This is a genomic window from Pseudomonas berkeleyensis (assembly GCF_014109765.1).
Lineage (GTDB): Bacteria > Pseudomonadota > Gammaproteobacteria > Pseudomonadales > Pseudomonadaceae > Aquipseudomonas > Aquipseudomonas berkeleyensis.
In genome coordinates this window covers 451522-566864 of record NZ_CP059139.1, presented here as the reverse complement: position 1 = coordinate 566864, position 115343 = coordinate 451522, and the positions used below count along the sequence as shown (strand labels likewise).

104 protein-coding genes, 1 pseudogene and 1 riboswitch (1 of these 106 running past the window's edge) are annotated in these 115343 nt (G+C 63.6%); of the genes and pseudogenes, 55 read left to right on the top strand and 50 right to left on the bottom strand.

Annotated elements, in window-relative coordinates; genetic code table 11:
* Nucleotides 1-383 precede the first annotated feature (383 nt).
* A complete protein-coding gene (locus HS968_RS02645) occupies nt 384-1760 on the bottom strand; it encodes an L-serine ammonia-lyase (protein ID WP_182370027.1) in 1377 nt (458 codons plus the stop codon).
* Nucleotides 1761-2003: 243 nt separating this feature from the next.
* On the opposite strand from HS968_RS02645, the gene HS968_RS02640 reads away from it, so the two are divergent.
* Nucleotides 2004-2948 carry an ABC transporter substrate-binding protein gene (locus HS968_RS02640; RefSeq protein WP_182370025.1) on the top strand — a complete coding sequence of 315 codons (945 nt, stop codon included), beginning with the start codon at nt 2004-2006 and terminating at the stop codon, nt 2946-2948.
* Here HS968_RS02640 and HS968_RS02635 read toward each other — a convergent pair.
* Nucleotides 2894-3307: a hypothetical protein gene (locus HS968_RS02635; protein WP_182370024.1), complete on the bottom strand. Its 414-nt coding sequence runs from the start codon at nt 3305-3307 to the stop codon at nt 2894-2896. The two genes, HS968_RS02640 and HS968_RS02635, sit on opposite strands and share 55 nt — an antisense overlap.
* A gap of 617 nt (nt 3308-3924) precedes the next feature.
* Here HS968_RS02635 and HS968_RS02630 point away from each other — a divergent pair.
* From HS968_RS02630 to betA, 10 genes are all read left to right on the top strand, one after another.
* Nucleotides 3925-5130 (top strand): quaternary amine ABC transporter ATP-binding protein, encoded by a 1206-nt coding sequence (locus HS968_RS02630; protein WP_106737475.1) that lies wholly within the window; start codon nt 3925-3927, stop codon nt 5128-5130.
* The gene (locus tag HS968_RS02625) at nt 5123-6007 is read left to right on the top strand and encodes an ABC transporter permease (protein ID WP_119692173.1); all 885 of its coding nucleotides are present in this window, start codon (nt 5123-5125) and stop codon (nt 6005-6007) included. Before HS968_RS02630 ends, HS968_RS02625 begins: the two co-directional genes overlap by 8 nt.
* A 30-nt stretch (nt 6008-6037) precedes the next feature.
* On the top strand, nt 6038-6982 hold the full coding sequence (locus HS968_RS02620; protein ID WP_179623611.1) for a choline ABC transporter substrate-binding protein: 945 nt from the start codon (nt 6038-6040) through the stop codon (nt 6980-6982).
* A 349-nt stretch (nt 6983-7331) separates the two neighbouring features.
* On the top strand, nt 7332-8183 hold the full coding sequence (locus HS968_RS02615; RefSeq protein ID WP_119692174.1) for a glycine betaine ABC transporter substrate-binding protein: 852 nt from the start codon (nt 7332-7334) through the stop codon (nt 8181-8183).
* Between the two features lie 145 nt (nt 8184-8328).
* On the top strand, nt 8329-8799 hold the full coding sequence (locus tag HS968_RS02610) for a hypothetical protein (RefSeq protein ID WP_137010763.1): 471 nt from the start codon (nt 8329-8331) through the stop codon (nt 8797-8799).
* 274 nt (nt 8800-9073) lie between these two features.
* Nucleotides 9074-9451, top strand: a complete 378-nt coding sequence (locus HS968_RS02605) for a hypothetical protein (protein WP_182370023.1) — start codon at nt 9074-9076, stop codon at nt 9449-9451.
* Between the two features lie 21 nt (nt 9452-9472).
* A complete protein-coding gene (locus tag HS968_RS02600) occupies nt 9473-9823 on the top strand; it encodes a hypothetical protein (protein ID WP_182370022.1) in 351 nt (116 codons plus the stop codon).
* 105 nt (nt 9824-9928) lie between these two features.
* Complete coding sequence (gene betI, locus HS968_RS02595; protein WP_119692177.1) at nt 9929-10519, top strand: transcriptional regulator BetI; 591 nt, start codon at nt 9929-9931, stop codon at nt 10517-10519.
* A 371-nt stretch (nt 10520-10890) separates the two neighbouring features.
* Nucleotides 10891-12363, top strand: a complete 1473-nt coding sequence (gene betB / locus HS968_RS02590) for a betaine-aldehyde dehydrogenase (RefSeq protein WP_182370021.1) — start codon at nt 10891-10893, stop codon at nt 12361-12363.
* Between the two features lie 165 nt (nt 12364-12528).
* Nucleotides 12529-14235 (top strand): choline dehydrogenase, encoded by a 1707-nt coding sequence (betA, locus tag HS968_RS02585; protein WP_182370020.1) that lies wholly within the window; start codon nt 12529-12531, stop codon nt 14233-14235.
* Here betA and torT read toward each other — a convergent pair.
* A complete protein-coding gene (torT, locus tag HS968_RS02580; RefSeq protein WP_238338905.1) occupies nt 14224-15297 on the bottom strand; it encodes a TMAO reductase system periplasmic protein TorT in 1074 nt (357 codons plus the stop codon). The two genes, betA and torT, sit on opposite strands and share 12 nt — an antisense overlap.
* A 77-nt stretch (nt 15298-15374) precedes the next feature.
* Here torT and mdtD point away from each other — a divergent pair, with 77 nt between their 5' ends.
* The 3 genes from mdtD to HS968_RS02565 all read left to right on the top strand — a co-directional run bounded on the left by mdtD (nt 15375) and on the right by HS968_RS02565 (nt 19605).
* Entirely contained in the window at nt 15375-16796 is a 1422-nt protein-coding gene (gene mdtD / locus HS968_RS02575) for a multidrug transporter subunit MdtD (protein WP_182370019.1), read from the top strand.
* Nucleotides 16797-16845: 49 nt separating this feature from the next.
* Complete coding sequence (gene dbpA / locus HS968_RS02570; protein WP_182370018.1) at nt 16846-18222, top strand: ATP-dependent RNA helicase DbpA; 1377 nt, start codon at nt 16846-16848, stop codon at nt 18220-18222.
* Between the two features lie 147 nt (nt 18223-18369).
* A complete protein-coding gene (locus tag HS968_RS02565) occupies nt 18370-19605 on the top strand; it encodes a GGDEF domain-containing response regulator (protein ID WP_179623602.1) in 1236 nt (411 codons plus the stop codon).
* Here the strand turns inward: HS968_RS02565 and HS968_RS02560 are convergent, their stop codons facing one another.
* Complete coding sequence (locus HS968_RS02560) at nt 19606-20337, bottom strand: substrate-binding periplasmic protein (RefSeq protein WP_182370016.1); 732 nt, start codon at nt 20335-20337, stop codon at nt 19606-19608.
* Between the two features lie 208 nt (nt 20338-20545).
* On the opposite strand from HS968_RS02560, the gene HS968_RS02555 reads away from it, so the two are divergent.
* A complete protein-coding gene (locus HS968_RS02555; protein WP_182370015.1) occupies nt 20546-21730 on the top strand; it encodes a BaiN/RdsA family NAD(P)/FAD-dependent oxidoreductase in 1185 nt (394 codons plus the stop codon).
* Nucleotides 21731-21732: 2 nt separating this feature from the next.
* On the opposite strand, the gene ald is transcribed toward HS968_RS02555, so the two are convergent.
* The 4 genes from ald to HS968_RS02535 all read right to left on the bottom strand — a co-directional run bounded on the left by ald (nt 21733) and on the right by HS968_RS02535 (nt 24936).
* A complete protein-coding gene (gene ald, locus HS968_RS02550) occupies nt 21733-22860 on the bottom strand; it encodes an alanine dehydrogenase (protein WP_182370013.1) in 1128 nt (375 codons plus the stop codon).
* 90 nt (nt 22861-22950) lie between these two features.
* Complete coding sequence (locus HS968_RS02545; protein ID WP_182370011.1) at nt 22951-23634, bottom strand: glutathione S-transferase N-terminal domain-containing protein; 684 nt, start codon at nt 23632-23634, stop codon at nt 22951-22953.
* A complete protein-coding gene (locus tag HS968_RS02540) occupies nt 23631-24332 on the bottom strand; it encodes a glutathione S-transferase family protein (protein WP_182370009.1) in 702 nt (233 codons plus the stop codon). Before HS968_RS02540 ends, HS968_RS02545 begins: the two co-directional genes overlap by 4 nt.
* Nucleotides 24333-24396: 64 nt before the next feature.
* Nucleotides 24397-24936, bottom strand: a complete 540-nt coding sequence (locus tag HS968_RS02535; protein ID WP_182370007.1) for a TetR/AcrR family transcriptional regulator — start codon at nt 24934-24936, stop codon at nt 24397-24399.
* 269 nt (nt 24937-25205) lie between these two features.
* Between HS968_RS02535 and yccS the strand changes: the two genes are divergently transcribed.
* The 4 genes from yccS (at nt 25206) to HS968_RS02515 (ending at nt 30051) form a co-directional block, all read left to right on the top strand.
* Nucleotides 25206-27377 (top strand): YccS family putative transporter, encoded by a 2172-nt coding sequence (gene yccS / locus HS968_RS02530; RefSeq protein ID WP_179623595.1) that lies wholly within the window; start codon nt 25206-25208, stop codon nt 27375-27377.
* A gap of 57 nt (nt 27378-27434) precedes the next feature.
* Nucleotides 27435-29231: a diguanylate cyclase gene (locus HS968_RS02525; RefSeq protein ID WP_182370005.1), complete on the top strand. Its 1797-nt coding sequence runs from the start codon at nt 27435-27437 to the stop codon at nt 29229-29231.
* A 54-nt stretch (nt 29232-29285) separates the two neighbouring features.
* Nucleotides 29286-29756, top strand: coding sequence for a GreA/GreB family elongation factor (locus tag HS968_RS02520; RefSeq protein WP_182370003.1), 471 nt, complete (start codon nt 29286-29288; stop codon nt 29754-29756).
* A 61-nt stretch (nt 29757-29817) separates the two neighbouring features.
* The gene (locus HS968_RS02515) at nt 29818-30051 is read left to right on the top strand and encodes a DUF2789 domain-containing protein (RefSeq protein WP_182370002.1); all 234 of its coding nucleotides are present in this window, start codon (nt 29818-29820) and stop codon (nt 30049-30051) included.
* A 96-nt stretch (nt 30052-30147) separates the two neighbouring features.
* Here the strand turns inward: HS968_RS02515 and HS968_RS02510 are convergent, their stop codons facing one another.
* From HS968_RS02510 to tkt, 10 genes are all read right to left on the bottom strand, one after another.
* Nucleotides 30148-30642: a YgjP-like metallopeptidase domain-containing protein gene (locus HS968_RS02510; RefSeq protein WP_182371563.1), complete on the bottom strand. Its 495-nt coding sequence runs from the start codon at nt 30640-30642 to the stop codon at nt 30148-30150.
* 39 nt (nt 30643-30681) lie between these two features.
* The gene (locus HS968_RS02505) at nt 30682-31782 is read right to left on the bottom strand and encodes a PQQ-dependent sugar dehydrogenase (protein ID WP_182370001.1); all 1101 of its coding nucleotides are present in this window, start codon (nt 31780-31782) and stop codon (nt 30682-30684) included.
* Nucleotides 31783-31794: 12 nt separating this feature from the next.
* Nucleotides 31795-32271 carry a hypothetical protein gene (locus tag HS968_RS02500; protein ID WP_182370000.1) on the bottom strand — a complete coding sequence of 159 codons (477 nt, stop codon included), beginning with the start codon at nt 32269-32271 and terminating at the stop codon, nt 31795-31797.
* Between the two features lie 81 nt (nt 32272-32352).
* On the bottom strand, nt 32353-32787 hold the full coding sequence (locus HS968_RS02495; RefSeq protein WP_182369999.1) for a hypothetical protein: 435 nt from the start codon (nt 32785-32787) through the stop codon (nt 32353-32355).
* 55 nt (nt 32788-32842) lie between these two features.
* Nucleotides 32843-33907, bottom strand: coding sequence for a class II fructose-bisphosphate aldolase (fba, locus tag HS968_RS02490; protein ID WP_003458863.1), 1065 nt, complete (start codon nt 33905-33907; stop codon nt 32843-32845).
* Between the two features lie 123 nt (nt 33908-34030).
* Nucleotides 34031-34357: an MliC family protein gene (locus tag HS968_RS02485; protein WP_119692195.1), complete on the bottom strand. Its 327-nt coding sequence runs from the start codon at nt 34355-34357 to the stop codon at nt 34031-34033.
* 12 nt (nt 34358-34369) lie between these two features.
* Nucleotides 34370-34555, bottom strand: coding sequence for a hypothetical protein (locus HS968_RS02480; RefSeq protein ID WP_182369998.1), 186 nt, complete (start codon nt 34553-34555; stop codon nt 34370-34372).
* A 104-nt stretch (nt 34556-34659) separates the two neighbouring features.
* Nucleotides 34660-35820: a phosphoglycerate kinase gene (locus HS968_RS02475; protein ID WP_182369997.1), complete on the bottom strand. Its 1161-nt coding sequence runs from the start codon at nt 35818-35820 to the stop codon at nt 34660-34662.
* Nucleotides 35821-35831: 11 nt separating this feature from the next.
* Nucleotides 35832-36878, bottom strand: coding sequence for an erythrose-4-phosphate dehydrogenase (gene epd / locus HS968_RS02470; protein WP_182369996.1), 1047 nt, complete (start codon nt 36876-36878; stop codon nt 35832-35834).
* 62 nt (nt 36879-36940) lie between these two features.
* On the bottom strand, nt 36941-38941 hold the full coding sequence (gene tkt / locus HS968_RS02465; protein WP_182369995.1) for a transketolase: 2001 nt from the start codon (nt 38939-38941) through the stop codon (nt 36941-36943).
* A 281-nt stretch (nt 38942-39222) separates the two neighbouring features.
* Here tkt and HS968_RS02460 point away from each other — a divergent pair, with 281 nt between their 5' ends.
* From HS968_RS02460 to HS968_RS02445, 4 genes and pseudogenes are all read left to right on the top strand, one after another.
* Nucleotides 39223-40224, top strand: a complete 1002-nt coding sequence (locus tag HS968_RS02460) for an ArsR/SmtB family transcription factor (RefSeq protein ID WP_182369994.1) — start codon at nt 39223-39225, stop codon at nt 40222-40224.
* Entirely contained in the window at nt 40225-41415 is a 1191-nt protein-coding gene (gene metK / locus HS968_RS02455; protein WP_182369993.1) for a methionine adenosyltransferase, read from the top strand. It abuts the gene before it with no gap.
* A 138-nt stretch (nt 41416-41553) separates the two neighbouring features.
* Nucleotides 41554-43203, top strand: a pseudogene (ligB, locus tag HS968_RS02450) (NAD-dependent DNA ligase LigB); the annotation flags it as partial.
* A 113-nt stretch (nt 43204-43316) separates the two neighbouring features.
* The gene (locus HS968_RS02445) at nt 43317-43712 is read left to right on the top strand and encodes a DUF1090 domain-containing protein (protein ID WP_182369991.1); all 396 of its coding nucleotides are present in this window, start codon (nt 43317-43319) and stop codon (nt 43710-43712) included.
* On the opposite strand, the gene HS968_RS02440 is transcribed toward HS968_RS02445, so the two are convergent.
* The 4 genes from HS968_RS02440 to HS968_RS02425 form a co-directional block, all read right to left on the bottom strand.
* On the bottom strand, nt 43706-44155 hold the full coding sequence (locus HS968_RS02440) for a c-type cytochrome (RefSeq protein WP_182369990.1): 450 nt from the start codon (nt 44153-44155) through the stop codon (nt 43706-43708). The two genes, HS968_RS02445 and HS968_RS02440, sit on opposite strands and share 7 nt — an antisense overlap.
* A gap of 111 nt (nt 44156-44266) precedes the next feature.
* A complete protein-coding gene (locus HS968_RS02435; protein WP_182369989.1) occupies nt 44267-45856 on the bottom strand; it encodes a methyl-accepting chemotaxis protein in 1590 nt (529 codons plus the stop codon).
* A gap of 198 nt (nt 45857-46054) precedes the next feature.
* Nucleotides 46055-46441, bottom strand: coding sequence for an MAPEG family protein (locus HS968_RS02430; protein WP_179623582.1), 387 nt, complete (start codon nt 46439-46441; stop codon nt 46055-46057).
* Nucleotides 46442-46566: 125 nt separating this feature from the next.
* On the bottom strand, nt 46567-46956 hold the full coding sequence (locus HS968_RS02425; RefSeq protein WP_179623581.1) for an acyl-CoA thioesterase: 390 nt from the start codon (nt 46954-46956) through the stop codon (nt 46567-46569).
* 183 nt (nt 46957-47139) lie between these two features.
* Nucleotides 47140-47221: riboswitch (S-adenosyl-L-homocysteine riboswitch) on the top strand.
* A gap of 23 nt (nt 47222-47244) precedes the next feature.
* Here HS968_RS02425 and ahcY point away from each other — a divergent pair.
* The 7 genes from ahcY (at nt 47245) to HS968_RS02390 (ending at nt 56885) form a co-directional block, all read left to right on the top strand.
* A complete protein-coding gene (gene ahcY, locus HS968_RS02420) occupies nt 47245-48633 on the top strand; it encodes an adenosylhomocysteinase (protein WP_238338904.1) in 1389 nt (462 codons plus the stop codon).
* Nucleotides 48634-48733: 100 nt separating this feature from the next.
* Nucleotides 48734-49579, top strand: a complete 846-nt coding sequence (metF, locus tag HS968_RS02415; RefSeq protein ID WP_182369987.1) for a methylenetetrahydrofolate reductase [NAD(P)H] — start codon at nt 48734-48736, stop codon at nt 49577-49579.
* A gap of 43 nt (nt 49580-49622) precedes the next feature.
* Complete coding sequence (locus tag HS968_RS02410) at nt 49623-51785, top strand: hypothetical protein (RefSeq protein WP_182369986.1); 2163 nt, start codon at nt 49623-49625, stop codon at nt 51783-51785.
* Nucleotides 51755-52519: a DUF3142 domain-containing protein gene (locus HS968_RS02405; protein WP_182369985.1), complete on the top strand. Its 765-nt coding sequence runs from the start codon at nt 51755-51757 to the stop codon at nt 52517-52519. Before HS968_RS02410 ends, HS968_RS02405 begins: the two co-directional genes overlap by 31 nt.
* Nucleotides 52520-52613: 94 nt before the next feature.
* On the top strand, nt 52614-53987 hold the full coding sequence (gene ppnN / locus HS968_RS02400) for a nucleotide 5'-monophosphate nucleosidase PpnN (protein ID WP_182369984.1): 1374 nt from the start codon (nt 52614-52616) through the stop codon (nt 53985-53987).
* Nucleotides 53988-54039: 52 nt separating this feature from the next.
* Nucleotides 54040-54798 carry a substrate-binding periplasmic protein gene (locus tag HS968_RS02395; RefSeq protein WP_182369983.1) on the top strand — a complete coding sequence of 253 codons (759 nt, stop codon included), beginning with the start codon at nt 54040-54042 and terminating at the stop codon, nt 54796-54798.
* Between the two features lie 188 nt (nt 54799-54986).
* Nucleotides 54987-56885: a DEAD/DEAH box helicase gene (locus HS968_RS02390; RefSeq protein ID WP_170965151.1), complete on the top strand. Its 1899-nt coding sequence runs from the start codon at nt 54987-54989 to the stop codon at nt 56883-56885.
* A 113-nt stretch (nt 56886-56998) separates the two neighbouring features.
* Here the strand turns inward: HS968_RS02390 and HS968_RS02385 are convergent, their stop codons facing one another.
* A complete protein-coding gene (locus HS968_RS02385; protein ID WP_037003789.1) occupies nt 56999-57574 on the bottom strand; it encodes a YceI family protein in 576 nt (191 codons plus the stop codon).
* Nucleotides 57575-57633: 59 nt separating this feature from the next.
* The gene (locus tag HS968_RS02380) at nt 57634-58179 is read right to left on the bottom strand and encodes a cytochrome b (protein ID WP_182369982.1); all 546 of its coding nucleotides are present in this window, start codon (nt 58177-58179) and stop codon (nt 57634-57636) included.
* Between the two features lie 258 nt (nt 58180-58437).
* Between HS968_RS02380 and HS968_RS02375 the strand changes: the two genes are divergently transcribed.
* Together HS968_RS02375 and HS968_RS02370 are read left to right on the top strand one after the other, a co-directional pair.
* The gene (locus tag HS968_RS02375; RefSeq protein WP_182369981.1) at nt 58438-59841 is read left to right on the top strand and encodes an adenosylmethionine--8-amino-7-oxononanoate transaminase; all 1404 of its coding nucleotides are present in this window, start codon (nt 58438-58440) and stop codon (nt 59839-59841) included.
* Nucleotides 59842-59899: 58 nt separating this feature from the next.
* Nucleotides 59900-60619, top strand: coding sequence for a 16S rRNA (uracil(1498)-N(3))-methyltransferase (locus tag HS968_RS02370; protein ID WP_182369980.1), 720 nt, complete (start codon nt 59900-59902; stop codon nt 60617-60619).
* Between the two features lie 149 nt (nt 60620-60768).
* On the opposite strand, the gene HS968_RS02365 is transcribed toward HS968_RS02370, so the two are convergent.
* The 8 genes from HS968_RS02365 to pilG form a co-directional block, all read right to left on the bottom strand.
* A complete protein-coding gene (locus tag HS968_RS02365) occupies nt 60769-61239 on the bottom strand; it encodes a chemotaxis protein CheW (protein WP_182369979.1) in 471 nt (156 codons plus the stop codon).
* Nucleotides 61240-61269: 30 nt separating this feature from the next.
* Nucleotides 61270-62289, bottom strand: coding sequence for a chemotaxis protein CheB (locus tag HS968_RS02360; RefSeq protein WP_179623572.1), 1020 nt, complete (start codon nt 62287-62289; stop codon nt 61270-61272).
* Nucleotides 62286-69590, bottom strand: a complete 7305-nt coding sequence (locus HS968_RS02355; RefSeq protein ID WP_182369978.1) for an Hpt domain-containing protein — start codon at nt 69588-69590, stop codon at nt 62286-62288. Before HS968_RS02355 ends, HS968_RS02360 begins: the two co-directional genes overlap by 4 nt.
* Before the next feature lie 25 nt (nt 69591-69615).
* On the bottom strand, nt 69616-70476 hold the full coding sequence (locus HS968_RS02350) for a protein-glutamate O-methyltransferase (protein WP_106742803.1): 861 nt from the start codon (nt 70474-70476) through the stop codon (nt 69616-69618).
* Nucleotides 70477-70536: 60 nt separating this feature from the next.
* Entirely contained in the window at nt 70537-72573 is a 2037-nt protein-coding gene (locus HS968_RS02345) for a methyl-accepting chemotaxis protein (protein WP_119692216.1), read from the bottom strand.
* A gap of 124 nt (nt 72574-72697) precedes the next feature.
* Nucleotides 72698-73234, bottom strand: coding sequence for a chemotaxis protein CheW (locus HS968_RS02340; protein ID WP_182369977.1), 537 nt, complete (start codon nt 73232-73234; stop codon nt 72698-72700).
* A gap of 45 nt (nt 73235-73279) precedes the next feature.
* Nucleotides 73280-73645 (bottom strand): twitching motility response regulator PilH, encoded by a 366-nt coding sequence (gene pilH / locus HS968_RS02335; RefSeq protein ID WP_013713612.1) that lies wholly within the window; start codon nt 73643-73645, stop codon nt 73280-73282.
* 46 nt (nt 73646-73691) lie between these two features.
* Complete coding sequence (gene pilG / locus HS968_RS02330) at nt 73692-74099, bottom strand: twitching motility response regulator PilG (protein WP_119692218.1); 408 nt, start codon at nt 74097-74099, stop codon at nt 73692-73694.
* Nucleotides 74100-74342: 243 nt separating this feature from the next.
* On the opposite strand from pilG, the gene gshB reads away from it, so the two are divergent.
* The 8 genes from gshB (at nt 74343) to HS968_RS02290 (ending at nt 82542) form a co-directional block, all read left to right on the top strand.
* A complete protein-coding gene (gshB, locus tag HS968_RS02325) occupies nt 74343-75293 on the top strand; it encodes a glutathione synthase (protein ID WP_182369975.1) in 951 nt (316 codons plus the stop codon).
* A 166-nt stretch (nt 75294-75459) separates the two neighbouring features.
* Nucleotides 75460-76356, top strand: coding sequence for an energy transducer TonB (locus HS968_RS02320; protein WP_182369973.1), 897 nt, complete (start codon nt 75460-75462; stop codon nt 76354-76356).
* A 173-nt stretch (nt 76357-76529) separates the two neighbouring features.
* Entirely contained in the window at nt 76530-77099 is a 570-nt protein-coding gene (locus tag HS968_RS02315; protein ID WP_119692220.1) for a YqgE/AlgH family protein, read from the top strand.
* Entirely contained in the window at nt 77096-77533 is a 438-nt protein-coding gene (gene ruvX / locus HS968_RS02310; RefSeq protein ID WP_182371562.1) for a Holliday junction resolvase RuvX, read from the top strand. The genes HS968_RS02315 and ruvX overlap by 4 nt, the downstream gene beginning before the upstream one ends.
* A 30-nt stretch (nt 77534-77563) precedes the next feature.
* Nucleotides 77564-78067 carry a bifunctional pyr operon transcriptional regulator/uracil phosphoribosyltransferase PyrR gene (gene pyrR, locus HS968_RS02305; protein WP_119692221.1) on the top strand — a complete coding sequence of 168 codons (504 nt, stop codon included), beginning with the start codon at nt 77564-77566 and terminating at the stop codon, nt 78065-78067.
* 11 nt (nt 78068-78078) lie between these two features.
* The gene (locus HS968_RS02300; RefSeq protein WP_011920651.1) at nt 78079-79086 is read left to right on the top strand and encodes an aspartate carbamoyltransferase catalytic subunit; all 1008 of its coding nucleotides are present in this window, start codon (nt 78079-78081) and stop codon (nt 79084-79086) included.
* Nucleotides 79086-80357, top strand: a complete 1272-nt coding sequence (locus HS968_RS02295) for a dihydroorotase (RefSeq protein WP_182369971.1) — start codon at nt 79086-79088, stop codon at nt 80355-80357. The genes HS968_RS02300 and HS968_RS02295 overlap by 1 nt, the downstream gene beginning before the upstream one ends.
* A gap of 277 nt (nt 80358-80634) precedes the next feature.
* Nucleotides 80635-82542, top strand: a complete 1908-nt coding sequence (locus tag HS968_RS02290) for a beta-ketoacyl synthase (RefSeq protein ID WP_182369969.1) — start codon at nt 80635-80637, stop codon at nt 82540-82542.
* A 69-nt stretch (nt 82543-82611) separates the two neighbouring features.
* Here the strand turns inward: HS968_RS02290 and cysQ are convergent, their stop codons facing one another.
* Nucleotides 82612-83430, bottom strand: a complete 819-nt coding sequence (gene cysQ / locus HS968_RS02285; RefSeq protein ID WP_182369967.1) for a 3'(2'),5'-bisphosphate nucleotidase CysQ — start codon at nt 83428-83430, stop codon at nt 82612-82614.
* Nucleotides 83427-83993, bottom strand: a complete 567-nt coding sequence (gene nudE, locus HS968_RS02280) for an ADP compounds hydrolase NudE (RefSeq protein WP_074676569.1) — start codon at nt 83991-83993, stop codon at nt 83427-83429. The genes cysQ and nudE overlap by 4 nt, the downstream gene beginning before the upstream one ends.
* Before the next feature lie 123 nt (nt 83994-84116).
* Here nudE and yrfG point away from each other — a divergent pair, with 123 nt between their 5' ends.
* Nucleotides 84117-84779 carry a GMP/IMP nucleotidase gene (gene yrfG, locus HS968_RS02275; protein ID WP_182369965.1) on the top strand — a complete coding sequence of 221 codons (663 nt, stop codon included), beginning with the start codon at nt 84117-84119 and terminating at the stop codon, nt 84777-84779.
* Nucleotides 84780-84835: 56 nt separating this feature from the next.
* On the opposite strand, the gene lysM is transcribed toward yrfG, so the two are convergent.
* Nucleotides 84836-85273 (bottom strand): peptidoglycan-binding protein LysM, encoded by a 438-nt coding sequence (gene lysM / locus HS968_RS02270; protein WP_106737540.1) that lies wholly within the window; start codon nt 85271-85273, stop codon nt 84836-84838.
* A gap of 119 nt (nt 85274-85392) precedes the next feature.
* Between lysM and HS968_RS02265 the strand changes: the two genes are divergently transcribed.
* From HS968_RS02265 to HS968_RS02250, 4 genes are all read left to right on the top strand, one after another.
* Nucleotides 85393-86283, top strand: a complete 891-nt coding sequence (locus HS968_RS02265) for a LysR family transcriptional regulator (protein WP_182369964.1) — start codon at nt 85393-85395, stop codon at nt 86281-86283.
* Nucleotides 86284-86377: 94 nt separating this feature from the next.
* A complete protein-coding gene (fdhD, locus tag HS968_RS02260) occupies nt 86378-87193 on the top strand; it encodes a formate dehydrogenase accessory sulfurtransferase FdhD (RefSeq protein ID WP_182369962.1) in 816 nt (271 codons plus the stop codon).
* The gene (locus HS968_RS02255; RefSeq protein WP_182369960.1) at nt 87190-89529 is read left to right on the top strand and encodes an FdhF/YdeP family oxidoreductase; all 2340 of its coding nucleotides are present in this window, start codon (nt 87190-87192) and stop codon (nt 89527-89529) included. The genes fdhD and HS968_RS02255 overlap by 4 nt, the downstream gene beginning before the upstream one ends.
* Nucleotides 89530-89612: 83 nt before the next feature.
* Nucleotides 89613-90050 carry a hypothetical protein gene (locus HS968_RS02250; protein WP_119692236.1) on the top strand — a complete coding sequence of 146 codons (438 nt, stop codon included), beginning with the start codon at nt 89613-89615 and terminating at the stop codon, nt 90048-90050.
* Here HS968_RS02250 and HS968_RS02245 read toward each other — a convergent pair.
* From HS968_RS02245 to HS968_RS02215, 7 genes are all read right to left on the bottom strand, one after another.
* Complete coding sequence (locus HS968_RS02245; RefSeq protein WP_182369958.1) at nt 90044-90811, bottom strand: DUF4824 family protein; 768 nt, start codon at nt 90809-90811, stop codon at nt 90044-90046. The genes HS968_RS02250 and HS968_RS02245 overlap by 7 nt on opposite strands.
* Complete coding sequence (locus HS968_RS02240; RefSeq protein WP_182369957.1) at nt 90808-91872, bottom strand: DUF2157 domain-containing protein; 1065 nt, start codon at nt 91870-91872, stop codon at nt 90808-90810. The genes HS968_RS02245 and HS968_RS02240 overlap by 4 nt, the downstream gene beginning before the upstream one ends.
* 108 nt (nt 91873-91980) lie before the next feature.
* Nucleotides 91981-92415, bottom strand: a complete 435-nt coding sequence (locus tag HS968_RS02235; RefSeq protein WP_182369956.1) for an acyl-CoA thioesterase — start codon at nt 92413-92415, stop codon at nt 91981-91983.
* Nucleotides 92416-92500: 85 nt separating this feature from the next.
* On the bottom strand, nt 92501-93664 hold the full coding sequence (locus HS968_RS02230; RefSeq protein ID WP_182369955.1) for an iron-containing alcohol dehydrogenase: 1164 nt from the start codon (nt 93662-93664) through the stop codon (nt 92501-92503).
* Nucleotides 93665-93683: 19 nt separating this feature from the next.
* Nucleotides 93684-94676, bottom strand: coding sequence for an alpha/beta hydrolase family esterase (locus HS968_RS02225; protein WP_182369954.1), 993 nt, complete (start codon nt 94674-94676; stop codon nt 93684-93686).
* A 54-nt stretch (nt 94677-94730) separates the two neighbouring features.
* Nucleotides 94731-96521 carry an acyl-CoA dehydrogenase C-terminal domain-containing protein gene (locus HS968_RS02220; RefSeq protein ID WP_182369953.1) on the bottom strand — a complete coding sequence of 597 codons (1791 nt, stop codon included), beginning with the start codon at nt 96519-96521 and terminating at the stop codon, nt 94731-94733.
* Nucleotides 96518-97759 (bottom strand): 3-hydroxyacyl-CoA dehydrogenase, encoded by a 1242-nt coding sequence (locus tag HS968_RS02215; RefSeq protein WP_182369952.1) that lies wholly within the window; start codon nt 97757-97759, stop codon nt 96518-96520. Before HS968_RS02215 ends, HS968_RS02220 begins: the two co-directional genes overlap by 4 nt.
* 241 nt (nt 97760-98000) lie before the next feature.
* On the opposite strand from HS968_RS02215, the gene HS968_RS02210 reads away from it, so the two are divergent.
* Complete coding sequence (locus HS968_RS02210) at nt 98001-98903, top strand: LysR family transcriptional regulator (protein WP_182369951.1); 903 nt, start codon at nt 98001-98003, stop codon at nt 98901-98903.
* 60 nt (nt 98904-98963) lie between these two features.
* On the opposite strand, the gene HS968_RS02205 is transcribed toward HS968_RS02210, so the two are convergent.
* The 4 genes from HS968_RS02205 to HS968_RS02190 form a co-directional block, all read right to left on the bottom strand.
* A complete protein-coding gene (locus HS968_RS02205; RefSeq protein ID WP_182369950.1) occupies nt 98964-100247 on the bottom strand; it encodes an NTP/NDP exchange transporter in 1284 nt (427 codons plus the stop codon).
* Nucleotide 100248: 1 nt separating this feature from the next.
* Nucleotides 100249-101169: an aldo/keto reductase gene (locus HS968_RS02200; RefSeq protein WP_182369948.1), complete on the bottom strand. Its 921-nt coding sequence runs from the start codon at nt 101167-101169 to the stop codon at nt 100249-100251.
* A gap of 242 nt (nt 101170-101411) precedes the next feature.
* On the bottom strand, nt 101412-101579 hold the full coding sequence (locus tag HS968_RS02195) for a hypothetical protein (RefSeq protein ID WP_179623547.1): 168 nt from the start codon (nt 101577-101579) through the stop codon (nt 101412-101414).
* A 145-nt stretch (nt 101580-101724) separates the two neighbouring features.
* A complete protein-coding gene (locus HS968_RS02190; RefSeq protein WP_182369946.1) occupies nt 101725-103209 on the bottom strand; it encodes a flavin-containing monooxygenase in 1485 nt (494 codons plus the stop codon).
* A gap of 107 nt (nt 103210-103316) precedes the next feature.
* On the opposite strand from HS968_RS02190, the gene HS968_RS02185 reads away from it, so the two are divergent.
* From HS968_RS02185 to HS968_RS02165, 5 genes are read left to right on the top strand one after another with little or no spacing between them, the layout of a single operon-like run.
* Nucleotides 103317-103793: a hypothetical protein gene (locus tag HS968_RS02185; protein ID WP_119692248.1), complete on the top strand. Its 477-nt coding sequence runs from the start codon at nt 103317-103319 to the stop codon at nt 103791-103793.
* A gap of 46 nt (nt 103794-103839) precedes the next feature.
* The gene (locus tag HS968_RS02180) at nt 103840-104979 is read left to right on the top strand and encodes an ABC transporter permease (protein ID WP_182369944.1); all 1140 of its coding nucleotides are present in this window, start codon (nt 103840-103842) and stop codon (nt 104977-104979) included.
* A complete protein-coding gene (locus tag HS968_RS02175) occupies nt 104976-105761 on the top strand; it encodes an ABC transporter ATP-binding protein (RefSeq protein WP_182369941.1) in 786 nt (261 codons plus the stop codon). The genes HS968_RS02180 and HS968_RS02175 overlap by 4 nt, the downstream gene beginning before the upstream one ends.
* On the top strand, nt 105762-106679 hold the full coding sequence (locus HS968_RS02170; protein WP_182369940.1) for an MlaD family protein: 918 nt from the start codon (nt 105762-105764) through the stop codon (nt 106677-106679).
* Nucleotides 106676-107275 (top strand): ABC-type transport auxiliary lipoprotein family protein, encoded by a 600-nt coding sequence (locus HS968_RS02165; RefSeq protein WP_182369939.1) that lies wholly within the window; start codon nt 106676-106678, stop codon nt 107273-107275. Before HS968_RS02170 ends, HS968_RS02165 begins: the two co-directional genes overlap by 4 nt.
* A 116-nt stretch (nt 107276-107391) precedes the next feature.
* Here HS968_RS02165 and HS968_RS02160 read toward each other — a convergent pair whose 3' ends face one another.
* The 3 genes from HS968_RS02160 to hslO all read right to left on the bottom strand — a co-directional run bounded on the left by HS968_RS02160 (nt 107392) and on the right by hslO (nt 112236).
* Nucleotides 107392-109311, bottom strand: coding sequence for a RecQ family ATP-dependent DNA helicase (locus tag HS968_RS02160; protein ID WP_182369938.1), 1920 nt, complete (start codon nt 109309-109311; stop codon nt 107392-107394).
* A 338-nt stretch (nt 109312-109649) separates the two neighbouring features.
* Nucleotides 109650-111191 (bottom strand): phosphoenolpyruvate carboxykinase, encoded by a 1542-nt coding sequence (locus tag HS968_RS02155; protein ID WP_179623539.1) that lies wholly within the window; start codon nt 111189-111191, stop codon nt 109650-109652.
* 157 nt (nt 111192-111348) lie between these two features.
* Nucleotides 111349-112236 carry an Hsp33 family molecular chaperone HslO gene (hslO, locus tag HS968_RS02150; protein WP_182369937.1) on the bottom strand — a complete coding sequence of 296 codons (888 nt, stop codon included), beginning with the start codon at nt 112234-112236 and terminating at the stop codon, nt 111349-111351.
* A gap of 217 nt (nt 112237-112453) precedes the next feature.
* On the opposite strand from hslO, the gene HS968_RS02145 reads away from it, so the two are divergent.
* Nucleotides 112454-113248, top strand: coding sequence for a phosphatase PAP2 family protein (locus tag HS968_RS02145; RefSeq protein ID WP_182369935.1), 795 nt, complete (start codon nt 112454-112456; stop codon nt 113246-113248).
* A 134-nt stretch (nt 113249-113382) separates the two neighbouring features.
* Here HS968_RS02145 and HS968_RS02140 read toward each other — a convergent pair whose 3' ends face one another.
* Nucleotides 113383-113811: an RNA-binding S4 domain-containing protein gene (locus tag HS968_RS02140; protein ID WP_119692257.1), complete on the bottom strand. Its 429-nt coding sequence runs from the start codon at nt 113809-113811 to the stop codon at nt 113383-113385.
* A gap of 117 nt (nt 113812-113928) precedes the next feature.
* Here HS968_RS02140 and rimB point away from each other — a divergent pair, with 117 nt between their 5' ends.
* The 3 genes in view from rimB to HS968_RS02125 are tightly spaced (each overlapping or abutting the next) and all read left to right on the top strand, a layout consistent with a single transcriptional unit that may run on beyond the window.
* The gene (rimB, locus tag HS968_RS02135; protein WP_456107220.1) at nt 113929-114399 is read left to right on the top strand and encodes a retropepsin-like aspartic endopeptidase RimB; all 471 of its coding nucleotides are present in this window, start codon (nt 113929-113931) and stop codon (nt 114397-114399) included.
* Nucleotides 114396-115301, top strand: a complete 906-nt coding sequence (gene rimK / locus HS968_RS02130; RefSeq protein WP_106737566.1) for a 30S ribosomal protein S6--L-glutamate ligase — start codon at nt 114396-114398, stop codon at nt 115299-115301. Before rimB ends, rimK begins: the two co-directional genes overlap by 4 nt.
* Nucleotides 115298-115343: the 5' portion of a S66 peptidase family protein gene (locus tag HS968_RS02125; protein WP_182369934.1), read on the top strand. 851 nt of this gene lie beyond the right edge of the window; 46 of the gene's 897 nt are visible here — the first part of the coding sequence; its start codon is at nt 115298-115300; the stop codon falls past the right edge of the window. The genes rimK and HS968_RS02125 overlap by 4 nt, the downstream gene beginning before the upstream one ends.

Below are 115343 nucleotides of genomic sequence, written 5' to 3'. Positions count from 1 at the left end.
TATGAGCCCATTTGAAATGGGCCTCTGTTTTGTTCTCGCCCGGGTTTCGGCAACCGGGCCGCTATCCATATCTAGGCAAAGGTCATGCCTAAATTGAATGCGTGTTCAATAAAAAATAGACCATCGGTGCGTGGCGCACCAGGCGGGGCTCTGAGGGATGAGAAAGAAGCCGGCGAACCGCTCGCGAGCCCATGTACCACGGGGGCTTGAGCATTTCGGTAGCACTGCCTGAGGGGCGTGCTACGACGCCCAACAGCGGCAGTAACGGACGGACGGTAACAACCTCGACCGACCGGTCACCACGAGCATGGACAAGACCATTTCTGGCCGCACCAAAAGCTCGCGAACCGGCCGTTACGGATCGGATGTTGCACCAGCAAAGGTCAGCACTCGATGGCGCTGACGGCCAGACCACCGCGCGAGGTTTCCTTGTACTTGTCGTGCATGTCGGCACCGGTGTCGCGCATGGTGCGAATCACCCGATCCAGCGAAATGTGATGCTCGCCATCGCCGCGCAGCGCCATCTGCGCCGCGTTGATCGCCTTCACTGCTGCAATGGCGTTGCGTTCGATACAGGGCACCTGCACCAGGCCACCGACCGGGTCGCAGGTCAGTCCGAGATTGTGTTCCAGGCCGATCTCGGCAGCGTTTTCAAGTTGTTCGGGCGTGGCGCCGAGCACCTCGGCAAGCCCTGCCGCAGCCATGGCACAGGCCGAGCCGACCTCCCCCTGACAACCCACTTCGGCGCCGGAAATCGATGCATTCTTCTTGCACAGGATGCCGATCGCCGCGGCCGCCAGCAGAAAATCGACCACATCGGCATCGTTGGCATCGGGGTTGAAGCGCATATAGTAATGCAGCACCGCCGGGATGATCCCGGCCGCGCCATTGGTAGGCGCGGTAACCATGCGCCCACCGGCGGCATTTTCCTCGTTGACCGCCAAGGCGTAGAGGTTGACCCACTCCATGGCGCTCATGGTGCTGCCAATCACGTTGGGCTTGCCCAGCTCCTGCAAGCTGCGATGCAGCTTGGCGGCACGCCGCCGTACGCTCAACCCGCCAGGCAGAATGCCCTCCTCGCGCAAACCGTTGGTCACGCAATCCTGCATGGCCTGCCACAGCTTCAGCAGCCCAGCACGAATCTCCGCCTCACTGCGCCAGGCTTTTTCGTTGGCCAACATCAGTTGCGACACGCGCAGACCATGTTGACGGCACAGGCGCAACAGCTCGGCGCCACTGGAAAAATCGTAAGGCAGCGCAGTGTGATCCTGATCGAGCAGACCGCCGGCAGCCTGCGCCGCGTCGACCACGAAACCGCCGCCAACCGAGTAATAGGTATCGCTGTGCAGTTCCCCGTCCACACCCTCTGCAATCAGGGTCATGGCGTTCGGGTGATAGGGCAGGTTCTCGTCCAGCAGGCGCATGTCACGCACCCAGTCGAAAGCGATAGGCAGGCGACCGTCGAGCAGCAGCTCACCGCACTCCAACAGCGTGGCTATGCGCGGGGCGATCTGCGCCGGATCGATGCTGTCAGGCCACTCCCCCATCAAACCCATGATCACCGCACGGTCGCTGCCGTGACCTACACCGGTGGCTGACAGCGAGCCATACAGACGCACTTCGATACGCCGCACTCGCTCCAGCAGTTCCCGCTCGCGCAGCGTCGCGACGAACAATGCAGCCGCACGCATCGGCCCCACGGTGTGAGAGCTGGACGGTCCGATGCCGATCTTGAACAGGTCGAAAACGCTGATAGCCACGCTGGAAAACCTCGCTGGATGAGTCGCCGCTCATCATCGGGATTTCACCATTGCAGCCGCGTCTGACACCGACCAGTGCGTGCCCATTCACGTCGTCGTCAACGGTTCTGACGAGCACGTCTCGTTTCGGCATGCCCGCGTCGTTTTCCCAGCCCTGGGGCGGCCCACCTCTTGCTATGAAATAGCGCGCTCGCACGTTGTGCAGGAACTCCATCCACTGGCCAATCGACACAGGTACGGTTCATGAACAGACTCACCCGCTGGCTGCTCGCAATCTCCCTTGTCTCCAGCACCGGACTGCAGGCCGCCGAAGCCGAACGCTGCGAGCAGGTACGCCTGAGCGATGTCGGCTGGACCGACATCACCATGACCACCGCCGTGGCACGCCTGGTATTGGGCGAAATCGGCTACCGCACGCAGATCAAGCGCATGTCGTTACCCGACACCTACCGCAGCCTGTCCGAAGGCCAGCTGGATGTGTTCCTCGGCAACTGGATGCCGGCGCAGAGCGAGCAGGTACAGCCCCACCTGGACAGCGGCAAGATCGAGAAACTGCATACCAACCTGCCAACGGTGCGTTACACCCTGGCAGTGCTCACCCCCGGCTATGACGCCGGACTCAAGGACTTCGCCGACATCCATCGCTTCAAGGACGAGCTGGGCGGACAGATCTTCGGTATCGAGCCGGGCAACGAAGGCAACGAAATGGTCAAGGGCATGATTCGCGACAATGTCTTCGGCTTGCGCGGTTTCACCCTGGTGGAATCCAGCGAAAGCGGCATGCTCAACCACGTCGAGCGCGCTCAGCGCCTGGGTAAGTGGGCGGTTTTCCTCGGTTGGGAACCGCACCCGATGAACGAGCGTCTGAAGATGAACTACCTGGCTGGTGGCGACGAGTATTTCGGCCCCAACTATGGAGCGGCCCAGGTCAATACAGTGGCGCGTGGCAACTTCAGCCAGCAGTGTCCCAATCTGGCTCGGCTGTTTCGCAACATGACCTTCACCATCGCCGCAGAAAACCAGCTGATGAGCGCCGTGCTGGAAGGCAATACCAACCGGCGCCGTGTGGCCAAGGACTGGATCGAGAACAACCCGCAGATGATCGCGGCCTGGCTCGATGGCGTGACCCGCTATCAGGGCGCGCCCATCACCAAGGTCTTCGACATACCGCTAGCCGCAAATGACTGATAAATTCGACGAAACAGCCAAGAAATAACGATAAAAATGGCAAAAGAAAAAGAATCCTCGACGTTCGTCGAGAGCATTCGTCCACTGAGCAGAACGCGTCGAATGCCATGCGCAACGAACGCTGCCCCGACTCGCCAGTCACAGTCTGCTGCCACCTCTTCCTGCGTCGCTCGAAGTGCGCCATCTCCACATTTCTGTAAATTTTTTTCAACATCGCCACAGCCCCCGCGGTACGCCGCCTGCGTCTCGCTTGCAGAGCTGGAAACCAAGCCCGGCGCGGCTTGCAGGCTTGGCCAAGGGGCAAAAAAGTCTGTTAAGGTTTTTAAAGCGCGTTCTCGATACCCCACCTCGGCGCTCACGCCGAGGCCTATTCGAAACGACAGCGGAGCAGTGCTTTCAGGAGCCCGGAAAACGGCGAAAACAGGTGAAAACACACGGCGTAGTGGGCCATGTCGTCGCCCAACACGTCAGGGTCGCAAACCGATAATTGCGCAGACCCCAAGACTATATCGTTGAGTCAGCCGATAACGTCGCTGCCGAGCCCCGAGGGGAACGGCAGACCAGGGCCCACCGCCCCGGACCGAAGAACAGACAAGCGCTGGCCCACCATCGATAGGGCGCCAGTCCAACAAGAAATTTCGGATGTACGCATGCGCCAGGACGGCGTATGAAACCCCAAGGGAATGGGCTTCGAAACACTGCCAGAGGGTTTGGAAAGCGGTTTGCAACACGGCAAGGCAATGGACACTCATGAACACGACGCAACGACGCAGCGGGCAAGCATCGCCATCAGCTGCGTGCGCTGCGGTGTGCCCGAGCGCCACGGCCGACCCCTGCAGCGAAGCGCTCGCCAGCCCCGAAACTCAGCAAACACCCACACAGGTATCAGAGGCCTGACACAGCTGATCTACGCTTCGACGATGCGTGCCCGGCCGTGCCAGCGCGAACTGGATACCGATTGAAGGGGAAACGTCCCATGCAGTCTGGAAAGATCGTGGTCGAACACCTGTACAAGGTTTTCGGCTCAAACCCACAAGAAGCCATCGACCTGCTCAAGGAAGGCTGGAGCAAGGAGAGGATTCTGGCCGAGAAAGGCGCCGTGATTGGCGTCAGCGATGTGTCGTTCAGTGTCGAGGAGGGCGAGATCTTCGTTCTCATGGGCCTGTCCGGCTCCGGCAAATCGACCCTGATCCGCCTGATCAACCGCCTGGTCGAACCCAGCGGCGGTGATGTCTACATCGACGGGCAGAACGTGGCCAAGCTGCCGCAGTCGCAACTGATCGACCTGCGTCGCCGTGACATGAGCATGGTCTTCCAGTCCTTCGCCCTGATGCCTTCGCGCAGCGTGCTGGACAACGCCGCCTTCGGCCTGGAAGTGGCCGGCACCGGGCGCAAGGAGCGTGAGAAGCGCGCCATGGAAGTGCTCAAGCAGGTTGGCCTGGACACCTTCGCCCACAAGTACCCGCATGAGCTTTCCGGTGGCATGCAGCAGCGCGTCGGTCTGGCCCGTGCGCTGACGGTCAACCCCTCGATGATCATCATGGACGAGGCCTTCTCGGCCCTCGACCCGCTCAAGCGCCGTGAAATGCAGGACGTGCTGCTGGAGCTGCAGAAGACCCATCGCCGCACCATCATCTTCGTCTCCCACGACATCGAAGAAGCCATGCGCATCGGTACCCGCATCGGCATCATGGAAGGCGGCAAGCTGATCCAGGTCGGCACCCCGCAGGAGCTGATCGAGAAGCCGGCCAACGAATACGTGCGCAACTTCTTCGATACCGTCGACACCAGCCGTTACCTCACCGCCGGCCAGCTCAAGGCCGACAGCGTGCCGACCTACGTACACAACGGCAAGGCGCCGGACGCGGCGAAAATCTGCAAGGAGCTGCAGGCGCTGGACAAGCACTACGCCTTCATCGTCGACGAGCAGAACAACTTCCAGGGCTCCATCAGCCTGGAGAAGATCGCGCTGATGGTCGATGGCGACGAACCCAAGCCACTGGAAACCAACGCCCTCAAGCAGGTCGTGCCGGTGCCCGAGGACATGCCGCTGGAAGACGTCATCAGCCGCCTGGTGGACAACGAGGGGCCGATCCCGGTGGTGGACGCCGACGGCCATTACTGCGGCGCCATCAGCAAGGGCCGCCTGCTGACCCGACTGCAGGGGGAATCCCATGAGTGACAAGAAACTCGACCTCGGTAGCTGGGTCAACGACGTCGTCCAGCATCTGCTGGACAACTACAGCGGCGCCTTCGACAGCATCGGTAAACTGGTCAGCGGCTTTTCCGAAGGCATCGAAGCCCTGCTCATGCTGCCGCCGGCCTGGCTGCTGATCGCCATATTCGTCGCCCTCGGCCTGTGGCGCATCGGCGCACGTTTCGCCCTGTTCACCGCGGTGGCCTTCATCCTCATCGTCATGACCGGTTTCTGGGAACAGACGGTGGTGACGCTCGGCCTGACCTTCTCCTCGACGCTGATCAGCCTGCTGCTGGGCATCCCGCTGGGTATCTGGGCAGCCAAGAGCGAGCGCGTGGCCACCATCATCCGGCCGATTCTCGACTTCATGCAGACCATGCCGGCATTCGTCTACCTGATCCCGGCGGCCATGCTCTTCGGCCTCGGTCGCGTCCCCGGCATCATCGCCACGGTGATCTTCGCCATGCCACCGGCAGTGCGCCTGACCAGCCTGGGCATCCGCCAGGTGAACAAGGAAATCGTCGAGGCCGGCCAGTCCTTCGGCTGCACAGGGCGCCAGTTGCTGTTCAAGGTGCAACTGCCCAACGCCATGCCGTCGATCATGGCCGGGGTCAACCAAACCATCATGATGGCCCTGTCGATGGTGATCATCGCCTCGATGGTCGGCGCCGGCGGCCTGGGTAACGACGTACTGGCGAGCATCCAACGTCTCGATATCGGTCTAGGCTTCGAGAGCGGCATGGCCGTGGTGCTGCTGGCAATCATCCTCGACCGCATCACCGAAAGTTTCGGCACCAAGCAGACGGCCAAACGCGGCCTGTTCGCCTGGTTCAGTGGCAAGCTGCAGCGCCAGTCCAGCTAATCCGTTTTTTCACTTCACAGGGAACCGCAGATGAAAACGATCAAGACCACCGCCGCCATCGGCCTGTTGTCCTGCGCGCTGATGCAGGGTGCCATGGCTGCCGAGCCGGCGAGCTGCAAACAGGTGCGTTTCGCCGAGATCGGCTGGGCTGACATCGCCGCCACCACCGGCGTGGCCATGACCCTGGCCGAAGGGCTGGGCTACCAGCCACGCAAGATCATGGCCTCGGTACCGATCGCCTTCACCGGCGTAAAAAGCGGCCAGATCGATGTTTTCCTCGGTTACTGGGCACCGTCGATGGACTCGGTGATCGAGCCCTTCCTCAAGGACAACGGCGTCAAGGTGCTGGAAAAAGCCAACCTCGAAGGCGCCAAGTACACCTTGGCGGTGCCGAGCTACGCGGCCGAGGCTGGCCTGAAGAGCTTCCAGGACATCGCCAAGTTCAAGGATCAGCTGGGCGGCAAGATCTACGGCATCGAACCGGGTAACGACGGCAATCTGCTGATCGACGGCATGATCAAGAACAACCAGTTCGACCTCGGCGACTTCCGCATGGTCGAGTCCAGCGAAGCGGGCATGCTGGTGCAGGTGTCGCGCGCGATCCGGAAGAAAGAGCCCGTGGTCTTCCTTGGTTGGGCACCGCACCCGATGAACACCCAATACGACATCACCTATCTCTCCGGTGGTGACGATGTGTTCGGCCCCGACTACGGCGCCGCCAAGGTCTACACCGTGGTACCGCCAGACTACGAAGCGCGCTGCGCCAACGTCGGCAAACTGCTGAGCAACCTGCAGTTCACCGTCGAAATCGAAAGCCAGCTGATGGAAAAGGTACTGGAGAAGGAAAACCCGCAGGACGTCGCCAAGGCGTGGATCAAGGCCAACCCGGCGATCCTCGACCAGTGGCTGAGCGGCGTGACCACCTTCGACGGTCAGGATGGCGTAGCCGCCGTCAAGAAACACGTCGGGCTGTAACAGGCCGCGACCCGATTCAGGCCCGCAACCGAAGGTTCGGGCTTGAAACCTCCTCGTCAACCACCCGCGGCCGCTTTGCGGCCGTGACGGGGAGACTTTGCCCGCGAACCGGCAATCTGCTGCGCAACACGGTTTCGCAAGGCCCGCAATGAGAACGAGCCAGTCAACGATTTTGCAACTGCCACTCCAGGAGGATCAGCGACGTAGCAAGCGATGGTCAGGCACGGCGAAACCGACCCAGAGCACGGAGTGTACAAGCCGTACACAAGCGTCTTGAGGCCTGCTTCAACACCGAATGACCACATGCAGCGGTTTGTAGTCCTTCTCTCAACTGACGGAGCACCACGATATGCGCGTATTGAAAAATCTCTGCCTCGGCGCCGCCGCCCTGGCCATCGGTATGGGCAGTGCCCTGGCTGCCGAGAAACCCACCCTGAAGATCGGCTACGTCAACGGGTGGGACGACAGCGTCGCCGTCACCCACGTCGCCGGTGAAATCCTGCAAAGCAAGCTCGGCTACACAGTCGAACTGAAGCCCGTGGAGCCGGCCATCATGTGGCAAGGCATCTCCCGCGGCGACCTCGACGCCACCCTCTCCGCCTGGCTGCCGGCCACCCACGGCGAGTACTACGAGAAGCTCAAGGACAAGGTCGAAATCCTCGGCACCAACTATGCCGGTGCCAAGATCGGCCTGATCGTGCCTGACTATGTCGAGGCCAAGAGCATCGAGGATCTGGAGAAATACGCCAAGGACTTCGACGGCAAGATCACCGGTATCGACGCCGGTGCCGGCGTGATGCGTCGCACCGAAGAGGCCATCAAGGAATACAACCTGGCCAGCATCAAGCTGATGCCGAGTTCTGGCCCGGCCATGGCCACCGCCCTGACCCGCGCCGAGAAAGCGCAGAAACCGATCGTGGTCACCGGCTGGATTCCGCACTGGATGTTCGCCAAGTGGAAACTGCGTTTCCTCGAAGATCCGAAGAAAGTCTTCGGCGATGACGAGCGCGTCGACACCGTGGCCAACCCGGCACTGAAAGAAAAAGCCGCCGACGCAGCTGCCTTCCTCAGCAAGATTTCCTGGAGCGGCGAAGAAGTCGGTTCGGTGATGCTGGCCATTCGTGAAGGCGCCAAACCGGATCAGGCCGCCAAGGACTGGATCGCCAAGAACCCGGATCGCGTTGCACAGTGGCTGAAGTAAGCCTCCTCCAGTCACATAACAGAGCGGGCTTCGGCCCGCTTTGTCGTTCAGCTACAGAGCCGACTTTGTCCTTCTTAAATCCTGAGTGCTTTCTGCAGATCACCTCGATAAGCTGGAGCCCAACTCAAGTTCAAGGACGACATGAATGCGCCTGCTGCCCCTAATCATCATTCCCCTGCTTGCCGGATGCGCAACACAACCAGTTCCAGCAAATCGCGCAATACCGGTATCCCCCGAGCGACTGTTGAGCTATCAGGAGATACCATCCGAACCCTTTCAATACCTGGTGATCAACCGGGATAAAGGGTTAACGGGAATTAGCTGTGATGCCGCAATCTACATTGACGACCAGCTAAGCGTGCGGCTCAACCCTGAAGAGTCAGCCATTTTTAAACTGCCCCTGGGCAATTACACCCTGTCCGTAGATGCTGGTGAGTGCGGAAAGGATCGGTTGCAGGCATCAATCTTGAGTAGCTCAGCGGCAAGATTTCGCATCGCCTTCGACTCGAAGGCTCAGGCAAGTATTCTGCCGACAGAAGCCGGCCTCAATCGGCTCTGCTCCATCGGGATGTGCGGCCAGCCTCCCGGTACACCAGTTCCATGGTGGCTTTACTGATGGGCACGAAGATCAAGGCATGGCCTGAACACTCGAAGCCCACTATGCAGATAGCAGGGTCATCAGGGTTCTAGGGAAATACGCCTTGGGCTTTGACAGCAAAACAGGCTCCAGCTAGATGCACCAAACCGAATCAAGCGACTACCAAGAACTCTGAGTAGGGCACTGGCCCGCTTTGTCGTTTCTGACGACCTCGTGATGCAGCCTCTATCAATTTTTGGGACATTTCTGCTGGGGCTTGCCGGGCATGGCCCTTAGACTCTCGTCTCCGGCCATGAACCAACCCGCACACGAGATGAAAAATACCTCCATCGTCTTCGCCTTCAGCGGCTGCCTCGCACTGCTGACCTTCCTGTTCGTTTACACCAAGTCCATCAATGTCCTCGCTATCTGGGACGCGAAAGCTTACGGCTACCTGGCCACCTGCGCCGGCTTGCTGATCGCCGCCGCCATCGGAACGGCCCTGCTCGCGCCCGGCAAACCGGCAACGTCTGGCGTGGCCATCGCCGTCCTGCTGTTGACGGCAGTACTCACCCAGTGCCTGTTCGGCTTCGATCTCTACACCTCAATGGCCGTCGGGTTGCTCTATGTCGCAGCGCTCATCGAATTGACCTCACTGCCCTCGGATACAGCCGAATCCCCTCAACCCTGATCGACGGCGCCTGATGCAGCGATGAGAAAACAGCCAGGCCGCCGTAGACGCCCCCCTCACAACAGCCTTGAGCGGCGGATACAGGCCATTGCCGACAGCCCGGAAGGCTACAAGCTGTTGCTGTTGCCTTACCTTCCCGCCTGGCTTGCACCAGCGACCTGGAATCTCTGGGGCAGCCTTGGTGGCACCCTGCTGGTCATCGTGACCGCTGTGCTGGTCGCGCTGTTCTCCATTCGCCGTAACGAAGGTGTGCTCGTTGCCTTGAAGTACGGCGACGACGGACGCAGCGTGAGCGGTTTGTTGGCGCGCCATCTGATCCTGGGTATCGCGCTGAGCGGCGCGTTGTTCATGGCAAATGCCTTATTCGAGTAACGCCGACGCCAGGGCCGACAACGGCATGCCATCCCCTGGCATTGATTGATCGATCGATCAAAATCCGCCTAGACTGCGCCCCACTCGTTCCCCGTGGAGACCCCCATGCCCAAGGTCGGCATGCAGCCCATCCGTCGCTCGCAATTGATCGCCGCTACCCTGGAAGCCGTCGACCAGGTCGGCATGGCCGATGCCAGCATCGCCTATATCGCGCGCCTTGCAGGGGTGTCGAACGGCATCATCAGCCACTATTTCAACGACAAGAACGGCCTGCTCGAAGCCACCATGCGTCACCTGATGCAGGCGCTCAGCGAGGCCGTGGGCAAGCGCCGCCAGGCACTACGCGAGGACAGCCCGCGCGCGCATCTGAAGGCGATGATCGATGGCAACTTCGATGACAGCCAGGTCAGTGGCCCGGCGATGAAGACCTGGCTGGCGTTCTGGGCCAGCAGCATGCACCAGCCTGCCCTGCGCCGCCTGCAACGGGTCAACGACCACCGCCTCTACTCCAACCTGTGCGGCCAGTTCCATCGCGTGCTGCCGCAAGACCAGGCACGCTTCGCCGCTCGCGGTATGGCCTCATTGATCGATGGCCTGTGGCTGCGCGGCGCCCTCTCCGGCGAAGCATTCGACACCGAGCAGGCGCGCCGCATTGCCTATGACTACCTCGACCTGCAGTTGGCCAAGGCTCCGTAGGGTGCGCTGTGCGCACCACGTACAACCCCTTTCTCTGATCATTTAGAGCCTGCTCAAAGTCTCGCGAGCTAGAGTCAGGCAATACCGATGGCGGCCCCGCGAATCGAGCGAAGAACGCTCGGAGTCGCGTTCGACTTAACGAGCTGTAAATGAGCATTCTGAGCTTGATTTCAACGCTGCATGGCCGACGCGCAGCAGACTTTGAACACGTTCTTAGATCGTTAGGTGCGCGTGGCGCACCCTACGGAGACTCATGCCTCTGACGTGCATGTCGCGTTTGACTGCGCGCTGTCGTTTTTGTTGATTGATCGTTCAATTTAAATAAAATAGGCTGTTCTCTAAGCAGATTGACCGAGTTCAGAGGACAGCCCATGCCCCGTTTCGCCGAACAACAGCTCTACATCGGTGGCCAGTACGTCGCCGCCAGCAGTGGAGAAACCTTCGACAGCATCAACCCGGCCACCGGCGAGGTGCTGGCCAAGGTGCAGCGCGCCAGCCAGGCCGATGTCGAGCAAGCCGTGGCCAGCGCCACCGAGGGGCAGAAGGTGTGGGCGGCGATGACCGCCATGCAGCGCTCGCGCATCCTGCGCAAGGCCGTGGACATCCTGCGTGAGCGCAACGATGAGCTGGCCGAACTGGAGACCCTCGACACCGGTAAGCCACTGTCGGAAACCCGCTACGTCGACATCGTCACCGGCGCCGACGTGCTGGAGTATTACGCCGGCCTGATCCCGGCCATCGAGGGCGAGCAGATCCCGCTGCGCGAAACCTCCTTCGTCTACACCCGCCGCGAGCCACTCGGCGTGGTGGCCGGTATCGGCGCCTGGAACTACCCGATCCAGATCGCCCTGTGGAAATCCGCACCGGCCCTGGCCGCCGGCAACGCGATGATCTTCAAACCCAGCGAAGTGACCTCGCTGAGCGCGCTGAAACTCGCCGAGATCTACACCGCGGCCGGCCTGCCTGACGGCGTATTCAACGTGCTCACCGGGAGTGGTCGCGAGGTTGGCCAGTGGCTGACCGAGCATCCGGGCATCGAGAAGGTGTCCTTCACCGGCGGCACCGTCACCGGCAAGAAGGTGATGGCCAGCGCCTCCAGCTCCAGCCTCAAGGAAGTGACCATGGAGCTGGGTGGCAAGTCGCCGCTGATCGTGTTCGAGGACGCCGACCTGGATCGCGCCGCCGACATCGCGGTGATGGCCAACTTCTACAGCTCCGGCCAGGTGTGCACCAACGGCACACGCGTGTTCGTGCCACGCATGCTGCAGGCGCGCTTCGAGGCCAAGGTGCTGGAGCGGGTCAAACGCATCCGCCTCGGCGACCCACTGGATGACGCCACCAACTTTGGCCCGCTGGTCAGCTACGCGCACATGGAGAGCGTGCTCGGCTACATCGAGCAGGGTCGCAGCGAAGGCGCACGCCTGCTGGTCGGCGGCGCGCGCGTCAGCGACGGTGAGTACGCCAAGGGCGCCTACGTCGCCCCCACCGTTTTCACCGATTGCCGCGACGACATGACCATCGTGCGCGAGGAAATCTTCGGCCCGGTGATGAGCATCCTCATCTACGACAGCGAAGAGGAAGTGATCCGCCGCGCCAACGACACCGACTACGGCCTGGCCGCAGGCGTGGTCACCCGCGACCTAAACCGCGCGCACCGGGTGATCCACAAGCTGGAAGCCGGCATCTGCTGGATCAATACCTGGGGCGAATCGCCGGCCGAAATGCCGGTGGGCGGCTACAAGCAGTCCGGTGTCGGCCGCGAGAACGGTCTGGTCACCCTCGGCCACTACACCCGCATCAAGTCGGTGCAGGTCGAACTCGGCGGCTACAGCTCAGTGTTCTGATCGTCGCGCCAAGCTTGTAGGAGCGACAAGGCGGCACACCGCTTTAGCCGCGAAAAACATCGCGGATGAATCCGCTCCTGCAAAACCGCCGTCCCGTAGCCCGGATGCCATCCGGGAACAGTCACCGTGTTTTCCCGGACTGCGTCCGGGCAGCAGGAGGATGTCATGCCCCAGGAATTCGACTACATCATCATCGGCGCTGGTTCAGCCGGTAACGTCCTGGCTACCCGTCTGACCGAGGACGAAGGTGTCAGCGTGCTGCTGCTCGAAGCCGGCGGTCCGGATTACCGCCTCGACTTCCGTACCCAGATGCCCGCCGCCCTGGCCTTTCCGCTGCAGGGCCGACGCTACAACTGGGCCTACGAGACCGACCCCGAGCCGTACATGAACAACCGCCGCATGGAATGCGGGCGCGGCAAGGGCCTGGGCGGCTCGTCGCTGATCAACGGCATGTGCTACATCCGCGGCAACGCCCTGGACTTCGACAACTGGGCCACTGCCAAAGGCCTGGAGGACTGGACGTATCTGGACTGCCTGCCGTATTTCCGCAAGGCGGAAACCCGCGACATCGGCCCCAACGATTACCACGGCGGCGACGGCCCGGTGAGCGTGACCACGCCCAAGGCCGGCAACAATCCGCTGTTCCACGCCATGGTCGAGGCCGGCGTGCAGGCTGGTTACCCGCGTACCGATGACCTCAACGGCTACCAGCAGGAAGGCTTCGGCCCGATGGATCGCACCGTGACCCCGGAAGGGCGTCGCGCCAGCACCGCGCGCGGTTATCTGGATCAGGCACGGGCACGGCCGAACCTGACCATCGTCACCCACGCCACCACCGATCGCATTCTGTTCGACGGCAAACGCGCCAGTGGCGTGAGCTACCTGATCGGCAACTCGAACAACGACACCGAAGCCCGCGCCCGTCGCGAGGTGCTGCTGTGCGCCGGCGCCATCGCCTCGCCGCAGATTCTCCAGCGCTCCGGCGTTGGTCCGGCAGCGCTACTGCGCGAGCTGGATATCCCGCTGGTGCATGAACTGCCTGGCGTCGGCCAGAACCTGCAGGATCACCTGGAGATGTACCTGCAGTACGCCTGCACCCAGCCGGTGTCGCTGTACCCGGCGCTCAAGCTGCTCAACCAGCCGGGTATCGGCGCGCAATGGCTGTTCGCCGGCAACGGCATCGGCGCCAGCAACCAGTTCGAGGCGGGTGGTTTCATCCGTACGCGCCCGGAATTCGCCTGGCCCAATATCCAGTTCCATTTCCTGCCGGTGGCGATCAACTACAACGGCAGCAATGCGGTCAACGAGCACGGCTTCCAGGCTCACGTCGGCTCGATGCGCTCGCCCAGTCGCGGTCGCATCCAGCTCAAGTCCAAGGATCCGCGCCAGCACCCGAGCATCCTCTTCAACTACATGAGTCATGAGCAGGACTGGCAGGAGTTCCGCGACGGTATTCGTCTCACTCGCGAGATCATGGCGCAGCCAGCACTCGACCCTTACCGTGGCCGCGAGATCAGTCCCGGTGCCGACGTACAGACTGACGCCGAGCTGGATACCTTCATCCGCGAACATGCGGAGACGGCGTTCCACCCGTCCTGCTCGTGCAAGATGGGCGAAGACGACATGGCGGTGGTCGATGGGCAAGGCCGCGTGCACGGTGTGCAGGGCTTGCGCGTGGTGGATGCGTCGATCATGCCGGAGATCATCACCGGCAACCTCAACGCCACCACCATCATGATGGCCGAGAAGATCGCCGATCGAATCCGCGGGCGTCAGCCATTGCCGCGCAGCAATGCGCCGTACTTCGTCGCGGGCGACCGCCCCGTACGGGGTGTGCCGCTGCGTAGCCAGGACGACAGGCTAGTCGGGTAATTCCTGACGGATCATCCAGTGCCCCTCGGGTGGCATCAGCCGCCCGAGGTCAAAGCGCTCCAGTGCGGCGACATCGAGCATCTCGATCTTGGGGCTGATCAGCTGCGGAACCTTCTCGCCCTGTAGAGCACGCACGGCAAGATCCAGCGCGACACGCGCCTGAATCACCGGCGAGTCGGTCGGCGCTGCCAGCACCTGGCCTTCGTGAATCTGTTCCAGCACCCGTTCAGTGGCATAGAACGACAGCACCTGTGCCTGCGAACCGACATTACGCACCAACTGCGCCGCGAACGCCGCCGCCTCGGCATTGCCGATCAGGTAATCGAGCTGCGGATGCTGCTTGAGCAGCTCCCGCACCAGTTGCGCCTGACGGCTGCGATCGACCGGGCCGTAGCCACCATGAGCCAGCGTTACCGCGCTACCCGGCATGGCTTCGCGCAGGCCGCGTTCGGCATCCTGCACCCAGCCGGCATCTGCCGGCCCAGGCAGCCAGCCGACCTGAATCGGCCGACCGGCGCTGCGTTTCACTACATATTCGAGGGTTGCGCGTGCCATATCGGCGAAGTCGACCCGGGAATGGGCGCTGATGCCAGGGCAATCCAGGCGATTGACCAGATCGATCACCGGACGACCAGCCTTCGTCTGCACTTCTGCCGCGTGGCACAGGTCATAGGTGTTGATGCTGGCCACGACGAAGGCATTGGCACCCTCGGCCACACAATGGTCGAACTGCTCCAGTTGCACCGCTGCATGCTCGTAGCCACCGGCCTCATAGATGCCCAGGCGCACGCCGAGCCGGTTCGCTTCCTGATCCAGCCCCCAGGCCACGCCCCACCAGTAACGATCCTTGCCGTGGGGCAACAGCGCACAGATGCGCCAGGGCTTGTCGGCCACAGGCAAAGGGCGGTAATCCCGCATGCGGCCATCGGCTTCTACCGGATAGGGAAACCATTCGGCAGCCAGCAGTGACTGGCTGAACAGGCAGAACCAGACAGGTAACCAGCGCATGAAACCGTCCTTAGCCCAGAACAGGGCGATATGCCAGTAGCTCCAGCGTAGCACTTACCGTCCTGGCTCATGAGGATTTGCCCGAGCCGCACCAGCAGCCTAGAGTGAAGCGCGAAGACCACGAGAACAGCATGACCATCCCCGCACCGCTCGACCCACGTACCGCCCGCCTGCTGCCATGGATAGTCGCCATCGCCTTCTTCATGCAGACGCTGGACGGCACCATCCTCAATACCGCCCTGCCCGCCATGGCTGGCGATCTCAACGAAGACCCGCTGCGCATGCAGTCGGTGGTGATCGCCTACATGCTCACCGTGGCGTTGCTGATTCCGGCCTCGGGCTGGATCGCCGACCGCTTCGGCACCCGGCGCATCTTCTTCGGCGCCATCGCCCTGTTCAGCCTCGGCTCGCTGCTGTGCGCGCTATCGGAATCGCTCAGCATGCTGATCGGCGCGCGGGTCATTCAGGGCCTCGGCGGTGCTTTGATGATGCCGGTCGGACGCCTGGTGGTGCTGCGCGCCTATCCGCGCTCCGAGCTGGTGCGGATCATGAGCTTCATCACCCTGCCCGGCCTGCTCGGCCCGCTGATCGGGCCGAGCCTCGGCGGCTGGCTGGTGGAAGTCGCCAGCTGGCACTGGATCTTCCTGATCAACCTGCCCGTGGGGCTACTCGGTTGCTGGGCGGCGCGACGGTATATGCCGGATCTGCGCGGGCCGGAGCGTAGCCGCTTCGATAGCGTGGGTTTCCTGCTGTTCGGCGCCGCCATGTTGCTGATCACCGTGGCGCTGGAAGGACTCGGCGAGCTGCACCTGCCGACCATGCGCGTGGTGCTGCTGTTGCTCGGCGGCATGGCCTGCCTGGCCGCCTACTGGCTGCGCGCCGGGCGTATCGAACAGCCGTTGTTCTCGCCAGCGCTGTTCCACACCCGTAGCTTCGCCGTGGGCATCATCGGCAACCTGTTCGCGCGTCTCGGCAGCGGCGCGTTGCCCTTCCTCACGCCACTGCTGCTGCAACTGGCGATGGGCTATTCGCCGGCTCAGGCCGGCATGAGCCTGATCCCGCTGGCACTGGCCGCCATGGCAGCCAAACCCCTGGCCAAGCCGCTGATCGAGCGCCTCGGCTACCGCAACATCCTCACCAGCAACACCCTGCTGCTTGGCGCCCTGATCGCCAGCCTGGCGCTGGTCGATGCCGAGACCTCGACGTTGCAGCTGATTATCCAGCTGAGCCTGATCGGCGCCTGCAACTCGCTGCAGTTCACCGCGATGAACACGGTAACTCTGATCGACCTGGACAACCGCGACGCCAGCAGCGGCAACAGCCTGCTGTCGGTGGTGGTGCAACTGGCAATGGGCCTGGGCGTCGCCTCGGCAGCGGCGCTGCTCAGCGGCTTCAGCCGCGACCTTGGCGGCAGTGACCATGTGTTGCAAGCGTTCCAGGCCACCTACCTGTGCGTCGGCCTGCTATCGATGCTGGCAGCGGCGATCTTCCTGCAACTGGACACGAAAGCGGGCCGTAGCGGCCGCAATATCGAGGTTCCGACCGACGACTGACGCGGCCTGATACACTGCCGCCCTGTTTCACCAGCCCCGAGTCCTTGCCGTGACCGCTACCGCCTTCGCCAGCCTGCCCCTTTCCGCCGCCATGCAGGCCAACCTCGCCGCCATCGGCTATGCCGAGATGACGCCCATCCAGGCCGCCAGCCTGCCGCTGATTCTCAAGGGTCGCGACGTGATCGCCCAGGCCAAGACCGGCAGCGGCAAGACCGCAGCGTTCGGCATCGGCCTGCTGCATCCGCTCAACCCACGCTACTTCGGCTGCCAGGCCATGGTGCTGTGCCCGACGCGCGAGCTGGCCGATCAGGTAGCCAAAGAGATTCGCCGCCTGGCCCGCGCGGCCGACAACATCAAGGTGCTCACCCTGTGCGGCGGCGTGCCCTTCGGCCCGCAGATCGGCTCGCTGGAGCACGGCGCGCACGTTATCGTCGGCACGCCTGGACGCGTGCAGGAACACCTGCGCAAGGGCACGTTGAAGGTCGATGGTCTCAATACTCTGGTGCTCGACGAGGCGGATCGCATGCTCGACATGGGCTTCGTCGACAGCATCAGCGACATCATCGAACAGACCCCGGCGCGCCGGCAGACCCTGCTGTTCTCCGCCACCTACCCGGCCGGCATCGAACAACTCGCCGCGCGCTTCCTGCGCAGCCCCGAGCGGGCCGAGGTCGAGGCGCAGCATGATGACGGGCAGATCGAACAACGCTTCTACGAAATCGCTCCGGGCCAGCGCATGGAAGCGGTCAGCACGCTGCTGCGGCATTTCCGTAAACAGCCGGTGGTCGCCTTCTGCGCCACGCGCCAGCAGTGCGACGAACTGGCCGCGCAGCTGGAAGCCGAGAAGATCTCCGCCGCTGCCCTGCATGGCGATTTGGAGCAACGTGATCGCGATCAGATCCTCGCCCTGTTCGCCAACCGCAGTCTTAGCGTGCTGGTGGCCACCGACGTGGCCGCACGCGGCCTGGATATCGCCGGGCTGGAGATGGTGATCAACGTCGAGCTGTCGCGTGATGCCGAGGTGCATATCCACCGCATCGGCCGCAGTGGTCGCGCCGGTGAAAAAGGCCTGGCGCTGAGCCTGGTGGCCCCCGCCGAAGCCGGTCGCGCCCAAGCCATCGAAGCGCTTCAGGGCAAGGCACTGGCCTGGTATCCGCTGCCTGCGGCCAAGGCGACTGGCGAACCGCTGCTGCCGCCGATGCACACGCTGTGCATCGGCGCCGGGCGCAAGGAGAAACTGCGCCCTGGTGACATCCTCGGCGCCCTGACCGGCGATGCCGGCATCCCGGGCGATCAGGTCGGCAAGATCGCCCTGTTCGATTACCAGGCCTACGTTGCCGTGCACCGCGATGTGGCTCGCCAGGCGCTGAAGCGCCTGAGCGAAGGCAAGATCAAGGGTAGAACTCTGCGCGTGCGTCTATTGTAGGAACCGGCTCGGCGATCTGCTGCGCGTCGGCGCGGTTCGCTTGTTTTTGCGGGGTCGCTAGCGGTTTTGCATCGTTCTGGCTCGCAAGATCGCGAACTGGCTCTTAGGCTGATATAAAGGATCAAACGGCCTGGGCCGGAGTTACCCATGCGCAATATTCTGGTCATTGAAGACAGCCCCTTGGTACTGAAGATTCTCGAACACCTGTTCCGTCAGGAACCTGATCTCGAGCCGATCTTCTGTGCCTCGCTGGCCGAAGCGGAGGTGATGCTGGAGACCTCGGCCGCCCTGTTCTTCGCCGCCATCGTCGACCTGCATCTACCCGACGCCCCCAACGGCGAGAGTGTCGACCTGGTGATGCGCTATCACCTTCCCTGCATCGTGCTCAGCGGCAGCTACAACGAGCAACGCCGCGACGAGCTGTTGATGAAAGGTGTGGTCGACTACGTGCTCAAGGAAAGTCAGCACTCCTACGAGTATGCCTTCCGCCTGCTGCACCGGCTCGACCACAACAGCCATATCAAGATTCTCATCGCCGACGACTCAGACGCCCAGCGCCACTACATCCGCCATATCCTCGAACCGCACCACTATCAGATCATCGAGGCCAGCGACGGCAAGGAGACCCTGCGCCAACTGGGCGAGCATCCGGATCTCGACCTGCTGGTGCTCGACCACGCCATGCCCGGTGTCAGCGGTTTCGAGCTGGTCAAACTGCTGCGTCAGAAGCTGCGCCTGAGCGACCTGATCATCATCGGCGTGTCGGCCGACCCCAAGGGCTCGCTCAGCGCGCAGTTCATCAAGCACGGGGCCGATGACTTCCTGCGCAAACCATTCTGCCCCGAAGAACTGAATTGCCGGGTGATGTCGACGCTGGAACGACGCGACCTGCTACGCGCCCTGAAGAAAGCCGCACAATTCGATGCCCTGACCGGCCTGAACAACCGCCGCGCTTTCTACGAACAGGGGCTGCAGATGCTGCAGCAGGCACAACGCGAGCACCGCGAAGTATGCGTGGCGATGCTCGACCTCGACCACTTCAAGCAGATCAACGATGGCTTCGGCCATGCCAGCGGCGACAGCGCCCTGGTGGTGTTCGCCCGGGCAATGAGCGTGGCCTTCCCCGATATGCTGCTGGGCCGACTCGGAGGCGAGGAATTCGCCCTGCTCACACTGCATGATGCGGAGCAGGTGGTGCAGGCACTGGACAAGCTACGTCGGCAATGCGCTGGCCTGCACTACGCCGTGGGCGCGCCGTCCTTGTCGTTCAGCGCGGGGCTGTATCAGGGCGAACCGGAAGATCTGGAAAGCCTCCTGCACGAAGCCGACATCCGGCTATACCGGGCCAAGCAGCAGGGCCGCGCCCGTACGGTGCTGGCCTGATCAAGGGCCGTGGCGCTGCAGCGTCGCGGCATAGCTACCATCGTCGCTCATCGCCTGGATCGCCTTGTCGAAACGATTGGCGATTTCCTCGTGGTCGGCACGACTGCGCCGAATCAGGATATGCAGGCCGTTCTCGCTCAACGGTAGCGGTAGGAACTCCAGCTCGCCGCGAATGGAGCTCAACTCCAGACCCATGTGATACCGCGCCACCAGTTCATCCTCCAGCGCCAGCTGAACCCGCCCAGCGTGCAACATGCGCGCAGCGATCTCGAAGCTGCCAACCCCCACCTTGAGTAGGTTGGGGTCGCTGTCGAACTCCTTGGAATAGGCATAACCGCGCACCACGGCGATGCTGTGCGGGTAGAGATCGGCCAGGGTTTCGAAACGAATGTTGCTGCCCTTGCGCTGCATGAAACGCAGACGATTGACCAGATAAGGGCGGGAGAAGTGGCCGTACTCGGCACGATCCGCGCTGTACCAGGCATTGATCAACACATCGTAATCGCCGCGCTTGAGCCCCAGCACAGCCCGCTCCCAGGGCACTTCGGCGTAGCTGGTGGTGTAGCCGGCACGCTTCAGCGCCTGCTCCACCAGATCACTGGCCAGGCCATTGCCAGGCAGGTCTCGGTCATTGAAAGGCGGCCAGGGATCAGCCACCAGGCGCAACAACTCGGCCGAGGCCAGTGCCGGCGACAGCAGCAAGAGCAATAGCCAGGCACGCACTGCGAGCATTGGTGGCGATCCATCCGAAATGATCAGTTCTAGTGATAGCAGGCGCAGCGCCACTCGTCACTGTCTCAAATCTGAGACAGGCATCGTCGCATCCCACATTCGTCGGCCACACGCTGGGCAGAATCGGCGACCCAGAGCGGCTTCGGGTAAACTTCACAGGTTTTCTCGCAGCACCATTTGTGCCAGCGATTCACCTTGGGGACATTTCGTGTTGCAAACCGACGTACTGATCATCGGCGCAGGCGCCGCCGGCCTGATGTGCGCAGCCACCGCCGCCGCCCGTGGCCGCCGCGTGCTGGTACTCGACCATGCCAACAAGGCCGGCAAGAAAATCCTCATGTCCGGCGGTGGGCGCTGCAACTTCACCAATATGTACTGCGAGCCGGCCAACTTCCTCTCCGGCAACCCGCACTTCTGCAAATCCGCCCTGGCGCGCTTCACCCAGTGGGACTTCATCGGCCTGGTCGCCAAGCATGGCGTGCCGTATCACGAGAAGAAACTCGGCCAACTGTTCTGCGATAACAAGTCCAGCGACATTCTCGAACTGCTGCTGGCCGAGTGTGCCGAAGCGGGCGCGCAGATTCGCCTGGATACCGCCGTACAGGACATCGCAAAGACCGAGGGCGGTTTCCTGCTGCAAACCGATCTCGGCGCCGTGGCCTGCCAGTCACTGGTGATCGCCACTGGCGGGTTGTCGATTCCCACCCTCGGCGCCACCGGCTTCGGCTACCAGGTGGCCAAGCAGTTCGGCCATGAGGTGCTGCCAACGCGCGCCGGGCTGGTGCCGTTCACCCTCACCGATCCGCAGCTCAAGACGCTGTGCACCGAACTCTCTGGCACCTCGGTGGAGGACTGCCGGGTGAGCTGCAATGGCCAGAGCTTCGTCGAGAACATCCTGTTCACCCATCGCGGTCTGTCCGGGCCGGCGATCCTGCAGATTTCCTCCTACTGGCAACCAGGCGACACCGTGCACATCGACCTGCTGCCGCATATCGACCTGCCCGAGTGGTTGGCGACCCAACAGCGCGAGCGCGGTAACAGCGAGCTGAAGACCTTGCTGGCCGAGCTGTTCACCAAGAAGATGGCGACCCTGCTGGTGGACAGCTGGTTCACCAACAAGCCGCTGAAGCAGTACACGCCAGGCGAATTAAAGGCGATTGCCGAGCGCCTGTCAGACTGGCAGCTGGTGCCCGCCGGCACCGAGGGCTACCGCACGGCCGAAGTCACCCTGGGCGGGGTGAACACCGACGAGGTGTCGTCCAAGACCCTGGAGTCGCTCAAGGTGCCGGGGCTGTATTTCATCGGCGAGGTGCTGGACGTCACCGGCCATCTCGGCGGCTTCAACTTCCAGTGGGCCTGGGCCTCGGGTTATGCCGCCGCGCAGTACGCCTGACGCTAACGCGACAACCGCTCGATAACGCTGGCAGCAGGCTGGAAAACCAGGCCGTGAGCCTGCGCGACACTTTCACAGGTAATCACTCCGCCAGCCACATTGAGACCGGCCAGCAAGTGCGGGTCTTCTTCCAGCGCGCAGTGCGTGCCCTTCTGCGCCAGGGCGATAACGAACGGCAGCGTGGCGTTGTTCAGCGCCTGGGTCGAGGTACGCGCCACCGCACCAGGCATGTTGGCCACGCAGTAATGCACCACCTCGTCGACCACATAGGTGGGCTCTGCATGGGTGGTGGCGCGCGAAGTCTCGGCACAGCCGCCCTGATCGATGGCCACATCCACCAACACCGCGCCGGCCTTCATCTGCCGCACCATGTCCGCCGTGATCAGCTTGGGCGCGGCCGCACCGGGAATCAGCACACCGCCGATGACCAGATCGGCTGCCAGCACCTGCTCACGCAGCGCCGCGCGGGTCGAATACAGCGTGGTGATGCGATTGCCGTACTGAGCATCGAGTCGGCGCAGGGCATCGACGTTTCTGTCCAGCACCGTCACATCGGCGCCGAGGCCGACCGCCATCGCCAGCGCATGGCTGCCGACCACGCCACCGCCGAGAATCACCACTTTGCCCGGCGCCACACCTGGTACCCCGCCCAGCAAGACGCCACGTCCACCGCGCGCCTTCTCCAGGCAACCGGCACCGGCCTGGATCGACATGCGCCCGGCAACCTCCGACATCGGCGCCAGCAATGGCAGGCGGCCCAGAGCATCGGTCACCGTCTCGTAGGCGATACAGGTGGCGCCACTCGCCATCAATTCCTCGGTCTGCGGCCGATCCGGTGCCAGGTGCAGGTAGGTGAACAGGGTGTGCTGCGCGCGCAGCTTGGCCCGCTCCACGGCGAGCGGCTCCTTGACCTTGACGATCAGTTGCGCCTGCTGAAACACCTCGCCGGCGCCCTTGGCGATCTGCGCGCCGGCCTCACGGTAATTCTCGTCGGCAAAACCGATGGCGGCACCGGCCTGAGTCTCGATCCAGACCTCGTGCCCCTGTGCGCTCAGTTCGGCCACGGACGCAGGCGTAAGGCCGACACGGTACTCGTGATTCTTGATTTCCTTGGGTACGCCGATTCGCATGACTCTCTCCCAGCGTTCAGGATCAACACCTGAAGTCTAGGAAAGCGTCACGCGCCTCACCGGGAAATCCGCGAGAAACCTGCCCGTCCGTCACTGCCCGAACAGCAAGCGCCGCGCCTCGGCGGTCAGCAGCGCCTTCGGATCTTCGTTCACCTGGGCGACCAGCGCGTAGGCACGTTGCACGGCAGGACGCGCGGCAATGCGTTCGAGCCAGGCAGCCATGTGCGGGAAATTTTCGATCTTCTGCTGCTGGGCTTGCCACAATGTGGCCCAGGGATAGATGGCCATATCGGCGATCGAATAATCGCCGGCCACATATTCATGCTCGGCCAGTTGACGATCCAGTACACCGTAAAGGCGGGCAGTTTCCTTCACGTAACGTTCGATGGCGTAGGGAATCGGCTCCGGCGCATAACGTACGAAGTGATGGTTCTGCCCGGCCATTGGCCCGACGCCGCCCATCTGCCAGTACAGCCATTGCAGCACCTGGAAACGCGCGCGGGTCTCGCGTGGCAGGAACAACCCGCTCTTGTCGGCCAGGTATTCGAGGATCGCCCCGGACTCGAACAGGGCAATGGGTTCGCCAGCGTCTGCCGGCGCCTGATCGACGATCGCCGGAATACGGTTGTTCGGCGCGATCTTGAGGAATTCGGGTTCGAACTGCTCGCCCTTGCCGATGTGAACCGGGATGACGCGATAGTCCAGGCCGGCCTCTTCGAGAAAGATGCTGACCTTGTGGCCGTTGGGGGTAGTCCAGTAATACAGATCGATCATTTGCTCATCTCCGCCTGGATCGAGGCCCGCTTGACCGGGCCGTGAGTAGTTTCGTACGTCTGCAGAATGCGGGCGAACCACGCACCGAGTGCCGAATCATCCGCCCATGGCTGCGCCCCCAGACACCAGGCCCAGAGCAGCAGGCCAGCCAGCAGGTAATCGCAGCCACCAGGCGCCGGCCCCTCGAAAAAGGGTTGTTCACGCAACCACATTTCCAGCGGCGCCACCCCGTCGCGGAACTGCCGCTCACCGCCCTGCGGGTCGGCGAAATCCTCCAGGCTCATGCCCAGTGCCTTTTCACGGCTGCTGCGGAAGTACTCACGATCAGCCGGATCAATGACCTGCCAGACCCGCGGGATCAGGATCTTCAACAGCGGCATGCGCACCATGTGAAAGCTCAAGCGCTCGACCAGCCGCGCCCGCTCGGCAGCCAGTGCATCGCCAAGCAGAGGATGTTGCGGGTAGCGTCGATCCAGGTAGGCGAAAATGGCCATGCTGTCATGCAGCGTTTCGCCGTCGTCGGTAAGCACCGGCACCAGTTTCTGCCCGGAAAAGGCGATCAGCGCCTTGTCGGTGAAGCGCGTCGGCCGGCTCTGGTAATCCAGCCCCTTGTGCGCCAGTGCGAGGCGCACACGCCAGCAGTAAGGCGAAAACACCAGCTCGCGATCAGCCCCGCACAGCTCGAACAATTCCCGCATGCCCATCCCCCATTTCAGAACCAATCAGTCCACAAATAAACGAAAGAACACCCCGACGCAGAACTCAGGCCCCGCCCAGGCTTGTCATCACCACGGCGACGGTGGCGCGGATCGAGTCAGCCGGCAGCCCGGACTTGACCTGAGTGCGCAAGCCGCTCATCACGCATTGCAGATAGGCGGCTCGGGCTTGCAGGTCGTCTCCTGCGGGCAGTTCGCCGCAGGCCACGGCACGTACCAGCGCCTGCTCGAACACCTGGCAGATCCCCGCCGTGGCGCGCTTTAGCACAGGCACCAGCGCGGGCTCCGACAGCGAGAATTCGTTGGCGACGTTGACCAACATGCAACCGCGCGGCACGCCATCCGAGCCGCCATCATCGAGGACACTGAGCAGGCGCTCGCGAATGAAACCGAGCGGCGAGGCACTGGCCTCCAGCTGTTCCAGTAACAGGGCGCGACGCTGCTCCACATAACGGCTGAACGCAGCGACGAACCAGGCCTGCTTACTCGGGTAGGTCTGGTACAGGCTGCTCCTGGACAGGCCGGTGACCACCTGCAGATCCTGCAGCGAAGCGGCCTCGTAGCCGCGCTGCCAGAACAGCTGCATGGCATTTTCCAGAACCCGATCCGGGCAGAAGCTTTTGGGGCGTCCACGTGTCGTCATGCGGCGAATTTAGAACCGATCAGTTCCAAAATTCAAGACTTGGGTTCCTTCATGTCCACGATCCTGCGCGACAGCTCCACCGGCAGCGGGAAGACGGATGCCCCGTCAATCCAACTGGACAGCCCTGGGACATGCCTGTTGCGGTCAATTGCATATCCAGTGACCAACGAGTTCCGGTAGGCTTCTCACATCCTTTTCTCACCAGACCTTCCATGCCCCGCCCTCACCTTCGCCAATCACTGCGCCGCCTCTGGGCGCTGGACAAGTTCAGTGCCAGCCTGCGGGTGTTCATCGCTCTCGCTGGTGCGCTGGCGCTGTGCTGGTGGCAAGGCTGGGTACATGGGCTGATCCCGCTGTTTCTCGGCATCATCGCCAGCGCACTGACCGAAACCGATGACAGCTGGCAAGGCCGCTTGGGCACCGTATTGGTCACCCTGGTCTGCTTCAGCGCGGCGGCCTATGCGGTCGAATTCCTCTTTCCCTACCCCTGGCTGTTCGTCGTCGCCCTGGCACTTTCAGCCTTCTGCCTGAGCATGCTCGGCGCCCTGGGCGAGCGCTTCGCCACACTGGGCTCGGGCACCTTGATTCTCGCCGTGTACAGCATGATCGGTGTCGAGCAGCGCGGCGGCGTTGCCGGCCTATGGCTCGAGCCACTGCTGTTGGTGGCCGGTGCGGCCTGGTACGGCCTGCTCTCGGTAATCTGGCACGGCCTGTTCGCTCACCAACCGGTGCAACAGAGCCTGGCCCGGCTGTTCCGCGAGCTGGGCAAGTACCTCAAGCTCAAGGCGGCGCTGTTCGAACCCGTGCGTCAGCTGGACGTGGAGCAGCGACGCCTGGCCCTGGCGCAGCAGAACGGACGGGTGGTGTCGGCGCTCAACGCGGCCAAGGAGATCATCCTGCACCGCGTCGGCAACGGCCGCCCCGGGCCCAAGGTCAATCGCTACCTGAAGCTGTATTTCCTCGCTCAGGACATCCACGAGCGCGCCAGTTCCTCGCATTACCCCTACAACGAGCTGGCCGAAGCCTTCTTCCACAGCGACGTGCTGTTTCGCTGCCAGCGCCTGCTGCGCCTGCACGGCGAGGCGTGCGAGCGCCTGGGCAGTGCCATCGAGCTGCGCCAGCCGTTCGAGTACCGCGAGTTGTGCAGCCAGGCTCTGGAAGACCTGCACGCCTCGCTCGACCACCTGCACCTGCAGAGCAATCCAGCCTGGCGCCGCCTGCTGCGCTCGCTCGGTGCCCTGGCTGGCAACCTGGCCAGCCTCGACCTGCTGCTTGGCAACGCCAGCAACCCCGACGCCCTGGCCGATGAACAGGACAGCAGCCTGCTCGATCGCGAGCCGCATTCGCTGCGCGAAGTGATGGAGCGCATCGGCCAGCAACTGACACCCACCTCGCTGCTGTTTCGCCACGCGCTGCGCCTGTCCATCGCCCTGGCCGCCGGCTATGGCCTGCTGCACCTGATCCACCCGGCCCAGGGCTACTGGATTCTGCTGACCACCCTGTTCGTCTGCCAACCGAACTACGGCGCCACCCGGCTCAAGCTGGTGCAGCGCATCAGCGGCACCCTGCTCGGGCTGGGTATCGGCTGGGCGCTGTTCAACCTGTTTCCGGATCCGCGCGTGCAGGCGCTGTTCGCCGTGGTCGCCGGCGTCGCCTTCTTCGCCACCCGAACCACGCGCTATACCCTGGCCACGGCGGCGATCACCCTGCTGGTGCTGTTCTGCTTCAACCAGATCGGCGATGGCTATGGGCTGTTCCTGCCACGCCTGGTCGATACCCTGCTCGGCGGCCTGATCGCCGGCCTGGCGGTGTTCCTGATCCTGCCGGACTGGCAGGGCCGGCGCCTAGGCCGCATGCTGGCCAACACGTTGAGCTGCAACAGCGCCTACCTGCGACAGATCATCGCCCAGTACGCCAACGGCAAGCGCGATGACCTCGGCTATCGCCTGGCCCGACGCAATGCGCACAACGCCGACGCCGCGCTGTCCACCACCCTCGGCAACATGCTGATGGAGCCTGGCCACTTCCGTAAGGACGCGGATCAGGGCTTTCGCTTCCTGGTGCTGTCGCACACCCTGCTCAGCTACCTCTCCGCACTGGGCGCACACCGCGGCGAGCAACTGCCGCAGATGATCCAGGCACAGCTGCTGGAACAGGCCGAAAAGCTGGCCCGCAGCCTCGATGAAATCGCTGCGGGCTTGCGTGGCGAACATCCCGTGGCCATTCATAGCGATGAGGAGCAGGCTTTGGCGCAGGAGCTGGAGCAGATCGCCGATGACGCCGACGAGCGCCAGCGCTTGGTACAGACACAACTGGCGCTGATCTGTCGCCAACTTGCACCGTTGCGCACCCTGGGTGCGCATCTGCACAAGGACAGGCACTAGCTGCGCGACTGGGCTTTCTGCCACTATCTAGGCACGCCTACTTCCCAGGCTCTTCCCATGCCAGCCAGCCGACATACTGCCTCCGCCTTCCTGGCCTCGTTGCCGGGCCTGCTGCTGATGCTTTGCCTGTCGCTGAACAGCCAGCTGGTTGAGGCGAACACCCGCCTGGGTGACAGCACCGCACCGCAGGACCTCTACGGTCTGGTCGATTTTCTCGCCGACCCGCAAGGCACCTTGACCCTGGATGACGTGCGCGCGGCCAACGCGCCGTTCAGTGCCTCGCTGACCCGTCGCGACCTCAGCTTCGGCTACGTGCAAGGCGCGATCTGGCTGCGCCTGCCGTTGCAGTCCGAAGCCAGCGAAACGCGCATCTGGCGCCTGGAGCTGAACTACGCCTCGCTCGACGAAGTACGTCTGTATGACGTCGGCGCCGATGGCGTACGCGAGTCGCGCAGTGGCGATACCGTGCCTTACGCCGAACGCAGCATCGGCCATCGTTACCCGGTGTTCGAGATCGTCCTGCAACCGGGCGAACAGCGCACATTGTACCTGCGCGTCGACTCGCGCGGCAGCATGACCCTGAGTGGCGGGCTGATGTCGCTGCGCGATTTCGAGCAGCACAGCCAGAACGGCTATCTGGTGCACGCCATCTACTTCGGTGTGCTGATCGCTCTGGGCCTGTACAACCTGCTGCTGTTCCTCGCCCTGCGCGAACGCCCCTTCCTCAACTACGTATTGTTCATGTTCGCCTTCGCCCTCAGCGTGCTCTCGCTCAACGGCCTCGGCGCGCAGTACCTGTGGTCTCAGGCAGCGCCCTGGAGCAATCGCATGCTGCCGGTCAGCCTGACCTCGGCGGCGCTGCTGTCGGTGGTATTCGCTCGCAGCTTCCTCGACACCCGCCAGTGGCTGCCGCGCTGGGACAAGGGTCTTCTGGCGCTGTGCATCGCCATCGCTGCTGCGGTGCTGGCCACCATCCTGCTGCCCGTGCAGCGCGCCTTACAACTGATGTCGCTGACCGGCCTGATCGCCACCCTGACGCTGCTGCTCACCAGCTTCGTCTGCGTCGGCTACCGGGTGCCCGGCGCCCGCCTGTTCGCCCTGGCCTGGCTGATGCTGCTTACCGGTGCGGTACTGCTGGCGCTGCGCAACTTCGCGCTGATCCCCTCGAACTTCCTCACCCTGTATGCCATGCAGATCGGCTCGGGCCTGGAGATGATCCTGCTGTCCTTCGCCCTGGCAGCACGCTTCAACGAACTCAAACGCCAGCGCGAGGCAGCGCTGCAGCTCAACGAGCAGATCCTCGCCAAGCGGGTAACCGAACGCACCCAGGCGCTGGAACAGGCCAACCAGCGCCTCAGCGAACTGGCACTGCAAGACCCGCTTACGGGCCTGGCCAACCGCACTGCACTGCAACAACACCTGGATCAGGCACTGGCGCGCAGCGTCAGGCGCAATGAACTGCTGGCGGTGATGCTGATCGATCTGGACGGATTCAAACCGATCAACGATCAGCATGGCCACGAATTCGGTGATCGGGTTCTGGCCGAAGTGGCTCAGCGCTTGCGCCAGTACCTGCGCGACGCCGACCTTCCCGCCCGCCTGGGTGGTGACGAATTCGTGGTGATCTGCGAGAACGTGCAATCGGCCGAGCACGCGCGCGATCTGGCCAAGCGCCTGCTGGAAGGGCTGGACACGCCCATGTACCTGGAGGATCGTGCCGTGCGCGTCGGCGCCAGCATCGGTATCGTCCTGAGCCATGGTAGCGACGATGCCACCACGCTGATTCGCCAGGCCGATGCGGCCATGTATCGGGCCAAGGCCGAAGGTCGCAACCGCGTGCAGCTGGCCCCCTAGACCATTGAAGATGGGCCGTGGCCCAGCTCCTCACCTCGTAATCGAAAGCGCACCATGGACAAGAATCTGCTGTTGCAAGACGTGCTCGCCCACCTGCAGGCCGACCTCGAACAAGCCACCCTCGCCGCCCTCAGCGCGCACGAAGCGGCCACCCACGAAGAGAACGTCGCCGAGAACAAGTACGACACCCTGGGCCTGGAAGCGGCTTACCTGGCCAGCGGCCAGGCCCGGCGGGTCGAGGAGCTGCGCCAGACGCTGATCACCTGGCGCCAGTTGAGGCCACGGCCGTTCGATGACGCGCAAGGCATCGAATTGGGCGCGCTGATCCAGCTACTCGACGAGCAGGACGAAGAGCGCTGGCTGTTCCTCGGCCCACAGGGCGCGAGCATGAAGTTGCAACAGGCCGGTCACACCATCCAGGTGCTCGGCAGCGCCGCACCGCTGGGGCGTGCCCTGCTCGGCAAGGCAGTGGGCGACGAAGTACGCTTCGGCGAGCAGTGCTTCGAGGTACTGGCAGTCGAATGAGCGGAACTATCTGAGCTAGGGTTGGTAATCAGTAATGATCGTTCAACGCCTGGAGACTGCCATGCAAACCCCGGTTCATGACCTGCCCGCCCTGTTCAAGCAACTCGGCCTGCCCAACGATGCCGCCAGCATCAACGCCTTCATCAGCACTCACTCGCCCTTGCCGCCCGGCCGCTCGCTGGCCGATGCCGCGTTCTGGAGCCCAGCCCAGGCCGCTCTGCTGCGCGAGGAGATACTCGAAGACGCCGACTGGGCCGAGGTGATCGACCAACTCAACCTGCGCCTGCACAGCTGATACCGCGCCTGGCATCAAATACCGGGTCGGACGGGTGGGGTTCGCCGTGCGCACCGTTTTTCCCTATCGCCGAGGCATCGGTGCGCGCGGCGCACCCTACGAACTCATCTCGCGCCAGGTCAGGTACATGCGCAGGTCGAACTCGATCTGCGCATAGCCCGGCAGCATGTGGTCGCACAGCTTGTAGAACGCCTTGTTGTGATCGCTCTCTTTCAGATGCGCCAGCTCATGCACCACGATCATCTGCAGAAAGGCCGGCGCCGCGTCGCGAAACAGCGACGCGACACGAATTTCCTTCTTCGCCTTGAGCTTGCAACCCTGTACCCGCGAGATCGCCGTGTGCAGCCCCAGCGCACGGTGGGTGAGGTCGAGACGGTTATCGTAGAGCACCTTGTCGATGGCCGGCGCGTTCTTCAGGTGCTCCTGCTTGAGCGCCATCACATAGCCGTACAGGGCCTTGTCGCTCTGCACTTCATGCCGCCCCGGATAGCGCTGCGCCAGGTAGTCAGCCAGCCGGTCATCGGCGATCAGTTGGCGGACTTGCTGCTGCAAGGCAACGGGATAACCCTGGAGGTACTTCACCGATACGATCCCACAATCATCAGGGCCGCCAGTGTAACGGATACAGCGCTATTCGCTCGGCACCACCCGCAGCACGCGCCCTTCGGCACTGTCGGTGAGCAGATAGAGCGCGCCATCAGGGCCACTGCGCACGTCGCGAATGCGTTCTTCCAGCTCTTCGAACAGCACCTCTTCCCCCGCCAGCATGCCATCGAGCACGCGGATGCGCCGGACGCTACGCTCGGCCAGCGTGGCAGCGAACAAATCGCCCCGCCAGTTGGGGAATAGCTCGCCGCGATACAGGGTCAGGCTCGAAGGCGCCACCGAGGGCGTCCAGTGCAACAACGGCGCGCTCAGACCCGGCAGCTCGGTATAGGGGCTGATGCGCGCGCCGGTGTAATCGATGCCAAAGGTCGCCAGCGGCCAACCGTAGTTGTTGCCGGCCTCGATCAGGTTGAGCTCGTCACCACCGCGCGGGCCGTGCTCGTGGCTGTACAGGCGATCATTCTCAGCGTCGAAAAAGATGCCCTGCACGTTGCGGTGGCCCAGGCTGTAGATCTCAGGGGCAGCACCCTCCCTGCCCAGCAGCGGGTTGTTCTGCGGCACGCTGCCGTCGCGATTCAGCCGCACGATCTTGCCCAGGTGATTAGCCGGATTCTGCGCTTCTTCGCGCCAGTCGAAACCGTCGCCCAGGGTCAGCACCAGGGTCTTGTCGGCGAGAAAGGCAATGCGCCCGCCGTAATGCGCTGCGCCGGCCTTGAGCGGCTGGGCGGTGAACAGCACTTCGAAGTCGTGCAGTTCGTCATCCACCAGTCGGGCACGCGCCAGGCGCGTGTTGTTGGCCTCCAGCGAACCGTGCGCATAGCTCAGGTAGAGCCAGCGGTTATCGGTGTAGTCAGGATCCAGCGCCACCTCCATCAATCCCGCCTGTGCGGCGATAAACGCCTCAGGCACGCCAGCTACCGGCTCGGGGTCGAGGCTACCGTCGGCCTCGACGATACGCAGGCGTCCGACACGCTCGGTGACCAGCATGCGCCCGTCCGGCAGGAAGGCCATTGCCCAGGGATGTTCCAGCCCCTCGCTGAAGGTTTCGATGCGGTAGTCCTGAGCCAGCAGCGGAGCACTGCCGAACAGGGCGCCAAGCAGCAGCGCACGGGAGAATCTCAACATGGGCACGCCTTGTCAGAGGGAGTCGGAAGAGGTCGATGACGCAGGGTGACCGGCACACTGGCCGAGCAAGCCGAACAGCAAGGCGCCGACGCTGCCGCAGAGCATCAGGCCAAGTGTGCCGAGCGAACTGCGATCAGCCGCAATCAACGTCGGCATCGGCGCTAGCGTGTTGGCCAACGCCAGCGCACACCAGATAGCGATGGCACCAGCCAGCAGGAAGATCGCCCAACGCAATGTCGGCATGCGCCTAGCGCACCAGGCAGCCAGCGGCAGGGCGAAAATGAAGCCCAATGTGCTGAGCAGAGCGAAGGTCGGAGCGAAACCAAGCAGGTCGAGGCAGGTAGTGCCGAGGCGCACATCCATCGGCATGGGCGCACCGAGTGCCTGCAAGGCGGCAAGATTGGTCTGGGTCTGGAAAATCGAGGCAAGCAGCGAGGCCAGCAACACGGCGAGGATGAAAGCGAGCAACAGGCGCGGCTTGCTGGACATGGGTGGCAGTTTCCCGGAACGACAGTCCACGAATTATGGCGTACCACGCCCGCCGTCATGCTCCAGGAGTTTTACAGGGTTTTACCTCTGCGCAGGCAGGCACAATCCACCCTGCCAGGTGCAGCTGTCGCCCATCAGATAATGACGATAGGCCTCCTCCAGGGCTGCGGGGTAGGTACGGCAGGGAGCCTGACGGCATTCGCTGCTCAGGGAAAAGCGACCGTTGACGGGCTCGGCCAGCTCGATTCGCAGTGCCGGCCAGTCGCTCGCTGGCGCATCCTCGGGCGTGAACAGCAGGCGTCCATCTCGCTGCACCAGAGGTGCGCCGGCAGCGGCATAGTCGAATACGAACAGCAGGGTACGCGACACCTTGGTGGTGCACTCGGCACGGGTATCACAACGCAGCGGGTCGATGGCGTACGCGCCCACTTCCGGACTGGGTGCGGGTACTGACGGGGCGACGGCGCAACCGGCCAGCGCCGTGGCGGTTAGACAGGCAAGCGCCAGCTTCTTCATCGGCTGCTCCATGAAAAAGCCCCGCAAAAGCGGGGCTCCGGGTAACGCATCAGGCTCAGTTGACCTTGGCGTTCAGCTCGCCGCTGGCGTAACGCTGGTACATGCCTTCCAGGGAGATCGGTTTGATCTTGGAGGCGTTGCCAGCGGTGCCGAAGGCTTCGTAGCGGGCGATGCAGATGTCACGCATGGCGACGATGGTCTTGGCGAAGAACTTGCGCGGATCGAACTCGCTCGGGTGCTCGGCCATCATGCGGCGAATGGCGCCGGTGGAAGCCAGACGCAGGTCGGTATCGATGTTGACCTTGCGCACGCCGTGCTTGATGCCCTCAACAATTTCCTCGACCGGCACACCGTAGGTTTCCTTGATGTCGCCGCCGAACTCGTTGATCACCTTCAGCCATTCCTGCGGAACGGAGGAGGAGCCGTGCATCACCAGGTGAGTGTTGGGGATGCGCTTGTGGATTTCCTTGATGCGCTCGATGGAGAGCACGTCGCCGGTTGGCGGCTTGGTGAACTTGTAAGCGCCGTGGCTGGTGCCGATGGCGATGGCCAGGGCATCGACCTGGGTCTTCTTGACGAAGTCGGCGGCCTCTTCCGGATCAGTCAGCAGTTGGCTGTGATCCAGTACGCCTTCGGCGCCGACGCCATCTTCTTCACCGGCCATGCCGGTTTCCAGGCTGCCCAGGCAACCCAGCTCACCTTCCACGGACACACCGCAGGCGTGGGCGAACGCCACGGTCTGCTGGGTCACACGGACGTTGTAGTCGTAATCAGCCGGGGTCTTGCCGTCTTCCTTGAGCGAGCCGTCCATCATCACCGAGCTGAAACCCAGCTGGATGGAGCGCTGGCACACGTCCGGGCTGGTGCCGTGATCCTGGTGCATGCACACCGGGATATGCGGGAATTCTTCGATGGCAGCCAGGATCAGGTGGCGCAGGAACGGCGCACCGGCGTACTTGCGGGCACCAGCGGAGGCCTGGACGATGACCGGCGAATCGGTCTTGTCGGCGGCTTCCATGATGGCGCGCATCTGCTCGAGGTTGTTGACGTTGAAGGCCGGCACGCCGTAGCCGAATTCGGCGGCGTGGTCGAGCATCTGGCGCATGCTGATAAGTGCCATGGTGTTTCTGTCTCCCGGTTTGGAGGTCGTTAATCGTGCAAGCCTGCCGCAGGGGCAGGCGTTGTTCAAGTTTCGTGAAGCTCGGGCATGCCCGCAGTGCTCGTCTCGACGTCGCCGAGGATGTTACGGCGCCTTGCAGCCACGGCCGATCAGGTCATCGGTCGCCGTCCAGTAGACCAGGCCTTCCTCACCCTTGGTGTGGAAGGACAGGCGCCCATCGCTGTACAGCGCGCCGGATGCAGCTGGCTCCTGGGTCAGGCGGTAGACGATGTCATCGCCGCCCAGGCGTACATCTACCTGATCGAAACCGCCATTGGCGAAGCGCCATTGCACTTCGGCCTGGCTATCGCAAACCCAGCGATTCCAGTGATCCGGCGCCGCCGGCTGACTGCTGCACGCTGCAAGCAGCAGTGCGATAGCGGCAAGCCCCGCCAGTTTAATCCCGCTCATTGCTTCTCCTCGTCAGCAACGCTGTTCCGGCGCCGGGCCAGTAGGCTGCCCGGTGCTCTCCTCGACACGCTGATCATCCTGAGTGGTCGGGGTTTCGATCTGCGCAGGGCTGAATACCTCGCAGGCCGCCTCCCGACCACCGCTGGTGCAACCGGCCAGCAACATACCAATGACGCTCAAAGCGGCTAACTTGCCCATGACATGACTCCTTGTTCGATGATCCGGTTTTCTACAGACCACCCGTTCACGTCAGGGTTTTATCGGCCGCGGCGTAGGGTGACTACCTTCACCCTAGCTGGCGATCACTGCGCGCGCTGCTCCAGCACCTCAACAGCTGGCAGCACCTTGCCTTCGACGAACTCGAGGAAGGCGCCGCCGCCCGTGGAAATGTAGGAAATCTTGTCCGCCACGCCGTACTTGTCGATGGCCGCCAGAGTATCGCCACCACCGGCGATGGAGAACGCCGGGCTTTCGGCGATGGCCAGGGCCAGGGCTTTGGTACCGTTGCCGAACTGATCGAACTCGAACACGCCGACCGGGCCGTTCCACAGAATGGTCTGCGAGGCCTTGAGCATCTCGGCGAACATCGCCGCGGTTTGCGGGCCGATGTCGAGGATCATGTCGTCCTCGGCCACGTCCTTGACCGCCTTGACGGTGGCTTCGGCGTCTTCGGCAAAGGCCTTGGCCACCACCACATCGACCGGCAGCGGTACGCTGACCTTGGCCGCGATGGCCTTGGCAGTGTCGACCAGATCGGCCTCGTACAGCGATTTGCCCACCGGCAGGCCTGCAGCGGCGAGGAAGGTGTTGGCGATGCCGCCGCCGACGATCAGCGAGTCGCAGATATCGGCCAGGGAATTGAGCACGTCCAGCTTGGTCGACACCTTGGAACCGGCGACGATGGCCAGCATCGGCCGCGCCGGCTTGTCCAGGGCCTTGCCCAGCGCATCCAGCTCGGCAGCCAGCAGCGGGCCGGCACAGGCGACCTTGGAGAACTTGGCTACACCGTGGGTCGAACCCTGGGCGCGGTGGGCGGTACCGAAGGCGTCCATCACAAACACGTCGCACAGGGCGGCGTACTGCTGGGCCAGCTCGTCGGTGTTCTTCTTCTCGCCCTTGTTGAAGCGGACGTTCTCCAGCAGTACCAGCTCACCGGCCTTGACCTCGACACCGCCGAGGTAGTCCTTGATCAGCGGCACGTCACGACCGAGAGCCTTGCTCAGGTAGGCCGCGACCGGTGCCAGGCTGTCTTCCTCGCTGTAGATGCCCTCTTCCGGGCGCCCCAGGTGCGAGCAGACAAGCACGGCAGCGCCCTTCTCCAGCGCCAGCTTGATGGTCGGCAAGGATGCGAGGATACGCGCGTCGCTCTTGACCACACCGTCCTTCACCGGGACGTTGAGGTCTTCGCGGATCAACACGCGCTTACCGGCGAGGTCGAGGTCGGTCATCTTCAGAACGGTCATGGATCAGTCCTTCACGGTGCAGGATTAGCTTGTAGGAGAAAGTGTTCAGCAACATCGAGCATGCGGTTGGCAAACCCCCACTCGTTGTCGAACCAGGCCAGCAGGTTGACCAGGCGCGGGCCGGACACGCGGGTCTGGCTGCCGTCGACGATGGCCGAGTGCGGGTCATGGTTGAAGTCGCAGCTGGCGTGCGGCAGCTCGGTGTAGGCCAGCAGCCCTTTGAGCGGGCCACTTTCTGCCGCCTGACGCAGCACGCGATTGATTTCTTCTGCGGAGGTATCGCGTGCGGTCTGCAGGGTGATGTCCAGGCAGGAGACGTTGACCGTCGGCACGCGGATGGCCTTAGCCTGGATACGCCCGGTCAGTTCCGGCAGCAGGCGCTCGATACCCCGCGCCAACCCGGTGGATACCGGGATCACCGACTGGAAGGCCGAGCGCGTGCGGCGCAGGTCTTCGTGGTGGTAGGCATCGATCACCGGTTGATCATTCATCGCCGAGTGGATGGTGGTAATGGAGACGTACTCCAGACCCACCACCTCATCGAGAAGTTTCAGCAGCGGCACGCCGCAGTTGGTGGTGCAGGAGGCGTTGGAGACCAGTTGTTCGGCACCACTGAGGCACTGCTGATTGACGCCGTAGACCACCGTGGCGTCGATATCCGCCTCGCTGGCCATCGGCTGCGACAGCAACACGCGCGGAGCACCAGAGTCGATGAAACGCTGCGCCTGGTCACGGGTGACGTACTGCCCGGAACACTCCAGCAGCAGGTCGATGTCCAGCGCCGCCCAGTCAATGGCCTCGGGCTCGCTCTGGCGCAGCACCTTCACGCAATCGCCGTTAATATGCAGGCAGTCGCCATCGACCTTGACCTCGCCGGGAAAGCGCCCGTGGGTGGAGTCGAAGCGAGTCAGGTATTCGATGCTGGCCTGATCGGCCAGGTCGTTCAGCGCGACGATTTCCAGGCTCGCTGAATTGCCACGCTCGTGCAGCGCGCGCAGCACACAACGGCCGATGCGGCCATAGCCGTTGAGGGCGACACGATAGGGGCGATTGGACATGGCGTCTCGCAGGTTCGCAGTTCAACCCCCTCTCCCGCGGGCGGAAGAGGGGCGTCAACGCATCAGGCGTCCAGCAGTTCTTCGGCGGTGGCGACGATGTTGTCGACAGTGAAACCGAAGTGCTCGAACAACGCCGGGGCCGGGGCCGACTCGCCGAAACTGGTCATGCCGATGATGCGACCTTCCAGACCCACGTACTTGTACCAGTAGTCGGCGTGCGAAGCCTCGATGGCGATGCGCGCACCGACTTGCAGCGGCAGCACGTCCTGCTTGTAGGCGGCGTCCTGGGCATCGAACACGCTGGTGGACGGCATCGACACCACGCGCACCTTACGGCCGGCAGCGGTCAGTTTGTCGTAAGCAGCCACAGCCAGACCGACTTCCGAACCGGTGGCGATCAGGATCAGCTCCGGCTCGCCGGCGCTGTCCTTGAGCACGTAGCCGCCGCGCGCGACATCAGCCAGTTGCTGGGCATCACGCGGCTGGTGCGGCAGGTTCTGGCGGCTGAACACCAGGGCGCTGGGGCCGTCGGCGCGTTCGATGGCATGTTTCCAGGCTACGGCGGATTCTACGGCATCGGCCGGGCGCCAGGTGTCGAGGTTCGGCGTGCCACGCAGGCTGGCCAGTTGCTCGATCGGCTGGTGGGTCGGGCCGTCTTCGCCCAGACCGATGGAGTCGTGGGTGAACACGTACAGCACGCGTTTCTTCATCAGCGCGGACATGCGCACGGCGTTGCGCGCGTATTCCATGAAGATCAGGAAAGTCGCGCCGTACGGCACGAAACCACCGTGCAGGGCAATGCCGTTCATGATTGCGCTCATGCCGAACTCGCGCACGCCGTAGAACATGTAGTTGCCGGATGCGTCTTCAGCGGATACACCCTTGCAGCCCTTCCACAGCGTCAGGTTGGAGCCGGCCAGGTCGGCCGAACCACCGAGGAGCTCCGGCAGCAGCGGGCCGAAGGCATTCAGCGCGTTCTGGCTGGCCTTGCGGCTGGCGATGGTTTCGCCCTTCTCGGCGACATCCTTGATGTAGGCAGCGGCCTTCTCGGCGAAGTCGGCCGGCAGCTCACCGGCGATACGGCGCTTGAACTCGGCAGCCAGCTCGGGATGGGCAGCGGCGTAGGCAGCGAACTTGTCGTTCCAGGCAGCTTCGGCGGCAGCACCGGCTTCCTTGGCGTCCCACTCGGCGTAAATATCAGCCGGGACTTCGAACGGGCCATGGCTCCAGCCCAGGTTGGCGCGGGTCAGGGCGATTTCATCGTTACCCAGCGGCGCGCCGTGGCACTCTTCCTTGCCCTGCTTGTTCGGCGAACCGAAGCCGATGGTGGTCTTGCAGCAGATCAGAGTCGGCTGATCCACGCTCTTGCGCGCGGTCTCGATGGCCATCTTGATCTCTTCGGCGTCATGGCCGTCGACGTTGCGGATCACCTGCCAGCCGTAGGCTTCGAAGCGCTTCGGCGTGTCGTCGGTGAACCAGCCCTCGACCTCACCGTCGATGGAGATGCCGTTGTCGTCGTAGAAGGCGATCAGCTTGCCCAGGCCCAGGGTGCCGGCCAGCGAGCAGACTTCGTGGGAAATGCCTTCCATCATGCAGCCGTCGCCGAGGAACACGTAGGTGTTGTGGTCGACGATATCGTGGCCTTCACGGTTGAACTGCGCGCCCAGCACCTTCTCGGCGATGGCGAAACCGACGGCGTTGGCGATGCCCTGGCCGAGCGGGCCGGTGGTGGTCTCGACACCCGGGGTGTAGCCGTATTCCGGGTGACCCGGGGTCTTGCTGTGCAGCTGACGGAAGTTCTTCAGGTCATCGATGGACAGGTCGTAGCCGGTCAGGTGCAGCAGCGAGTAGATCAGCATCGAACCATGGCCGTTGGACAGCACGAAGCGGTCACGGTCGGCAAAGTTCGGGTTGCTCGGGTTGTGCTTGAGGTAGTCGCGCCACAGTACTTCGGCGATATCCGCCATACCCATGGGGGCACCGGGGTGGCCGCTGTTGGCTTTCTGCACAGCATCCATGCTGAGGGCACGAATGGCATTGGCTCGCTCACGACGGCTGGGCATCGCTGAATCTCCTACGGGGGCTGCTTCTGAATGAAGGGGGCGAAAAAAGGCGCCCATTTTCGCCCAGCCGCCCCCGCGGGGCAATGACAGATGGTCGTAGAGACTAAATCAACCTGCCTGCTCACTCAGAATGCCCACCACAGGACTACCCGCCCTATCCAGGCAAGGCGCCTCGTCACGCCAGGTTTCTGAACCGTGATCAGACGAGCCACAATACCAATATCAAAACTTTTTGATATTGGTATTGCTGTATGAAAAATGACCGACTAGACTGCGCCACCATGACCCTGCGCGCCTCCCAGCTGGAATTCGATCCCTGCGACGAGCTCGCCGCCCTGTGCAAGGCCGGCGGTGACCCGTTGCGCCTGAACGTTCTGCGCGCCCTGAGCAACGATTCGTTCGGAGTGCTGGAACTGGCGCAGATCTTCGCCATTGGCCAGTCAGGCATGAGTCATCACCTCAAAGTGCTGGCCCAGGCAGGCCTGGTGGCCACGCGCCGCGAGGGCAACGCGATCTTCTATCGCCGCGCCCTGCCCAACGGCCGCCTGCACGCCGCCATGCTGGAAGACATCGACGAATTGCCGCTACCCGGTGAAGTGCAGGCGCGTATCGCCACCGTGCACCAGCAGCGCGCCACCGTCAGCCGCGATTTCTTCGCGCGCATGGCCACCAGCTTCCAGGCCCAGCAGGATTTGATCGCCGGCCTGCCGCAGTACCGCGACAGTCTGCTGGCGCTGCTCGACGCGCTGGGCTTCGCCCCCAGCGCCACAGCACTGGAGATCGGCCCGGGCGACGGCGCCTTCCTGCCCGAGCTGGCGAGTCGCTTCGCTCATGTCACCGCGCTGGACAACAGCCCGGCTATGCTCGAACTGGCCAGCCAACGCTGCGCGGCCGAAGGTCTGCACAACGTCGAACTGAAGCTGGCCGATGCGCTGCAGGATGAACAGCTTGCCGCCGATTGCGTGGTGCTGAACATGGTGCTGCACCACTTCGCCACGCCGGCCGAAGCCTTTCGCAAGCTTGCCGGACTGGTCGCACCAGGCGGCAGCCTGCTGCTCAGCGAACTGTGCAGCCACGACCAGAGCTGGGCGCGCGAAGCCTGCGGCGACCTGTGGCTCGGCTTCGAACAGGAAGACCTGGCGCGCTGGGCGACGGCCGCCGGCCTGACGCCCGGCGAAAGCCTCTACATAGGCCTGAAAAACGGCTTTCAGATTCAATTACGGCACTTTGCCAAACCCGATGCGCACAGCGCCTTCAGCCTCCGGCAAGAAAGGAACCGATAGATGAGCGAATATTCCCTGTTTACCTCCGAGTCCGTGTCCGAAGGGCATCCGGACAAGATCGCCGACCAGATCTCCGATGCGGTGCTCGACGCCATCATCGCCCAGGACAAGCACGCCCGCGTGGCCGTGGAAACCCTGGTCAAGACCGGTGTGGCCATCGTCGCCGGCGAAGTGACCACCAGCGCCTGGGTCGATCTGGAGCAGATCGTCCGTGACGTCATCTGTGACATCGGCTACACCAGCAGCGATGTCGGCTTCGACGGCGCCACCTGCGGCGTGCTCAACATCATCGGCAAGCAATCCCCGGACATCAACCAGGGCGTCGACCGTGCCAAGCCGGAAGATCAGGGTGCCGGCGACCAGGGCCTGATGTTCGGCTACGCCAGCAACGAAACCGACGTGCTGATGCCGGCGCCCATCGTGCTCTCGCACCGCCTGGTCGAGCGCCAGGCCGAAGCACGCAAGTCCGGCCTGCTGCCGTGGCTGCGCCCGGATGCCAAATCCCAGGTCACCTGCCGCTATGAGAATGGCAAGGTCGCGGCTATCGACGCAGTCGTGCTGTCCACCCAGCACAACCCGGAAGTGAAATACGACGACCTGCGCGATGGCGTGATGGAACTGATCGTCAAGCACGTGTTGCCGGCCGAACTGCTGCACAAGGACACCCAGTTCCACATCAACCCGACCGGCCAGTTCATCATCGGCGGCCCGGTGGGCGACTGCGGCCTGACCGGTCGCAAGATCATCGTCGACAGCTATGGCGGCATGGCCCGTCACGGCGGCGGCGCCTTCTCCGGCAAGGATCCATCCAAGGTCGACCGCTCGGCAGCCTACGCCGGCCGCTACGTGGCCAAGAACATCGTTGCCGCCGGCCTGGCCGAACGCTGCGAGATTCAGGTGTCCTACGCCATCGGCGTGGCCCAGCCGACCTCCATCTCGATCAACACCTTCGGCACCCACAAGATCGCCGAAGAGAAGATCATCCAGCTGGTGCGTGAAGTCTTCGACCTGCGTCCGTACGCCATCACCAAGATGCTCGACCTGCTGCACCCGATGTATCAGGAAACCGCTGCCTACGGCCACTTCGGCCGCACGCCGCAATCCAAGACCGTCGGCGACGACAACTTCACCACCTTCACCTGGGAACGCACCGACAAGGCTGCCGACCTGCGCGCCGCCGCTGGCCTGTAAGGTTAAGTCGCAACACGAAAAGCCCCGCCCTGTGCGGGGCTTTTCATTGCGGCGGCTGACGAACGGAACACCATCCTCCCAGCGCAGGCCACTAATTCGTCTAGGCTGACTTCATCCCTTCAAGCACGGACGCTTGCCATGAAACGCTGGATTGCGCTGCTTCTTTTCCCGCTGACCGCCCAAGCCACCTCCTGCCCCGACTGGCCGCTGGATCGCGCCAGGGTCGAGCTCGACACCCTTGGCCAGCAGATCGCTCAATGGGACGACGCCTACCACAACCAGGGCCATTCGCTGGTCGCCGACGACCTCTACGATCAAGCGCGCGAGCGTCTGCAGACCTGGCACCGATGCTTCCCGACCAGCGGCAAGACGATGCCAGAGCCACTGACTGGCAGCACCGGCGCACTCGCGCATCCGGTTGTCCAGACCGGGCTACGCAAGCTGAACGATGCAGCCGTGAGCGAGTGGGTCGCCAGCCGCGACGACCTGTGGATTCAGCCCAAGGTCGACGGTGTCGCCGTCACCCTGGTCTACCGCGAGGGCATCTTGCAGCAGGCCATCAGCCGCGGCGATGGACGCCACGGGCAGGACTGGACAGCGCGCGCCAGGCAACTACCCGCCGTCCCTTCACGCCTGCCCGAAGCGCGCGACCTGGTCTTGCAGGGCGAACTCTACTGGCGCATGGAAGGCCACGTGCAAGCGCATGCTGGCGGCGCCGGAGCCCGTGGCAAGGTAGCCGGGATGATGGCCCGGCAGACCCTGAACGAGCAGGAGGCCGCCACCATTGGCCTGTTCGTCTGGGACTGGCCCGACGGCCCGGCGCAAATGCCCGAACGCCTGAAAGCACTGCACACACTGGGCTTCAGCGACAGCCTGCAGTACACCCAGCCACTCACGGATGCGCAGGACGCCCGCCGCTGGCGCCAGCGCTGGTTCAGCGAGCCACAGCCATTCGCCAGCGATGGCGTGGTGCTGCGCCAGGGTACGCGACCACCGGGCCAGCGCTGGCAGGCCGAAGCACCGCACTGGGCGATTGCCTGGAAGTATCCGGCCAGCCAGGCGCTGGCCGTGGTGCAGGCGGTAGATTTCAACATCGGCCGCAGCGGACGCATCACACCTGTACTGCGCTTACAGCCGGTCGACCTCGACGAGCGCCGCATCAGTCGCGTTGCCCTGGGTTCGCTGCAAACCTGGGAGAATCTGGATATACGGCCCGGCGACCAGGTGGCAATCCGCCTGGCCGGGCTGACCATTCCTCGACTCGACCAGGTCATCTGGCGCAGCCCGCAGCGGCCCTCGGTGGCGGTGCCGCGAGCAACGGACTACCACGCGCTGAGCTGCTGGCGCAGCAGCCCACAATGCCAACAACAGTTCCAGGCCCGCCTGGCCTGGCTCAGTGGCAAGCAAGGGCTGGCCCTGACCGGCGTCGGCCCTGGCACCTGGAGCCGCCTGCCCCTCGACGGCCTGCTCGACTGGCTGGAGCTGGACGCCGAGCAGTTGAAAAGCCTGCCAGGTATCGGCCCGCGCCGCGCCGGGCAATTGCAGCAGGCATTCAGCCAGGCCCATGACAGGTCGCTGCAACAATGGCTGCGTGCCCTCGGTGCGCCGCCGGGCTTCGACAATGGCGAGCTGGATGACTGGCGCAACTTGACCGAACGCCAGCGAGACGACTGGCTGCGCCAGCCTGGCATTGGCCAGAAGAGCGCGGAGCGGCTACTGGCATTCTTCAGCCACCCCGAGATCCTGCGCCTGGGCAGGCAGTTGCAGCACGCTGGCGTGGCCAGTTTTCAGGCAGGGGGAAATCGCCGCAAGGCTGATCCGGATCAGCAGATCGGCCACGCAGGTCGAACCTCGCGCACCGACCAGGGTCAGTTCGAAAGAGGCCCCCACGAGGAAACACCATGATTCGTCAAACCGCCCTACTCGGCCTGCTGCTGGCCGCCAATCTGAATGCCGTGCCGATCCTGGCCGCCGAACCCGCCAGCGGCTGCGCCACCAAGCGCCAGGTCATCGAGGAGAAGATCGAGGCCGCCCGCCAGAGCGGCAACTCGCGCGAACTGGAAGGGCTGCAGAAGGCTCTGGGCAACGTCGAAGCCCATTGCGATGACGCCACCCTGCACAGGGAGCGCCTGGCCAGCGTGGAAGAGGCTCGCCAGGAAGTGCAGGAGCGCGAGATGGATCTGCGCGAAGCGATGGACAAGGGCGACCAGGAGAAGATCGCCAAGCGTCAGGCCAAGCTAGCCGAGTCGCGCGCCGAACTGGAACAGGCCGAGGCTGAAGCGCGCGCCGATCAGTAAGCGCGGAAGGCCTTGTGGCAGGCCTCGCAGCTGTCCTCGACGGCCTGCACAGCGGGTTCGAGCGCAGAGCGACGCAACGGCTTAGCGGTCGTGGCCTGCACCAGTGCAGCGGTGGCCTGCTCCAGGTCGCGCGCCATCTTCTGGAACTGCTCCTGACGCTGCCAGACTTCAGGACTGGCCTTGCTGCGCTCATCATCCGCCACCGACGGAAAATGCTGCCAAGGCTCGCGTGACAAGCGATCGAGCTCGGCAGCGCCGCTGATGAAGCCGGCTTCATCGTAGGGAATGCGACCACGCAGCATCCCACCCAGATCCTCGCTGACCTTGAGCATTTCCTTGAACAGCGCCTGACGTTTACCCAGTGGCGAGTTGGGATCGACTCCGCCACAGGCAGCCAGGGCCAGGCAGACGCAGGTGAGCATCAGGAGTTTCTTCAGGGTCATCGACACGACTTCCGGGCGACAAAGGGCCGCCAGTATCGCGGCTCGCCCCCACCTGGCCAAGCGACCTCTTGTCACAACACCGATCTTTCACCCGCGCCAGTCAGCCGGGGTTCAGGTACGAAAGCGTCCCAACTGGCTATTGAGCTGCTGCACCTCGCCCTGAATCTGCGCGCTGACCCGCACCACGCTCTCGGTTTCGCCCTGGCTGCGCTCGGCCAGGCTGGAGATATTCGTCACCCGCTGGTCGATCTCCTGCGCCACCTGGCTCTGTTGTTCGGCCGCAGTGGCGATCTGCGCATTGAGCGCATTGATGCCATCGACCGCTCCGACGATGGTTTCCAGCACTTCGCTGGCCTGGCGGATATGGCTCAGGTTGTCATCGGCCAGTGCCGCGCTGTGCTGCATCGCCAGCACCGCATCGCGCGCACCGCCTTGCAGGCGCTGAATGATCGCCTGGATTTCACCGGTGGACTGCTGGGTACGACTGGCCAGCGTGCGCACCTCATCGGCGACCACAGCGAAACCGCGACCGGCCTCGCCTGCACGCGCGGCCTCGATGGCCGCATTGAGCGCCAGCAGGTTGGTCTGCTCGGCAATCCCGGTAATCACTTCGAGCACCTTGCCCACACCACCGGTTTCAGCCTCCAGACGCTGCACCTGTTCGCCGCTGCGTCGCAGTTGCTCGACCAGCTCGGCTATCTGCGCAGAGCTGCGCTGCACCACCTGCCGACCGCTCTGCGCACGATCATCGGCGCTGCGTGCCGACTCGGCAGCGTGAGCGGCGTGACGCGCTACCTCGGCCACGGTGGCACTCATCTCGTTCATCGCCGTTGCCACCTGATCGAGATCCTCGTACTGACGACGTACACCATCACCGGCGGACTGCGCTGCACCGACCACGCTGCCGACATGCTCACCAGTGCGCTCGCCACTGCGCTTGACCTCCGCCAGCAGGCCTCGCACCTGTTCCTGCATACGGTTGTAGCCGGCAAAGATACGGCCGATCTCGTTGTCGCCCTGATGGCCATCCAGACTACGAGTGAAATCGCCGGAGCCGACTCGCGTCAGCGCACCTTCCACCGCCTTGAGGTTGTGCATCAGCGGCCGCAGGCCGAACTGACGGCCCAGCACCACCAACGCCAGGATGCCCAGCACGCAACCGAACGCCAGCCACATCTGCCGGCGCTGGCTACCTTCGGCGTGGGCGGCCATCAGGCCGACGGCCTGGTTCATCTCCCGCAACAACTCGACCGACTGCTGCTCGAGCGCCTTGAGGTCGACGGCCGTATCGCCGGACACCATGCGCTGCAATTGGCCGCGAAAACCCTGCCAGAGACCACCGACCTTGTTCATCTGCGCCTGTACGCTCGGCTCGGCAATGGCGCTGATATTGCGTGTCGCGTTGCCACTCAGCAGGTCGCGATGGGCCGCATCGAACTGCGCCATGGTCGCCTCCAGCGTCGCGGCGGGCAGCACACCCTCGCGCAGCAGCAGCGCTTCCTTGGTCATCTTCTGGCTGAGCATGCGCTGCGCACCGGCCACGTTGATGGTCTCCGGCGACACCGACATGCTCAGGTACAGCGCCACCGACGCGACCACGGCAAGCAGGAACATCAGCGCGTAGGAAAACAGGAATTGCTGATTCAGCGTGCGCAGGCCAATGGCACTGAGCAAACGGTCGAAGAAAGTACTGACGAACATGGCGGGCTCCCTGGCAGTCGGCGGGAATCCCCGCCAAATGATGAGGAGCAAGCAAGAACATGGCCAGGCGCCAAGCGCACTGCAGACCGATTGCTCGCGACAAACGCACCAGAACGGCGCAACGAGCAAACGGTCACGCGCCGTTTTGACTCATCGCCTACAACAGGCTTGCAACACGCCAGCTCTCAGCCGAGCAGGTCAAGCGGAGACCACGAACAAGGACACGATCAGCCCCATGCCGGCAAACCATACCAGCGAGCGCAGCGGCCCCCAATCGGCCAGGTAGCAGATGAAATACAGCACACGGCTGACGATGAATGCCACGGCCAACTGATCGAGCAACGCCTGCTCGGCACCACCGACCTGGTGGGCAATGATCACTGCCGCAGCGAATGCCGGGGTGACCTCGAAGCCGTTGAGCTGAGCATTGTTGGCCCGCTTGCGCCAGCCCTCCAAGGTGCCGAGAAAGGCGCGCGGATCCTGATTGGCACGCGGGCCGTAGCCAGGGCCGAGGAACTTGGCGCTGGCGGTGCCCAGGTAAGGCAACAGGATGGCGATCAGAACGCACCAGTAGGCGAGGGTCATGGCTTGGCTTCACTCGAAAGGTCGGGAAGCCAAGCCTGGGCGAGCAGTGTCGTGGCGTCCATGGCCGCGTCCGCCAATCATGCCGGCGCTTCGGCCAAGTCTGCGGCGATCCCGGCCAGCATCGCTCACTCCTGGAAGCGATCCTTGGCATAGGTGATCACGGTCTTGCCATGTGGCGCTGGCTGGCCATCCTCGCCAAGGTTGACGAACACCAGCTTGTCGATGGTCAGGATGCTCTTGCGGGTCACCTTGTTGCGCACTTCGCAGCGTAGCGTGAGCGAGGTACGGCCGAACTCGGTGGCCGTGATGCCCAGCTCGATGATGTCGCTTTGGCGCGCCGAGCTGACGAAATTGATCTCGGAGATGAACTTGGTGACCACGCGCTGATTGTCGAGCTGAACGATGGCGTAGATCGCCGCTTCTTCGTCGATCCATTTCAGCAGGCTGCCGCCGAACAGGGTGCCATTGGGGTTGAGATCCTCGGGCTTGATCCACTTGCGAGTATGGAAATTCATGCAGTGTCCTCCGTGCCAGATTGGACGCCCATGATGCGCCCGCAACGCTGCGCTTGTCGTGGCATGCCTGGCTATGACAGTCATAGTCAGGCAAATGCGACGGAAAGCCTTGGGCTGCGCTGCGCACAAGGCTATAATTTGCCGGTTTCACGCAACCGGCACCGCTCCGGTTGCGCCCGCCACCTGTCCGAGGGGCGCTGCAGCAGGGCAACCTGTCAGGCTCGGATGGGGCGTTAACCATACGCATCAACGGCGCCCATTCGCAGACAACGAATGGAGTGCTATTGCATGTCTTTCAATGATTTCAAAGTCGCCGATATTTCCCTGGCCGATTGGGGCCGCAAAGAGCTGATCATCGCCGAGTCCGAGATGCCGGCACTGATGGGCCTGCGCCGCAAATACGCCGCCAGCCAGCCGCTGAAAGGCGCGAAGATCCTCGGCTGCATCCACATGACAATCCAGACCGGCGTACTGATCGAGACGCTGACCGCCCTGGGCGCCGAAGTGCGCTGGTCGTCGTGCAACATCTTCTCCACTCAGGATCAGGCCGCTGCCGCCATCGCCGCCGCCGGCATCCCGGTATTCGCCTGGAAGGGCGAGACCGAAGAAGAGTACGAGTGGTGCATCGAGCAGACCATCCTCAAGGACGGCCAGCCGTGGGACGCCAACATGGTGCTGGACGACGGCGGTGACCTGACCGAGATCCTGCACAAGAAATACCCGCAGATGCTCGAGCGCATCCACGGCGTCACCGAAGAGACCACCACTGGTGTGCACCGCCTGCTCGACATGCTCAAGGCCGGCACCCTGAAAGTCCCGGCGATCAACGTCAACGACGCCGTGACCAAGAGCAAGAACGACAACAAGTACGGTTGCCGCCACAGCCTCAACGACGCCATCAAGCGCGGTACCGACCACCTGCTGTCGGGCAAGCAGGCGCTGGTCATCGGCTACGGTGACGTGGGCAAGGGCTCGGCCCAGTCGCTGCGCCAGGAAGGCATGATCGTCAAGGTGTCCGAAGTCGACCCGATCTGCGCCATGCAGGCCTGCATGGACGGCTTCGAGCTGGTTTCCCCGTACAAGAACGGCATCAATGACGGCACCGAGGCCAGTGTCGACGCTGCGCTGCTGGGCAAGATCGACCTGATCGTCACCACCACCGGTAACGTCAACGTCTGCGACGCCGGCATGCTCAAGGCCCTGAAGAAACGCGCCGTGGTTTGCAACATCGGTCACTTCGACAACGAGATCGACACCGCCTTCATGCGCAAGAACTGGGTGTGGGAAGAGGTCAAGCCGCAGGTGCACAAGATCCACCGCACCGGCGCCGGCAGCTTCGATCCGACCAACGACGACTACCTGATCCTGCTGGCCGAAGGCCGTCTGGTGAACCTGGGCAACGCCACCGGCCACCCAAGCCGCATCATGGACGGCTCGTTCGCCAACCAGGTACTGGCGCAGATCTTCCTGTTCGAGCAGAAGTTCGCCGACCTCTCCGCCGAGAAGAAGGCCGAGCGCCTGACCGTCGAAGTGCTGCCGAAGAAGCTGGACGAAGAAGTCGCACTGGAAATGGTCAAGGGCTTCGGCGGCGTGGTCACCCAGCTGACCAAGCAGCAGGCCGACTACATCGGCGTGACCGTGGAAGGCCCGTTCAAGCCGGACACCTACCGCTACTGATCCACAACCGTAGGGTGGGTTAGCCGTACATCGGCGCAACCCACCAGCCATTTCACAGGTGGGTTACGCCTTCGGCCAACCCACCCTACGGGGCTTTCCCATGTCTCAAGAACGCCGTTACAGCTTCGAGTTCTTCCCGACCAAGACCGAAGCCGGGCACGAAAAACTGCTCAACGTGGCGCGCCAGCTGGCGAGCTACAACCCCGATTTCTTCTCCTGCACCTACGGTGCCGGTGGCTCCACTCGTGATCGCACCGTCAATACCGTGCTACAACTCGATGGCGACGTGAAGGTGCCCACCGCACCGCACCTGTCCTGCGTCGGTGACAGCAAGGCCGAACTGCGCGAGCTGCTCAACCTGTACCAGAACGCCGGCATCAAGCGCATCGTCGCCCTGCGCGGCGACCTGCCGTCCGGCATGGGCATGGCCAGCGGCGAGCTGCGCTACGCCAACGAGCTGGTCGAGTTCATCCGCGTTGAGACCGGTGATCACTTCCATATCGAAATCGCCGCCTATCCGGAAATGCATCCGCAGGCACGCAACTTCGAGGACGACATCGCCAACTTCGTACGCAAGGCCAAGGCCGGGGCCAACAGTGCCATCACCCAGTACTTCTTCAACGCCGACAGCTACTTCTACTTCGTCGAGCGCGTGCAGAAACTGGGTGTGAATATCCCGGTGGTGCCGGGCATCATGCCGATCACCAACTACAGCAAGCTGGCACGTTTCTCCGACGCCTGCGGCGCGGAAATTCCGCGCTGGGTACGCAAGCAGCTGGAAGCCTACGGCGATGACATCGACAGCATCCAGGCCTTCGGCGAACAGGTGATCAGCGAAATGTGCGAACGCCTGCTCGCGGGTGGCGCACCTGGCCTGCACTTCTATACCCTGAACCAGGCCGACCCCAGCCTGGCCATCTGGAAGAACCTCAACCTCAAACGTTGACAGGCAGGGAGCCGCCTAGCGGCTCCTGCTCAAGGATGAGCCCATGACACTCAAGCACCTCCTTCCCTTCACGTTGCTTGCCGGACTGCATGCCAATGCAGTCCTGGCCAGCGCCGACATGACCTGTCAGCCAAGCTGGAAACTGGTCAGCGATGGCCTTTCCGGCTGTAACAACCTTGCGTTCCTCAGCCCCGGCAACGACAGTCGCGTCAACCTTCAGCTGTTGCTCGATGACGCTGGCTACCTGCGCCTAACCCGCAAGCCGAAGGCCATCGAAGGTTACGAATACGGCTATGGCCTGGTGCCCTTCAGCCTCGGCATGATCGACCCAAGCCGTAGCCAGACAACACCCGAGAATGACGAGCAGCCCGCACAAGACCCGAATGTGGTCTATCTCAACGATGCCCTGCAACGCCTAGGCATCGCCAGCGAGCCGGACGCCTTTGCCGTGCACCACTTCGCCGAAGGTGAAGGTAATCGTTGCCGTAGTAACGATCTGCAAGCCATGCGCGGCTTCGTCGATGCCCTGACCGCCACACCAACTCTGGCCGCAAGCGAAGCACAGGCCCTGGCGCGCTCACGCCGCAGTCTGCTGAGCCTGTGCGGCGAAGGCGACCCACAAGCGGACGATATCCTGCCGCAGGCGGCGCATCTGCAATCGCCCGCCAGCCAGGCCTACGGCCGCTACCTGCGCGGCGCCGACGCCTTCTACCGCGGCGACTTCAGCGGCGCCCACGAGCACTTCGCCACACTCGCCGATAGCGAGCAGCCCTGGCTACGAGAAACCGCTCGCTACCTGCTCGGTCGTGTGGCGCTGAACCAGGCCCAGCAAAACGCTTTCGACGAATATGGTTTTTTCACCCAGGAAAGCGTCGAGCAAGCCAGCCTTGCAACGGCCGAGCAAGCTTTCGACCAGTATCTACAGGACTACCCACAGGGTCTGTACAGCGATTCGGCACGCGGCCTATTACGCCGCGTGTACTGGCTCAAGGGCGACACCAGCCGCTTTGCCGAGGCGTTCGCCCGACAGTTCGAGCAGGGCGAACAGCAAGTAGACATGCACGCACTGATCGAAGAACTGGACGGCAAGTTGCTGCCCAGCCTCAAACCTGAAGCAATCGAAGACCCGCTTCTGCTGGCCATGGCCGATCTGATCCGCCTGCGCGACCCCGGCAAAGAACGTGCACCACAAATCAGCCTGGAACAACTGCAAGCGCAGCAACCGCGCTTCGCCAGCCAGCCTGACTTGCACGCGTACCTGCTCGCAGCCTGGCACTTCTATCGCGCAGGTGACGCCGAGCAGACCCTCGCCGCACTGCCAAAACCTGCCAGTGGGCCGATGAACGCCGTCACCTTTAGCCAGGAAACCCTGCGCGGCCTGGCACTGGAAAGCAAAGGCGAGACGGCTACAGCGCTGCAGCACTGGCAGGCGTTGCTCGCGCGGAGCACCGACCCGCTGCAGCAGGCCCAGTTGCAACTGGCCCTGGCCCTGAATTACGAGCGTAGCGGTCAGTTGGAGAAAGTGTTCGCCGCCGACTCGCCGATCACCACGGCGCCGATCCGCGAACGCCTGCTGGCCTACGGTGCCGGCCCCGAACTGCTGCGCCAACAGGCAGGCAACACACAGGTGGCAGCGGATGAGCGGGCCACAGCGCTCTACACCCTGCTCTACCGTGATCTGAATTACGGCCGTTATGCCGACTTCATCAGCGACCTCGCGAAATTCCCTCACAAGCCAGCCCAGCCCACTGAGCGGCTCGACCCGAGCCTGTTCACCTGGGCCGGTGGCAGTAGTGCCGGCTATGTCTGCCCGAGCCTGGCCAAGGTCGCTGAACGCCTCGCCGCCAACCCCGAAGACGCACAAGGCACGCTGTGCCTGGGCGACTTCATCCGCGTCAACGGTCTCGACGGTCACCAACTCAATCGTGCGCCCGTCGCTGGCGAACTGGGCAGCGCGCCAAGTCAGTTCCAAGGCACTCCCTATTCGCGTCTGGCCGGTTACCAGAAACTGATGAATACCCCTCGGGCCAGTCATGACGACAAGGCCTACGCCCTGTTTCGTGCAATCAACTGCTACGCCCCCAGTGGCTTCAACAGTTGCGACGATCAGGACATCGCCAAGGACGAGCGCAAACAGTGGTTCCAGACCCTCAAGCGAAGCTACGCGGATACCCAGTGGGCGCAGCGGCTCAAGTACTACTGGTAGGCCTGCTGTTTTTCGGCGCCTGCTTGCCGGTTCAGGCCGGGCGAGTCGACGCCGCCGATTACCAGGCCTTCTGGTTATGGGGCGGTGTCAAACCGCAGCCAGTGCTGGCCCAGGCGAACACCCTGTATGTGTTACAGGGACAGATCGACGGCCCGCGCCGTGCTGGTGAGCCGTCCGCACGCATGCTGGCGCAGAACCCGGCAACGCCTCGGCTGTCGAAGGATATCGAACTCTGGCTGGTATACCGCGCGCATACCCTGGACTGGAACGAGGACATTCACGCACTGCTGCTGGCGCAATTGAAACGCTGGCAGCGCGCTGGCAACCGAGTGACGGGTGTGCAGATCGACTTCGATGCGCAGACCCTGCGCCTGGATCGTTACGCCACCTTTCTCGAAGACCTACGTCAGCGTCTGCCCGCACACTACCGTCTGAGCATCACCGGCCTGCTCGACTGGGCCAGCAATGCCGACCCGGCAGCGCTGAACCGTCTGGGCGGAGTCGTCGACGAAGTGGTGATGCAGACTTACCAGGGCCGCCACAGCATCGCCGGTTACCAGCGCTACCTGCCGAGTATCGGGCGGCTGCAGCTGCCGTTTCGCATCGGTCTGATACAAAACGGCGAGTGGCAGCCGCCGGATTACCTGCAAAGCAGCCCATGGTTTCGCGGCTATGTGGTATTTCTGCTGAACCCGAGCGACTCCGTCAGCACCACGCCATCCAATCCACCATGACCATCGTCGACACTCGCACCACACATTCTCGATAACGATTTCAGAACTTTTGCGCGCCAGCCTTCGGCGCACCCTTGCCGCCAGGACACACTCAATGCTCAAACGCCCCAAGATCAACGCCTCCGTCAGCCCCAAGGGCAGCCTCGAAACGCTCTCGCAACGTGAAGTGCAGCAGTTGCGCGAAACCGGCTCCGGCAGCGTTTATCGCCTGTTCCGTCAATGCGCACTGGCGATCCTCAATACCGGCTCGCACAGCGACAACGCCAAGACCATTCTCGAGGCCTACCCGGATTTCGAAGTGAAGATTCACCAACAGGATCGCGGCATCCGCCTGGAACTGATCAACGCGCCGGCCGACGCCTTCGTCGATGGTGAAATGATCGCCAGCACCCGCGAGATGCTGTTCAGCGCCCTGCGCGACATCGTCTACACGCAGAGCGAGCTGGAGAACAAGCGCATCGACCTGGACAGCTCCGAAGGCATCACCGACTACGTCTTCCACCTGCTGCGCAACGCCCGCACCCTGCGTACCGGCGTCGAACCGAAGATGGTGGTGTGCTGGGGCGGCCACTCGATCAGCACCGAGGAATACAAGTACACCAAGAAAGTCGGTCACGAGCTGGGCCTGCGCGGCCTGGACATCTGCACCGGCTGCGGGCCGGGCGTGATGAAGGGACCGATGAAGGGCGCCACCATCAGCCACGCCAAGCAGCGCAACCTCAAGGGACGCTACCTGGGGCTGACCGAACCCGGCATCATCGCTGCCGAGGCGCCGAACCCGATCGTCAACGAGCTGGTGATCCTGCCGGACATCGAGAAACGCCTGGAGGCCTTCGTTCGCGTCGGCCACGGCATCATCATCTTCCCGGGCGGCGCTGGCACCGCAGAAGAGTTCCTCTACCTGCTGGGCATCCTCACCCACCCGGACAACCAGGATCTGCCCTTCCCGGTCATCCTCACCGGACCGAAGAGCGCCAGCACCTACCTGCAGCAGTTGCACGACTTCATCGGCGCGACCCTGGGTGAAGCCGCACAGCAGCGTTACAGCATGATCGTCAACGACCCGGCCGAAGTCGCGCGCCAGATGCACATCGGCATTCGCGAGGTGGAGCGCTTCCGCCGCGAACGCAACGACGCCTTCCACTTCAACTGGCTGCTGAAGATCGACGAAAGCTTCCAGCACCCGTTCGAGCCCACTCACGACGCGATGGCCAGCCTCAACCTGACCCGCGAGCAGCCATTGCACCATTTGGCTGCCAATCTGCGCCGCGCCTTCTCCGGCATCGTCGCGGGCAACGTCAAGGAGAATGGCATTCGCCTGATCGAAGAGCACGGCCCCTACGAGATTCGCGGCGAAGCGACCATCATGCGTCCGCTGGATCGCCTGCTGCAGGCCTTCGTCGAGCAACACCGGATGAAACTGCCAGGCGGCAGCGCCTATGAGCCCTGCTATCGGGTGATCGACTAAAGTGATCGCTCCCGCCCTTTTACGGCACAGGTAAAATCGATAATCTGGCGCGATGCCATTATTACAGCGCCAGATTATCGCCGCCCTATTACTGTGCTGTATCGCCTTCACTGCCCGCGGTGAAACGCTGCGCCTGGTCACGGATGCCTGGGCGCCCTATGTCTATGAAGTAGACGGTCAGGCCACCGGCCTCGATTACGACATCAGCCGCGAGGTTCTGCGCCGCCTGGGTATCGATCTGGAGCTGCAATTCCTGCCGTGGAAACGCTGTCTGCTGGCGCTGGAACAGGGGCACGCCGACGGCATTCTCGACATTTTCCACCTGCCTGAACGCGAAGCGCAGATGCTGTTCGTCGAAGAACCGCTGAGCGAAGTCGAGTTCGTGCTGTTCTACGCGCGCAACCGCCCTTATCCCTATCGCCGCCTGGAAGACCTGCGCGACCTGGTGATCGGTATCTCACCCGGCTACTGGTACAACGACGAGACATTCCGCACTTCCGCCCTGTTCAGCCGCGAGGAGGCGCCAACTCACGAGGCCAACCTGGGCAAGCTGGTGCGCCATCGGGTCGATCTGGTGGTCAATGATCGTCGCGCCGGTCTCTATCTGAGCAGGCAGATGGGCATGCAGCAGCAAGTCGACTACAACCGCAAGGCCGTCGGTCGTGACCCTATGTACCTGGCGCTGCGCCGCGATCCGGCCTTACAACAGCTGGCCAGTGACTTCACTCGCGAACTGCGCCGCTTCAAGCGCGAACCCGCCTATGCGCGCCTGCAACAACGCTACGCCAATCCCCGGCAGCTCAAGCCGTGAACCAACCGACAGGCTGATAGGTGCGCAAGCCTCGCGCTCTGTTATACTCGGGGCTTCCCGCCAGGCTTGCGCCCGGATGCTGGCGCTCAGAAGCCAGCAGTACCGGACGGGATCATGCCCCCCAAAGCGTGATTCAAGCCAGGCTCTACACCCCCAGGGCCACGCCCTCAATTAGTACAGGATTGCTCATGTCCTTTGCCTCCCTCGGTCTCTCCGAGGCTTTAGTCCGTGCGGTCGAATCCGCCGGCTACACCCAACCCACTCCGGTGCAACAGCGGGCCATTCCCGCCGTGTTGCAAGGTCGCGACCTGATGGTGGCGGCCCAGACGGGTACAGGTAAGACGGGCGGTTTCGCCCTGCCGATCCTTGAGCGCCTGTTCCCAGGTGGTCATCCGGATCGCGAACAACGCCACGGCCCGAAACAACCCCGCGTGCTGGTGCTGACCCCCACTCGCGAGCTGGCCGCCCAGGTGCATGACAGCTTCAAGGTCTATGCCCGCGATTTGAAATTCGTCAGCGCCTGCATCTTCGGCGGCGTTGGCATGAACCCACAAGTTCAGGCCGTGGCCAAAGGTGTCGATGTCCTGGTGGCCTGCCCAGGTCGCCTGCTCGACCTGGCCAATCAGAAAGCCATCGACCTGTCGCACGTGGAAATCCTCGTGCTCGATGAAGCCGACCGCATGCTCGACATGGGCTTCATCCATGACGTCAAGAAGGTACTGGCCAAGCTGCCCGCACAACGCCAGAACCTGTTGTTCTCGGCCACCTTCTCCAAAGACATCACCGACCTGGCCGGCAAGCTGCTGCACAACCCCGAGCGCATCGAGGTCACGCCGCCGAACACCACGGTCGAGCGCATCGAACAGCGGGTGTTCCGCCTGGCTGCCAGCCACAAGCGTGCCCTGCTCGCCCACCTGATCACTCAGGGCGCTTGGGAACAGGTGCTGGTGTTCACCCGCACCAAGCATGGCGCCAACCGCCTGGCCGAGTACCTCGACAAGCACGGTCTGACGGCTGCAGCAATCCATGGCAACAAGAGCCAGAACGCGCGCACCAAGGCCCTGGCCGATTTCAAGGCGAACAAGGTACGTATTCTGGTCGCCACCGACATCGCCGCCCGCGGCCTGGACATCGACCAACTGCCGCACGTGGTCAACTTCGAGCTGCCCAACGTCGAAGAAGACTACGTTCACCGTATCGGCCGCACCGGCCGCGCTGGCCGTAGTGGCGAGGCCATCTCGCTGGTCGCCCCGGACGAAGAGAAGCTGCTCAAGAGCATCGAGCGGATGACCAAGCAGAAGATCCCCGATGGCGATCTGATGGGCTTCGACGCCAGTGCTGTGGAAGCGGAACGTCCGGAAGTACGTGAGCCGCGCCAACCGCGCAATGCCGGGCAGAAGAAGCAGAAAACCGAAGGCGGTGGCGATAAGCCCAAGGGCGAGCGCAACAACGGCGGCCGCAGAGACAAGGGCAAGGACGGCGGCAAGGATCAGAAAGCCAAGCCGCAACAGCAAGGTCAGGGCCAAGGGCAGAACCGTCGTGGTCAGCAGCCTCGCAATCAGAATCGTGGCGCCGCCCCAGCCGTTCCTGCGCTGCCGCCGGATCGTGACCCTGAAGAATTCCTCGACGACGAGATCGACAATTTCGGTAACCGTGCCGACTACGTGCCGGTGCAGAACAAGCCGCAAGGTCGCGGCCGTCGTTCAGGCGGCGCTGGCGGCAACGGCGCCGCTCAGGGCCAGGGGCAGAAAGCCAACAGCAACAACCGGCAACCGCGCAGCAACACAGGTGGCAACCCGGGCAACTCCGGCAAGAATCGTCGTCAGGGTGGCCAGGGCGGTCAAGGCCGCAACGGCGGTGGTCGTGGCCGACCAGCACATGATGGTCGCATCACCTCGCTGGATCGTGACGAACTGCCACGTGCCGAAGCGGCCGTACGTAACCCACGTGAAAAGCAGCCGATCATCGTGCACAAAGGCTCGCGCCTGGATCGTTTCCCCAGCGCCGAGCAGCTCGACGAGCTGAGCAACAGCACGCGTCCACGCAGTGAAAAACCCGCACTACTGACGCGCAACCGCGAAGAGTAAGCTGCCACGCTAATGAAAAACGCCGCCCATTGGGCGGCGTTTTTCATGGTGCGCTGGCTTGTCAGTTACGTAGGGTGCGCCGTGCGCACCGATGACCCGCCTCGCTCCTTTTATTACTGACGAACACCTTCGATCGAGATGATCAGCTCGACGGTTTCCGAAGCCGGGCCGAGATCCATGGAGATATCGAAATCCTTCAGCTTCAGGGTGGTGGTGCCTTCGAAACCGGCACGGTAGCCGCCCCACGGATCCTTGCCTTCGCCGATGAACTTGGCAGCGATCACCACCGGCTTGGTCACGCCGTTGAGGGTCAGGTTACCGGTCACATCGGCAGTGCCTTCGCCAGTGGACTTGACCGAGGTGGACTCGAAGGTGGCCGTGTCATGCTTGCTCGCATTGAGGAAGTCGGCACTGCGGATGTGCTTGTCACGCTCGGCGTGGTTGGTATCGACGCTGGCGGTCTTCAGGCTCACGCTGACCTTGCTGGCCTCAGGCTTGGCGGCGTCGAAGCTGAATTTGCCGTCGAAATCCTTGAAGGTGCCGTAGAGCCAGCTGTAGCCCAGGTGGCTGATCTTGAAGTTGACGAAGGCGTGCTGGCCTTGCTTGTCGATGGCGTAATCGGCCGCCATGGCCTGGCCGCCGATCAGAGCGGAGCCCAGAACCAGTGCAGCGAGGGCGTTCTTCAACATGGGGTGTTCTCCTTGCGAGGTTGTCGATCTAGGTGGGCATTGGCCCGGTTATGAATGCGTCAGCGCCCGAACATCCGCAGCAGGGTGCTGTCGCGGTCGATGAAATGGTGTTTGATCGCCGCCAGGCCATGCAACCCGGCAAAGATCACCAGGCCCCAGGCCAGGTATTCGTGGATTGCACCGGCAATGTCTTCCTGTTGCGCGATACCGGTCAGGGTCGCCGGCACGCTGAACAGGCCAAACACCTCGATACCACGACCATCGGCGGTGGAAATCAGGTAACCAGAGATCATCACGCCGAACAGGCCGAGATAGAGAGCGCCGTGGCCCAGTTTGGAGGCCAGGCGAGTGAGCTGGCCGTGACTGGCCAGGGCCGCCGGAGCCGGATTGAACAGGCGCCATAGCACCCGCAGCAGCATCACGGCGAACAGCACGATACCGATGCTCTTGTGCAGATCAGGTGCGCTCTGACGCCACGGGTCGTAGTAGCTGAGCCCCACCATCCAGAAGCCGAGGGCGAACAGGCCGAACACGGCCAACGCCACCAGCCAGTGCAGCACGACGCTGACCAGACCATAACGAGCAGAGGTATTGCGCCATTGCATGGGGGGCTTCCCTAATTCAGTGTCCGAGCAAGACTAACGGCAAATATATCGATTTAAAGCGGAAAATTTCGCTATGAAACATCGAGAAATGCGATATCTCATCCTGGCGCATTCAGGTCGATGAGCTTAGTACGAAGCCTGCGTGGCAAAGTTCGTCACCTCTGGAGCAGACGGCATATTGCGGCAGACCAACGGCATCGACCGCGTCCCACAGGCCGCTTCTGGTAGGCTGTGCCGCCGAACACAGGGAGATTTCTCATGAGCTTCAATGACCACTGGATGCAACGCGACCTCGACGTGTTGTGGCACCCCTGCACCCAGATGAAGGATCACGAGCGCCTGCCGCTGGTGGCGATCCGCAAGGCCTCCGGCGTATGGCTGGAGGACTTCGACGGCAAACGCTATCTGGATGCGGTCAGCTCCTGGTGGGTCAACGTCTTCGGCCACGCCAACCCACGCATCAACGCGCGCATCCGTGATCAGCTGGAAAATCTCGAACACGTGATGCTCGCCGGCTTCACCCATCAACCGGTCATCGAGCTGTCCGAGCGCCTGGTGCAGATCACCCCGGCCGGCCTGAACAAGGTGTTCTATGCCGACAATGGCTCCTCGGGCATCGAAGTAGCGCTGAAGATGAGCTTTCACTACTGGCTCAACAGCGGCCAGGCGAGCAAGAAGCGCTTCGTCACCCTGAGCAACAGCTACCACGGGGAAACGGTAGCCGCGATGTCGGTAGGCGACGTGTCGCTGTTCACCGACACCTACAAACCCTTGCTACTCGACACGCTCAAGGTACCGAGCCCCGACTGTTATCTGCGCCCGGAGGGCATAAGCTGGGAAGAGCACTCGCGCGCGATGTTCGCCCATATGGAGCAGACGCTGGCCGACCATCATCATGAGGTCGCAGCGGTGATCGTCGAGCCGTTGATCCAGGGCGCTGGCGGCATGCGTATGTATCACCCGATCTACTTGCGGCTGCTGCGCGACGCCTGCGACCGCTACGGTGTGCACCTGATCCATGACGAAATCGCCGTTGGCTTCGGCCGCACCGGCACGATGTTCGCCTGCGAGCAGGCCGGCATCACCCCGGACTTCCTCGTGCTGTCCAAGGCGCTGACCGGCGGCTACCTGCCGATGGCTGCGGTGCTGACCACCGATGAGGTCTATGGCGCCTTCTATGACGATTACGCCACCCTGCGCGCCTTCCTGCACTCGCACACCTACACCGGCAACCCGCTGGCCTGCGCCGCGGCCCTGGCGACGCTGGACATCTTCCGCGATGACCACGTGATCGAGCGCAACAAGGCCCTGGCCGCGCGCATGGCCAGCGCCACCGCCCACCTGATCGATCACCCTAACGTCGCCGAAGTGCGCCAGACCGGCATGGCCCTGGCCATCGAGATGGTGCAGGACAAGGCCAGCAAGGCAGCCTACCCCTGGCAGGAGCGGCGTGGCCTGCGCGTGTACCAGCACGCACTGGAGCGCGGTGCGCTGCTGCGCCCACTGGGCAGTGTGGTGTATTTCCTGCCGCCCTACGTGATCAAGCCAGAAGAGATCGACTTCCTCGCCGAGGTGGCCAGTGAAGGCATCGATATCGCCACACGCTCGTCCGTCAGCGTGGCGGTGGACAACCGTTATCCCGATCATCGCGATCCGGGCTGAGGTGCGCACAGCACACCCTACGGCTAGAATTCGCGCCTCTGTTCAAGGTTGATACGTCATGCGCCTCTCCCGCTTCTTTATCGATGCCCCGCTCTCCCTCGGCCAGCACGAGCTGCCCGAGGCGCAGGCCCATTACATCGGCCGCGTACTGCGCCATGCGGTCGGCGATGCCGTGCAGCTGTTCGACGGCAGCGGTCGGGAATACCTGGGCGAGCTGATCGAGGTGGGCAAGAAGAACGTGCGCGTCGAGTTGCGTGAAGCCATCGACGGCCTGGCCGAATCACCGCTGCGTATTCACCTCGGCCAGGGCCTGTCGCGTGGCGAGCGCATGGACTGGGCAATCCAGAAAGCCACCGAACTGGGCGCAGCGGAAATCACCCCGATCGTCTCCGCCCGCTGCGAGGTGCGCCTGAAGGACGAACGCGCCGACAAGCGCATGGCCCATTGGCGCCAGGTAGCAATCAGTGCCTGCGAGCAATGCGGGCGCTCGGTACTGCCAGTGATCCATCCGCCACTGGAACTGGACGCGTGGCTGCAGCAGACCGAAGCCGAACTGAAGCTGGTACTGCACCCGGTGGCGGCGCCCTGGGTCAGCCATGCGCCGCCGCAGAGCCTGGCTTTCCTGATTGGCCCGGAGGGTGGCCTCAGCGATGCGGAGGTCGAACAGGCACAAAGCGCCGACTTCCACGCCGCCCGCCTGGGGCCGCGCGTGCTGCGTACCGAGACCGCACCAGTGGTGGCGCTGACCGTAGCGCAGCAACTGTGGGGGGATCTGTAGCTCGGGTGCAATCCAGAGCCGTTCGGGGCATGGGAAACGCGACCACAAGCCCCGTAGGGTGCGCCGCGCGCACCAATCATGAAAAGTTTCAGATGCGGGAACGCTTGGTGCGCATGGCGCACCCTACCGGCTAATGCGGTGATCAGGAGTCAGATCAACCCGGCATCCGCCAGCAACTGCTCCAACCCCACCAGGTCGGGAATCCGCACCACATCCTCCCCGACGCGCGCGGCGCCCAGCTCCAGCGGTGCCAGATCGACATCGGCCGCAGCCAGATCGTTACCGACCTTCAAGGAACGCGGAATCCCCTGTACCAACAGGGCGATGAACTTGACCTTGGGCCGCCCGCCCAATGCGTTGATCACCGCCACCCGCGCGCCGCTGGCAACCTTCACCTGTCCGCCACTGGCAGCTTCGAAGGACAACAGCGGTAGACGCAGGTCACGCCAGGCGATCTGGCCGAGAAACCAGTCCGGCGTGCCTTCACTGACCTGCGGGGCGCGGTAGGGAATCAGCTCGGCTACCGCGACGTTGGGCAACAGCAGGGTGCGGTCGGCCAGAGGCACCAGCAAACCGGTGAGGCTGGCGGCGCTGTTCTGGGTGGCGACGGCTTGGCTCATGAGAATGTCCTATACGGGCCAGCGGCCCTCTCAACTGCAGTGTTCGGCAAGATGGTTGACCAGGGCTACGGCCAGCTCGCGCGGGTCGGCGCTGAAACTGCTGTAACCGCCCTCGCGCAGACTGTCCGGCATGCTCGGGCTGGCGCAACTGTCGGCGCGCTGCGTCCAGATCACCCCCCCCTGGCGCTTGACGTAGGCGGCCGCGGCACTGCCATCACTGCCCATGCCACTGAAGGCAATGACCCCACACTGGGCACCGAACTGCTGCGCCAGATTGAGCATCATCTGGTCGATGGACGGGCTGTAGGGTTCCGGCCAACCGCGCTCGCTGATCTGCATGGTGCCGTCCTCGGCGAAGCCCAGTTCACGAACGATGGGCGCGATAACCACTTCGCCGCAACGTACCGGATCACCCTGGCGCGACGGATTGACATGCCATTGGCTATGCCGGCCAACCGCCTGCGGCAGCACGGTTTCGAAGCTGGCATCGATATGCTGGGCATAGATGAAGCCGATGGGCAGGCCACCTGGCAGGGCGTCAAGAAACGCCTTGACCGCTGCCGGGCCGCCCAGCGATGCCGCCAGCAGCCAGACTTGGCGCGCCGGCTCGCCGGCCTTGAGTGGCGTGTCTGCCAAGGCTTGTGGCAGTTCCAGACGGGCTGGGCGTTGCGCCTCGTCGAGCAATGCCTGCAGGCTCGGGCCAACCGCCTCCGCCGGATCACCGACCAGACGCTTGAGCTTGCCGAACAGGCGTCGCTCCCAGCGCGGATAATTTTCCGAATGACGCTCGGGCGCATGGCCTTCGCCGAACAGCACCGGCGCGCTGGCATGCTCCAGCAAACTGTCGACCAGCGGCGAATCTTCCGACTGGGCCAGATCCACCAGCCACAGGTCGGTCTCGCAGGCGGCCAGGGCGTCCTCGTCGAGGCGCGCCGGATCACTGTTGAGCACCACCTGATAACCACTGCCAGCCAGCGCCTGCTGCAACACATGGCGCTGCAGCGAGGTGTCGGCGATCACTGCAATACGTGCCGCGGATTTCTCTGTCATGTCCGTTTGACCCGGTGGCTATCCACCAACTGTGCAATGGTGTCGAGCAGCAAGGACTCCTGATAGGGCTTGCCGAGGTATTCGTTGACGCCGATGGCCATGGCGCGCTCGCGGTGTTTCTCACCGGTACGCGAGGTAATCATGATGATCGGCAGATCCTTCAGGCCATCGTCGTGGCGCACCAGCGTGGCGACCTCGAAGCCGTCCATGCGCGGCATCTCGATGTCCAGCAGCATGATGTCGGGCTTGTGCTCCTGCAGCTGGGAGATGGCATCCACCCCGTCCTTGGCGGTCATCACATTCATGCCGTTACGTTCGAGCAGGCGGCTGGTGACCTTGCGCACGGTGACCGAATCGTCCACCACCATGACCAGGGTCGGCCGGTCGATTTCCACCTCTTCGCTGATCGCCACCTGGCGCGAGGCCAGACGTGGAGTCAGCTGAGTCAGCAGATGCGCGTGCAGCACGCGGATGGTGGCGAGCAGATCGAGAATCACCACCACGCGACCATCACCGAGGATGGTCGCACCGGAGATGCCGTGCACCCCGGCGAACTGCGGGCCGAGGCTCTTCACCACGATCTCGCGCGAACCGGCCAGGCTGTCCACCTGCACCGCCACGGCATGCTCGCTGGAACGCACCAGGATCACCGGCAGCGGCAGACTCTGACCGACCAGTTTCGGGTGCTGACCATTGTTCAGCAGATCGCCCAGGTACTTCAGCTCGTAGGCCTGCCCGGCGTATTCGAAGCGCGGTGCATCGGGGGCGTAGTAAGCCTCCAACTCGTAGGGCGAAACGCGCACGATACCTTCGATGGTATTCAGCGGGATGGCGTACAGGTCTTCACCCGAGTACACCATCAGCGCGCGGTTGACCGACACGGTGAACGGCAGGCGAATGGTGAAGCGCGTGCCCTGGCCGACAGCCGAATCGATGCTCATCGAGCCGCCAAGCTGCTTGACCTCCGAGTGCACCACGTCCATGCCGACGCCGCGGCCGGAAATCTGCGTGACCTTCTCCGCCGTGGAGAAGCCGGCTTCGAGGATGAACTGCAGCACCTCGTGATCACTGAGGTCGCTGTCGGCATCCATCAGGCCACGCTCGATGGCCTTGCGCCGCACGGCCTCCAGGCGAATACCGCCGCCGTCATCATCCAGCGTCAGGACGATATCGCCGCCCTCACGACCAAGGTTCAGGCGAATGGTGCCGGTGTCCGACTTGCCTGCGGCGCGGCGCGCCTCGACAGGCTCGATGCCATGGTCGACGGCGTTGCGCAACATGTGCTCCAACGGTGCGACGATGCGTTCGAGCACGGTGCGGTCCATTTCCCCTTCGGCGTTGCCGACGACGAACTCGACCTGCTTGCCCAACTCGCCAGCCACCTGCCGGACGATACGCCGCAAACGCGGTACCAGGCGGTCGAATGGCACCATGCGGGTGCGCATCAGGCCTTCCTGCAACTCGGTATTGACCCGTGCCTGCTGCAGCAACAAGGTCTCGGCATCACGGTTCTTCGCGGCCAGGGTTTCCTTGAGGTCGAGCAAGTCGGAAGCCGACTCGAACAGCGCGCGCGAAAGCTGCTGCAGCTGCGAATGGCGATCCATTTCCAGCGGGTCGAAATCCTCGTAACCCGCGCGTTCGGCCTCGGCCTGGTATCGGCTGAGAATCTGCGCCTGGGTTTCGGTGTCGAGACGACGCAACTGGTCGCGCACCCGGTCGATGGTGGCTTCCATCTCGCTCAGGGTGAAGCTGACATCGCTGACCTGCTGCTCGACGCGACCGCGGAAGATCGAGGTCTCACCGGCCAGGTTGACCAGGCCTTCGAGCAGCTCAGCCGGCACCTTGACCAGCTCCTGCGGAGCGCGGCGGGCAGCCGCTTCCTGAGCGGCCTCCTGCGCACGCTGCACGAATGGCAACACCTTGGGCGTCTGCACCTGCGACGGCAGCTCACTGGCCGCGACAATCGGAGTGACCAGACTCGGCACAGCGACCTCAGGCTCGACGGGCTCGGCAACCGAGCTCGGCTCATCGGCGAGGCTGTCACTGAGCCGCTGACGCAGCAGATCGAGCTCCTGCTGCAACCCCTCGAAACCGGACTGCACGTCGAGGAACAGACTTTCCGGCCACGGAGCGCCCTGCTGCAGCGCCTCGCTGAGGTGCTGCTCGAAGTCATGACTCAGGTCGCCCAGACGTTTCTGCCCGGCCAGTCGTGCACCACCCTTGAGGGTGTGCAGGATGCGCAGCATCTCGTCGATGGCATTGCCGTCGTCGCGATGTTCTTCCCAGCGCCCGATGGCCGCTTCCATCGCTTCGAGCAGGTCGTCACCTTCCTCCAGGAAGATGTCGAGGATATCGCTGTCAGCCTCCTCGTTTTCATCGCTCTCGACCACAGCCTTGAGCTGCACTGCCGAGGGCATGCTCAACTGCTCATCGGGATTGGCGCGAAAGCGCTTGATGGTCTCGATCAGCGCGTCACCCGAGGGCACCGGACGCTGGCCGCGAACGGCTTCGAGCATCTCCGCCAGGCGGTCATGGCAGGCCTGCAACAGGGTGAACAGTTCGGGGCTGGCACGCAGCCGCCCGCCACCGAGGCCTTCGTAAAGGAACTCCAGCTCATGGGCCAGATCGCCGATCTCGCGAATCTCGGCCATGCGCGCACCACCCTTGAGGGTATGCAGGTCGCGCTGCAGGGCTTCCAGCTCCAGGCTGTTGTCTACGTCGGCCATCCAGCGCTGCAAGGCAGAGCCGGCGCTATCGATGATGTCGAAACCTTCTTCCAGGAAGATTTCCACCAACTCGGGATCGCGATCCTCATGCCAGCTCGTCGACGCAGCGACTGGCGGCTCGGGCTCGGCGACGGCTTCGCTCAGTGCCGGCAATTCTTCAGCAAGGGGCGCCGACAGGGCGTCATCGGATGAGCCAAGCTCTTCATCGAGCGGTACCTCCGCGACCTGATCGAGCACGCTTTCATCTTCGACCAAAGCCAGTGGCGGCAGCTCGGCCTCGTCCAGCTGGACGTCGAGCGTTTGCTCAGGCGCATCATCGAATGCCGGCTCAAACTGAACCGCCGCGGCCGACAGACTTTGCGGGTTACCGCCCTGGCGGAACTGGCGAATCGCCTGGATCAGATCGTCGCCGGAGGCCAGCGGCTGGCGAGCCTGCAACTGATCGAGCATCAACGCCAGGCGATCATGGCTCTGCTGCAGCAAACTGCCCAGCTCAGCGGAGTAGTTGTAACGACGGTCGACCAGCCCTTCGTAGAGCGACTCGAGCTCATGGCCCAGGTCGCCGATCGGGCGGATAGCAGCCATTCGCGCACCACCCTTGAGGGTGTGCAAATCACGCTGCAGCGAAGACAGCGGCAGGGTGTTGTCCGGCTCGCTCAGCCAGCGCTCCAGCGCCTGACCGGCACTTTCCAGAATATCGACGGCTTCTTCGAGGAAGATCTCGACCATTTCCTCGTCGAGGTCGGCCTCCGCAGGGCTGAAACCGATTGGCGCCTCAGGCTCCTCGACAAGATCTTCGGCCGGCTCGGAGGAAACAGGGGCTGCGCTCGGCTCTGCCGTTTCCGGTTCGCTCGCCAATGCCTCGAACTGTTCCAGCTCGGCAGTGGCCTGATCCAACTCGATCACTTCCAGCCCGTGCACACCAGGCGCGAGCAGAGCCAGGGTATCGGGATCGATGGCCTCACTCAGCAGGTCGCGCAGCGCCTGTACGCGCTCGGGTTGCGGCGTGACCTGCAACGCCGCGGCCACCTGATCCATCATGTCGATCAGCGCTTCGTGGGCTTTTTCCGCCTCGTCGAAGAAGCGCTCACTGACGGCCAGGCTGCCCTCCTCGACGGCGCCGTACAGATCCAGCAGCGCTTCGCACAGCTCATCGATCTGTGGCAGCTCGGCCATCTCGGCACCACGGCCAAGGGTGGTCAGCTCCTCCAGCAACGCGGAGAGTTCCTGACGCTCGGAAGGATGCTCGCGCCATTTGCGCAGCAGATCCTCGGCATCGAGCAGGATGTCCATGCCCTCGGCAAGGAAAATGCTGATCAGTTGGGGATCGCGACTTTCGCCGCTCTGCGCCAGGCGCTCGCCCTCTGCACTGGCCAGCCGCTCGTGATGCAGCGCCTGCACGCGGGCGAGAAATTCCTCCGCTCCTTCGATGGGCGCCAGCGGTTGGCTCTCCAGGTTTTCCAGACCGACACGGAAAAGCTGTTCGGCGCGGCTGAGCAACTCTGCGGCGCTCAGATCTACCTGAATCAGGTTGGTCTTGAACTCCTTGACCAGCTTCTCCAACGGCGCGGCAATTTCCGCCACCGGCAGGATACCGGCCATGTAGGCACTGCCCTTGAGCGTGTGCAATGCCCGCTGTAGATCGTCGGTGACCGGCTGTGGTAGCTCCTGCGCGCAGTCGGCGAGGAAACCCACCAGCGTATCCAGATGGGTTTCCGCCTCGTTGCGGAAAATCTCCAGCAATTGCGGATCGAGGGGCTCGCCATCGAGAAGCTCGCTATCGAGGGACTCACCATTGAGGGGTTCACCATCGAGCAGTTCATTGTCAGGCGACAAGGACTCCTCGACGGTGTCGGTAGCTTCAATAACGCCCGCGGGCTCGGCTACCTGTGGGGCGGCCGGGGCGTCAGATTTTGGGGGCGTCAGCCCCTTGGCCAGCGCATGCGCGGTGGCAGCCAGCAGATCGACATCGTCACGCTGGCGCTGCGCCTTGGCAGCGAATTCGTCGACCAGCGCCGGCATCAGCGCCACCACGTCGAGCACAACCTGCTGCACGGGTTCGTTCGGCTCGATGCTGCGATCCAGCACGCGGTTGAGCAGGTTCTCGATCGACCAGGCCAACTCGCCGATGATCAGCGCGCGCACCATGCGCCCACTGCCCTTGAGGGTGTGGAAGGCACGGCGCACTTCGATCAGCGCATCCTTGTTGCCAGTGTCGGCCTGCCACTGCGGCAGGTACTCGGCGATGGTTTCCAGCACTTCGCCGGCTTCTTCGATAAAGACTTCCAGCAGCTCTTCGTCAACCGGCGCTTCATCGGCCGGCGGCGGTAGCAGGCTCGGCGGCACCTCGGCGGCTGGCGGGTTGATCGCCTGCACGGGCGCGGCCATCACGTCTGCCATCGACAGAGGCTTCTCCGCGGCCGGCTCTTCGAGCTCCAGAGTGGCTTCGGGCAGGCCGGGTAGCTCGACCTCCGGCAGCTCCAGCTCGGCCAACTCCAGCTCGTCCCACTGCGGTGCAGCGTCCAGTTGCTCCAGACTCAGCTCTTCGAATTCCAGATCGGGCACGGTCTCGACTGTCAGCGACTGCAGTTCGTCGTCAGCCTGCAAAGGTGGCAGCTCTTCGAGCTCACCCAGGTCGAAGGTGAGCTCGTCCGCCGGTTCGCCCAGCGACGGCATATCGTCCAGCTGCGGCTCGACGTCGAGCAGTTGCAGATCGTCGCCGGTTTCCAACAGCAATTCGCTCGGCTCGAAGGCCAGTGGTTCGACCTCGGCCAAAGGTTCTTCGAGGTGATCGTCCTCGGCACCCAGCAGTTCGATTTCCTGCAGCGGATCGGCCAACGGCGCCAGGGGCTCCTCCGGCGGTTCGACGCGATCGAGAATCGACGGTTTTTCCTTGAGTGGGTAACCCAGGGTCTCCAGGCTTTCTTCGGCGACATCGAGGATCAGGTCACCCTGGGTACCATGATCTTCAGCCAGACGTTCGAGGTAATACTCGACGCTGGTGATGGCGTCGGCCAGGGTATCCAGGCTCTGCCAGTTGGGCACGGCCTTGCGCGCCAGCAGCTGTTCCTGAATATAGCGGTTGCAGGCGTTGAGCAGATCGGCCGCGCGCTGCAGCGGGATCATCGCCAGGCCGCCACGCACCTGGGTGAGCAACTCGGGCACGCGTGCCAGGTGCTCATGGTTCCACTGCGAGGCGATGAACTCGATGATCGCGTCCTTGGCCTGTTCCAGGCCATTGCGCGCCTCTTTAATGACGAGCTGGTGAATCTGCGCCACGTCGGTGGTCGGTAGGTGGCTCTGCTCGTTCTGGTTGTCGTCGCTCGGGCCGACCATGCCGGCCAATGTAGCTTCGACATAAAGCAGCGCACCGGCGACATCCATCAGTACCGCATCGCTCGGCTCGCGCTGGCCAAGGGACAGGCCATGAATCACGTCGATCTGGTCGAGAATCACCTTACGCGGCTGGCCAAAGCCCAGTACCGCGAGGGTGTCGGCGATCTGCTTGAGTGGCGCGAGCAAGCCGTCCAGCTCACTGGCCTGGCTACGATCACTGCGTACGAACAGATCGAGGCTGTCCTTGACCCGCACCAGCTCTTCGCACAACGCCGCCACCACCGAGCGCATGGCATCGCGATCAGGGCCGGCCAGACGGGCCCGCTCCTCGTCCACCACTTCGGTGTCCGGCAGGGCTTCGTCGAGGCGGTATTGTTCCTTCAGGGCACGGATGCGCGGCGATTGCGCCGGCGCCTTGGCCACGTAGAACAGCAGGTTCTTGGTCAGTTCATCGGGAGCGGCCTGGTTGATGCCATCGGCGCCCTGTTCGACCAGACGCTTGAGTTCCTTGTCGACCTGACGCAGCAGGGTGCGCACCGACGTGCCGTTGACCACGCTGCCGTTGGCCAGGCCTTCGACCATACCGGAGGCGATCTGCCACAGGCTGCCCAGCGGGGCCTCCTTGCACAGGTTTTCCAGTCGGGCGAAGACACGCGCCATGTAGCCGAGGTTGGTGGCCAGATCCTGATTGCGAATGATGCCGACCAGTGCCATCTGCAGCATCTGCCGCAGTTTGCGCAACAGCACCGGCAGCTCGGCGGTACGCAGGTGTGCAAGACCACCTTCGGACAACGCCGGCAGACGGACGGACATGTCGGGGGAAAACAGGCTGGTTTCCGACAGCAGCTTCTCGCCGCGGGCGGCGCGCAGGTCGTTGAGCAGCGGCAACACGACCATCGGCAGGTCGCGGCGGGCGGTCTGGATACGGTCAAGGTACACAGGCAACTGCAGAATGGCCTGCATCAGCACTTCCAGGGCTTCGCCCTGGTTGGCCACGCGACCTTCCATCAGCGCCTTGGCCAACTGCTCCATTTCCTCGGCGAGCAGAGCGGCGCCGTAGAATTCGACCATCTGCAAGGTGCCGTGAACCTGGTGCACGTAGGTCAGGCAGAAACGCATGCGCGTCGGATCCTGCGGGTTCTCGACGAACGCCTCCAGGGCCTGTCGCGCCTGCTTCAGGGTTTCCGCGATTTCGCCTTTGACCCACTCCAGGGCGACATAATCATGCCGATCACCCATAGCCACTCCACTCATAAACTTGGCCTTATCCCTTGCGGGTAAACGCCAGAACTCGCTCGTCGGCAACCGGTACCAGCTCCGGATGCTGCCAACCGGCTACTTCACCCACACCCACCACCAGCAACCCTCCTGGCGCCAGGCTCTCGGCCAGGCGGTTGAGGATGTCGCGGCGACGCCAGCGGCGGAAATAGATCAGCAAGTTCTGACAGAAAATCACGTCCATGCCGGACATCGGCGCCTTGGCCAGTTCCAGCACGTTGAGCCGGGCGCAGCACACCCGCGCCGCCAGGCTCGATACCACCTTGAAACGTCCATCGGCCTGAGCGAGAAAGTAGCGCTCGCGCAGATCGTCACTTACCTGCTCCAGGCGGCGTTGCGAGTAGCAGGCTTCACGCGCCTTGCTCAACGCCCCCTGGCTGATATCGGTACCCGTCACCGCGAAATGCTCGGGCAACTCACTGCCCTGCAATGCCTCGGCCGCCAGAATCGCCAGCGAATAGGGCTCTTCACCACTGGAGCAACCCACGCTCCACAATTCCCAGGGCTTACCCAAACCCGCGGCCAGTCGCTCCTGCAGGTACTGCGTCAGCACCTCGAAAGACGGCGGATGACGGAAGAAGCGGGTTTCCTGCACGGTCAGACGATCCAGCAGGGTCGACCACTCCACCGCGCCTCGCGGGCCATCGGTGACCTGACGGTAGTAGCTGGCGTAATCCGTGACGCCCAGTTCGCGCATCCGCGCACTCAGGTTGGTCTGCAGAAAAGCGCGGCGTTGCTCGCTGATAACCACACCGGTTCGCGCTTCGAGCAGCGTCTGCCAGTCGTGGAAATCGGCTTGCGACATATCGGCCACCGGGCGCAACGCCCACACGCCCGCTGACTGCATACCTTCGCCCTGGGTCATGGCTGTGTTGCGGTGGCTGCAGCCAGCCACCGCACTCCTTTATCAGGCGTCTGGCAGGGTGAAGCCGGACACCGACTTGCGCATCTCACTGGCCATCTTGGCCAGGTTACCAATGCTCTTGGCGGTGGCGGTGGTACCCGAGGACGTCTGCGAGGTGATCTCCTGGATCACGTTCATGGTGTTGGAAATGTGGCCAGCCGAAGAGGCCTGCTGACGGGCGGCGTTGGAGATGTTCTGGATGAGGGCCGCGAGGGTTTTCGATACCTTCTCGATCTCTTCCAGTGCCACACCGGCGTCCTGCGCCAGGCGAGCACCGCGCACCACTTCGGAAGTCGTCTGCTCCATGGAGATAACGGCTTCGTTGGTGTCGGTCTGAATGGTTTTTACCAGCGCCTCGATCTGCTTGGTCGCCGCCGAGGAGCGTTCTGCGAGGCGTTGTACCTCGTCCGCTACCACGGCGAAGCCGCGGCCCGCATCACCGGCCATGGACGCCTGGATCGCGGCGTTCAGGGCGAGGATGTTGGTCTGGTCGGCAATGTCGTTGATCAGGCTAACGATGTCACCGATCTCCTGGGACGATTCACCGAGGCGTTTGATCCGCTTCGAGGTGTCCTGGATCTGTTCACGGATGTTATCCATGCCGGTGATGGTGTTGTGTACGACTTCGTTGCCCTTGTTGGCGATGGCTACGGAACGTTCCGCTACCGCGGAGGATTCCGAGGCGTTCGCCGATACCTGGTCAATCGACACGGCCATTTCGTTGATCGCCGCAGAAGCCCCGGCAATTTCCTGCGCCTGGTGCTCGGAGGCCTCGGCCAGATGCATCGCCGTGGCCTGGGTTTCCTGAGCAGCACCGGCTACCTGAACGGCGGTCAGGTTGATGGTGGCTACCAGGTCGCGCAGCTGGTCGATGGAGTAGTTGATGGAGTCGGCGATGGCACCGGTGAAGTCTTCGGTTACCGTCGCGGCCACGGTCAGGTCACCGTCGGCGAGGTCGGCGATTTCATCGAGCAGTCGCAGAATCGCCGCCTGGTTACGTTCGTTCTTCTCAGCGGTTTCGGCCAGACGGCGGTTGGTTTCACGCACCATCACCAGACCGATGAGGATGATCGAACCCAGCGCCAGGGCACCCAGCACATAGCCGAACAGGGTGTTGATGGCACGGCCGTCAGCCAGGTCTTCGAAGCCGGCGGCCAGTTCAGAGGCTTTGTCCAGCAGGGTCTGCGACACGGTGAAGATGGAGTTCGCCGATTCACGCACCTGGAACAGCTCAGGCGAGGTTTCGAGAATCTCGTCCACCGAACCGGATACGAATTCGAACAGCTCGGAAATCTCGGCCAGACGTTCGAGGGCTTCCTCGTCGGTCACCTGGCTGATTTCCATCGCCGCGTTACCTTCGAGCATCGCCGCCAGGACACGACCGAACAGGCTGGCGTCACGGCCGAACATGTCAGCGGCCTGTACCGAGTCTTCGTCACCGGCTAGTACCTTGTTCACCGAGCCGAGAATACGTTCGGCCAGCAGCGACTGACGCTGGGCGACCGATACCTGGGCAGCCGGTGCACCGCTCTCCAGCAGGATGTCGACCACCTCTTCGTACTCGACCTGCAGTTGCGGAATGGTTTCCGCCAGGGTGGCGGCTACCTGGTGCAACGACAGTACGGTTTGTTCGCTGGCGAGAATGGCGTCGGTGTTCTGCCGCAGGCTATCCCAGTCCTGTTGCACGGCAGCCATCTGCGCCTGAACCGACTCGGGTGCCGGCGGCAAGCCGCTGCTGGCATCGCCATCGGTCAGGTAACCCCAGCGCTGCTGGAAGTCGTTACGGGCGTCGCGCAGCAGGCCGAAGGCTTCGGCGGTACCCGCCGCGGCCTCGGTGGCGTTCTTGGCGATACGCTGGGACAGTACGCGCAGCTCACCGGAGTGGCCGATGTACTCGGTATCGTAGTTGGACTGGGTGTTGATGTAGGCGAAGTTCGCGAACAACAGCACGATGGAAACGATGAGCACGACGAACAGCGCCGCGATCAGCGTGCTACTGCGTGCCCCGACCAACAAATTGCCTGCATTGAGTTTTTTCATTATCTGGCCCCCGCCTGGACCGACCGCACTACGGTTCCCATGTAACGCCAAAGAGCCGGCAGAGCCGGCCCAACCGAAAATCTGCAGATGCCTTAAAAACTACCTGCGTTTTTAAACGACCTGCTTAATAGGCAACATCGAGAAAGCCTGGATCTGCCGTCAACGCATGAGGGCTGAATACCAACCAGGGCTGTTCCCGTTGAAAAACACCGTGGATAAACGGCGCAATGCTCGACTCGAGAGGCGGCAGTTGTTCTGAAAATGCATCCACGGGGAAATGCTGCATACCGAAAACCTCGTCGACCGTCAGGCCAGCGAAGATTTCCTGGTGGTCGACCACCAGAATTCGCCGCAGCTTGCGCAGCGGCGACAGTTCATTGCCGAAGAATCCGCACAGATCCATGATCGGCAACAGGCGGCCACGCACGTTGGCCACCCCTTTGACCCAGCCTTTCACACCCGGCAGCAGGGTGTAGCGTGGCTCGTGCAGGACTTCACCCACTTCCCCCATCGGCGCGACGAAGAATCGCTCGCCCATGCGAAAACCGATACCGCTCCAGGTTTGCACCGCCGCCTGTTGCGACGGCAAGCCGGCCGCCAGGACTCGGCAACGCTGGTCGATCTCGAAGAGGATCTGGAAAGGAGTCTGCGCGTCCGACATGCCAGCCGTGGCCTTCTTCTTATTTAATACGCGGACGGCACGGCATCAGCCGGCCAGCACCGCATTGAGGGTTTTCAGCAAGGTATCTTCGTCGACCGGCTTGGTCAGGTAGTCCTTGGCGCCCTGGCGCTTGCCCCAGACCTTGTCGGTTTCCTGATCCTTGGTGGTGACGATGATCACCGGAATGTGGCTGGTTTCGGCGTCCTTGGTCAGTTGACGAGTCGCCTGGAAACCATTGAGGCCGGGCATGACGATGTCCATCAGAACCGCGTCCGGCTTTTCCTGGCGGGCCAGGGCCACGCCGTCGGCGCCGTTTTCCGCTTTCAGTACCTGATGGCCATGCTTTTCCAGCATAGCGGTCAGCTTGTACATCTCGGTCGGGGAGTCATCAACAATCAGAATTCGAGCCATGGTGTTTCCCAATACAGAAGTGGCGCGAGGCCCTGAGGCCATCACGTCAGGAGGCTTGTTCCACCGGAGTGAAGTCAGGCACGTGGGCTTTGATCGCACCGAGCAACTCTTCCTTGCTGAAAGGCTTGGTCAGGTATTGATCGGAACCGACGATGCGTCCCTTGGCTTTATCGAACAGGCCATCCTTGGAGGACAGCATGATCACCGGAGTGGATTTGAAAGCACTGTTGTTCTTGATCAGGGCACAGGTCTGATACCCATCGAGACGCGGCATCATGATGTCGACAAAGATGATGCTGGGGTGAGTGTCGGCAATCTTGGCCAGGGCATCGAAGCCATCGACCGCGGTGATGACCTCACAACCCACTTTTTTCAGCAGAGTTTCCGCGGTGCGACGAATCGTTTTCGAATCGTCGATCACCATCACTTTCAAACCCTCGGAATGCTGTTCCATTTTCGCCCTACCATCGCCTCGGTGAGTCGTTATTTTTTCGCGTTATCAGTATGCCTGAGGCCCAGTCGCCGATGGGGCTTGACCCAATCGTCGGGCCTTTTTAGCACACTCTCCAGATGCAATCTATAAGCCTGCCAGGGCAGCTCCGGCCCTTGACCAAGGCCCCGGTCGACGCCACCCTGACAAGCCTCGTTCGGCACAACTACCGGGCCTTTGCCCTCTATCTCGCGGAGAGTTACCCCCATGAGCCTTCGTCTCGGGATCGTCATGGATCCGATTGCCAGCATTTCCTTCAAGAAGGACAGTTCGCTGGCCATGCTGCTGGCCGCTCAAGCACGCGGCTGGTCGCTGTTCTACATGGAGCAGCAGGATCTCTACCAGGCCCGCGGCCGAGCCCGTGCACGCATGCGGCCTCTGGAAGTGTTCAACGATCCTCAACGCTGGTTCGCCCTTGGTTCCGAGCAGGACACGCCGCTCGCCGAACTGGACGTGATCCTGATGCGCAAGGATCCGCCCTTCGATAACGAATTCGTCTACTCCACCTACCTGCTCGAGCAGGCTGAGCGCGACGGCGTACTGGTGGTCAATCGGCCGCAGAGTCTGCGCGACTGCAATGAAAAGTTCTTCGCCACCCAGTTTCCCCAATACACACCACCGACCCTGGTCAGTCGGCGCCCCGACATTCTGCGCCAGTTTGCCGATGAGCACCGTGACATCATTCTCAAACCCCTGGATGGCATGGGTGGTTCAATGATCTTTCGTCACCGCGAGGGCGACCCTAACCTCTCGGTGATTCTGGAAACGCTGACTCAGCACGGCCAGCAGCAGATCATGGCGCAGGGTTACCTGCCGGCCATCAAGGACGGCGACAAGCGCATTCTGATGATAGACGGCGAACCGATCCCCTACTGCCTGGCACGTATTCCCGCAGCCGGCGAGACCCGCGGCAACCTCGCCGCCGGCGGGCGCGGCGAAGCCCGACCACTGACCGAGCGCGACCGCGAGATCGCCGCCGCCGTCGGCCCGACTCTGCGCGAAAAAGGACTGATCTTCGTCGGACTCGATGTGATCGGCGAACACCTGACGGAAATCAACGTCACCAGCCCGACCTGCATTCGCGAAATCGATGCCGCCTTCGACACCCGTATCGGTGAGCGCCTGATGGATTGCATAGCGGCAAAGCGCGGATCGTAGGACGGGTGCAACCCGCCACTGCCTGGCTGGCGGGTTGCGCCCGCCCTACGCCGGCATTACATAAACGCCACAAGCTTGAACCAGCTAACAGCCTGGCACTTCAGGCTTGCAGCCTGAAGCGCCGCGCCGCAGACTGCGCGTCATTCGTAAGCAGACCCGATACGTCATGAACGCAGCAGCCACCCCTCCCGCCATCTCCACCGCCGACGTTCGTCCGGCGGATCGCCTGGGGTTCACGCTTTTCCTGGCCACAGCGCTGCATATTGCCCTGATACTCGGCGTCGGCTTCACCCTCGAGCCACCGCCGGAAATCAGCAAGACGCTGGGAATCACCCTGTCTACCTTCAAGAGCGAGGAAAAGCCCAAGGAGGCTGACTTCCTCGCCCAGGACAATCAGCAAGGCAGCGGCACCCTGGAGCACGCGGCGGCGCCCAAGACCACCGAGCAGGCACTGTTCCAGGACAGCGAGGTGCGCAAGGTCACCCCGCCCGCCACGCCGCAGCAACCGGCCACCAAGCCGGAAGCACCGAAGGCTGCAGTCGCTACCCGCGCCCCGCAACAGCAGAAGACCCCGGTAAAGCGGGAAGAGACCAAGCCCGTGCCGCAAGCCCGGCCAGCCCCGGTATTCGACTCCGCGCAACTCTCGGCGGAGATCGCCAGCCTGGAAGCCGAGCTGGCCCAGGAAGTTCAGGCTTACGCCAAGCGTCCGAAGATCCATCGCCTCAACGCCGCATCGACCATGCGCGACAAGGGCGCCTGGTACAAGGACGAGTGGCGCAAGAAGGTCGAACGCATCGGCAATCTCAATTACCCGGACGATGCCCGTCGCCAGCGCATCTATGGCAGCCTGCGCCTGCTGGTGTCGATCAACCGCGATGGTTCTCTGTACGAAGTGCAAGTGCTTGAATCCTCCGGCCAGGCGGTTCTCGACCAGGCCGCACAACGCATCGTGCGCCTGGCCGCCCCCTATGCCCCCTTTACCGGTGACCTGGCTGACATCGACCGCCTGGAAATCATCCGCACCTGGCGCTTCGAGCGCGGTGATCGGCTGTCGAGCAACTAGCCCGGTACACGCGGCGCACCTTACGTCGCTCTTTTATCCGTGCTGGGAATTTCACCACCGCACCCGGATTTCATCCGGACTACGTACCAAGAACGATTGTCAGGTCGGCCAGCCCCACAGCTGAACAGCCCTATGGCTTGAAGCCCGGCTGCTTAAAGCCGAAACTAGCGGCCATGAAGAATTCAGCCCCCATCTCCCTCAAGCACCATTTCCTGATCGCCATGCCGCATATGGCCGATCCGAATTTCGCGCAGACCGTCACCTACCTGGTCGAACATAACGAACAGGGTGCGATGGGCCTGGTGATCAACAAGCCAAATGGCCTGAATCTGGCCGACGTGCTCGAACAATTGCGCCCTGACGAAGAGCCTGCGGCGCTGTGCCACAGCCTGCCGATCTTCGCCGGCGGCCCGGTACAGACCGACCGTGGTTTCGTCCTGCACCCCGCGGGCCCGCAATTCCAGGCGACCCTGGAGCTGGGTGAGCTGGGTCTGTCCACTTCGCAGGACGTACTGTTCGCCATCGCCGATGGCAGCGGTCCGGATCGTTACCTGATCACCCTCGGCTACGCCGGCTGGGACGCGGGACAACTGGAAGCCGAACTGGCCGACAACGCCTGGCTGACCTGCCCCGCCGACAGCAGCATTCTGTTCGACCTGCCCTTCGACCAGCGACTCAATGCCGCAGCCGCACGCCTGGGCGTCAACCTCAGCCTGCTGAGTTCGCAGGTCGGGCACGCCTGATGAGCGACAAGCCACTACGCCTGCTGCTGGGCTTCGACTACGGCACCAAGCAGATCGGCGTCGCCGTCGGGCAGGTGATCACCGGCCAGGCTCGCGAGCTGTGCGTGCTCAAGGCGCAGAACGGTGTACCGGACTGGAACCGAGTCGAAGCCTTGATCAAGGAATGGCAGCCGGACGCCGTGGTGGTAGGCCTGCCGCTGAACATGGACGGCACGCCCAGCGAGATGAGCGCCCGCGCCGAGAAATTCGCCCGCCGCCTCAACGGCCGCTTCAACCTGCCGGCCTACACCCACGACGAACGTCTGACCACCTTCGAGGCCAAGGGCCAACGTCTGCGCGAAGGCCAGAGCGGCGGCTACCGCAAGCGCCCGGTCGATGCCATTGCGGCAGCCTTGTTGCTACAGGGCTGGCTAGAGGAAAACTGCACGGGCTGAGCGAATCGGCCCGCACCAAGGAGTTTCGCCATGCTACCGAACCCCAACGACCTGCTGCCGGCCATGGCCAGCGCCCTGACTCAGCACCTCAACCAGCGCCAGATCAGTGAGCCGCGCTTCATCGGCATCCGCACAGGCGGTGTCTGGGTCGCCCAGGCCCTGCTGCAGGCGCTGGGACGTGATGACGCCCTGGGCATCCTTGATGTGTCGTTCTACCGCGACGATTTCACCCAGAACGGCCTGCACCCACAGGTGCAGCCGTCCGAGCTGCCGTTCGAGATCGAAGGCCAGCACCTGGTGTTGATCGACGATGTGCTGATGAGCGGCCGCACCATCCGCGCCGCCCTGAACGAACTGTTCGACTACGGCCGCCCGGCCAGCGTAACCCTGGTCAGCCTGCTCGATCTCAATGCCCGCGAACTGCCGATCCGCCCCGACGTGGTCGGCGCCACCCTGTCGCTGGCGGCCAACGAGCGGGTAAAATTGTCCGGCCCCACGCCGCTGACCCTCGAACTCCAGACGCTCGCCAACTGAGACTCCCTGCGATGACGCCACTCGCCGCCAAGCGCCCGCTGCAGCTGAACGACCAAGGTCAGCTGCGCCATTTCCTCTCACTCGACGGCCTGCCCCGCGAGCTGTTGACCGAAATCCTCGACACCGCCGACTCCTTCCTCGAAGTCGGCGCGCGCGCGGTGAAGAAAGTCCCGCTGCTGCGCGGCAAGACCGTGTGCAACGTGTTCTTCGAGAACTCCACGCGCACCCGCACCACCTTCGAGCTGGCCGCCCAGCGCCTGTCGGCTGACGTCATCAGCCTCAACGTGTCGACCAGCTCCACCAGCAAGGGCGAGACACTGTTCGACACCCTGCGCAATCTCGAGGCCATGGCTGCCGATATCTTCGTCGTGCGCCATGCCGACTCCGGCGCTGCGCACTTCATCGCCGAGCACGTGTGCCCGAACCTGGCGATCATCAACGGTGGCGACGGCCGCCACGCGCACCCGACCCAGGGCATGCTCGACATGCTCACCATCCGCCGCCACAAGGGCGACTTCGAGAATCTCTCGGTGGCCATCGTCGGCGACATCCTGCATTCGCGGGTGGCACGCTCGAACATGCTGGCGCTGAAGACCCTGGGCTGCCCGGACATCCGCGTGATCGCGCCGAAGACCCTACTGCCCATCGGCCTGGAGGAAAGCTACGGCGTGCGCGTGTTCAGCGATGCCAATGAAGGCCTCAAGGACGTCGACGTGGTGATCATGCTGCGCCTGCAGCGTGAGCGCATGCAGGGCGGCCTGCTGCCCAGTGAGGGCGAGTTCTACCGCCTGTTCGGCCTCACCGAGCAGCGCCTCAAGCTGGCCAAGCCGGATGCCCTGGTGATGCACCCGGGGCCGATCAACCGCGGCGTGGAGATCGAGTCGGCAGTGGCCGACGGCCCGCAGTCGGTGATCCTCAACCAGGTCACCTACGGCATCGCCATCCGCATGGCCGTGCTGTCGATGGCCATGAGCGGGCAGAACGCCCAACGTCAACTCAACGCCGAGGAGGCCAACTGATGCGTACCGCAATCCTCGGCGCCCGCGTGATCGATCCCAGCAGCGGCCTGGATCAGGTCACCGACCTTTATATCGACGGAACCAAACTGGTCGCCACCGGCCAGGCACCTGCCGGCTTCACTGCCGACAAGACCTTCGACGCTCAGGGCCTGATCGCCGCGCCCGGTCTGGTCGACCTGTCGGTGGCCCTGCGCGAGCCGGGCTACAGCCGCAAGGGCAGCATCGCCACGGAAACCCTGGCTGCTGCGGCCGGCGGCATCACCAGCCTGTGCTGCCCGCCGATCACCAAACCGGTGCTGGATACCTCGGCGGTGGCCGAGCTGATCCTCGACCGCGCCCGCGAAGCCGGGCACACCAAGGTCTTCCCCATCGGCGCACTGAGCAAGGGCCTGGCCGGCGAACAGCTTGCAGAACTCGTTGCGCTGCGCGATGCCGGCTGCGTGGCCTTCGGCAACGGCCTGGACAACTTCCGCAGCAGCCGCACCCTGCGCCGCGCGCTGGAATATGCGGCCACCTTCGACCTGCAGGTGATCTTCCACTCGCAGGACGCCGACCTCGCCGAAGGCGGCCTGGCACACGAAGGCCCGACCGCCAGCTTTCTCGGCCTGGCCGGCATCCCGGAAACCGCCGAAACCGTAGCCCTGGCCCGTGACCTACTACTGGTGGAGCAGAGCGGCGTCCGCGCGCACTTCAGCCAAATCACCAGCGCCCGTGGTGCCGAGCTGATCGCCAACGCGCAAGCACGCGGTTTGCCGGTAACCGCGGATGTAGCGCTGTACCAGTTGATCCTCACCGACGAGGCGCTGATCGACTTCTCTAGCCTCTATCACGTACAGCCACCACTGCGCTCACGTGCCGACCGTGATGGTCTGCGTGATGCAGTGAAATCTGGCGTCATCTCCGCCATCTCCAGCCACCACCAGCCACACGAGCGCGATGCCAAGCTGGCGCCCTTCGCTGCCACCGAGCCAGGCATCAGCAGCGTGCAATTGCTGCTGCCATTGGCCCTGAGCTTGGTGCAGGACGGCCTGCTGGATCTGCCGACCCTGCTGGCACGTTTGACCAGTGGCCCAGCCGCCGCATTGCGTCTACCGGCTGGCAAGCTGAGCGTCGGCGGGGCTGCCGATATCGTACTGTTCGATGCACAAGCGTCGACCGTCGCTGGCGAGCAGTGGTACTCCAAGGGCAGCAACTGCCCGTTCATCGGCCACTGCCTGCCCGGCGCAGTGCGCTACACGCTGGTCGATGGACATATCAGCTACCAGAGCTGAGCCCTTCGAGCCCGCCAATCGGCGGGCTCGCGTAGGGTGCGCTATGCGCACCAGCCTCTAGCAGACTCTTGGTGCGCACGGCGCACCCTACTGCACCTTCCCACCTGCGACACGCCTTTCACCTGCCACGACATTGGACGAATGAGTGACTCGACGGTCATGATCCACGTCAGGTTAGGCAGCCGAAATTTTCCAAATGCCACCGCCCTATGACCCTGCTCGCGCCCTGAGGCGCCGGCCTGGCGTCGCGCTGGCCTTGTTCAGGAGCTTTTGAGTTATGTCGCGCTTACCTGTGATCGTGGGTTTTGGGGGTTACAACGCAGCCGGGCGCAGCTCCTTCCACCATGGTTTTCGTCGCACCGTGCAGGAGTCGCTGGAGCCCCAGGCACGCCAGGAAACCCTGGCCGGGCTGGCACAGATGATGAAACTGGTGCGCGTGGTCGATGGCCAGTACCAGGATCAGGACGGCCAGCCGCTGAGCCTGGCCGAGATCGAGAGCCGCTATGCCAAGCAGATCCTCGCCGGCACCCTGGTGCGCCGTATCGAGAAGCAGCACCTGGATCCGGACGCGGCTCACTGGCAGAAAAGCATTGGCGTCGCCCCCACCGATGGCGCCAGCCTGAGCTTCCTCACCCAGCGCAAGCAACTGCCCGAGCCGCTGCCAAGCAACTGGTCGATCGAAGAGCTCGAAGGCAACGAAGTGCGCGTCACCCTGCACGACAGCTGCGAATTCAAGGTCGACAGCTATCGCCCGCTGGCAGTGAAATCCGCCGGACAGTTGCCCACCGGCTTCGAGCCGAGCGAACTGTACAACGCCCGTTTCCACCCACGTGGCCTGGCCATGACCGTGGTCGGCGTCACCGACGCGCTACGCTCGGTGGGCATCGACTGGCAACGCATCGTCCAGCACGTCGCCCCGGACGAGATCGCCGTATTCGCCAGCTGCATCATGAGCCAGCTCGACGAAAACGGCTTCGGCGGCATGATGCAGTCGCGCCTCAAGGGCGGTCGCGTCACCGCCAAGCAACTGGCCCTGGGCCTGAACACCATGCCGGCGGACTTCATCAACGCCTACGTGCTCGGTAGCGTCGGCACCACCGGCAGCATCACTGGTGCCTGCGCCACCTTCCTCTACAACCTGCAGAAGGGCATCGAGCAGATCGCCTCAGGCAAGGCGCGTGTGGTCATCGTCGGCAGCAGCGAGGCACCGATCAACCAGGAGTGCATCGAGGGCTACGGCGCGATGGGCGCACTGGCCACCGAGGAAGGTCTGCGCCAGATCGAGGGCAAGAGCGAGGTGGACTTCCGCCGTGCCAGCCGCCCGTTCGGCGACAACTGCGGGTTCACCCTGGCCGAGGCCTGCCAGTTCGTAGTGCTGATGGACGACGAGCTGGCACTGGAGCTGGGTGCCGACATCCACGGCGCCGTGCCGGACGTATTCATCAACGCCGATGGTTTCAAGAAATCCATCTCCGCCCCCGGCCCGGGCAACTACCTGACCGTGGCCAAAGCCGTAGCCAGCGCTGTGCAACTGCTCGGCCTGGACGCAGTGCGCAACCGCAGCTTCGTCCACGCCCACGGTTCCAGCACCCCGGCCAACCGCGTCACCGAGTCGGAAATCCTCGACCGCGTCGCCGCGGCCTTCGGTATCGAGCAATGGCCGGTTACCGCAGTGAAAGCCTTCGTCGGCCATTCCCTGGCCACCGCCAGCGGCGACCAGGTGATCGGCGCCCTCGGCGCTTTCAAGTACGGCATCGTGCCTGGCCTGAAAACCATCGACGCCGTCGCCGGTGACGTGCATCAGCAGCACCTGAGCCTGTCCACCGACGACCGCAAGGTCGGCGAGCAAGCGCTGGACGTGGCCTTCATCAACTCCAAGGGTTTCGGCGGCAACAACGCCAGCGCCCTGGTGCTGGCTCCGCACGTAACCGAGCGCATGCTGCGCAAACGTCACGGCCAGGCCGCTTTCGATGCCTACCTGGCGCGCCGTGAAGGCACTCGTACTGCTGCTGCCGCTTACGACCAACAGGCTCTGCAGGGCAAGCTGGACATCATCTACAACTTCGGCAACGACATGATCGACGACCAGGCGATCTCCATCACCACCGAAGAAGTGAAGGTGCCGGGCTTCGACCAGCCACTGGTGTTCAAGAAGGACGAGCGCTACAGCGATATGCTCGATTGAGCCTGTCGCGCTCCCGTATAGGACGGGTGCAACCCGCCAATATCACGGCGGGTTTCACCCGCCCTACGATTAAAGCGCCCGCGCCAGCTCGATCAACTCTGCACGCCACTCGGCGGCAGCCGGCAGAGCGAGGAAAGACGGATTGAGGAAGGATTCACCCGCCGCATAGGTCAGCGGCGCGCCGGCCAGATCCAGCACTTCGCCACCCGCCCCTTCCAGCACGCCCTGCGCCGCTGCCGTATCCCACTGCGAGGTGGGTGCCAGACGCGGGTAGCAGTCGGCATTGCCTTCGGCCAGCAGGCAGAACTTCAGTGAACTGCCGATATTGGCCAGTGCCGGTTCACCGAAAAGCGCGGCCAAGCCGCTGAGCAAACGCTCCTGCTCCGGGCTGGAGTGGCGCTTGCTGGCTACCAGGGTGAAACCCTGCGCAGACGCCAGACGCACCCTGATCGGTTGTTCGAAACCCGGCGCGTCGCTGCACCAGGCACCGAGGCCGGCACCGCCGTAATAGCAACGGCCATTGGCGGGAATACCGACCACGCCGAAAACCACACGGCCCTGCTCGATCAAAGCGACGTTAACGGTGAACTCTTCGGAGCCGGCGATGAATTCCTTGGTGCCATCGAGCGGATCGACCAACCACCAGCGCGTCCAGGCGGCACGCTCGGCCAGCGGGATATCTGCAGCCTCCTCCGACAGCACCGGCACATCCGGCGCCAACGCCTGCAAGCCATCGAGCAGGATATGGTGTGCAGCCAGGTCGGCGGCGGTTACCGGCGAAGCATCGGCCTTTTCCGTCACCGAGACACCGCTGCGCCAGTACGGCAGGGTCGCTGCGCCAGCCGCGCGTACCAACTCGATCACCTGCGCAATATAGGGATGCATCACAGGCTGAATTCCCCGCGCTGGGTCAGCAGGTCGCGCACCAGGTACAGCGCCGCCAATGCACGGCCTTCGCTGAACTGCTCGTGCTGGGCCAGGCTGGACAGCTCGCGCAGGCTGATGCGGTCGACCCGCATCGGCTCGGGCTCGTCGCCGGGCAGGCGCTCTTCGTACAGATTGCGCGCCAGCACCACCTGAATCTTCTGGCTCATGTAACCGGGCGACAGGCTCAGTTCGGTGATGTACTCCAGCTCGTGCGCGCCGAAACCGGCCTCTTCCTTGAGTTCACGGTTGGCCGCCACCAATACGTCCTCACCCGGCTCGATCAGGCCCTTGGGCAACGACAGCTGGTAGTCATCGGTGCCGCCGCAGTACTCCTCGATCAGTACCGCGTGCTCGGCGTCGAGCATCGCCACGACCATCACCGCACCATAGCCCGAGCCCTTGCCGACCAGTCGCTCATAGGTGCGCTCCGTGCCATTGGAGAAGCGCAATTGCACTTCCTCGACACGAAACAAACGGCTGCTGGCGACAATTTCGCGAGCGAGAACCGTGGGCTTTTGGCGCATGAGGCGACTCCTTGGCGGGACCGAGCGGGTTATCATACAGCGGCTTTCGCCATTATCCGTGGCCGAGATTGCATCAAGGCGAAACAGGCCACGAATCGTTTTTCCCCGGTCAGAGAGATGAGCATGCCCGTACTACCTTGGCAGCAGATCGACACCGTCCTGCTGGATATGGACGGCACCCTGCTCGACCTGCACTTCGACAATCACTTCTGGCTCACCCACCTGCCGCAACGCTATGCCGAGCAGCATGGTGTCAGCCTGGCACTGGCGCAGGCCGAACTGCTGCCGCTGTTTCGAGAGCACGCCGGTACACTGAACTGGTACTGCACCGACTTCTGGAGCCGCGAGCTGCGCCTGTCGATCCGCGACCTCAAGCGAGAAGTCGCTCACCTGATCGCCCTGCGCCCGGATGCCGAGCTGTTCCTGCGCGCCCTGCGCGACGCCGGCAAACGCGTGGTGCTGATCACCAACGCGCACCGCGACTCGCTGTCACTGAAGATGGAGCGCGTCGAGCTGGCGCCCTGGTTCGAGCGCCTGATCAGCTCCCATGACTACGGTTTCCCCAAAGAGGATCAGCAGTTCTGGTTCGCTCTGCGCCAGGATGTCGACTTCGATCCGGCGCGCGCCTTGTTCATCGACGACAGCCTGCCGATCCTGCGTAGCGCCGGACGCTTTGGCGTCGCTCATCTGCTCGCCGTACGTCAACCGGACAGCCAGGCCGACCCGAAGGACACCGAGGAATTCGCTGCGGTGGAAAACTACCAGGAGCTGTTGCAAGACCTGTAGCTGGCTGCAATCAGGACAATCTGACATAGCGCCCCGGATTGCAGCCAAGCCAGAGCCTATTCGGGAATGCGCAACACCTGCCCCGGATAGATCTTGTCTGGGTGACTGAGCATCGGCTTGTTGGCTTCGAATATCTTCATGTAGGCATTGGCATTGCCGTACTCGGCCTTGGCAATCGCGCTCAACGTGTCGCCCTTCTTCACCGTGACGAAGCGCGCTTCGGGCGCGGGCGTGGTCACGCTGATCTGATCATCGACCTCACCGACACCAGCGACGTTGCCCAGCGCCAGGAGAATCTTTTCCTTCTCTTCCTGACTGGCCACTTCGCCGCGCGCGATGACCTTGTCGCCCTCGACGCTGACCTCGATGTTCGGGTTGCCCAGGCCAACCTTGGCGACATGCTCCTTGAGCGATTCGGCGGCCTGCGCCTCCTGACCCACCAGCGACTCCCAGAGCTTGACCCCGGCGTCTTTGACAAAGGCAAACAGACTCATGGCGATTCCTCTCGTTCCTTGTGAATGACCGGGCAAATCGCCCGGAGACCAAAGTCTAGTTCAGGAAACACCCCTGATTAGCGTTCGCGCATTAGAATCCGGGCAGACCAGGAGCGCCCATGGATATCAAGCAGCTGAAATTTCTCGTCGCCCTCGACGAAACCCGCCACTTCGGCCAGGCCGCTGCACGCTGCCACGTGACCCAGCCGACGCTGTCCATGCGCCTGCGCCAGCTGGAGGACGAGCTAGGCCTGGAGCTGGTGCGCCGCGGGCAGCGTTTCGAGGGTTTCAGTGCCGAGGGTGAACGCATCCTGGCCTGGGCGCGCAGCGTGCTGGCCGCACAGGATGGCCTGCTCGCCGAAGCAGCCGCCTGCCGCGGTCATCTGGTGGGCACACTGCGTCTGGGCGTAGTGCCGTTGGCCAGCTTCGACCCCATGCGCCTGGTCAGCCTGTTCGCCGAACGTCATCCAGGGCTGCGCTTTCAACTGCACGCGCTGAGCAGTGACCAGATTCTCGAGCGCCTGGTTCGCAATCAGCTCGACCTCGGCCTGTCCTATCTCGACCGCCTCGACCGTGAGCATTTCACCAGCCTGGAACTGGCCGAAGCGCGCATGGGGCTGCTCTACGATCAGCGCCATTTCCACTTCACCAGCAGCAGTCTGCGCTGGGAACAACTGGCCAGTCTGCCTCTGGGCCTGCTCTCCACCGGCATGCACTTTCGCCAGTCCATCGACCACAGCTTCCGTGCCCGCGGCCTCAGCCCGCTGGTGCGCCTGGAGGCCGATGCCGTCCACCACCTGACCCAGGCCGTCAGTGCTGGCCTATGCTGCAGCGTCATGCCATTGCCGGCGAATGGTTCACCGACCGACGGTCACCTACGCCTACTGCCGATAGAAGATGCCCATACGCTGGCGCCGCAGGGCCTGATCCTGCGTCGCAGCGCCCCTGCCTCGCCGCTCGCGCAAGCCTGCTTCGAAGAAGCACGGGAGTGGTTGGCCAACAACCGATAGAGCCCATCGATCAGAACATCAAAGCCAACGATTAGACGCTCACCGCCCATGGGCCTAGGCTTAGCTGTGTCAATCTGTCACAGAGCGTGCCTCGATGGCCAAGCCAGCCGCCCAGCCGCACATCGCCAGTGCCTATGCATACGCCGAACTCGGTGACGGTCGCGCGCAGCACGCTGCTCTGGCCGAAGAATGTGCCTTGGCGATCAGCTACAACGACCTGAACCAGGCGGTGATGATGGTTTCACCACATCACCTGGAAGATTTTGCCGTAGGTTTCAGTCTCGGCAACGACCTGATCAAGTCAATCGACGACATCTATGACATCCAATTGCGCGGTATCGGCGACAGTCGCGAAGCGCGCCTGCAGGTCAGCAGTCGTGCCTTCTGGGCGCTCAAGCAGCAACGCCGGCAGATGGCTGGCACCAGCGGCTGTGGCCTGTGCGGCGTAGATGCGCTGGAACAGGCACTGCCGGCACTGAAGGCACTGCCTGGCGCAACCTTGCCGCCACTCGAACACCTGCAAGGCCTGCGCGAACGTATCGGTGATCAGCAAAAGCTGGCACGCCACAGCGGCGCGCTGCATGCCGCTCTGTTCATTGACGCCAGCGGCGAGATTCGTCTGTGCCGCGAAGACATCGGCCGCCACAACGCCCTGGACAAGCTGATCGGCGCCATCGCCCGCGAACGTATCGACATTCACGGTGGCTTTGCCCTGGTCACCAGCCGCTGCAGCCTGGAGCTGCTGCACAAGGCGGTACGCGCTGGCATCGGCACCCTGGTGAGCCTGTCCGCCCCCACCGCCCTGACCGTGGAATGGGCGCGGCGCCATCGCCTCAACCTGATCCACCTGCCTCATCACAGCACGCCGCGGGTCTATAGCCCTGCGCCTGACGAAGAAGAACGACCATGAGCCTGCAACCCATCGACCCGCGTTATAAACCCTACAGCGGCCCGGCCGCCGGCTGGGGCGCGTTGAAGAGCGTCACCCGTTTCTGGCTGGACAGCAAACAGCCGTTCAAGAACCTGCGCGCGCTGCTCAAGACCAACCAGAACGGCGGCTTCGACTGCCCCGGTTGCGCCTGGGGCGATTCGCCCGAGGACGGCCATATCAAGTTCTGCGAGAACGGCGCCAAGGCGGTCAACTGGGAAGCCACCAAACGCCGCGTGGACGCGTCCTTCTTCGCCCGTTACACGGTCAGCCAGTTGCGTGAGCAGAGTGACTACTGGCTCGAATACCAGGGTCGCCTGACTCACCCGATGCGCTATGACGCCGCCACCGACCGCTACGTGCAGACCAGCTGGGACGAGGCATTCGCCCTGATCGCCCAGCACCTCAAAGCATTGCCAAGCCCGGATCACGCCGAGTTCTATACCTCCGGCCGCGCCAGTAACGAAGCAGCGTTTCTCTACCAGCTGTTCGTGCGCGCCTACGGCACCAACAACTTCCCCGACTGCTCGAACATGTGCCACGAGGCCAGCGGCGTCGCCCTGGGCCAGAGCGTGGGTATCGGCAAGGGCAGCGTGACTTTCGCCGACTTCGAACATGCCGACGCCATCTTCGTGCTCGGCCAGAACCCCGGCACCAACCACCCGCGCATGCTCGAACCGCTGCGTGAAGCAGTCAAACGCGGCGCCCAGGTGGTCTGCTTCAACCCGCTGAAGGAGCGCGGTCTGGAGCGTTTCCAGCATCCACAGCACGCGCTGGAGATGCTCACCAACGGCTCCGAACCACTGAATACCGCGTTCTTCCGCCCAGCCCTGGGTGGCGACATGGCTGCCATGCGCGGTATCGCCAAGTTCCTCCTGTTGTGGGAGCGCGAGGCACAAGCCAAAGGTGAGCCGGCGGTCTTCGACCATGCCTTCATCGCCGAGCACACCGACGGGGTCGATGCCTACCTGAAGCTGCTCGACGACACCAGTTGGCAAGCGCTGGAAGCCCAGTCCGGCCTGAGCCTGCTGGAGATCGAACAGGCCGCGCGCATGTACCGTCGCGCCGAGCGGGTGATCATCTGCTGGGCCATGGGCATCACCCAGCACCACCATTCGGTGGCCACCATCCAGGAAATCGTCAACCTGCAGCTGCTGCGCGGCAACCTCGGCCGCCCCGGCGCCGGCCTGTGCCCGGTGCGCGGCCACAGCAACGTGCAGGGCGACCGCACCATGGGCATCAACGACCGCCCACCGGTGGCGCTGCTCGATGCCATCGAAAAGCGCTTCCAGTTCACGGTGCCTCGCGAGAACGGTCACAACACGGTCGAGGCGATCAACGCCATGATCGACGGTCAGGCCAAGGTATTCATCGGCCTCGGCGGCAACTTCGCCCAGGCCACGCCGGACAGCCCACGCACTCATCAGGCGCTGCAGAGCTGCGACCTCACCGTGCAGATCAGCACCAAGCTCAACCGCAGCCACCTCACTGTCGGCCGCGATGCGCTGATCCTGCCGTGCCTGGGTCGTACCGACATCGACCATCAGGCCAGTGGCCCGCAGGCGGTGACGGTGGAAGATTCGTTCAGCATGATCCACGCCTCCTATGGCCAGCTCGAACCGCTTTCCGGTAGCGAGATGCGCTCGGAGCCGGCCATCGTCGCCGGCATTGCCAAGGCCACCCTGGGCAACCACCCGGTGGATTGGGACGCGCTGATCGCCGACTACGACCGCATCCGCGACCTGATCGCCGACACCATTCCCGGCTTCCACGACTTCAACCAGCGCGTCGCTCACCCTGGCGGCTTCTACCTTGGCAACTCGGCCGGGGCTCGGCAGTGGAAGACGGCGTCCGGTAAGGCCAACTTCAAGGCCAATGCGCTGCTCGCCGACCTGCTGCCACCGCAGGTACGCGAAAGCGGTGAAACACCGGATCTGATCCTGCAGACCCTGCGCTCGCACGACCAGTACAACACCACGGTATACGGTCTCGACGACCGTTACCGCGGCGTGCGTGGCCAGCGTGACGTGCTCTTCGCCAACGAAGCGGATATCCTCCGTCTGGGCTTCAAGCCCGGGCAGAAGGTGGACATCCGCTCGCTGTGGAACGATGGCATCGAGCGCCGGGTGAGCAGTTTCACCCTGCTCGCCTTCGACATTCCGGCAGGCCAGGCAGCGGCCTACTTCCCCGAGGCCAACCCGCTGGTGCCGCTGGAAAGTGCCGGTGTCGGCAGCAGCACACCGACCAGCAAGTTCGTCGCCATCCGTTTGCAGGCGGCCAGCGGCGGCAATCTGCTGGGCAGCAGCGCAGCGAGCTGACCGGCGGCCAGGAACCTCGTACAGGAATCGCCGGTCAATGGCGTAACGCTCGCCATCTGGCGGTTTCTGTAATCGAGGTGTCCATGAAGTCTCTGCAACTCTTCTTTCTTTCCCTTGGCCTGACCAGCGGCGGTTTTGCCTTTGCCGGCAATACCGAGGCCGGCCTAGGCGGCGCACTGGGTGGTGCCGTGGGGGCGATGGTTGGCCAGCAGGTCGGAGGCAACACCGGCGCAGCAGTTGGCGCGGGTCTCGGTGGCGCAGCCGGCAGCATGGTTGGCGCCGACCGCCGCAGTCGTACCGAAGCCGCCATTGGCGGCGCTCTGGGCGCGGCTGGCGGTAACGTGGTCGGTCAGCAGGTCGGTGGTAACACCGGCGGCGTGGTCGGTGCGGCAGTTGGCGGTGGCGCCGGTGGCGCGCTAGGCAACTACATGGGCAACGCCAGCTACGACGATGATCGTCGCGGCAAGCACCACCATGGCAAGAAACACAAGAAGCACGGCAAGCACTGGCGCCGTCACTGACGGATGCTGAGCACCCAGGGTTCATGGCGACGACCGAAGGCAACTTCGACCTGCGCCTTGAACCCCGTCTGTTCGTAGCTGCGCTCCCAGCCGCGCGCCAGCTCGCGATAGGCGTAGGGCACGCTCAGGCGGTCGTTCTCCAGACGAATGGTGGCGCCATAGCCGGCCTCCTCACCGTGGCGATAGGGCTCGATACGCCCGGCCAGTAAGACCTGACGCTGCCGATCCGGCCAACGCTGGCGCAGTACCTGCTCATCCACACCCGCATCCACCAGCATCAGACGGCTGGCCTGCTGCTCGACGAATTGCAGGCGTCGCTGACGATCGTCACGCTCCTGCTGCAACACCTCGCTCTCAGGCTTGGCGCGTAATTCAGCTTCGGCCACGCTCAGAGCCTGCCGCGCCTCTTCGACCTGACGGCGATACAGCGCTCCATCCAGCTCCAGAACCAACCAGACTTCACGCGCTGGCTGTCTATTCAGGGCTTGTTCATCGGTGGCAGAGAAACCCAGCTCGTGCAGCTTGGCCTCGTCCAGCCAGGGCAGTTGCCAGTCATCACCTAGGCGTTGCCAGCTCAGTTGCAGGCGCAGTACGCCATCGTCCTCATCACGCAACCAACCACCGTAGACGCGCTGCAGCTCGCGCTCGCTGAGCAGCAGTTGCGCCTCGGGCTCGCCGCTGCGGTTGTACCAGACGCCGCCGAGGGCGACGGCATTGCTCAGCAGCACCACGCCGAGACCAAGCCACACTGCCCGCTTCATTGCGCACCTCCAGGCGCGCTGCGCCGCCAGCGTTGCAACACCACCAGCAACAGCACGGCGATCAAACCGAGCAGGAGGAAGAACAGGTAGCGCGGCAGCAGTTGCCACCACCAGTCGAACAGCTTGGCGAAGAGCATGATCAGAGCAAAGACCAGGCCGGTATTGATCACTTCGCCCCAGCCACGACGAATGCCCAGCCATACCGTGAACCCAGCCAGAAGGGAACCGAGCGTCTGGTAGAACGCCTCGATCCAGCCCGTCGACCAGTCGAGGTAGCTGCCACGCCCCCAGTAGGACAGCGCCAGGATCGGGCCAAGCAGGTAGAGCAACCCCATGACCCGGTAGCAGGCAGCGAACCCCGGATAACGCTGCTGCTCGAACCACTGCGGCACGAGCAGAAGCACCACCAGCGGCATGAACAGCTCCGGCCGTTCACCCAGCGACCACCAGTGCCAACCCGCCCAATCGCCCATGCGTGCCGCTATGAACAGACCGAAGCAAAGCAGCGCCACCAGCAACAGCAATCGCTGGCGGCATTGGTAGGCCAGCAGCAGGGCCAACGCTCCCCAGGGCAGCAGGGCCTTGTCCGAAGGGGTGATATTGAAGATCTGCCCGAGCATCGACAGGTTCAGTACGAAGCAGACGAACGCCAGCACGGCGGCCAGCTTGGCGTAGTAGCCAGAAGCATCACGCGCCTGCAGCCAGAAGCACAGCAGCAGGCTGCCCAAGGCACTGCCGACCAGGATGGCGACCTGCGCGAAGGCGTCGAACAATCCCCAGAACTGGTAGAACAGAAAGAACAGCCCGGCCGCCAGGGCCAGCGCGCCGAACAGCGAGGCCAAGCGCATGCCCAACGACAACTGGCGAGCGCGGTCATCGGCGTCGATATCCAGCGTCTGGCGAAAGTGCGCCAGCAATTGGCGATGATGGTTGGCGACGGCCTGCTCCTGCGCCTCGTTCAGTTGCAACACCTGCTCCTGGCGCAATTCGGCCAGTTCCTCGCGGAAGGCGGCGATGCGCGCGGCGCGCTGCTGCGCCTGTTCGCGCTCGAGATCGGACATGGGCACTTCCTGGCGAATGATTGCCCCTCAGCCTAGCACTCCGGCCCCAAAGGTGAGCACGGCGCATCCTACGCCGGTGAGCCATTGGATAGGCCGTGCGCACCACTTTCAATCCATCAGCAATGCCGCCATCGCTGCACGCAAGGTCTCGGGTATCGCGACGGGACGATTGCTCGCCCGGTCGACGAACACATGGACGAAACGCCCGGCGGCGCAGGCCTGCTCCTCGCCTGCCTTGAAAATCGCCAGCTCGTACTGCACCGAACTGTTACCCAGCTTGCCAACCCGCAGCCCGACCTCGATGGCATCGGGGAAAGCGATGGAGGCGAAGTAGTCGCAGCTGGAGCTGACCACGAAACCCACCACCGCACCGCCATGGATATCCAGGCCGCCTTCGGCGATCAGGTAGGCATTCACCGCACTGTCGAAGTAGCTGTAGTAGGTCACGTTATTCACGTGGCCATAGATGTCGTTGTCGTGCCAGCGCGTGGTGATCGGCTGGAAGTGGCGGTAGTCGCCACGCAGGTGTTGGGGTTGGTTCATCGATGATCCTTGGGTTGGAATCGCGGCTAAAGCCCCTCCCACAAAGCTTGCGGATCTGTGGGAGGGGCTTTAGCCGCGACCTAAATCAGTAAGCCGCCTGGTAGATGGCCAGCGCCTGCTGCTCGTTCATTTCACGCGGATTGTTCACCAGCAGACGCTGCTGCAGCATGGCGTCCGCCGCCAGCGTGGGCAACATCGCCTCACTCACACCCGCATCGCGCAGCCGCGTCGGCAGGCCGCTGCGCTGACTGAAGCCGGCCAGCGCCTCGATCAGTTGCTCGGTCTGCAACGCCGCACTGCCTGCCCGTAAACGATCCCCCACTACCAGCGGCGCCAGCTCGGCATACAGCGGCGCAGCCGCCGGCGCGTTGAACGCCAGCACCTGCGGCAACACCAGGGCGTTGGACAACCCATGAGGGATATGGAAGTGGCCGCCCAAGGGGTAAGCCAACGCATGCACCGCCGCCACCGGAGCATTGGCGAACGCCTGACCGGCCAGGCAGGCGCCGAGCAGCATGGCCTGGCGCGCCTGGCGATTGCTGCCGTTGCGCACTACCTCATCGAGGTTGGTCGCCAACAGACGCAGCGCCTCACGCGCCAGCAGATCGGAGATGGGGTTCTTCTTCAAGGCGCTGGTGTATGCCTCGATGGCGTGCACCATGGCGTCGATGCCGGTGGCAGCCGTGACTGCCGCAGGCAGACCGAGGGTCAGGTCGGCATCGAGCAGGGCCAGATCCGGCAACAGCAGCGGCGAGACCACGCCCATCTTGGTGGTCTCGCCAGTGGTGACGATAGCGATTGGCGTGACCTCGGAGCCAGTACCGGCAGTGGTCGGCACCTGGATAAGCGGCAGACGCCGGCCACGCGCATTGCCCACACCGTAGATGTCGCCCAGCGCCTGGCTGCACTCGGGATGCGCCAGCAATGCCACCAGCTTGGCCACATCCATCGAACTGCCGCCGCCAAAGCCGACCACCAGTTCCGCCTGCAACTCACAGGCCCGGGCCACAGCGGCCAGCACCACCGCTTCGGGCGGATCGGCCAGCACTTGGTCGAACACCTGCACCGCCATGCCGGCACGGATGAAGCCCGGCAGCAACGGTTCCAGGAGGCCGAGTCGGGTGATGCCGGGGTCGGTGACGATCAGCACGCGGCGAGCACCGCGCTCACGGCAGAGTTCGGCCAGGCGCAGGCTGGCGCCGGATTCGCAGAGGAGCTGCGCAGTGGTGGCGAAGCTGAAGGGATGCATGGTGATTCCTCCCAATGGATCAGAGCGGGGCCGGCGTCGGACGCTGGCGGGCGAAGAAGTCCCAGATGACCCGGGGGCCGTCGAAACTGGACAGAGTCGGGCCGAGCAGGCGTGGGGCGCGGAAGCCGGCCTGAGGTAGCAGGTGACCGCCGCCGATCAGGCTGTACAGCGCCACCTCGGGGCGACCTGTCCCCTGCCATTGCACGAGTTGGGCACGTTGCGCCGCATCGTCCGGGTTCTGCCAGATTGTGCTGCTGAGGCCGGCGTCGCGAGGGTAGCCGGCGAGTTCGGCGAAATAATTCGCCGACTCAACGGCCGAACGCACGGTGCCCCGATTGCCCACGCCGAACAGGGTGACCACACCGCCGTGGTAGGGGTTGATCGGATCGCGGGTGCCGTTCATCAGCAGCACCGGCACGGGCTGGCCGCTGGGGCTGCAGTCCAGGTTGTCATCGGTCGGCAGGTTCGCGGCGAAGGCGGCCACACCGGCCAGCAGTTGCGGCTGTTCGAGAGCGATGCGCAGGCCGAGTTGGCCGCCGTTGGAATAACCGGTCAGGAAGACGCGGCGGCCATCGCCGTCATGGTCGCTGGCGAAGCGCTGGATCAGCGCGGCGATCAGTCCCTTGTCGTCGATGTTCTGCGCCCGCGCCGGATAGTCCGCGGCGCGCCGGCAGTCGTTCCAGTTGCGCTCGAAGCCCTGTGGGTAGACGACGATGAAACCGTGCTCGTCGGCCAAACGCTCGAACTCGTAGGCGCTGTAACGGCGAATGTCATCGATGGTCTGCAGCGAACCATGCAGAACGAACAGCAGCGGCGCCTTGGCCGGCCGCTGGGCGGGGATGTAGTAGGCGTAGTCGCGCTGGCGCTCGCCGACGGTGATCCGCCCGTGCTGCAGGGTGGCGCTCAGAGCCGGCTGCGCCGGTGCGGGCGTGTAGAGGTAATAGCCGTACAGGCCGGCGATAAGTACACCGATCAGCGACACGACACTCAGCACGATTCTTGTTGTTTTCATCTGTGCCTCTGGGTTTGCAGGGCGAGGTTGCCCGCCCTGCGATTCACCTTCGCCTTACAGCGCGAAGCTCTCCTCGGCCATGGCCATCAGGCACTGAGCACCGCCCAACAGAGACTCGCGATGGGCACTGGCACGCGGCAGCACGCGGCGCAGGTAGAACTGCGCGCTGTGCAGCTTGGCCTGGTAGAAATCCACCTCGCCGCTACCAGCCTCAAGGGCATCCTGCGCTCGCGCCGCCGCCTGCAACCAGAAACCGGCCAGCAGCAGATAAGCCGAATACTGGAGGAAATCCACCGACGTGGCGCCAATCTCCTGCGGATCGCGCTGACAGGCCGCGAGCACAGAAGCAGCCAGGTCGCGCCATTCACCCAGGCGGGCCTGCACAGCACTCGCCATCTCCGCCAGGGCCGGGCAACCGGTCTGGGTGTCGCACAAGTCGCTGAACTCGGCCTGCAACGCAGACAGTTCGGCACCGCCGTCGCCCAGCAGCTTGCGACGGATGTAATCCAGCGCCTGGATGCCGTTGGTGCCTTCGTAGAGTTGGGTAATGCGGCTGTCGCGCATCAGCTGCTCCATGCCCCACTCGCGAATGAAGCCGTGCCCGCCGTAAACCTGCACGCCATGGCTGGCCACTTCCTGGCCCATGTCGGTGAAGAACGCCTTGACGATGGGGATCAGCAGCGCCGCGCGCTTGCCAGCGGCCTTGCGTGCCTCGGTCGAGTCGGCGCCATGCTCGAGGTCGAGCTGACGTGCGGTGTAGGCGGCCAGCATGCGGCAGCCCTCGACCAACGTCTTCTGGGTCAGCAGCATGCGTCGCACGTCAGGGTGAACGATGATCGGATCGGCCGCTTTTTCCGGCGCTTGCGCCCCTGTCAGCCCCCGCGATTGCAAACGCTCGCGGGCATAACGCAGCGCGCCCTGGAACGCCGCCTCGCCGATCCCCAGGCCCTGCAGGCCGACCTGAAAGCGCGCGTCGTTCATCATGGTGAACATGCAGGCCAGGCCCTGATTGGCCTCGCCCACCAGCCAACCGGTGGCGCCGTCGAAGTTCATCACGCAGGTGGAGGCGCCCTTGATGCCCATCTTGTGCTCGATGGCACCGCACGACAGCGTATTGCGTTCACCCGGCGAGCCATCGGCGGCGGCGATGAACTTAGGCACCAGCAGCAGGCTGATGCCCTTCACGCCCGCCGGTGCATCCGGCAGACGCGCCAGCACCAGGTGGATGATGTTCTCCGACAGATCCTGTTCGCCGCCACTGATGAAGATCTTGCTGCCGCTGACACGGTAGCTGCCATCGGCCTGCGGCTCGGCGCGGGTACGCAGCAGCGCCAGGTCGGTGCCGGCCTGCGGCTCGGTCAGGCACATGGTGCCCGTCCACTGACCGCTGACCAGCTTGCCCAGATACTGCTGCTTCAACGCTTCGCTGCCGTGCCTGTGCAGCGCCAGCACCGCGCCCTCGGTCAGCCCGGAGTAGACGCGGAACGACAACGACGCGCCCATCAGCATCTCGTGAAAGGCGAAGGCCACCAGTTGTGGGAAGCCCTGGCCGCCGTACTCCACCGGGCCGGTCATGCTCGCCCAGCCGTTGTCCACGTACTGCCGGTAGGCCTCGGCAAAGCCCTTGGGCGTGCTGACCTGGCCGTTTTCCAGGTGGCAGCCCTCCTCATCGCTGTTGCGATTGAGCGGCGCGACCTCGCCTGCGGCAAAGGCCGCAGCCTCCTCCAGCACGCCGTCGATCAGCTCGCGATCCAGGCCGTTGCCCAGACGCTCGCAGTGACCGGCAGCGTCGAACAGTTCGTGCAGGACGAAGCGCATATCGCGCAATGGCGCCTGATAGCTCATACCCGGCCCTCCTGTATGTCGGAAAACTGCTTGCCGGCCGAGGCCAGGCGTTCGATCAGCGCCGCCGGCTGCCAATGGCCGCCAAAACGCTCGCTCAGTTGCAGCAGGCGTTGACGGATGGCCGCGACACCCTCGCCATCGGCCCAGGCCATCGGGCCGCCGCGCTCGGCAGGGAAACCGTAGCCATTGAGATAGACCAGATCGATGTCGCGGCTGTTAGCGGCGATGTTCTCTTCGAGAATCTTCGCGCCTTCGTTGACCAGTGCCAGCAGGCAGCGCTCGAGAATCTCCTCGTTGCCGATATCACGGCGACTGAAGCCCAGGCGCTCGGACTCGGCTTGCACCAGCGCGTCCACCTCGGGATCGTGCTCCGCCTGACGACTGCCCGGCGCATACAGGTAATAGCCTTTGCCGCTCTTCTGGCCGAAGCGGCCCAGTTCGCACAGGCGGTTGTCCACCTGTACCGCCGGGTCGTCCTGGCCCTGGCCGGACAGTTCACGGGCACGCCATTCCAGGTCGATGCCGACCACGTCGTACATGCGAAACGGCCCCATGGCGAAGCCGAAGCCCTGCAGCGCCGCGTCCACCTGATGCGGCCAGGCGCCTTCGAGCAGCAGCATGCGTACCTCACGAACGTAGGTGTGCAGCATGCGGTTGCCGATGAAACCGTGGCAGTTACCGGCCACCACCGCCACCTTGTCCATGCGCGCGCCCAGTTCTTGAGCTGAGTCCAGCACAGCTGGCGCGGTCTTGGCGCCGCGGACGATCTCCAGCAGCTTCATGATGTGCGCCGGGCTGAAGAAGTGCAGGCCCAGCACTGCCTCCGGCCGTGAAGTGACGGCAGCGATGGCGTCGATATCCAACGCCGAAGTGTTGCTGGCCAGGATCGCACCAGGATTCATCACCGCGTCCAACTCACGGAAGATACGTTGCTTGAGGTCGAGGTTCTCGTACACCGCTTCGATCACCAGATCGGCGTCGGCCAGGGCCGCGTAGCTGTCCACCGCCTCGATACGTGCCCGTCGCGCAGCCGCTTGCGCCGCATCGATACGCCCCTTGGCGACGTTATGCGTCCAAGTTTCCTCGGCCATCGCCAGGCCCTGCTCGACCATCTGCGGGTTGTTGTCCAGCCACAGCACGCGCAGGCCGGCATTGGCCAGGCTGATGACAATGCCGCGGCCCATGGTGCCGGCGCCGATCACGGCGGCACAACGAAGCGGCGAGACGACTTTATTCATTTTTGTTCCTCTCGTGCACGAACAGGCTGGGCACCCTTAAAAACTACCTGCGTTGTCATCGCTGCGTTAAAAACAGGCTAAAAATGCTCATTTACAACTCGTAAACTGCGCTTTTTCGCCTGTTTTCGCCTCGCGCTGACTGCCTCGCCTACGTTTTTAAGGGCACCCAGAGACTTGGTTCACGATAAGCAAGCCGCTACTATTTTTGAAATTTAGTCTTGTGATACGACGTATTCAGCAGATGAATTTCATCAATTTCGACCTCAACCTGCTGCGGGTGCTGGACGCTCTGCTACGCGAACAGAACGTCTCGCGCGCCGCCGAACGCCTGTCCCTGAGTCAGCCGGCGGTCAGCAATGCGCTGGGTCGTCTGCGCGAGCTGCTCGGCGACCCGCTGCTGGTGCGCGTGGGCAGGCGCATGCAACCCACGCCACGTGCACTGGCGCTGGAAGCCCCGATCCGCAGCGCACTGCGCCAATTGGAACAGAGCCTGAGCGCTGGCGAGACCTTCGAGCCGGGCGAAAGCCGCCAGCGCTTTTGCATCGCCGTCACCGACTACGTGGAGCTGGTGTGCATGCCGCGCCTGCTCGACCGCCTGAGCCAGAAGGCGCCGGGCATTGGCATCGACATTCGCCACCTCAGCCCGAGCCTACCAATGGAGGCGCTGGACAAGGGCGATCTGGATCTGGTGCTGGGCCGCTTCGACGAGATGCCAGCGCGCTTCGCCCGTCGCCACTGGATGAGCGAGACGCTCAAACTGGCGGTACGCCGCGATCATCCGCTGCTGCGCCAGGGCAACATGGATCTGGACACCTTCCTACGCCTGCGCCACCTCTGGGTACATGGTGGACAGACCCGCGGCATGGTCGATCAGTGGCTGGGCGAACAGGGCCTGTCGCGGCAGATTCTCTACACCACGCCGAACTACCTGCAGGCGGCGCATATCGTCGCTGGCAGCGAACTGACCGCCGTGCTGCCCACCGCCTTGGCCCGACACTTCGCCACGCTGTTGCCGCTGCAGTTGTTCGACCTGCCCTTCACCCTCGGCCCGTTCCACCTAGAGGTGGTCAGCCTGGCGCAGCGCCAGCGCGATGCCGCGCTGCAGTGGCTGATCGAGGAGATCGCCGCGGTGGCCAACCCGTAGGGTGCGCACCGGCCATTCTTCAATCTACGGGTGATGCAATGTCGGTGCGCACAGCACACCCTACCTCTCGACTTGGCGATCGGCGCGGCCGCCCAGATACCAGCCGAGTACGCCCCATAGCGCAGCACAGAGCGCACCGACCATGGCCACCAGCCAGGCGCCGTGGCCGAGCATGTCCAGTCCGGCCTTGGCCCAACCGCTGAGGGCATCACCACCGCGATAGACCACTGTGTCGATGAAGTTCTTCGCCTTGTACTTGCTCTCGGCATCCAGCGGGGCGAAGAGCATTTCCCGCCCCGGCCGGACGAAGGCGTATTCGCCAATGCGGCGCACGATCATCAGCCCCGCCAGCATGGCGAAAGTCGGCGCCAGCGCCAGGCCGATAAAGCCCAGGCACACCAGCGCCGGTACGATCGACAACAACACGCGTACGCCCAGCTTCTGCGCCACCCGCCCGGTGATGAACAACTGCGCAGCCAAGGCGCCGGCCTGCACGACAAAGTCGATCACGCCAAATACCTTCACCTGCGCGGCGCGATCCGGAAACAGCTCCGCGACAAGCCGAGCCTGCTCGAAATAGAGAAAGGTGCTGACCGACGTCAGCAGCAGGATGAACGCGCCAATACCCAGCAGGTAGCGCGAACCCAGCATGCGCGTCAGGCCGCTGAAGGGATTGCCCGGCACCGGACGTCGCGGGCTCTCGCTGCTCACCGCCCCTGGGCGGCCGGCACCTTGCTGCTCGCGCCAGCCCATCAGGTAACGCTTGAGTGCCATGGACACACCCAACAACACGGCGGCCATCAGCATCAATCCGGACTCGCCAACAACCCCGATCAGCAGTGCACTCAACAGCGGCCCACAGAGCCCGCCGACACTGGCTCCTGCCGCGATGAAGGCGAACAGCCGGCGCGCCTGGGCACCATCGAACACGTCAGCCATCAGGCTCCAGGCCACGGAAACGACGAACAGGTTGTAGACCGAGATCCACACGTAGAACACCCGCGCCAGCCACACGCTGTCGTGATCGACGCGAAACAGCAGGACGAAGGCGAGCAGGTTGAGACAGAAGAAGCCGTACACCCAGTCGATGAAATGGATGCGCGGGACTTTCGAGTTGAGCCAGGCAAACATCGGCACAGCCAGCAGCATGACGACGAAGGTGGCGGTGAACAGCCACTGCAGGTTGTTCACCCCGCCGGTGATGCCCATCGCCTCACGGATCGGCCGCAGCATGAAGTAACCGGCGAACAGGCAGAAGAACAGGGCGAAGCCGGCCAGCACCGCGGCCAGTTCTTCACCTTCGGCATTGATCGCCCGCGCCAGGCGCCGGGTGAGCGCCTGCATCTCAGGCGAACAGCTCGATGATGCGCTGGCGCTGTGCCGCGTCTGGCAGCCGCCCCTGACCGGCGAGGATGTTATCGGCCATGTAACGCGGGTTGGAGGTGGCCGGAATCACTGCCGTCACCGCCGGGTTGGCGAGGATGTACTTGAGCATCAGCTGCGCCCAGGACGTGGCATCCAGATCCACGGTGGCCCAGTCGGGCAGGCTCTTGCCGCGCACCCGGTCGAAGAGCGCGGAACGCTGGAACGGCCGGTTGATCAGCACCGCGATGCCTTTGTCGGCGCAGTAGGGCAACAGCTCACGCTCGACGTTGCGCTCGCCGATGGAGTAGTTGAACTGGACGAAATCCACCGGTTCCTTGCGCAACACCTCGAGCAGGCGCTCATGGGCAGAATCCAGATAATGCGTCACGCCGATGTAGCGCACGCGGCCCTGCTCCTTGAGCTCGCGCAACAGTCCGAGCTGAGTGCTGGTGTCCTGCAGGTTGTGCACCTGCATCAGGTCGATGGTGTCGGTGCGCAGGGCGGCGAAGCTCGCCTCGACCTGCCGCTCACCTGCCTCACGTCCCGTGGAGGAAACCTTACTGGCCAGGAACAACCGCTTGCGCATGCCATCCTCGGCGGCCAACGCGCCGCACACCGCCTCGGCCCGACCATAGCTGGGTGCGGTGTCGACCAGGCTGGCGCCACCATTGACCAGATTGCGCAGCACCGCTCGCAGCAGGTTCAGCGCCTTGTCGTCCATCGCCACATCATGCGTTCGCGAGGTTCCCAGACCAATGGCCGGCAACATTTCACCGCTACTGGGTATCGCCCTTTTCAACAAGGGCGCCGCGGCGAAAGCGGATGGCGGTAACCAGGGCATCAGGGCGGCGAATGCCGCCAGGCTGGCGCTGCCGTGCAGGAATCGACGACGACTGGGCATGGCTGGGCTCCTTTGGGAACGACGAAGGGGGTCGGTTCGTTATAGGCACAGACCGCGCTCAGACCAAGGCGTTACATCCACTGCGGAGTCAGCGTAGGGAATGAGAATCAGACAGCCAAATGGCTACAGAGCCGCTGTGGCGGGAGGAAGGGGGAAATGTGGAGGGTTACCAGCGCAATATCCGGTAACCAAAAACGCCGCTGCGTCAGGCGGGGAACGACGCAGCGGTCGGGAAACCCCGATCAGGCAGCGCGCGAAGCAGAGTCGCTGATCAACATGCCGTGGGAGACGAGATAGCAGCGATGACCGTTCTGCAGGGTCAGAGGGCTGCGGCTGGCGATGATCCAGCCTTTGCTCAGCAATTGCTCGATATGAGCCCGCAGAGCGGGTAGATGGCGCTGTTCCTTCATAGCCGACCTCTCGTTGAAAGGGTGACGCAGCACGCGCTGGTTCATCCGTGATACAGATCGCAAAAGTGTAGTGGCGCAATGCCAGAAAAGTAAGCGGCGCGATTGTGCATTTTTTTGTAGGACATTCGCTATACCTTCCTAGCAATCAGGGCTGCATCAGCACCGTTTGCTCTGCACTCTGCGGCGCGGAAAACATCAGGTAGTCGTCCTCCAGCTTGCCGTAGCGCAGCAATGCCAGATCGAGCAGATAGTTCTGGTGCAGCTTCCAGGGCACGCGGTCGCCCTGCGTCGGCAGCAGATGCGAGGCGCGCTCGATATAGCCCGACTGCAGGTCGAGAAAAGGTTCCGGGTGCACCTCGCCATGGCGATCACGCGGCGTCACCTGGCGCATGCCGATGACATCCAGATGATTGATCAGACGGCAGAAGTATTCGCTGGAGAGGTCGGCCTTGAGTGTCCAGCTGGCGTTGGTGTAACCCATCACCACTGCCAGGTTGGGCAAGTCACGCAGCATGATGCCTCGGTAGCCCATGCTATTCGGCGCCTCGAAGGGCGCACCGTCGACGCTCACGGCGATACCGCCAAACAGCTGCAGTTGCAGGCCGGTGGCACTGACGATGACATCGGCGGCCAGCTCCTCGCCACTCTTCAGGCGAACGCCCTGCGCGGTAAAACGCTCGATCTCGGCCGTCACCACTTGCGCCTTGCCCTGACGCAGCACACGGAACAGATCACCGTCCGGCACCGCGCAGACGCGCTGATCCCAAGGCTTGTAGCGGGGGCTGAAGTGGCGCAGGTCGACGCCGCCCAGCTGTCGCCGCACCAGCCCCAGCAACACCCGGCGAACCAGATTGGGAAAGCGCTTGGCCAGTTTGTAGAAGACCAGTTGCAGGGTCACGTTGCGTCCGCGTGCCAGGCGATACACCCAGGTTTCGGGCAGGACGCGACGTAGCGCGTTGGACAGTGCATCACGCTGCGGCAGGTTGATCACGTAGCTGGGCGAGCGCTGCAACATGGTGACCTGCGCACCCTGCTCGGCCAGCGCCGGCACCAGGGTCACGGCGGTCGCGCCGCTGCCGATTACCAGCACGCGCTTGCCGCAGCAATCGAAGCCCTCCGGCCACAGCTGCGGGTGAATGAAGGTACCCTGGTATTCCTCGCGGCCGGTGAATTCCGGGGTGTAGCCGGCCTCGTAGCGATAGTAGCCGGTGCACATCATCAGAAACTGGCAGCTCATGCGCAGCGGTTCGCTGTCGTCGCCACGCTGTACCAGCAGTTGCCAGGTGGCGCTGGTGCTGCACCAATCGGCCTTGAGCACCTTGTGCCGATAACGGATCAGCCGGTCGACACCATGCTCGGCGGCGGTCTGCACGATATAGCGGCGGATCGACGGACCATCGGCGATGGCCTGCGGGTCGCTCCAGGGTTTGAAGTTGTAGCCGAGGGTATACATGTCCGAGTCGGAACGGATGCCCGGATAGCGAAACAGATCCCAGGTGCCGCCCATGGCCTCGCGCCCTTCCAGAATGGCGAAACGCTTGTCCGGGCACAGACGTTTGAGGTGGCAGGCAGCACCGACACCGGACAGGCCAGCGCCGATGATCAGGACATCCAGGTGTTCCACGGACATGAGAGACACTCGCGAGAGATGAATGCTGAGCTTCACCTTAGTCGAGAGCGCTGTCATCCGTTCTTTAGTGTGGCTAGAGTGGCCATGAACAACCAGCGGGAGCGCTCATGAACACGGCCACCTGGGAACTGCTGTCCTACATCGTCACCGTGGTGGCGCTGCCGTTCGCCATCGCCGTATTTCTCTTCGAGCAGCGCAAGGAACGGCAGAACGAGGAAGACGCCACCTGGCAGCAGGTGTCCGACGCCTACATCGACTTTCTCGAAGTGGTGCTGGCCAACCCCGATCTGCGTCTGCGCAGCCAGCACGCCACGACCGACCTGAGTGAGGAGCAGCAGGAGCGCATGCTGGTGATCTTCGACATGCTGGTCTCGCTGTTCGAGCGCGCCTACCTGCTGCTCTATGAGCCGAAGATGGACGAGAAACGCCGGCGCCGCTGGCACTCCTGGGAGGATTACATGCGCGAATGGAGCCGCCGCGAAGACTTCCGTGAACGCCTGCCACAGCTGCTGCGCGGCGAGGATCCGGGCTTCGCGGCCTACATCCAGCAACTCGCCCAGGAAGAAGCGCAGAACCCCGTGTGAGCAGCGCGACTGGCCTGAGGCGCCTGTGCGGCGCTAAGCTGTGGCGATGACCACTCCCTACCTGACCACGCAGCAAACCAGCAGCACGGATGCCGCCAGCGGCTTGCGCCTGGGTGGCGACTGGACGCTGGCCCACTACAGCCAGCTCGAACCCCAGGTGCTGGCCCTGCGCGAACGCCTGCGTGGCGAGGAGTCCGTCGACCTGAGCGATCTGGCCGCGCTGGATACCGCTGGCGCGGCGCTGCTGGTGGAGCTGTTCGGCAGCGAGCGCCTGCGCCAGTTGATCCAGCAGGCCGAACTCGACGAACAACGCCGCGCCCTGCTGCTGACGGTGGCCAATGCCATGGCCGACAGCCAGCAGGCGCAAACGCCGCCGGAGCCATCCGTGCTGCGCGAAGTGCTCGGGCATATCGGCGAAGTGGTCGAAAGCCTGTGGCACCAGGGCCGCGCCCTGCTCGGTTTCATGGGGCTGACCCTGGCCAGCATGCTGGCGATACTGGTACGCCCCAGGCGCTGGCGCCTGACGTCGCTGGCCGCGCATCTGGAACAATGCGGGCTGAACGCCGTGCCCATCGTCGCCCTGCTGACCTTCCTGGTCGGCGCCGTGGTGGCCTTTCTCGGCGCGACCATCCTCGCCGACTTCGGCGCCAGCATCTACACGGTGAACCTGGTGGCCTTTTCCTTCCTGCGCGAGTTCGGCGTGCTGCTCACCGCCATTCTCATGGCCGGCCGCACCGCCAGCGCCTTCACCGCGCAGATCGGTTCGATGAAGGCCAACGAGGAAATCGACGCCATCCGCACCCTCGGCCTGAGCCCCATCGAACTGCTGGTGCTGCCACGGGTGTTCGCCATGCTCATCGCCCTGCCGATCCTGACCTTCATCGCCATGCTCAGTGGCATGCTCGGTGGCGCCCTGGTCTGCGCCCTGTCACTGGATATTCCGGCGGCCATGTACCTGTCGATCCTGCAGGAAAGCGACCTGCTGCGGCACTTTCTGGTCGGCCTGCTCAAGGCACCGATCTTCGCCTTTCTGATCGCCCTGATCGGCTGCCTGGAAGGCTTCAAGGTCAGCGGCAGTGCGCAATCGGTGGGTGAGCACACCACCTCGGCAGTGGTGCAATCGATCTTCATGGTCATCCTGCTCGACGCCCTGGCGGCGTTGTTCCTGATGGAGATGGGCTGGTGAGCCGGGACAAGGTCATCGAGGTACGCGACCTGAGCAACCGCTTCGGCAGCCAGGTGGTGCACGAACACCTGGATTTCGACCTCTATCGCGGCGAAATCCTCGGCGTGGTCGGTGGCTCTGGCACCGGCAAGTCGGTGCTGCTGCGCAGCATCGTCGGCCTGCGCCGTCCCAATGCCGGTACCGTGCGCGTTTTCGGCGAAGAGCTGCTGAGCCTGCCCGCCGAACGCCGCTCGCAGCTGGAGCGACGCTTCGGCGTGCTCTACCAGCGCGGCGCGCTGTTCTCCTCGCTCACCGTCAGCGAGAACATCGCCCTGCCGCTGATCGAGCACGCCGGCCTGTCGCGCGCAGCGGCCGAGCGCCTGGCCAGGGTCAAGATCGGCTTGGCCGGCCTGCCGCAGGATGCCGGCAGCAAGTACCCCAGTTCGTTGTCCGGCGGCATGGTCAAACGCGCCGCCCTGGCTCGCGCCCTGGCGCTCGATCCGGACATCCTGTTTCTCGACGAGCCCACCGCCGGCCTCGATCCGATTGGCGCGGCGGCCTTCGACCAACTGATCCGCACCCTCAGCGACAGTCTGGGTCTGAGTGTATTTCTGGTGACTCACGATCTGGATACGCTCTACAGCATCTGCGACCGAGTCGCGGTGCTGGCGCAGAAGAAGGTACTGGTGGCCGACCGCCTGGATGTGGTGGCTGCCACCGACGACGCCTGGATTCAGGAGTATTTTCACGGCCCGCGTGGACGCGCGGCCGCACAGGCCGCCACGGCGGCAGGGAGTCAATGAATGGAACCCAGAGCCCATCATGTGCTGATCGGCCTGTTCACCGTGCTCACGGTGGGCGCCGCAATGCTGTTCGGCCTGTGGCTGAACAAGGCCGGGGCTGATCGCGCCTTCACCGATTACGAGGTGATCTTCAACGAAGCGGTCACTGGCCTGTCACAGGGCAGCGCCGTGCAATACAGCGGGATCAAGGTCGGCGACGTGATCAGCCTGGGGCTCGATCCCAACGATCCGCGCACCGTGCGCGCGCGTATCCGCATCGTCGGCCATACCCCGATCAAGCAGGACACGCGAGCCCGTCTGGCGATCACCGGCATCACCGGTCTGGCGGTGATCCAGCTGCACGGCGGCAGCCCGGAAAGCCCGCCCCTGGAAGGCCAGGACGGCCAACCGGGCGTCATCATCGCCGACCGCTCGCCACTGTCACGACTGATGGCCAACGGCGAAGACCTAGTGGTCAACATCACCCGCCTGCTCAATCGCGCCAACCGCATGCTCTCGCGCGAGAACGCCGACCGTGTGTCACGCACGCTGGAAAATCTGGAGCAGGCCACCGCCGGCATCGCCGCGCAGCGCGACGATCTCAGCGCCGCCCTGCAACAGGCCGGCGCCGCGACGCGTGAAGCGGCCGAACTGATGCGCACCGCCAACCGCCTGCTCGATGGCCAAGGCAGCCAGGTACTGGCAAACGCCGAACGCCTGATGGCCTCGCTGGAGCGCAGCAGCCGCAATATCGAAGAGCTGTTGCAGAGCAACCACAGCGCATTGGATAGCGGCATGCAGGGTCTGGGCGAACTGGGCCCGGCGATTGGTGAGCTACGCGACACCCTCGGCGCTCTGCGCGGTTTCTCCCGCCGCCTGGAGCAGGATCCGACTGGCTACCTGCTGCGCAACGACAGCATCAAGGAGTTCCAACCATGAAGCGTCTGTCCCTGCTGCTGGCCGCGGGCCTGCTCAGCGCTTGCTCGATCCTGCCGCAGAGCGAACCGCTGGATATCTACCTGCTGCCAAGCACCGCACTGCCTGCACAAACCCAGCGTGTCGACTGGTCATTGCGGGTCAACAGCCCGGTCAGCAACCAGTTGCTCGATGGCACGCGCATTGTCGTGCTGCCCGAGCCGGATCGGATCAACACCTACCAGGGCGTACGCTGGAGCGAGCGCACACCGCAACTGCTGCGCGGGCGCCTGCTCGATGCCTTCCACGACGACGGGCGGATTCAGGCGCTGAGCAACGAGGAACAGCGCCTGCAGGCCGACCTGGAACTGGTCAGCGACCTGCGCAGCTTCCATAGCCAGTATCGTGATGGCGTTCCCGAGGCATTGATCCAGCTCGACGCGCGCCTGGTCGACGCGCGCGATCAGCGCATCCTGGCCAGCCGCCGTTTCAGCGTCAGCCAGCCGGCGAGTGATACTTCGATTGCTTCAGTAGTGAAAGCCTTCGGTCAGGCTGGCGATCGATTGTCCCGCGAGCTGGTGGACTGGACGCTGGCTGAAGGGCAACGCGCGACCCAATAAAGGGTCGCCTTGCGTGCACCAGGCATTTCCCACGCAGCCCTCGGTGCGCGCGGCGCACCCTACACAATTGGCGAAAACCGTAGGTTGCGCCGTGCGCACCAATCCTTATCCGCTCCCTACACAGCCAACCACTCGCGTACCTCGGCGTAGGGATAATCCTCCAGCGCCGCGAATCCGGCCAACTGACGCGCCTTGAGCTTGGTGAACAAGGGCGTGGTCACGCCACAGAGAAAACGCGTCAGGCACTCGTGGCTCGGTCTGTGGCCGGCATGCTGCAGATGCTTTTCGACAAAGGCGGCGCACAACGCCTGCGCATCGCGACCGCTCAACGGCGGCAGCTCCGGCGGCTGCGGCAAATTGGCGACGCGGCCCTGGCACACCGAGCAATGCCCGCAACGTTCGGGCGCCTGCTCATCACCGAAGTACAGCGCCAGGCGCCGACTCAGGCACTCACGGCTCTCGAACAAACCGAGCATCGCCTGGATGCGGGCGATCTCGCTGGCCTCATGGGCGCGGAAGTGTGCGTGCAGATCATCCGCCAAGGCTTCGACGTCAAACCCGCCATCGAGCACGGCGTAGACCTCGGTCATCTGCTTGCTTTCCAACTCCAGCCAGCCCTTTTCCTGGAAGTAGTCCAGCGCCTTGACCACCCGCGCACGCTCGGCGCCGTGGTCACGATACAACACATCGAAATCCAGAGTGTTCCAGGTACGCGCGCGCCGTGAGCTGGAAAGAATTGCCTCGACGAACTGGCGTCGCTCCCCCTCGAACTGCGCCAGCAAGGCCTCGTCCTCGAGCAACAGCTTGAAGCGATACTCGGCAAAGTAGGCATAACGCGGTGCGATGATGCCGCGCAGTTCGAGCTGCACCAGCAAGGTCTTGAGCGGCAGCGCGCGGATATTGCTCAGATCCGACAGTTGCCCGAGCATCAGCTCCCACTGCCCACCCGTCCCCACCGCACGCAGGTCATCGAGTACGGCGCGAATGCCGGAAAGCTCTGGCGTATCGCCATAAACGAAGTTTTCCAGCACGCTGAGACCGTCGCGACTGGCCAGCACCAGACAGTCCGAGGGCTGGCCGTCACGCCCTGCGCGGCCGATTTCCTGGCTGTAATTCTCCACCGACTTGGGCAGGTCGAAGTGCACCACGTTACGGATGTCGCGCTTGTCGATGCCCATGCCGAAGGCGATGGTGGCGACGATGCATTCCAGCTCGCCGGCCATGAAACGCCGTTGGATCGACTCGCGCACGTCATGAGCCATGCCCGCGTGATAGGCGCTGACCGCCAGCCCCTGGCCTTGCAGACGCTCGGCGACCTGCTCGGCGGTCTTCTGCTGGGTGACGTAGACGATGCTCGCCTGGCCACGGCGCGGCGCCAGCCATTGCTGCAGGCGCTGCGCCTTGGCGCCGCCTGGCACGGGTTCGACCAGCAGATTGAGGTTGGGCCGATAGAAGCCGGTGGTGACCACGTCTGCTTCGGCAATGGCGAATTTCTCGCGCATGTCGGCGATCACCTTGGGCGTCGCCGTCGCCGTGAGCAGCAGCACCTGGCCGATGCCGAACTGACGCTGATAGTCGGGCAGCTTCAGGTAATCCGGGCGGAAGTTGTGGCCCCACTCGGAGATGCAGTGCGCCTCGTCGACCACCAACAGGGAGATCGGCACCTGGGCGATGAAATTGCGAAAGCGCTCGTTCTTCAGGCGCTCCACCGAGATCATCAGGATCTTCAGCTCGCCGGATCGCGCCCGATTCATCACCTCGGCTGCCTGCTCACGGCTCTGCGCCGAGTCGATGCTGGCCGCCGCGATGCCGTGGGCATGCAGGAAGGCCAGTTGATCCTGCATCAGCGCCAGCAGGGGCGAGATCACCAATGTCAGGTGCGGCAGGTGCAGGGCCGGCAACTGGTAACACAGCGATTTGCCCGAGCCGGTGGGAAAGATCGCTGCCACCGAACGACCGGCGAGCACGGCACTGATCACCGTTTCCTGGCCAGGACGCAGATGATCGAAACCGAAGACACGCTTGAGGGTGGACATGAGCTGTCACTCCATTGACCGCTGAATGGCCACTGACCATAACGCGGTTCGATAGGTCGCGCCATGCGCAGCGAAGTGTTGCAGTGCGTAGGGCGGGTTCAGGAGCGCCAGCGAACAGCCCGCCAGCCATGCCAGGTTCGGTAGCATAACCTGCGCCTAGTGCAGCAATGGCGTACTGCCTGCGGCGAGTACGCCCTACTTCGCTGGCCATAACGCGGTCGCGTAGGGTGCGCCATGCGCACCGATATGTTGCCGCATGAGGCCGATGCACACGGCGCACCCTGCTTCGAAAATGACAAAGCCGCCCGAAGGCGGCTTTGTCTGAACGCGGCGTGAACTTAGAGTTGCGGGCCGGCGTTCTTGATGGCGTCGCTGACATCGAACTTGGTGAAGTTGTCGATGAACAGCTTGGCCAGGCCCTTGGCCGCTTCGTCGTAGGCGTTCTTGTCAGCCCAGGTGTTGCGCGGGTTGAGCAGGTTGGTCTCGACGCCCGGAACCGACTTCGGCACATCCAGGTTGATGATCGGCAGGTGCTCGGTTTCGGTACCGATCAGCGCGCCGCTCTGGATGGCGGCAATCACGCCACGGGTAGTCGGGATATTGAAACGCTTGCCGACGCCGTAGCCACCGCCAGTCCAGCCTGTGTTGACCAGGTAGACCTTGGAGCCGAAGGCATTGATGCGCTTGATCAGCAGCTCGGCGTAAACGCCAGCCGGACGCGGGAAGAACGGCGCGCCGAAGCAGGTGGAGAAGGTCGACTTGATACCGCCGCCGGAGCCCATTTCGGTGGAGCCGACCAGAGCGGTGTAGCCGGACAGGAAGTGGTAGGCCGCCTGCTCGTTGTTGAGGATCGACACTGGCGGCAGTACGCCGGTCAGGTCGCAGGTCAGGAAGATCACAGCGTTGGGCTCGCCGCCCAGGTTCTTCTCGCTGCGTTTCTCGACGTACTCCAGCGGGTAGGCCGCGCGGCTGTTCTGGGTCAGGCTGTCGTCGGCGTAATCCGGAACGCGCTCTTCGTCGAGCACGACGTTTTCCAGCACGGTGCCGAACTGGATGGCTTTCCAGATCACCGGCTCGTTCTTCTCGGACAGGTCGATGCACTTGGCGTAGCAGCCACCTTCGACGTTGAACACCACGCCTTCGCCCCAACCGTGCTCGTCGTCACCGATCAGGTAACGCGACTCGTCGGCGGACAGGGTGGTCTTGCCGGTGCCGGACAGGCCGAAGAACAGGGTGACATCGCCTTCTTCGCCGATGTTGGCGGCGCAGTGCATCGGCAGCACGTCTTTTTCTGGCAGCAGGAAGTTCTGCACGGAGAACATGGCTTTCTTCATTTCACCGGCGTAACGCATGCCGGCGATCAGCACTTTCTTGGCGGCGAAGTTGATGATCACGCAGCCATCGGAGTTGGTGCCATCACGCTCCGGTACGCACTCGAAGTTGGCGACGTTGAGCACTTGCCACTCGGTACGGCCAGCCGGGTTGTAGGCTTGCGGGTTGATGAACAGCTGGCGGCCAAACAGGTTTTGCCAGGCGGTCGCGGTGGTCATCTTGACCGGCAGGTAGTGCTCTTCGGCCGAGCCGACGTGCACATAGGATACGAAGTGATCCTGGGCGGCGTTGAAGGCTTCGACGCGATCCCACAGGGCATCGAACTTGTCGGCCGGGAACGGGCGATTGATGTTGCCCCAGGCGATCTGCGCCTCGGTGCTCGGCTCTTGAACGATGAAGCGATCAGCCGGCGAGCGGCCAGTGCGATGACCGGTACGTACGACCAGCGCGCCATTGGCGGCCAGTTCCCCTTCACCACGGCGAATGGCTTCTTCGACCAGTTGCGCGGCGCTGATGTCGGTGTACACGGCGTTGTTGGCTTGCGTCATGAGGGTCCCCGTCGGCCGCTGGCCGAGTCTTCCGAACGTTGTGTAGCGTAGGGGCAACTACGCTACACGGTAAAAAAGTCGCGGGAGTATGCCAGAAAAGCGAACTGCTTGGCAGCCTCCGATCTGATAGAGAACGCCTATCGTTCCGAAAAAAGCGTCAATGACGCGTCTGCGATGGCGCCTCGCTGCCAGCGCCCGCAAACAGCTGGGCGATATCGGCAGCGTCGAACGCATAACGCTCGTTGCAGAACTGACAGTCGATCACCACGCTGCCACCTTGCTCGGCAAGCAGCAGTTCGGCATCGGCCTGGCCCAGGCTGGCCAGGGCACTGGCCGAGCGCTCACGCGAGCAGCTGCAGCGGAACTGCAGTGCCTGCTCGTCGAACAGGCGTACGTTCTCTTCGTGGTAAAGGCGGTGCAGCAGGGTCGGGTTGTCCAGGCCGAGCAGCTCTTCGGCAGTCAGGGTATCGGCCAGGGTCAGCACGTGGTTCCAGCTTTCCTGGCGCGCCTCGGGCTCGGTCTGGTGGTGGGCCGGCAATTGCTGCAACAACAGGCCGCGCGCGCGCTGGCCATCGGCCTTGAGCCAGAAGCGAGTCGGCAACTGCTCGGAGCTGGCGAAGTAGTTGGACAGGCACTCGGCCAGGTCGACGCCGTCGAGGTCGACGATGCCCTGGTAGCGCTGGCCGCGGGTCGGATCGATGGTGATCGCCAGCACGCCGTTAGGCATCAGGCTCTGCAGATCGGCATCGGCACCGATGTGCTCGGCGTCGTAACGGGCGATACCCCGTAACTCACGGGCGCTGGAGCACTCGACCATCAGCAGCGACAAAGGGCCTTCGGCGCGCGCCTGCAGCACCAGCAGGCCGTCGAACTTGAGGGTGCCGACCAGCAGCGCAGCGGCAGCCATCATCTCGCCGAGCAGTTGCGCCACCGGCTGCGGGTAGGCGTGCTTGGCCAGCACATGAGCGTAGCTCTCACGCAGAGCGACCATCTCACCACGCACATCGGTGTCGTCGAAGAGAAAGCGTTGACTGAAGTCGTTCATGGCGGCTGGCCCAGGGTCTGTAAAAAAGGCTGGCGATTTTATGCACAAATGCCAGCACAACCAAGGCCCGAACGTCATGTGACCTTCGTCACGTAACCCAGAACGACCGCTGAACGCCGACTGAACGACCGTGCTGCTGCCCTTGTGCTGGCGCCAACACTGCCTATCATCCGCGCGCCTGGAGTAGGCCTGTCATAAATTTGCAAAGGGATCTTCCATGTCGAGCACGTTCATCAATCGCCACTGGCATCCGCGGGCCATGCTGGTCTGCCATATCGTGGCCATCGTGCTGCTCGTCAGCTGGGTGTGGCAGCCCACTCGTGATCTGTGGGACGCCGCCGATCTATGGCTGTTCAAGCTGCTCAACGACCCCGTGCATGCCGCCGGGCTGTGGGCCAAGATCTGGGCCATCGGCAGCATGCGCCCCGTCGATGCCGGTGTTGGCGTAGTGATGCTGGCGGTGATGCTCAAGGCCGGCCTGGTCTTCGAAGGCCCGCAGGTGCGCCGCGCGCTGTACGCCTTCCTTACCGCCCTGATCACCCTGTTGCTGCTGCGCGTAGGCTTCGCCGAACTGGTCAAGGCCATGGGCTGGCAGCGCCCCAGCGCCTCGCTGGTGGTCGAAGGCAGCGCACGCCTGACCGAACTGTTCCCGGACTGGGAGGAGCGCTGGGATCTGAAGGACAGCGCCAGCCGCAGCTTCCCTGGCGATCATGCCTCGGTGCTGTTGATCTGGGCGTTGTTCATGACCTTCTTCGCGCGCAACTGGCGCCTGCTGCTGGTCTGGGTAATTGCCGTGATCGGCATGCTGCCGCGCCTGGTGGCCGGCGCCCATTGGGGCTCGGATGCCTTCGTCGGCGGCGTATTCCTCAGTCTGCTGGCGCTGGCCTGGGCTTGCTACACCCCACTCGGCTACCACGCCAGCGAATGGCTGGAGAAGATCACCCTGCCGATCACCTCACGCCTGGCCAAACTGCCGCTGCTGGGTCGCCTGAGCATCGTCAGCGAGCGTTGAACGATTAGACCGTAGGGTGCGCCATGCGCACCGCGAAGACCGTAGTGCTTGCCTGGTGCACACGGCACACCCTACGAAAAACCGTCCGACCGACAGTTGTTCCGTGGCGTCACACGAGGTGATCCCACGCGCCCCTAGTCTTCATCCGCCCAGGGATGACGCAGGCCACCGCCCTGCTGTTCGTTGAACTGATGTATCTGCCGGCGCTGCTTCTTGCTCGGCCGGCCATCGGTCTGCACGCCGAGGGAGCCAGCCTTGCGCATCGCCGCAGCCTGTTCGCGACGGGCGATGCTCTCCTCGGTTTCGCGATAGAGCAACTGCGCCTCGGGAGCGCCACGGCGGACGCTGGACAATGCCAGCACGACCACCGTGCGCTCATCGAAGCCGGTGCGCAGCACGTACTCATCACCGATCTTCGGTTCCTTGCCCGGCTTGCAACGCTCGCCGCGGTGGTGCACCTTGCCACCTTCTATAGCCGCCTTGCACAGGGCGCGAGTCTTGTAGAAGCGTGCGGCCCACAGCCATTTGTCCAGGCGAATCTTGTCGTCGTCTTTCTCGCTCATTTCACACTCTGTTGGTTTCATCCCTTGCGCTTGCGCACTGGCTGATGCAGTTGTCACACGGCGCATCTAGAATGCGCGGAATCATAGGCCTTGTCGGCCATCGGGAACACCGCCACCTTGAACAGCATCGACCCACTCAGCGTGATCGGCCTGCGCGAATGGATCAACCTGCCGCAACTCGGCATCGTTGGCCTGCGCGCCAAGATCGACACCGGCGCCAGCACCTCCAGCCTGCACGCGAGCGACATCCAGCCGTTCCAGCGTAACGGCGAGGACTGGGTGCGGTTCACCGCCTACCTCGGCACCCAGGTGCAGCGCCGTCATCGCTGCGAAGCGCCACTGGTGTCGGTCAAGCGCATCAAGAGTTCCAATGGCCAGGTGCAGAACCGCTACGTGATCCGTACCGAGCTGGCCCTAGGCGATCGCCTGTGGCCGGTGGAATTCACCCTGGCCTGCCGCAAGACCATGCGCTACCGCGTCTTGCTCGGCTCCAAGGCGCTGGTCACCGGCCACCTGCTGGTCAACCCGGCGCTCAGCTACGTACAAGACAAACCCGCCCTGCCTCCCTCACTCCCAGGTGTCCAATGAAGATCGCCGTGCTGTCGCGCAACCCGCGCCTGTATTCCACCCGCCGTCTGGTGGAGGCTGGCCAGCAGCGCGGCCATGAAATGGTGGTGATCGACACCCTGCGCGCCTATATGAACATCGCCAGCCACAAGCCGCAGATTCACTATCGCGGCCAGGCCATGGAAGGTTTCGATGCGGTGATCCCGCGCATCGGCGCCTCGGTGACCTTCTATGGCTGCGCGGTGCTGCGCCAGTTCGAAATGATGGGCGTGTTCCCGCTCAACGAGTCGGTGGCCATCAGTCGCTCGCGGGACAAGCTGCGCGCGCTGCAACTGCTCTCGCGCAAGGGCATCGGTCTGCCGGTGACCGGCTTCGCCCACTCGCCGGACGACATTCCGGATCTGATCCAGATGGTTGGCGGTGCGCCGCTGGTGATCAAGGTGCTGGAAGGCACCCAGGGCATGGGCGTGGTGCTGGCAGAAACGCACAAGGCGGCCGAGTCGGTGATCGAGGCCTTCCTCGGCCTCAAGCAGGACATCATGGTGCAGGAATACATCAGCGAAGCCGGCGGCGCCGACATCCGCTGCTTCGTGGTCGGTGACAAGGTGATCGCGGCGATGAAGCGTCAGGCCAAGGCCGGCGAATTCCGCTCCAACCTGCACCGCGGCGGCTCCGCCAGCCTGATCAAGATCACCCCGGAGGAGCGCATGACTGCCGTGCGCGCCGCACGGGTGATGGGCCTGAACGTGGCCGGCGTCGACATTCTGCGCTCCAACCACGGCCCGCTGGTGATGGAAGTGAACTCCTCGCCCGGCCTGGAAGGCATCGAAGTGACCACCGGCAAGGACGTCGCCGGGATGATCATCGAACACCTGGAAAAACACGCCGAACCAGGCCAGACGCGCACCAAGGGCCGCGGATGAGCACGCTGCTCGACGGCCGCCTGGCGCTGATCGCTCCGGCGT

Bases quoted from the DNA above. Each gene is read 5' to 3' on its own strand.
- HS968_RS02300 (WP_011920651.1), top strand. From the start codon at position 78,079: ATGACGCCACTCGCCGCCAAGCGCCCGCTGCAGCTGAACGACCAAGGT.
- betI (WP_119692177.1), top strand. From the start codon at position 9,929: ATGCCCAAGGTCGGCATGCAGCCCATCCGTCGCTCGCAATTGATCGCC.
- HS968_RS02200 (WP_182369948.1), bottom strand. From the start codon at position 101,169: ATGCCCAGTCGTCGTCGATTCCTGCACGGCAGCGCCAGCCTGGCGGCA.
- pyrR (WP_119692221.1), top strand. From the start codon at position 77,564: ATGCTACCGAACCCCAACGACCTGCTGCCGGCCATGGCCAGCGCCCTG.
- HS968_RS02605 (WP_182370023.1), top strand. From the start codon at position 9,074: ATGAACCAACCCGCACACGAGATGAAAAATACCTCCATCGTCTTCGCC.
- HS968_RS02160 (WP_182369938.1), bottom strand. From the start codon at position 109,311: ATGTCCACCCTCAAGCGTGTCTTCGGTTTCGATCATCTGCGTCCTGGC.
- lysM (WP_106737540.1), bottom strand. From the start codon at position 85,273: ATGAGTCTGTTTGCCTTTGTCAAAGACGCCGGGGTCAAGCTCTGGGAG.
- HS968_RS02410 (WP_182369986.1), top strand. From the start codon at position 49,623: ATGACACTCAAGCACCTCCTTCCCTTCACGTTGCTTGCCGGACTGCAT.
- HS968_RS02185 (WP_119692248.1), top strand. From the start codon at position 103,317: ATGAACACGGCCACCTGGGAACTGCTGTCCTACATCGTCACCGTGGTG.
- HS968_RS02345 (WP_119692216.1), bottom strand. From the start codon at position 72,573: ATGAAAAAACTCAATGCAGGCAATTTGTTGGTCGGGGCACGCAGTAGC.
- HS968_RS02430 (WP_179623582.1), bottom strand. From the start codon at position 46,441: ATGACCCTCGCCTACTGGTGCGTTCTGATCGCCATCCTGTTGCCTTAC.
- HS968_RS02215 (WP_182369952.1), bottom strand. From the start codon at position 97,759: ATGAATAAAGTCGTCTCGCCGCTTCGTTGTGCCGCCGTGATCGGCGCC.
- HS968_RS02360 (WP_179623572.1), bottom strand. From the start codon at position 62,289: ATGACAGAGAAATCCGCGGCACGTATTGCAGTGATCGCCGACACCTCG.
- HS968_RS02245 (WP_182369958.1), bottom strand. From the start codon at position 90,811: ATGAAGCGGGCAGTGTGGCTTGGTCTCGGCGTGGTGCTGCTGAGCAAT.
- HS968_RS02435 (WP_182369989.1), bottom strand. From the start codon at position 45,856: ATGTTCGTCAGTACTTTCTTCGACCGTTTGCTCAGTGCCATTGGCCTG.
- HS968_RS02205 (WP_182369950.1), bottom strand. From the start codon at position 100,247: ATGCAGGCGCTCACCCGGCGCCTGGCGCGGGCGATCAATGCCGAAGGT.
- ahcY (WP_238338904.1), top strand. From the start codon at position 47,245: ATGTCTTTCAATGATTTCAAAGTCGCCGATATTTCCCTGGCCGATTGG.
- yccS (WP_179623595.1), top strand. From the start codon at position 25,206: ATGCCCCGCCCTCACCTTCGCCAATCACTGCGCCGCCTCTGGGCGCTG.
- HS968_RS02370 (WP_182369980.1), top strand. From the start codon at position 59,900: ATGCGCCTCTCCCGCTTCTTTATCGATGCCCCGCTCTCCCTCGGCCAG.
- HS968_RS02210 (WP_182369951.1), top strand. From the start codon at position 98,001: ATGAATTTCATCAATTTCGACCTCAACCTGCTGCGGGTGCTGGACGCT.
- HS968_RS02295 (WP_182369971.1), top strand. From the start codon at position 79,086: ATGCGTACCGCAATCCTCGGCGCCCGCGTGATCGATCCCAGCAGCGGC.
- pilH (WP_013713612.1), bottom strand. From the start codon at position 73,645: ATGGCTCGAATTCTGATTGTTGATGACTCCCCGACCGAGATGTACAAG.
- HS968_RS02225 (WP_182369954.1), bottom strand. From the start codon at position 94,676: ATGAAAACAACAAGAATCGTGCTGAGTGTCGTGTCGCTGATCGGTGTA.
- HS968_RS02290 (WP_182369969.1), top strand. From the start codon at position 80,635: ATGTCGCGCTTACCTGTGATCGTGGGTTTTGGGGGTTACAACGCAGCC.
- HS968_RS02500 (WP_182370000.1), bottom strand. From the start codon at position 32,271: ATGTCCAGCAAGCCGCGCCTGTTGCTCGCTTTCATCCTCGCCGTGTTG.
- HS968_RS02625 (WP_119692173.1), top strand. From the start codon at position 5,123: ATGAGTGACAAGAAACTCGACCTCGGTAGCTGGGTCAACGACGTCGTC.
- HS968_RS02380 (WP_182369982.1), bottom strand. From the start codon at position 58,179: ATGCAATGGCGCAATACCTCTGCTCGTTATGGTCTGGTCAGCGTCGTG.
- hslO (WP_182369937.1), bottom strand. From the start codon at position 112,236: ATGAACGACTTCAGTCAACGCTTTCTCTTCGACGACACCGATGTGCGT.
- HS968_RS02540 (WP_182370009.1), bottom strand. From the start codon at position 24,332: ATGCGGGAATTGTTCGAGCTGTGCGGGGCTGATCGCGAGCTGGTGTTT.
- HS968_RS02445 (WP_182369991.1), top strand. From the start codon at position 43,317: ATGATTCGTCAAACCGCCCTACTCGGCCTGCTGCTGGCCGCCAATCTG.
- nudE (WP_074676569.1), bottom strand. From the start codon at position 83,993: ATGCGCCAAAAGCCCACGGTTCTCGCTCGCGAAATTGTCGCCAGCAGC.
- HS968_RS02535 (WP_182370007.1), bottom strand. From the start codon at position 24,936: ATGCAGCTGTTCTGGCAGCGCGGCTACGAGGCCGCTTCGCTGCAGGAT.
- HS968_RS02615 (WP_119692174.1), top strand. From the start codon at position 7,332: ATGCGCGTATTGAAAAATCTCTGCCTCGGCGCCGCCGCCCTGGCCATC.
- HS968_RS02460 (WP_182369994.1), top strand. From the start codon at position 39,223: ATGACCCTGCGCGCCTCCCAGCTGGAATTCGATCCCTGCGACGAGCTC.
- yrfG (WP_182369965.1), top strand. From the start codon at position 84,117: ATGCCCGTACTACCTTGGCAGCAGATCGACACCGTCCTGCTGGATATG.
- HS968_RS02320 (WP_182369973.1), top strand. From the start codon at position 75,460: ATGAACGCAGCAGCCACCCCTCCCGCCATCTCCACCGCCGACGTTCGT.
- HS968_RS02505 (WP_182370001.1), bottom strand. From the start codon at position 31,782: ATGTTGAGATTCTCCCGTGCGCTGCTGCTTGGCGCCCTGTTCGGCAGT.
- tkt (WP_182369995.1), bottom strand. From the start codon at position 38,941: ATGCCCAGCCGTCGTGAGCGAGCCAATGCCATTCGTGCCCTCAGCATG.
- HS968_RS02240 (WP_182369957.1), bottom strand. From the start codon at position 91,872: ATGTCCGATCTCGAGCGCGAACAGGCGCAGCAGCGCGCCGCGCGCATC.
- metF (WP_182369987.1), top strand. From the start codon at position 48,734: ATGTCTCAAGAACGCCGTTACAGCTTCGAGTTCTTCCCGACCAAGACC.
- HS968_RS02630 (WP_106737475.1), top strand. From the start codon at position 3,925: ATGCAGTCTGGAAAGATCGTGGTCGAACACCTGTACAAGGTTTTCGGC.
- HS968_RS02495 (WP_182369999.1), bottom strand. From the start codon at position 32,787: ATGAAGAAGCTGGCGCTTGCCTGTCTAACCGCCACGGCGCTGGCCGGT.
- HS968_RS02365 (WP_182369979.1), bottom strand. From the start codon at position 61,239: ATGAGCCAAGCCGTCGCCACCCAGAACAGCGCCGCCAGCCTCACCGGT.
- epd (WP_182369996.1), bottom strand. From the start codon at position 36,878: ATGTCCAATCGCCCCTATCGTGTCGCCCTCAACGGCTATGGCCGCATC.
- betB (WP_182370021.1), top strand. From the start codon at position 10,891: ATGCCCCGTTTCGCCGAACAACAGCTCTACATCGGTGGCCAGTACGTC.
- rimK (WP_106737566.1), top strand. From the start codon at position 114,396: ATGAAGATCGCCGTGCTGTCGCGCAACCCGCGCCTGTATTCCACCCGC.
- HS968_RS02480 (WP_182369998.1), bottom strand. From the start codon at position 34,555: ATGGGCAAGTTAGCCGCTTTGAGCGTCATTGGTATGTTGCTGGCCGGT.
- HS968_RS02180 (WP_182369944.1), top strand. From the start codon at position 103,840: ATGACCACTCCCTACCTGACCACGCAGCAAACCAGCAGCACGGATGCC.
- pilG (WP_119692218.1), bottom strand. From the start codon at position 74,099: ATGGAACAGCATTCCGAGGGTTTGAAAGTGATGGTGATCGACGATTCG.
- HS968_RS02525 (WP_182370005.1), top strand. From the start codon at position 27,435: ATGCCAGCCAGCCGACATACTGCCTCCGCCTTCCTGGCCTCGTTGCCG.
- HS968_RS02600 (WP_182370022.1), top strand. From the start codon at position 9,473: ATGAGAAAACAGCCAGGCCGCCGTAGACGCCCCCCTCACAACAGCCTT.
- metK (WP_182369993.1), top strand. From the start codon at position 40,225: ATGAGCGAATATTCCCTGTTTACCTCCGAGTCCGTGTCCGAAGGGCAT.
- HS968_RS02485 (WP_119692195.1), bottom strand. From the start codon at position 34,357: ATGAGCGGGATTAAACTGGCGGGGCTTGCCGCTATCGCACTGCTGCTT.
- HS968_RS02350 (WP_106742803.1), bottom strand. From the start codon at position 70,476: ATGCAGTCAGCGGGCGTGTGGGCGTTGCGCCCGGTGGCCGATATGTCG.
- HS968_RS02155 (WP_179623539.1), bottom strand. From the start codon at position 111,191: ATGACGCAAGCCAACAACGCCGTGTACACCGACATCAGCGCCGCGCAA.
- ald (WP_182370013.1), bottom strand. From the start codon at position 22,860: ATGCGAATCGGCGTACCCAAGGAAATCAAGAATCACGAGTACCGTGTC.
- HS968_RS02440 (WP_182369990.1), bottom strand. From the start codon at position 44,155: ATGACCCTGAAGAAACTCCTGATGCTCACCTGCGTCTGCCTGGCCCTG.
- HS968_RS02315 (WP_119692220.1), top strand. From the start codon at position 76,530: ATGAAGAATTCAGCCCCCATCTCCCTCAAGCACCATTTCCTGATCGCC.
- HS968_RS02190 (WP_182369946.1), bottom strand. From the start codon at position 103,209: ATGTCCGTGGAACACCTGGATGTCCTGATCATCGGCGCTGGCCTGTCC.
- HS968_RS02515 (WP_182370002.1), top strand. From the start codon at position 29,818: ATGCAAACCCCGGTTCATGACCTGCCCGCCCTGTTCAAGCAACTCGGC.
- HS968_RS02375 (WP_182369981.1), top strand. From the start codon at position 58,438: ATGAGCTTCAATGACCACTGGATGCAACGCGACCTCGACGTGTTGTGG.
- HS968_RS02565 (WP_179623602.1), top strand. From the start codon at position 18,370: ATGCGCAATATTCTGGTCATTGAAGACAGCCCCTTGGTACTGAAGATT.
- HS968_RS02425 (WP_179623581.1), bottom strand. From the start codon at position 46,956: ATGAATTTCCATACTCGCAAGTGGATCAAGCCCGAGGATCTCAACCCC.
- HS968_RS02170 (WP_182369940.1), top strand. From the start codon at position 105,762: ATGGAACCCAGAGCCCATCATGTGCTGATCGGCCTGTTCACCGTGCTC.
- mdtD (WP_182370019.1), top strand. From the start codon at position 15,375: ATGACCATCCCCGCACCGCTCGACCCACGTACCGCCCGCCTGCTGCCA.
- HS968_RS02220 (WP_182369953.1), bottom strand. From the start codon at position 96,521: ATGAGCTATCAGGCGCCATTGCGCGATATGCGCTTCGTCCTGCACGAA.
- HS968_RS02640 (WP_182370025.1), top strand. From the start codon at position 2,004: ATGAACAGACTCACCCGCTGGCTGCTCGCAATCTCCCTTGTCTCCAGC.
- fba (WP_003458863.1), bottom strand. From the start codon at position 33,907: ATGGCACTTATCAGCATGCGCCAGATGCTCGACCACGCCGCCGAATTC.
- HS968_RS02385 (WP_037003789.1), bottom strand. From the start codon at position 57,574: ATGTTGAAGAACGCCCTCGCTGCACTGGTTCTGGGCTCCGCTCTGATC.
- fdhD (WP_182369962.1), top strand. From the start codon at position 86,378: ATGGCCAAGCCAGCCGCCCAGCCGCACATCGCCAGTGCCTATGCATAC.
- HS968_RS02195 (WP_179623547.1), bottom strand. From the start codon at position 101,579: ATGAAGGAACAGCGCCATCTACCCGCTCTGCGGGCTCATATCGAGCAA.
- betA (WP_182370020.1), top strand. From the start codon at position 12,529: ATGCCCCAGGAATTCGACTACATCATCATCGGCGCTGGTTCAGCCGGT.
- HS968_RS02140 (WP_119692257.1), bottom strand. From the start codon at position 113,811: ATGAGCGAGAAAGACGACGACAAGATTCGCCTGGACAAATGGCTGTGG.
- HS968_RS02355 (WP_182369978.1), bottom strand. From the start codon at position 69,590: ATGGGTGATCGGCATGATTATGTCGCCCTGGAGTGGGTCAAAGGCGAA.
- HS968_RS02250 (WP_119692236.1), top strand. From the start codon at position 89,613: ATGAAGTCTCTGCAACTCTTCTTTCTTTCCCTTGGCCTGACCAGCGGC.
- HS968_RS02340 (WP_182369977.1), bottom strand. From the start codon at position 73,234: ATGTCGGACGCGCAGACTCCTTTCCAGATCCTCTTCGAGATCGACCAG.
- HS968_RS02620 (WP_179623611.1), top strand. From the start codon at position 6,038: ATGAAAACGATCAAGACCACCGCCGCCATCGGCCTGTTGTCCTGCGCG.
- HS968_RS02390 (WP_170965151.1), top strand. From the start codon at position 54,987: ATGTCCTTTGCCTCCCTCGGTCTCTCCGAGGCTTTAGTCCGTGCGGTC.
- HS968_RS02235 (WP_182369956.1), bottom strand. From the start codon at position 92,415: ATGAACCAACCCCAACACCTGCGTGGCGACTACCGCCACTTCCAGCCG.
- HS968_RS02520 (WP_182370003.1), top strand. From the start codon at position 29,286: ATGGACAAGAATCTGCTGTTGCAAGACGTGCTCGCCCACCTGCAGGCC.
- HS968_RS02145 (WP_182369935.1), top strand. From the start codon at position 112,454: ATGTCGAGCACGTTCATCAATCGCCACTGGCATCCGCGGGCCATGCTG.
- gshB (WP_182369975.1), top strand. From the start codon at position 74,343: ATGAGCCTTCGTCTCGGGATCGTCATGGATCCGATTGCCAGCATTTCC.
- ppnN (WP_182369984.1), top strand. From the start codon at position 52,614: ATGCTCAAACGCCCCAAGATCAACGCCTCCGTCAGCCCCAAGGGCAGC.
- HS968_RS02545 (WP_182370011.1), bottom strand. From the start codon at position 23,634: ATGATCGATCTGTATTACTGGACTACCCCCAACGGCCACAAGGTCAGC.
- HS968_RS02165 (WP_182369939.1), top strand. From the start codon at position 106,676: ATGAAGCGTCTGTCCCTGCTGCTGGCCGCGGGCCTGCTCAGCGCTTGC.
- HS968_RS02610 (WP_137010763.1), top strand. From the start codon at position 8,329: ATGCGCCTGCTGCCCCTAATCATCATTCCCCTGCTTGCCGGATGCGCA.
- HS968_RS02475 (WP_182369997.1), bottom strand. From the start codon at position 35,820: ATGACCGTTCTGAAGATGACCGACCTCGACCTCGCCGGTAAGCGCGTG.
- HS968_RS02560 (WP_182370016.1), bottom strand. From the start codon at position 20,337: ATGCTCGCAGTGCGTGCCTGGCTATTGCTCTTGCTGCTGTCGCCGGCA.
- HS968_RS02265 (WP_182369964.1), top strand. From the start codon at position 85,393: ATGGATATCAAGCAGCTGAAATTTCTCGTCGCCCTCGACGAAACCCGC.
- HS968_RS02395 (WP_182369983.1), top strand. From the start codon at position 54,040: ATGCCATTATTACAGCGCCAGATTATCGCCGCCCTATTACTGTGCTGT.
- HS968_RS02255 (WP_182369960.1), top strand. From the start codon at position 87,190: ATGAGCCTGCAACCCATCGACCCGCGTTATAAACCCTACAGCGGCCCG.
- HS968_RS02230 (WP_182369955.1), bottom strand. From the start codon at position 93,664: ATGCATCCCTTCAGCTTCGCCACCACTGCGCAGCTCCTCTGCGAATCC.